At 69.7% G+C, this 111,773-nt stretch carries 109 protein-coding genes, 3 tRNA genes and 1 other RNA gene (1 of these 113 running past the window's edge); 68 read left to right on the forward strand and 45 right to left on the reverse strand.

Features of this window, described 5'->3' with window-relative positions; genetic code table 11:
• Positions 1-1,441 (reverse strand): DEAD/DEAH box helicase (locus RWQ91_RS00005; RefSeq protein ID WP_314501605.1); only part of this gene is annotated, 1,441 nt, incomplete at its 3' end.
• 227 nt (positions 1,442-1,668) lie between these two features.
• On the opposite strand from RWQ91_RS00005, the gene RWQ91_RS00010 reads away from it, so the two are divergent.
• Positions 1,669-2,382 (forward strand): ferritin-like fold-containing protein, encoded by a 714-nt coding sequence (locus RWQ91_RS00010; protein WP_314501608.1) that lies wholly within the window; start codon positions 1,669-1,671, stop codon positions 2,380-2,382.
• A gap of 24 nt (positions 2,383-2,406) precedes the next feature.
• Here the strand turns inward: RWQ91_RS00010 and RWQ91_RS00015 are convergent, their stop codons facing one another.
• The gene (locus RWQ91_RS00015) at positions 2,407-2,697 is read right to left on the reverse strand and encodes a hypothetical protein (protein WP_314501609.1); all 291 of its coding nucleotides are present in this window, start codon (positions 2,695-2,697) and stop codon (positions 2,407-2,409) included.
• Between the two features lie 7 nt (positions 2,698-2,704).
• A complete protein-coding gene (locus RWQ91_RS00020) occupies positions 2,705-2,929 on the reverse strand; it encodes a DUF3107 domain-containing protein (protein WP_314501611.1) in 225 nt (74 codons plus the stop codon).
• A 158-nt stretch (positions 2,930-3,087) separates the two neighbouring features.
• On the opposite strand from RWQ91_RS00020, the gene RWQ91_RS00025 reads away from it, so the two are divergent.
• Both RWQ91_RS00025 and RWQ91_RS00030 read left to right on the forward strand, forming a co-directional pair.
• Positions 3,088-6,216, forward strand: coding sequence for an ATP-dependent DNA helicase (locus tag RWQ91_RS00025; protein ID WP_314501613.1), 3,129 nt, complete (start codon positions 3,088-3,090; stop codon positions 6,214-6,216).
• A complete protein-coding gene (locus RWQ91_RS00030) occupies positions 6,213-9,542 on the forward strand; it encodes an ATP-dependent DNA helicase (RefSeq protein WP_314501615.1) in 3,330 nt (1,109 codons plus the stop codon). Before RWQ91_RS00025 ends, RWQ91_RS00030 begins: the two co-directional genes overlap by 4 nt.
• Before the next feature lie 17 nt (positions 9,543-9,559).
• Here RWQ91_RS00030 and RWQ91_RS00035 read toward each other — a convergent pair whose 3' ends face one another.
• Positions 9,560-10,861, reverse strand: a complete 1,302-nt coding sequence (locus RWQ91_RS00035) for a phosphotransferase (protein WP_314501616.1) — start codon at positions 10,859-10,861, stop codon at positions 9,560-9,562.
• 79 nt (positions 10,862-10,940) lie between these two features.
• On the opposite strand from RWQ91_RS00035, the gene nudC reads away from it, so the two are divergent.
• Positions 10,941-11,891 (forward strand): NAD(+) diphosphatase, encoded by a 951-nt coding sequence (gene nudC / locus RWQ91_RS00040; RefSeq protein ID WP_399545565.1) that lies wholly within the window; start codon positions 10,941-10,943, stop codon positions 11,889-11,891.
• Complete coding sequence (locus tag RWQ91_RS00045) at positions 11,888-13,660, forward strand: ATP-dependent helicase (protein ID WP_314501617.1); 1,773 nt, start codon at positions 11,888-11,890, stop codon at positions 13,658-13,660. The genes nudC and RWQ91_RS00045 overlap by 4 nt, the downstream gene beginning before the upstream one ends.
• Positions 13,661-14,432: 772 nt before the next feature.
• Here RWQ91_RS00045 and RWQ91_RS00050 read toward each other — a convergent pair.
• Positions 14,433-15,812, reverse strand: coding sequence for a zinc-dependent metalloprotease (locus RWQ91_RS00050; protein WP_314502877.1), 1,380 nt, complete (start codon positions 15,810-15,812; stop codon positions 14,433-14,435).
• 180 nt (positions 15,813-15,992) lie between these two features.
• On the opposite strand from RWQ91_RS00050, the gene RWQ91_RS00055 reads away from it, so the two are divergent.
• Together RWQ91_RS00055 and RWQ91_RS00060 are read left to right on the forward strand one after the other, a co-directional pair.
• Positions 15,993-17,144 carry a S16 family serine protease gene (locus tag RWQ91_RS00055; protein ID WP_314501620.1) on the forward strand — a complete coding sequence of 384 codons (1,152 nt, stop codon included), beginning with the start codon at positions 15,993-15,995 and terminating at the stop codon, positions 17,142-17,144.
• Positions 17,145-17,238: 94 nt separating this feature from the next.
• Positions 17,239-20,142, forward strand: coding sequence for a UPF0182 family protein (locus RWQ91_RS00060; RefSeq protein ID WP_314501622.1), 2,904 nt, complete (start codon positions 17,239-17,241; stop codon positions 20,140-20,142).
• A 69-nt stretch (positions 20,143-20,211) separates the two neighbouring features.
• Here RWQ91_RS00060 and RWQ91_RS00065 read toward each other — a convergent pair whose 3' ends face one another.
• From RWQ91_RS00065 to RWQ91_RS00100, 8 genes are all read right to left on the reverse strand, one after another.
• On the reverse strand, positions 20,212-21,105 hold the full coding sequence (locus RWQ91_RS00065; RefSeq protein ID WP_314501624.1) for a prenyltransferase: 894 nt from the start codon (positions 21,103-21,105) through the stop codon (positions 20,212-20,214).
• On the reverse strand, positions 21,102-21,419 hold the full coding sequence (locus RWQ91_RS00070) for a lycopene cyclase domain-containing protein (RefSeq protein ID WP_314501626.1): 318 nt from the start codon (positions 21,417-21,419) through the stop codon (positions 21,102-21,104). The genes RWQ91_RS00065 and RWQ91_RS00070 overlap by 4 nt, the downstream gene beginning before the upstream one ends.
• On the reverse strand, positions 21,416-21,781 hold the full coding sequence (locus RWQ91_RS00075; protein ID WP_314501629.1) for a lycopene cyclase domain-containing protein: 366 nt from the start codon (positions 21,779-21,781) through the stop codon (positions 21,416-21,418). The genes RWQ91_RS00070 and RWQ91_RS00075 overlap by 4 nt, the downstream gene beginning before the upstream one ends.
• A gap of 1 nt (position 21,782) precedes the next feature.
• Positions 21,783-23,351, reverse strand: a complete 1,569-nt coding sequence (gene crtI, locus RWQ91_RS00080; RefSeq protein ID WP_314501631.1) for a phytoene desaturase family protein — start codon at positions 23,349-23,351, stop codon at positions 21,783-21,785.
• 35 nt (positions 23,352-23,386) lie between these two features.
• Positions 23,387-24,271, reverse strand: coding sequence for a squalene/phytoene synthase family protein (locus RWQ91_RS00085; RefSeq protein WP_314501633.1), 885 nt, complete (start codon positions 24,269-24,271; stop codon positions 23,387-23,389).
• Positions 24,268-25,323, reverse strand: a complete 1,056-nt coding sequence (locus RWQ91_RS00090) for a polyprenyl synthetase family protein (RefSeq protein ID WP_314501635.1) — start codon at positions 25,321-25,323, stop codon at positions 24,268-24,270. Before RWQ91_RS00090 ends, RWQ91_RS00085 begins: the two co-directional genes overlap by 4 nt.
• Positions 25,320-25,877 (reverse strand): isopentenyl-diphosphate Delta-isomerase, encoded by a 558-nt coding sequence (gene idi, locus RWQ91_RS00095; protein WP_314501637.1) that lies wholly within the window; start codon positions 25,875-25,877, stop codon positions 25,320-25,322. Before idi ends, RWQ91_RS00090 begins: the two co-directional genes overlap by 4 nt.
• Positions 25,878-26,070: 193 nt before the next feature.
• Positions 26,071-26,144: transfer RNA gene (locus tag RWQ91_RS00100), tRNA-Met, on the reverse strand.
• Positions 26,145-26,238: 94 nt separating this feature from the next.
• On the opposite strand from RWQ91_RS00100, the gene RWQ91_RS00105 reads away from it, so the two are divergent.
• Both RWQ91_RS00105 and RWQ91_RS00110 read left to right on the forward strand, forming a co-directional pair.
• Positions 26,239-26,754, forward strand: coding sequence for a DUF6328 family protein (locus RWQ91_RS00105; protein ID WP_314501639.1), 516 nt, complete (start codon positions 26,239-26,241; stop codon positions 26,752-26,754).
• Positions 26,751-27,557, forward strand: coding sequence for a carbon-nitrogen hydrolase family protein (locus RWQ91_RS00110; RefSeq protein ID WP_314501640.1), 807 nt, complete (start codon positions 26,751-26,753; stop codon positions 27,555-27,557). Before RWQ91_RS00105 ends, RWQ91_RS00110 begins: the two co-directional genes overlap by 4 nt.
• A gap of 9 nt (positions 27,558-27,566) precedes the next feature.
• Here RWQ91_RS00110 and RWQ91_RS00115 read toward each other — a convergent pair whose 3' ends face one another.
• Positions 27,567-28,769 (reverse strand): aminotransferase class I/II-fold pyridoxal phosphate-dependent enzyme, encoded by a 1,203-nt coding sequence (locus RWQ91_RS00115; RefSeq protein ID WP_314501642.1) that lies wholly within the window; start codon positions 28,767-28,769, stop codon positions 27,567-27,569.
• 98 nt (positions 28,770-28,867) lie between these two features.
• Between RWQ91_RS00115 and RWQ91_RS00120 the strand changes: the two genes are divergently transcribed.
• The 3 genes from RWQ91_RS00120 to RWQ91_RS00130 are packed head-to-tail and all read left to right on the forward strand — an operon-like array spanning position 28,868 to position 33,225.
• A complete protein-coding gene (locus tag RWQ91_RS00120) occupies positions 28,868-30,454 on the forward strand; it encodes a trypsin-like peptidase domain-containing protein (protein WP_314501644.1) in 1,587 nt (528 codons plus the stop codon).
• A 42-nt stretch (positions 30,455-30,496) separates the two neighbouring features.
• Complete coding sequence (locus RWQ91_RS00125; protein WP_314501646.1) at positions 30,497-31,777, forward strand: CDP-glycerol glycerophosphotransferase family protein; 1,281 nt, start codon at positions 30,497-30,499, stop codon at positions 31,775-31,777.
• The gene (locus RWQ91_RS00130) at positions 31,774-33,225 is read left to right on the forward strand and encodes a CDP-glycerol glycerophosphotransferase family protein (protein ID WP_314501647.1); all 1,452 of its coding nucleotides are present in this window, start codon (positions 31,774-31,776) and stop codon (positions 33,223-33,225) included. Before RWQ91_RS00125 ends, RWQ91_RS00130 begins: the two co-directional genes overlap by 4 nt.
• On the opposite strand, the gene RWQ91_RS00135 is transcribed toward RWQ91_RS00130, so the two are convergent.
• Complete coding sequence (locus tag RWQ91_RS00135) at positions 33,222-34,244, reverse strand: glycosyltransferase (RefSeq protein ID WP_314502879.1); 1,023 nt, start codon at positions 34,242-34,244, stop codon at positions 33,222-33,224. The two genes, RWQ91_RS00130 and RWQ91_RS00135, sit on opposite strands and share 4 nt — an antisense overlap.
• A 125-nt stretch (positions 34,245-34,369) precedes the next feature.
• Between RWQ91_RS00135 and RWQ91_RS00140 the strand changes: the two genes are divergently transcribed.
• Positions 34,370-35,641, forward strand: a complete 1,272-nt coding sequence (locus RWQ91_RS00140) for a CDP-glycerol glycerophosphotransferase family protein (protein ID WP_314501648.1) — start codon at positions 34,370-34,372, stop codon at positions 35,639-35,641.
• A gap of 3 nt (positions 35,642-35,644) precedes the next feature.
• Here RWQ91_RS00140 and RWQ91_RS00145 read toward each other — a convergent pair whose 3' ends face one another.
• Positions 35,645-37,036 (reverse strand): maltokinase N-terminal cap-like domain-containing protein, encoded by a 1,392-nt coding sequence (locus RWQ91_RS00145; protein WP_314501650.1) that lies wholly within the window; start codon positions 37,034-37,036, stop codon positions 35,645-35,647.
• A 75-nt stretch (positions 37,037-37,111) separates the two neighbouring features.
• On the opposite strand from RWQ91_RS00145, the gene RWQ91_RS00150 reads away from it, so the two are divergent.
• Positions 37,112-37,978: a dienelactone hydrolase family protein gene (locus RWQ91_RS00150; protein ID WP_314501651.1), complete on the forward strand. Its 867-nt coding sequence runs from the start codon at positions 37,112-37,114 to the stop codon at positions 37,976-37,978.
• A gap of 107 nt (positions 37,979-38,085) precedes the next feature.
• Here RWQ91_RS00150 and RWQ91_RS00155 read toward each other — a convergent pair whose 3' ends face one another.
• From RWQ91_RS00155 to RWQ91_RS00165, 3 genes are all read right to left on the reverse strand, one after another.
• Positions 38,086-38,307: a hypothetical protein gene (locus RWQ91_RS00155; RefSeq protein WP_314501653.1), complete on the reverse strand. Its 222-nt coding sequence runs from the start codon at positions 38,305-38,307 to the stop codon at positions 38,086-38,088.
• A gap of 60 nt (positions 38,308-38,367) precedes the next feature.
• Positions 38,368-39,342 carry a hypothetical protein gene (locus RWQ91_RS00160; protein ID WP_314501655.1) on the reverse strand — a complete coding sequence of 325 codons (975 nt, stop codon included), beginning with the start codon at positions 39,340-39,342 and terminating at the stop codon, positions 38,368-38,370.
• Between the two features lie 89 nt (positions 39,343-39,431).
• The gene (locus RWQ91_RS00165) at positions 39,432-40,124 is read right to left on the reverse strand and encodes a phosphocholine cytidylyltransferase family protein (RefSeq protein WP_314501657.1); all 693 of its coding nucleotides are present in this window, start codon (positions 40,122-40,124) and stop codon (positions 39,432-39,434) included.
• A gap of 215 nt (positions 40,125-40,339) precedes the next feature.
• On the opposite strand from RWQ91_RS00165, the gene RWQ91_RS00170 reads away from it, so the two are divergent.
• The 3 genes from RWQ91_RS00170 to RWQ91_RS00180 all read left to right on the forward strand — a co-directional run bounded on the left by RWQ91_RS00170 (position 40,340) and on the right by RWQ91_RS00180 (position 43,396).
• The gene (locus tag RWQ91_RS00170; protein ID WP_314501659.1) at positions 40,340-41,500 is read left to right on the forward strand and encodes an ABC transporter ATP-binding protein; all 1,161 of its coding nucleotides are present in this window, start codon (positions 40,340-40,342) and stop codon (positions 41,498-41,500) included.
• The gene (locus RWQ91_RS00175) at positions 41,476-43,047 is read left to right on the forward strand and encodes a hypothetical protein (RefSeq protein WP_314501661.1); all 1,572 of its coding nucleotides are present in this window, start codon (positions 41,476-41,478) and stop codon (positions 43,045-43,047) included. The genes RWQ91_RS00170 and RWQ91_RS00175 overlap by 25 nt, the downstream gene beginning before the upstream one ends.
• Positions 43,048-43,117: 70 nt before the next feature.
• On the forward strand, positions 43,118-43,396 hold the full coding sequence (locus RWQ91_RS00180) for a DUF3039 domain-containing protein (RefSeq protein WP_314501663.1): 279 nt from the start codon (positions 43,118-43,120) through the stop codon (positions 43,394-43,396).
• A 9-nt stretch (positions 43,397-43,405) separates the two neighbouring features.
• Here RWQ91_RS00180 and RWQ91_RS00185 read toward each other — a convergent pair whose 3' ends face one another.
• Positions 43,406-44,764, reverse strand: coding sequence for a nicotinate phosphoribosyltransferase (locus tag RWQ91_RS00185; protein WP_314501665.1), 1,359 nt, complete (start codon positions 44,762-44,764; stop codon positions 43,406-43,408).
• A 58-nt stretch (positions 44,765-44,822) separates the two neighbouring features.
• Between RWQ91_RS00185 and murI the strand changes: the two genes are divergently transcribed.
• From murI to RWQ91_RS00205, 4 genes are all read left to right on the forward strand, one after another.
• Positions 44,823-45,647: a glutamate racemase gene (gene murI / locus RWQ91_RS00190; protein ID WP_314501667.1), complete on the forward strand. Its 825-nt coding sequence runs from the start codon at positions 44,823-44,825 to the stop codon at positions 45,645-45,647.
• A gap of 100 nt (positions 45,648-45,747) precedes the next feature.
• On the forward strand, positions 45,748-46,497 hold the full coding sequence (rph, locus tag RWQ91_RS00195; RefSeq protein ID WP_314501669.1) for a ribonuclease PH: 750 nt from the start codon (positions 45,748-45,750) through the stop codon (positions 46,495-46,497).
• 10 nt (positions 46,498-46,507) lie between these two features.
• On the forward strand, positions 46,508-47,134 hold the full coding sequence (gene rdgB, locus RWQ91_RS00200) for an RdgB/HAM1 family non-canonical purine NTP pyrophosphatase (protein WP_314501671.1): 627 nt from the start codon (positions 46,508-46,510) through the stop codon (positions 47,132-47,134).
• A gap of 73 nt (positions 47,135-47,207) precedes the next feature.
• Complete coding sequence (locus tag RWQ91_RS00205; protein ID WP_314501673.1) at positions 47,208-48,116, forward strand: cation diffusion facilitator family transporter; 909 nt, start codon at positions 47,208-47,210, stop codon at positions 48,114-48,116.
• 9 nt (positions 48,117-48,125) lie between these two features.
• Here the strand turns inward: RWQ91_RS00205 and RWQ91_RS00210 are convergent, their stop codons facing one another.
• Positions 48,126-50,717 (reverse strand): ATP-dependent DNA ligase, encoded by a 2,592-nt coding sequence (locus RWQ91_RS00210; protein WP_314501675.1) that lies wholly within the window; start codon positions 50,715-50,717, stop codon positions 48,126-48,128.
• An 18-nt stretch (positions 50,718-50,735) separates the two neighbouring features.
• Complete coding sequence (locus RWQ91_RS00215; protein ID WP_314501677.1) at positions 50,736-51,995, reverse strand: APC family permease; 1,260 nt, start codon at positions 51,993-51,995, stop codon at positions 50,736-50,738.
• A 145-nt stretch (positions 51,996-52,140) separates the two neighbouring features.
• Here RWQ91_RS00215 and RWQ91_RS00220 point away from each other — a divergent pair, with 145 nt between their 5' ends.
• The gene (locus tag RWQ91_RS00220) at positions 52,141-53,064 is read left to right on the forward strand and encodes a Ku protein (RefSeq protein ID WP_314501679.1); all 924 of its coding nucleotides are present in this window, start codon (positions 52,141-52,143) and stop codon (positions 53,062-53,064) included.
• On the opposite strand, the gene RWQ91_RS00225 is transcribed toward RWQ91_RS00220, so the two are convergent.
• From RWQ91_RS00225 to RWQ91_RS00235, 3 genes are all read right to left on the reverse strand, one after another.
• Positions 53,065-53,853 carry a VTT domain-containing protein gene (locus RWQ91_RS00225; protein ID WP_314501680.1) on the reverse strand — a complete coding sequence of 263 codons (789 nt, stop codon included), beginning with the start codon at positions 53,851-53,853 and terminating at the stop codon, positions 53,065-53,067. It abuts the gene before it with no gap.
• 66 nt (positions 53,854-53,919) lie between these two features.
• Positions 53,920-54,001: transfer RNA gene (locus tag RWQ91_RS00230), tRNA-Leu, on the reverse strand.
• An 81-nt stretch (positions 54,002-54,082) separates the two neighbouring features.
• Positions 54,083-54,295 (reverse strand): PLDc N-terminal domain-containing protein, encoded by a 213-nt coding sequence (locus tag RWQ91_RS00235; protein ID WP_314501682.1) that lies wholly within the window; start codon positions 54,293-54,295, stop codon positions 54,083-54,085.
• Positions 54,296-54,396: 101 nt separating this feature from the next.
• Between RWQ91_RS00235 and RWQ91_RS00240 the strand changes: the two genes are divergently transcribed.
• Genes RWQ91_RS00240 through RWQ91_RS00270 form a run of 7 tightly spaced genes read left to right on the forward strand, consistent with a single transcriptional unit; the run spans position 54,397 to position 58,848 of the window.
• Entirely contained in the window at positions 54,397-55,551 is a 1,155-nt protein-coding gene (locus tag RWQ91_RS00240) for an ATPase, T2SS/T4P/T4SS family (protein WP_314501684.1), read from the forward strand.
• On the forward strand, positions 55,548-56,405 hold the full coding sequence (locus RWQ91_RS00245; RefSeq protein WP_314501686.1) for a type II secretion system F family protein: 858 nt from the start codon (positions 55,548-55,550) through the stop codon (positions 56,403-56,405). Before RWQ91_RS00240 ends, RWQ91_RS00245 begins: the two co-directional genes overlap by 4 nt.
• An 11-nt stretch (positions 56,406-56,416) precedes the next feature.
• The gene (locus tag RWQ91_RS00250; RefSeq protein ID WP_314501688.1) at positions 56,417-57,334 is read left to right on the forward strand and encodes a type II secretion system F family protein; all 918 of its coding nucleotides are present in this window, start codon (positions 56,417-56,419) and stop codon (positions 57,332-57,334) included.
• A gap of 20 nt (positions 57,335-57,354) precedes the next feature.
• Positions 57,355-57,546, forward strand: a complete 192-nt coding sequence (locus RWQ91_RS00255; protein ID WP_314501690.1) for a hypothetical protein — start codon at positions 57,355-57,357, stop codon at positions 57,544-57,546.
• 3 nt (positions 57,547-57,549) lie between these two features.
• On the forward strand, positions 57,550-57,960 hold the full coding sequence (locus RWQ91_RS00260) for a TadE/TadG family type IV pilus assembly protein (RefSeq protein WP_314501692.1): 411 nt from the start codon (positions 57,550-57,552) through the stop codon (positions 57,958-57,960).
• Positions 57,935-58,414: a TadE family protein gene (locus RWQ91_RS00265; RefSeq protein ID WP_314501694.1), complete on the forward strand. Its 480-nt coding sequence runs from the start codon at positions 57,935-57,937 to the stop codon at positions 58,412-58,414. Before RWQ91_RS00260 ends, RWQ91_RS00265 begins: the two co-directional genes overlap by 26 nt.
• Positions 58,411-58,848, forward strand: a complete 438-nt coding sequence (locus RWQ91_RS00270) for a pilus assembly protein TadG-related protein (protein WP_314501696.1) — start codon at positions 58,411-58,413, stop codon at positions 58,846-58,848. The genes RWQ91_RS00265 and RWQ91_RS00270 overlap by 4 nt, the downstream gene beginning before the upstream one ends.
• 36 nt (positions 58,849-58,884) lie before the next feature.
• Here the strand turns inward: RWQ91_RS00270 and RWQ91_RS00275 are convergent, their stop codons facing one another.
• The gene (locus tag RWQ91_RS00275; protein WP_314501697.1) at positions 58,885-59,211 is read right to left on the reverse strand and encodes a hypothetical protein; all 327 of its coding nucleotides are present in this window, start codon (positions 59,209-59,211) and stop codon (positions 58,885-58,887) included.
• Entirely contained in the window at positions 59,208-60,500 is a 1,293-nt protein-coding gene (locus RWQ91_RS00280) for an MFS transporter (protein ID WP_314501699.1), read from the reverse strand. Before RWQ91_RS00280 ends, RWQ91_RS00275 begins: the two co-directional genes overlap by 4 nt.
• Between RWQ91_RS00280 and prfB the strand changes: the two genes are divergently transcribed.
• The 4 genes from prfB to smpB all read left to right on the forward strand — a co-directional run bounded on the left by prfB (position 60,499) and on the right by smpB (position 64,296).
• Positions 60,499-61,608 carry a peptide chain release factor 2 gene (gene prfB / locus RWQ91_RS00285; RefSeq protein WP_314501701.1) on the forward strand — a complete coding sequence of 370 codons (1,110 nt, stop codon included), beginning with the start codon at positions 60,499-60,501 and terminating at the stop codon, positions 61,606-61,608. The two genes, RWQ91_RS00280 and prfB, sit on opposite strands and share 2 nt — an antisense overlap.
• A 62-nt stretch (positions 61,609-61,670) precedes the next feature.
• Positions 61,671-62,825 carry a cell division ATP-binding protein FtsE gene (gene ftsE, locus RWQ91_RS00290; RefSeq protein ID WP_314501703.1) on the forward strand — a complete coding sequence of 385 codons (1,155 nt, stop codon included), beginning with the start codon at positions 61,671-61,673 and terminating at the stop codon, positions 62,823-62,825.
• Positions 62,822-63,736 (forward strand): permease-like cell division protein FtsX, encoded by a 915-nt coding sequence (gene ftsX / locus RWQ91_RS00295; protein WP_314501705.1) that lies wholly within the window; start codon positions 62,822-62,824, stop codon positions 63,734-63,736. Before ftsE ends, ftsX begins: the two co-directional genes overlap by 4 nt.
• Positions 63,737-63,819: 83 nt before the next feature.
• Entirely contained in the window at positions 63,820-64,296 is a 477-nt protein-coding gene (gene smpB / locus RWQ91_RS00300; RefSeq protein ID WP_314501707.1) for an SsrA-binding protein SmpB, read from the forward strand.
• Between the two features lie 6 nt (positions 64,297-64,302).
• Here smpB and RWQ91_RS00305 read toward each other — a convergent pair whose 3' ends face one another.
• Genes RWQ91_RS00305 through RWQ91_RS00320 form a run of 4 tightly spaced genes read right to left on the reverse strand, consistent with a single transcriptional unit; the run spans position 64,303 to position 68,505 of the window.
• Positions 64,303-65,766, reverse strand: coding sequence for an MFS transporter (locus RWQ91_RS00305; protein WP_314501709.1), 1,464 nt, complete (start codon positions 65,764-65,766; stop codon positions 64,303-64,305).
• Between the two features lie 33 nt (positions 65,767-65,799).
• On the reverse strand, positions 65,800-67,152 hold the full coding sequence (locus RWQ91_RS00310) for a M20/M25/M40 family metallo-hydrolase (protein ID WP_314501711.1): 1,353 nt from the start codon (positions 67,150-67,152) through the stop codon (positions 65,800-65,802).
• A 6-nt stretch (positions 67,153-67,158) separates the two neighbouring features.
• The gene (locus RWQ91_RS00315; RefSeq protein WP_314501712.1) at positions 67,159-67,821 is read right to left on the reverse strand and encodes an SIMPL domain-containing protein; all 663 of its coding nucleotides are present in this window, start codon (positions 67,819-67,821) and stop codon (positions 67,159-67,161) included.
• 36 nt (positions 67,822-67,857) lie between these two features.
• Positions 67,858-68,505 (reverse strand): hypothetical protein, encoded by a 648-nt coding sequence (locus tag RWQ91_RS00320; protein ID WP_314501715.1) that lies wholly within the window; start codon positions 68,503-68,505, stop codon positions 67,858-67,860.
• A gap of 174 nt (positions 68,506-68,679) precedes the next feature.
• Here RWQ91_RS00320 and ssrA point away from each other — a divergent pair.
• The 3 genes from ssrA to RWQ91_RS00335 all read left to right on the forward strand — a co-directional run bounded on the left by ssrA (position 68,680) and on the right by RWQ91_RS00335 (position 70,818).
• Positions 68,680-69,049, forward strand: a transfer-messenger RNA (tmRNA) gene (gene ssrA / locus RWQ91_RS00325).
• Positions 69,050-69,142: 93 nt separating this feature from the next.
• On the forward strand, positions 69,143-69,748 hold the full coding sequence (locus RWQ91_RS00330; RefSeq protein ID WP_314501716.1) for a hypothetical protein: 606 nt from the start codon (positions 69,143-69,145) through the stop codon (positions 69,746-69,748).
• Between the two features lie 44 nt (positions 69,749-69,792).
• Positions 69,793-70,818: an NADPH:quinone reductase gene (locus RWQ91_RS00335; RefSeq protein WP_314501718.1), complete on the forward strand. Its 1,026-nt coding sequence runs from the start codon at positions 69,793-69,795 to the stop codon at positions 70,816-70,818.
• Between the two features lie 12 nt (positions 70,819-70,830).
• On the opposite strand, the gene RWQ91_RS00340 is transcribed toward RWQ91_RS00335, so the two are convergent.
• The 4 genes from RWQ91_RS00340 to RWQ91_RS00355 form a co-directional block, all read right to left on the reverse strand.
• Complete coding sequence (locus RWQ91_RS00340) at positions 70,831-72,210, reverse strand: alpha/beta hydrolase (RefSeq protein ID WP_314501720.1); 1,380 nt, start codon at positions 72,208-72,210, stop codon at positions 70,831-70,833.
• 84 nt (positions 72,211-72,294) lie between these two features.
• Positions 72,295-72,750 carry a MarR family transcriptional regulator gene (locus tag RWQ91_RS00345; RefSeq protein ID WP_314501722.1) on the reverse strand — a complete coding sequence of 152 codons (456 nt, stop codon included), beginning with the start codon at positions 72,748-72,750 and terminating at the stop codon, positions 72,295-72,297.
• 50 nt (positions 72,751-72,800) lie between these two features.
• The gene (locus RWQ91_RS00350) at positions 72,801-74,129 is read right to left on the reverse strand and encodes an NAD(P)/FAD-dependent oxidoreductase (RefSeq protein WP_314501724.1); all 1,329 of its coding nucleotides are present in this window, start codon (positions 74,127-74,129) and stop codon (positions 72,801-72,803) included.
• 65 nt (positions 74,130-74,194) lie between these two features.
• The gene (locus RWQ91_RS00355) at positions 74,195-74,797 is read right to left on the reverse strand and encodes a TetR/AcrR family transcriptional regulator (RefSeq protein WP_314501726.1); all 603 of its coding nucleotides are present in this window, start codon (positions 74,795-74,797) and stop codon (positions 74,195-74,197) included.
• Between the two features lie 105 nt (positions 74,798-74,902).
• Between RWQ91_RS00355 and RWQ91_RS00360 the strand changes: the two genes are divergently transcribed.
• The 3 genes from RWQ91_RS00360 (at position 74,903) to RWQ91_RS00370 (ending at position 77,855) form a co-directional block, all read left to right on the forward strand.
• The gene (locus RWQ91_RS00360) at positions 74,903-75,688 is read left to right on the forward strand and encodes an SDR family oxidoreductase (protein ID WP_314501728.1); all 786 of its coding nucleotides are present in this window, start codon (positions 74,903-74,905) and stop codon (positions 75,686-75,688) included.
• A 40-nt stretch (positions 75,689-75,728) separates the two neighbouring features.
• Positions 75,729-76,559, forward strand: coding sequence for an alpha/beta hydrolase (locus tag RWQ91_RS00365; RefSeq protein ID WP_314501730.1), 831 nt, complete (start codon positions 75,729-75,731; stop codon positions 76,557-76,559).
• A 150-nt stretch (positions 76,560-76,709) separates the two neighbouring features.
• A complete protein-coding gene (locus tag RWQ91_RS00370) occupies positions 76,710-77,855 on the forward strand; it encodes a DUF222 domain-containing protein (protein ID WP_314501732.1) in 1,146 nt (381 codons plus the stop codon).
• 46 nt (positions 77,856-77,901) lie between these two features.
• Here RWQ91_RS00370 and RWQ91_RS00375 read toward each other — a convergent pair whose 3' ends face one another.
• Positions 77,902-78,549, reverse strand: a complete 648-nt coding sequence (locus RWQ91_RS00375) for a hypothetical protein (RefSeq protein ID WP_314501734.1) — start codon at positions 78,547-78,549, stop codon at positions 77,902-77,904.
• A gap of 125 nt (positions 78,550-78,674) precedes the next feature.
• On the opposite strand from RWQ91_RS00375, the gene RWQ91_RS00380 reads away from it, so the two are divergent.
• Positions 78,675-79,667, forward strand: coding sequence for a zinc-binding dehydrogenase (locus tag RWQ91_RS00380; protein ID WP_314501737.1), 993 nt, complete (start codon positions 78,675-78,677; stop codon positions 79,665-79,667).
• Here the strand turns inward: RWQ91_RS00380 and RWQ91_RS00385 are convergent.
• Both RWQ91_RS00385 and RWQ91_RS00390 read right to left on the reverse strand, forming a co-directional pair.
• Positions 79,664-80,893 carry an FAD-dependent oxidoreductase gene (locus tag RWQ91_RS00385; RefSeq protein WP_314501739.1) on the reverse strand — a complete coding sequence of 410 codons (1,230 nt, stop codon included), beginning with the start codon at positions 80,891-80,893 and terminating at the stop codon, positions 79,664-79,666. The two genes, RWQ91_RS00380 and RWQ91_RS00385, sit on opposite strands and share 4 nt — an antisense overlap.
• On the reverse strand, positions 80,880-81,113 hold the full coding sequence (locus tag RWQ91_RS00390; protein ID WP_314501741.1) for a hypothetical protein: 234 nt from the start codon (positions 81,111-81,113) through the stop codon (positions 80,880-80,882). The genes RWQ91_RS00385 and RWQ91_RS00390 overlap by 14 nt, the downstream gene beginning before the upstream one ends.
• Positions 81,114-81,259: 146 nt before the next feature.
• Between RWQ91_RS00390 and RWQ91_RS00395 the strand changes: the two genes are divergently transcribed.
• The 6 genes from RWQ91_RS00395 to RWQ91_RS00420 all read left to right on the forward strand — a co-directional run bounded on the left by RWQ91_RS00395 (position 81,260) and on the right by RWQ91_RS00420 (position 85,460).
• A complete protein-coding gene (locus RWQ91_RS00395) occupies positions 81,260-81,409 on the forward strand; it encodes a hypothetical protein (RefSeq protein WP_314501744.1) in 150 nt (49 codons plus the stop codon).
• Between the two features lie 18 nt (positions 81,410-81,427).
• A complete protein-coding gene (locus RWQ91_RS00400; protein ID WP_314501746.1) occupies positions 81,428-82,525 on the forward strand; it encodes a DNA glycosylase AlkZ-like family protein in 1,098 nt (365 codons plus the stop codon).
• Positions 82,526-82,610: 85 nt separating this feature from the next.
• Entirely contained in the window at positions 82,611-83,447 is an 837-nt protein-coding gene (locus RWQ91_RS00405; protein WP_314501748.1) for a DUF4397 domain-containing protein, read from the forward strand.
• Positions 83,448-83,477: 30 nt separating this feature from the next.
• Positions 83,478-84,107, forward strand: coding sequence for a class F sortase (locus RWQ91_RS00410; protein ID WP_314501750.1), 630 nt, complete (start codon positions 83,478-83,480; stop codon positions 84,105-84,107).
• Between the two features lie 11 nt (positions 84,108-84,118).
• On the forward strand, positions 84,119-84,703 hold the full coding sequence (locus RWQ91_RS00415; RefSeq protein WP_314501753.1) for a sigma-70 family RNA polymerase sigma factor: 585 nt from the start codon (positions 84,119-84,121) through the stop codon (positions 84,701-84,703).
• Positions 84,690-85,460 carry an anti-sigma factor gene (locus RWQ91_RS00420; protein WP_314501754.1) on the forward strand — a complete coding sequence of 257 codons (771 nt, stop codon included), beginning with the start codon at positions 84,690-84,692 and terminating at the stop codon, positions 85,458-85,460. Before RWQ91_RS00415 ends, RWQ91_RS00420 begins: the two co-directional genes overlap by 14 nt.
• A 7-nt stretch (positions 85,461-85,467) precedes the next feature.
• On the opposite strand, the gene RWQ91_RS00425 is transcribed toward RWQ91_RS00420, so the two are convergent.
• Complete coding sequence (locus tag RWQ91_RS00425; RefSeq protein WP_314501756.1) at positions 85,468-86,034, reverse strand: hypothetical protein; 567 nt, start codon at positions 86,032-86,034, stop codon at positions 85,468-85,470.
• On the reverse strand, positions 86,031-86,804 hold the full coding sequence (locus tag RWQ91_RS00430; protein ID WP_314502882.1) for an inositol monophosphatase family protein: 774 nt from the start codon (positions 86,802-86,804) through the stop codon (positions 86,031-86,033). Before RWQ91_RS00430 ends, RWQ91_RS00425 begins: the two co-directional genes overlap by 4 nt.
• A gap of 168 nt (positions 86,805-86,972) precedes the next feature.
• Here RWQ91_RS00430 and RWQ91_RS00435 point away from each other — a divergent pair.
• Both RWQ91_RS00435 and RWQ91_RS00440 read left to right on the forward strand, forming a co-directional pair.
• Positions 86,973-87,048 (forward strand) — tRNA-Lys (locus RWQ91_RS00435).
• Positions 87,048-87,593 carry a ribonuclease H gene (locus tag RWQ91_RS00440; RefSeq protein WP_314501757.1) on the forward strand — a complete coding sequence of 182 codons (546 nt, stop codon included), beginning with the start codon at positions 87,048-87,050 and terminating at the stop codon, positions 87,591-87,593. Before RWQ91_RS00435 ends, RWQ91_RS00440 begins: the two co-directional genes overlap by 1 nt.
• Here the strand turns inward: RWQ91_RS00440 and RWQ91_RS00445 are convergent.
• Both RWQ91_RS00445 and RWQ91_RS00450 read right to left on the reverse strand, forming a co-directional pair.
• The gene (locus tag RWQ91_RS00445; RefSeq protein WP_314501760.1) at positions 87,590-88,819 is read right to left on the reverse strand and encodes an MFS transporter; all 1,230 of its coding nucleotides are present in this window, start codon (positions 88,817-88,819) and stop codon (positions 87,590-87,592) included. The genes RWQ91_RS00440 and RWQ91_RS00445 overlap by 4 nt on opposite strands.
• Positions 88,816-89,247, reverse strand: a complete 432-nt coding sequence (locus RWQ91_RS00450) for a MarR family transcriptional regulator (protein WP_314501761.1) — start codon at positions 89,245-89,247, stop codon at positions 88,816-88,818. Before RWQ91_RS00450 ends, RWQ91_RS00445 begins: the two co-directional genes overlap by 4 nt.
• Before the next feature lie 131 nt (positions 89,248-89,378).
• Between RWQ91_RS00450 and RWQ91_RS00455 the strand changes: the two genes are divergently transcribed.
• Genes RWQ91_RS00455 through RWQ91_RS00495 form a run of 9 tightly spaced genes read left to right on the forward strand, consistent with a single transcriptional unit; the run spans position 89,379 to position 97,991 of the window.
• Positions 89,379-90,587, forward strand: coding sequence for a substrate-binding domain-containing protein (locus tag RWQ91_RS00455; protein WP_314501764.1), 1,209 nt, complete (start codon positions 89,379-89,381; stop codon positions 90,585-90,587).
• Positions 90,588-90,604: 17 nt separating this feature from the next.
• Positions 90,605-91,372: an ABC transporter ATP-binding protein gene (locus tag RWQ91_RS00460; protein ID WP_314501766.1), complete on the forward strand. Its 768-nt coding sequence runs from the start codon at positions 90,605-90,607 to the stop codon at positions 91,370-91,372.
• On the forward strand, positions 91,369-92,118 hold the full coding sequence (locus RWQ91_RS00465; protein WP_314501768.1) for an ABC transporter ATP-binding protein: 750 nt from the start codon (positions 91,369-91,371) through the stop codon (positions 92,116-92,118). The genes RWQ91_RS00460 and RWQ91_RS00465 overlap by 4 nt, the downstream gene beginning before the upstream one ends.
• Positions 92,115-92,990, forward strand: a complete 876-nt coding sequence (locus RWQ91_RS00470) for a branched-chain amino acid ABC transporter permease (RefSeq protein WP_314501770.1) — start codon at positions 92,115-92,117, stop codon at positions 92,988-92,990. The genes RWQ91_RS00465 and RWQ91_RS00470 overlap by 4 nt, the downstream gene beginning before the upstream one ends.
• Entirely contained in the window at positions 92,987-94,111 is a 1,125-nt protein-coding gene (locus RWQ91_RS00475) for a branched-chain amino acid ABC transporter permease (RefSeq protein WP_314501771.1), read from the forward strand. Before RWQ91_RS00470 ends, RWQ91_RS00475 begins: the two co-directional genes overlap by 4 nt.
• Complete coding sequence (locus RWQ91_RS00480; protein WP_314501772.1) at positions 94,108-95,673, forward strand: AMP-binding protein; 1,566 nt, start codon at positions 94,108-94,110, stop codon at positions 95,671-95,673. Before RWQ91_RS00475 ends, RWQ91_RS00480 begins: the two co-directional genes overlap by 4 nt.
• Complete coding sequence (locus RWQ91_RS00485) at positions 95,657-96,340, forward strand: TetR/AcrR family transcriptional regulator (RefSeq protein ID WP_314501774.1); 684 nt, start codon at positions 95,657-95,659, stop codon at positions 96,338-96,340. Before RWQ91_RS00480 ends, RWQ91_RS00485 begins: the two co-directional genes overlap by 17 nt.
• Positions 96,337-97,089: a 3-hydroxybutyrate dehydrogenase gene (locus tag RWQ91_RS00490; protein WP_314501776.1), complete on the forward strand. Its 753-nt coding sequence runs from the start codon at positions 96,337-96,339 to the stop codon at positions 97,087-97,089. Before RWQ91_RS00485 ends, RWQ91_RS00490 begins: the two co-directional genes overlap by 4 nt.
• Positions 97,086-97,991 carry an alpha/beta hydrolase gene (locus tag RWQ91_RS00495; RefSeq protein WP_314501778.1) on the forward strand — a complete coding sequence of 302 codons (906 nt, stop codon included), beginning with the start codon at positions 97,086-97,088 and terminating at the stop codon, positions 97,989-97,991. The genes RWQ91_RS00490 and RWQ91_RS00495 overlap by 4 nt, the downstream gene beginning before the upstream one ends.
• A gap of 2 nt (positions 97,992-97,993) precedes the next feature.
• On the opposite strand, the gene RWQ91_RS00500 is transcribed toward RWQ91_RS00495, so the two are convergent.
• On the reverse strand, positions 97,994-98,785 hold the full coding sequence (locus RWQ91_RS00500; RefSeq protein WP_314501780.1) for an IclR family transcriptional regulator: 792 nt from the start codon (positions 98,783-98,785) through the stop codon (positions 97,994-97,996).
• Between the two features lie 109 nt (positions 98,786-98,894).
• Between RWQ91_RS00500 and RWQ91_RS00505 the strand changes: the two genes are divergently transcribed.
• From RWQ91_RS00505 to RWQ91_RS00520, 4 genes are read left to right on the forward strand one after another with little or no spacing between them, the layout of a single operon-like run.
• Positions 98,895-99,668, forward strand: coding sequence for a CoA transferase subunit A (locus RWQ91_RS00505; RefSeq protein ID WP_314501782.1), 774 nt, complete (start codon positions 98,895-98,897; stop codon positions 99,666-99,668).
• 1 nt (position 99,669) lies between these two features.
• On the forward strand, positions 99,670-100,323 hold the full coding sequence (locus RWQ91_RS00510) for a CoA transferase subunit B (protein ID WP_314501784.1): 654 nt from the start codon (positions 99,670-99,672) through the stop codon (positions 100,321-100,323).
• Positions 100,320-101,507: an acetyl-CoA C-acetyltransferase gene (locus RWQ91_RS00515; protein ID WP_314501787.1), complete on the forward strand. Its 1,188-nt coding sequence runs from the start codon at positions 100,320-100,322 to the stop codon at positions 101,505-101,507. Before RWQ91_RS00510 ends, RWQ91_RS00515 begins: the two co-directional genes overlap by 4 nt.
• A 40-nt stretch (positions 101,508-101,547) precedes the next feature.
• Positions 101,548-102,012: a GNAT family N-acetyltransferase gene (locus tag RWQ91_RS00520; protein ID WP_314501789.1), complete on the forward strand. Its 465-nt coding sequence runs from the start codon at positions 101,548-101,550 to the stop codon at positions 102,010-102,012.
• Between the two features lie 12 nt (positions 102,013-102,024).
• Here the strand turns inward: RWQ91_RS00520 and RWQ91_RS00525 are convergent, their stop codons facing one another.
• Positions 102,025-102,279: a hypothetical protein gene (locus RWQ91_RS00525; protein ID WP_314501791.1), complete on the reverse strand. Its 255-nt coding sequence runs from the start codon at positions 102,277-102,279 to the stop codon at positions 102,025-102,027.
• Between the two features lie 133 nt (positions 102,280-102,412).
• Here RWQ91_RS00525 and RWQ91_RS00530 point away from each other — a divergent pair, with 133 nt between their 5' ends.
• The 7 genes from RWQ91_RS00530 to RWQ91_RS00560 all read left to right on the forward strand — a co-directional run bounded on the left by RWQ91_RS00530 (position 102,413) and on the right by RWQ91_RS00560 (position 111,024).
• A complete protein-coding gene (locus RWQ91_RS00530) occupies positions 102,413-104,650 on the forward strand; it encodes a bifunctional alpha,alpha-trehalose-phosphate synthase (UDP-forming)/trehalose-phosphatase (RefSeq protein ID WP_314501793.1) in 2,238 nt (745 codons plus the stop codon).
• A gap of 9 nt (positions 104,651-104,659) precedes the next feature.
• A complete protein-coding gene (gene ilvD, locus RWQ91_RS00535) occupies positions 104,660-106,366 on the forward strand; it encodes a dihydroxy-acid dehydratase (RefSeq protein ID WP_314501795.1) in 1,707 nt (568 codons plus the stop codon).
• Positions 106,367-106,408: 42 nt separating this feature from the next.
• Positions 106,409-108,226 carry an acetolactate synthase large subunit gene (locus tag RWQ91_RS00540; RefSeq protein WP_314501797.1) on the forward strand — a complete coding sequence of 606 codons (1,818 nt, stop codon included), beginning with the start codon at positions 106,409-106,411 and terminating at the stop codon, positions 108,224-108,226.
• Between the two features lie 2 nt (positions 108,227-108,228).
• Positions 108,229-108,738 (forward strand): acetolactate synthase small subunit, encoded by a 510-nt coding sequence (gene ilvN, locus RWQ91_RS00545; protein ID WP_314501799.1) that lies wholly within the window; start codon positions 108,229-108,231, stop codon positions 108,736-108,738.
• 50 nt (positions 108,739-108,788) lie between these two features.
• Positions 108,789-109,814 carry a ketol-acid reductoisomerase gene (gene ilvC, locus RWQ91_RS00550; RefSeq protein WP_314501801.1) on the forward strand — a complete coding sequence of 342 codons (1,026 nt, stop codon included), beginning with the start codon at positions 108,789-108,791 and terminating at the stop codon, positions 109,812-109,814.
• Between the two features lie 227 nt (positions 109,815-110,041).
• Positions 110,042-110,488 carry a hypothetical protein gene (locus RWQ91_RS00555; protein ID WP_314501803.1) on the forward strand — a complete coding sequence of 149 codons (447 nt, stop codon included), beginning with the start codon at positions 110,042-110,044 and terminating at the stop codon, positions 110,486-110,488.
• Positions 110,489-110,616: 128 nt separating this feature from the next.
• Positions 110,617-111,024, forward strand: a complete 408-nt coding sequence (locus RWQ91_RS00560) for a DUF6855 family protein (RefSeq protein WP_399545596.1) — start codon at positions 110,617-110,619, stop codon at positions 111,022-111,024.
• A 3-nt stretch (positions 111,025-111,027) separates the two neighbouring features.
• Here RWQ91_RS00560 and RWQ91_RS00565 read toward each other — a convergent pair whose 3' ends face one another.
• Positions 111,028-111,773: the 3' portion of an oxygenase MpaB family protein gene (locus RWQ91_RS00565; RefSeq protein WP_314501805.1), read on the reverse strand. It continues 154 nt past the right edge of the window; only the last 746 of its 900 coding nucleotides appear in the window; its start codon lies off the right edge, out of view; it ends in the stop codon at positions 111,028-111,030.

A 111,773-nucleotide genomic window follows, 5' to 3' on the forward strand; every position in this document is an offset into this window, starting at 1 on the left:
GGCGACGGCGGGGCGCGGCGTTGCCGTCGTGGTGCTCGTTGCCGCCGCCGTCGTGCGTGCCGGTGCCCTCGGCGGCGTCGTTCGCACCGTGCTCGGCGGGAACCTCGGGGACCGGGTTGCGGGTCGACGCGCCGGCAGACCCGTTCTGGCCGCCCGTCTCGCCGGTGCGGCGGCGACGACGGGTCGAAGACCCCTCGCGGTCGCCGGACGCGGGGCGTGCGGCATCCTGCGTCCTGACCGTCTGCGTGCGCGGCGCGGTGGTCAGGCGGCCCTTCGTGCCGGTGGGGATGTCCAGATCGGTGAACAGGTGCGGGCTGGACGAGTAGGTCTCGGTCGGCTCGGGCTGACCGAATTCGAGCGCGCGGTTGATCAGCGCCCACTTGTGCAGGTCGTCCCAGTCGACGAACGTCACCGCGATGCCGGTCTTGCCGGCACGGCCGGTGCGGCCGGCGCGGTGCAGGTAGGTCTTCTCGTCATCGGGGATCGTGTGGTTGATCACGTGGGTGACGTCATCCACGTCGATGCCGCGGGCGGCGACGTCGGTCGCGATCAGCACATCCTTCTTGCCGGCCTTGAACGCGGCCATCGAGCGCTCGCGCGCCTCCTGGCTCATGTCGCCGTGCACGGAGGCGGTGTTGAAGCCGCGGTCGCCGAGCTCGTCGGACAATCGCTGCGCCGCGCGTTTGGTCCGGGTGAAGATCACGGTCTTGCCGCGTCCATCGGCCTGCAGGATGCGGGCGATGACCTCGTCCTTGTCCATGTTGTGGGCGCGGTACACCAGGTGGCGGATGTTCGCCTGCGTCAGGCCCTCGTCGGGGTCCGTCGCGCGGATGTGGATGGGGTTGGTCATGAACCGCCGGGCCAGCGCCACGATGGGCCCCGGCATCGTCGCCGAGAACAGCTGAGTGTGGCGGATCGCCGGCACCTTCTGGAAGATCTTCTCGATGTCCGGGAGGAATCCCAGATCGAGCATCTTGTCGGCCTCGTCCAGCACGACCTCCGTCGCGTGGGACAGATCGAGCAGCCGCTGGTTGTTCAGGTCGATGAGGCGACCGGGCGTGCCGACGACGATCTGGGCGCCGGCCTTGAGCTGGTCGATCTGGCCCTCGTAGGCCTTGCCGCCGTAGATCGCCACGACGCTCGTCGAGCGGCCCTGCGTCAGCATGTCGATGTCCTCGTAGACCTGCACGCACAGCTCGCGCGTCGGCACCACGATGAGGGCCTTGACACCGTGAGCGGGGTCGGGTCCGAGGCGCTGGACCACGGGGATGCCGAAGCCGAACGTCTTGCCGGTGCCGGTCTTGGCCTGGCCGATGATGTCCTGGCCGGGCAGCCCGAGGGGGATGGTCTGCTCCTGGATGGGGAAAGCGTCGACGATGCCCTTCTGCGCGAGGGTTTCGACGATGTCCTGGTCGACGCCGAGTTCGGCGAAGGTCGTCACGATGTGAGCCTGTCCGGCAGTGAGATGCTGCCTTGTGGTGCCCTGGCGCTGTGCGATAAGTCGCCGCGCGGGCGGGGTGGGATCCACGCCCTATCTCTGCCACAGGCGCGGGAGCCCCGATCCGACGCCGGGGACTGACCTCCACGATACCGGCTCACCGCGCGACGAGCGGCAGCGCCTGGCGTCGGGCCAAGGGTTCGGGATGCCGCGCACCTATGCTGTAGCTCGTGGTGAAGTGGTTCTGGCAGCAGCGTCCGCAGGGGCGGAAGCTGCAGCTGCGCTCGCGGGACGAGGCGAACGACGCGCATCGCGTCGACTTCGAGGAGCTCGCTCCGGAGATCGACACGTTCCTCGGGCAGGCCGCCTACCTGCAGCTCGGCTACTTCGAGACGCTGTCGGAGCTGATCGCGTCGACGCCGGAGCTCGCCGAGAAGGAATCGCTTTCGCGGGCGGCAGGGGCCGCGCTGAAGAAGCACGAGGAGCTCGTGGCGCTCATCCGCGAGCGCGGCGACGATCCGACCAGCCTCATGCTGCCCTTCCGCGAGCCGCTGGACGCCTTCCGCCGCGCGACGCACGGCGTGCGCCCGCAGGAGACCCTGCTCTCGGTGCACATCACCGCCGGCATGCTCGACGATTTCTATCTCGCACTCTCCTCCAGCTACGGGGACACAGGGCGCAGAGTGGCCCGGATCCTCCGCGCCGACGATGACCGTCAGGCGATCGTCGACATCATCGCACTGACGATCGCGAGCGATCCCGAGTGGAAATCGCTCCTGGCCATGTGGGGTCGCCGCCTCGTGGGCGACACCCTGCTGATCGCCCGAGCGGCGCTGCGGCCGCCGACGCTGAGGATCGCGGACGAGCAGAAGGTCGAGCCGGTCTTCACCGACCTGATGGGCGCGCACTCCAAGCGCATGGATGCGATGGGACTGGCCGCGTAGGCCGCTGTCGACTCGGCCGCGGACTCAGCCGATCTTGAGCTGCGCGCGCTCCCGAGCATCGTGCGCGGTCCGCGCGCGGGCCAGGAGCACCAGCGCCGGGTAGGTCACGACGATCGGCACGACGAACGCCGACAGCCAGAGCCACGGGCTGTCCAGGCCGACGCCGGCCCACGTGAGGATCATCCACACCAGCCCTGCGGACGCGGCGCCCAGGACGGGCCCGAGCGCGACGCCGCGCGTGCCGCGGCCGCCCACCAGGAAGTGGACGGCGGCGCCGATGACGGCTCCGACGAGGAAGGCCAGGAGGATCTGCACGGCTGGGCTAAGCGACGAAGCCGACGCGGCGGGATTCCTCGGTGCCGAGCTCGATGTAGGCCAGGCTGGCGGTCGGGACGATGTAGCTCGTCCCCTTGGCGTCGGTGAAGCTCACGTGCGTCGCGCCGGCGTCCAGGGCGCTGGCGACCGCTTTCTTGACGTCGGCGGCGGGCTCGGCCGTCTCGAAGTTGAGTTCGCGTCCGGTGTTGGCGATGCCGATGCGGATCTCCACGTGAATGACCTCCTGCGGCGGGGCGTGCCCCGGGACCTCGTACGGCCGGATCCCCGGCGCGCATGGCAACTCTACGACACGGGTCGCGGGCGCCCGGCCGTGTGCGAAACGCTCTCGGCGAACGCGCGCTGTCGGTGGTGGACGGTAACTTCGAAGCCATGGACTCCGGTGGCGCACCCGACGTGGAGCGCACGCTGGACCGGCAGCAGGAGGCCGTCGCGGGGCTCGCCGCGACGGCATCCGGAGTCGTGGTCGGCGCCCCCGGGAGCGGCAAGACGACCGCGCTCGTCGCTCGGGCGGCACGGCTGGTGCGCGAGGGTGTCGACCCGGACGCGCTGCTCGTGCTGACGCCGTCGCGGCAGACGGCGACCGCACTGCGCGATCGGCTGGCAATCGCGGTCGACCGCGCGAGCTCCGGGCCGCTGGCCCGGTCGGTGGCGTCGTTCGCGTACCAGCTCGTCCGCGCGACCGAGGTCGCGGCGGGCGAGGAACCACCGCAGCTGCTCACCGGCGGCGACGAGGACCAGCTCATCGAGGACCTGCTCGAGGGCGATGCCGAGGACGAGGCGCACGGGCGCCGGCGCTGGCCCGACTGGCTCGGCGCGTCAGTGCGCTCCACGAAGGGCTTCCGCACGGAGGTGCGCACCTTCTTGGCCGAGTGCACGACGCTCGGTCTGGAGTCTGACCGGCTGCGTGCGCTCGGTGCCGCGCTGGAGGTTCCGGTCTGGGAGACGATGGCGTCGTTCATGGACGAGTACCTGCAGGTGCGCGCGGACATGCGCGGCGCGCATCGGGATGCCGCCGGGCTCGTGCGCGAGGCCGTCGGGGTGCTGCGCACCGCGGCGCGCGGCAGCGAGATCGCCGATCGGTTCTCGGTGATCCTCGTCGATGACGCTCAGGAGCTCACCCTCGGCGGTGTGGAGATGCTCGAGGCCTGTCTCGATCGTGGGATCGCCGTCCTGGCCTTCGGCGACCCCGACGTCGGTTCCGGGGCCTTCCGCGGCGCGACGCCCGACAACTTCGCGCGGCTGGCTTCGAGCCTCGGCGGCGTGACGGTGCTGAGGCAGGCCCACCGCGGCACGGCATGGCAGAACGAGCTGGTCCGGCAGGTCACGCAGCGCATCGGGGCGGTCGGAGTGGTCTCGCATCGCGGTCCGGCCACGGCTGCCGTGCCCGACGGGTCCGTGCGCGCGCTGACACTGCGCTCGGCCGCCGAGGAGTACGACGCGATCGCACGGCTGCTGCGCGAACGCCATGTGCACGACGGGGTGGCGTGGTCGCGGTGCGCGGTGATCGCCCATGACACGCGGCAGGTCACGGCGCTGGAGGCGGAGCTCGCCGCCCGCGAGGTGCCCACGCGCGCCAGCGGGCCCGGGCGCCCGCTCGGCACGCTCGCGCCCGTCCGCGACCTGCTGCGGCTCATCGAGCTGGCGGGCCGTCAGGAGTGGACCTTCGATGAGGTGGCCGGAGCGCTGCTGTCGACGGCAGGCCGCCTCGATCCGGTGGAGCTGCGGCGTCTGCGTTCAGCGCTGCGGCACGTGGCGCTTCGTCAGGCGCAGGAGCCGGGAGCGGAGCCGGCGCGTTCGGGCCGGGAGCTGCTCGTCTCCGCCATGCGGCAGCCCCTCGAGTTCGATCTGATCGACACGCGCGAAGCACGGCGGGCCGCGGCGCTCGCCCGCACGCTCGCGGTGCTGAACGACGAGCTCGATCGCGGAGCGACCGCACACGAGCTGCTCTGGACCGCCTGGGATCGCAGCGGCCTGCAGCGCCCGTGGTCCGAGCTCGCGCGTGGTCATGGTCCGCTGGCCGAGCAGGCGAACCGGGACCTCGACGCCGTCGTCGCGCTGTTCCAGGCAGCAAAGCGGTTCGTCGAGCGGTCGGTGGATGCCGATCCCCGCGTGTTCGTCCGCAGCATCCTCGACAGCGCGGTGGCCGAAGACCGCCTCGATGCGCCCGCCGACGGGGAGAAGGTGCGTATCCTCACGCCGGCCGGCGCCCTGGGCACCGAGTTCGACACTGTCGTGATCGCCGGCGTCCAGGACGGAGTGTGGCCGAACACGCGCCTGCGCGGCTCCCTCCTCGAGACCTGGCGCTTGACGGAGGCAGCCACCCGCACGGACGCGGGCGTGGCCTCGACGCTGGACAGACGGCGAGCGGCGATGCACGACGAGCTGCGTCTCCTCGCGCGCGCCCTCTCGCGCGCGACGAGCCGCGCCTTCGTCACCGCCGTCGACGACGATGACACAGGTCCCAGCGTGTTCTTCGAATTCCTGCCGGATCCCGAGAGCTACCCGCTCGATCATCCGCTCTCCCTGCGCGGGCTCGTGGCGCAGCATCGCCGGGCGCTGACCGAGCCGATCAGTCGCAGCCGAGCCGAGCACGCCGCTCAGCAGCTCGCCCTCCTCGCCGACGCCGGCGTGGCCGGCGCTGCACCCCGGGAATGGTTCGGTGTGGCAGCGCCCACGTCTCAGGGGCCTCTGCGCGACCTGGCCGTCGAGGACGTCCGCGTCTCGCCGTCCCGGCTGCACACCCTCGAGGAGTGCGAGCTCAACTGGGTGATCGGCGACCTGGGCGGCGATCCGGGCGGGACGACGGCGGGCCTGGGCACGATCATCCACGCCGCACTCGAGCACGCGGCCGGGTCGGACGAGGCGAGTCTGTGGGCGGAGGTCGAGTCGCGCTGGGGCGAGCTCACCTTCGAAGCGCCGTGGCGCGACCGCGCCGAGTCCGCCCGCGCGCGCGACCTCATCCGCCGTCTGCATCTCTACCTGCGCCGCTTCGAGGCCGACGGCGGGACGCTGATCGGCGCGGAGCCTCACTTCGAAGTGGCCATCCCGCTCGAGGACGCCGAGGCGTTCGAGCACGGGGCGATCCTCTCCGGGTACATCGACCGCGTCGAGCTGACGCCGGAAGGCGCGGTGGTGATCGTCGACCTCAAGACGGGCAAGCGCGAACCGCAGACAGACGCGAAAGTGCTCGACAATCCGCAGCTCGGCGCCTACCAGCTCGCCTTCGAATCCGGAGCGATCCCCGCTGCGGCCGGGCTGCCTGCCGGGGGAGCGAAGCTGCTGGTGCTCCGGCCGACCGCCACCCGATCCGACTATGCGACGCCATGGCAGCCACCGTTCGACGACGAGCAGCGTGCGGCCTTCTACACGCGCATCCGCAGGGCGGTGGGCGTGATGCGCGGCATCTCGTTCACCGCGCCCTACGAGGACCACTGCCGCGACGAGCACTCCTACGGGCTGTGCCGCATCCACACGATCGGCGCGGTGAGCGCATCATGACAGCAGCTGTGACCACCGGCATCCTGTCGGCCGCCGCGATCGCCGCCGCGCTCGGTCAGTTCCCGCCGACCGCGGAACAGACCGCAGTGATCGAAGCGCCGCTCGAACCCGCCCTCGTGGTCGCCGGCGCCGGCAGCGGGAAAACAGAGACGATGGCCGCGCGCGTGGTCTGGCTCGTCGCCAACCGGCTGGTGCGCCGCGACGAGGTGCTCGGGCTCACCTTCACCCGCAAGGCCGCCGGAGAGCTGGGCGAGCGCATTCAGCGCCGGCTTCAACGGCTCGCCGAGTTCGAGCGGCGCGGTCTTCTCGCCGACCTCGGAGCGCTGCATGACGCGGGGCGGCTCGACGTGTTCGGCGCACTGGAGCGCGCGGGGGGAGAGGGCGCGAAGGCGGCCGCCGCTCGCGCCGAGGCGCTGGACGCCCTTGCCGCCGACCTCGGGTCGCAGGCCGAGGCGTCGGACGACGACACACTGCTTCATCGGCCGACAGTCGCCACCTACAACAGCTTCGCCGACCAGATCGTCCGCGAGCACGCGGTGCGGATCGGCCGCGATGCCGAGGCGGCGATCCTCTCCGAATCCGCCGCGTGGCTGCTCATGCGCCGTGTCGTCTTCACCTCGGACGATCCGCGACTGGAGGAACGCGGAGAGGCCGTGCGCAGCATCGTCGACGCAGCGCTGCGGATCGCCCGCGACGGCGTGGACAATCTGGTCTCCTTCGATGAACTGGCCGCGTTTCCGCAACGCTTCCGCGATGTGCTCGAGCGTCCCTCGACTCGACGGGGCACCGTCGTCTACAGCGACGTCGCCGAGGCCGAGGAGAAGGTCGGCGCGCTTGCGCTGCTCGCAGACCTCGCGACGGAGTATGCCGCCGAGAAGCAGCGCGTCGGCGTGCTCGACTTCTCGGACCAGGTCGCCGGTGCTCTCGAGGTCGTCCGCGCTCATCCCGCCGTCGCCGCAGAGCTGCGAGACCGCTACCGCGTGGTGCTGCTGGATGAATACCAGGACACGTCGGTCGTCCAGACCGACCTGCTGTCGACGCTGTTCGCCCGGACCGCCGTGATGGCCGTAGGTGACCCGCACCAGGCCATCTACGGCTGGCGCGGCGCCAGCGCGGGAAACCTCGGCGGATTCGCCGACGCGTTCAACCCGCGGGCGCGCAGTGCGCAGTTCTCCCTGGCCACCAGCTGGCGCAACAGCGCTCGTGTGCTGTCGGCGGCGAACGCGGTGCTGGCGCCGCTCGCGGCGAGGGCCTCGATCGCAGTCGACGAACTGCGCGCCCGTCCGTCGGCTCCGCGCGGTGAGGTCCAGCTGGCCTTCGACACGGACCTGGACGCCGAGGCGGACCGTGTCGCCGAGTGGTTCGGTGGCGTGCGCGACGAGCGGTCCGCGGCGGGCTCTCGGACGACCGGGGCGATCCTCTTCCGCAGCAAGAAGCACATGGTGCGCTTCGGCGACGCGCTGGGCAGGCGCGGGATCCCGCACCGCATCCTGGGGCTGGGCGGGCTCCTGTCCACACCCGAAGTGGTCGATGTGGTCTGCGCGCTGCGCGTCGTCAGCGACCCGAGCGCCGGATCGGCGCTCATCCGCCTGCTCTCCGGCCCGCGATGGACGATCGGTCTGCCCGACCTGCGGGAACTCGCGGCATTGGCTCGACGCATCGCCCGCCACGACGCCGCCCTCCAGCCGCTCGCGCCCGAGGTCGTCGAGCGGATCCGCGCAAGCGCGGGCGAAGACGACGGCTCGCTGATCGACGCCCTCGATTTCCTCCTGCGCCACCCGGCCGACCACGGCTGGCTCGCCGGGTTCACGCCGGACGCGCGCGCGCGTCTGCGCGAGGCGGCATCGGTCTTCTCCGGCCTGCGGCGGGCGGTGGGGATGCCGATCCCCGATCTCGTGCGCCTGATCGAGCTCGAGCTGCGCCTGGACATCGAGCTGGCCTCGAACGAGTCGCGCGGCCCGGCGCGCATCGCATCGGCGCAGCTGCGCGCCTTCGTCGACGAGCTGCACGCGTTCCTGGCCGCCGACGAGTCGGGGTCGATCTCCAACCTGCTGGCATGGCTCGATCATGCCGAGCAGCTGGACGAGTTCGCGCCGCGCACCGAGCCGCCCGAGGATGACGTCGTGCAGCTGCTGACGATCCACGGCTCGAAGGGCCTCGAGTGGGACGCGGTGGCCGTGGTTCGCCTCGTCAAGGACGAGCTGCCGAGCATGCCGCGCGACACGAAGGGATGGCTGGGATTCGGCATCCTGCCGTACTCATTCCGCGGAGATGCCCGCTGGCTGCCGGTGCTGCCGTGGGAGCGCGATGCCGCCCCGACCCAGCAGGACCTGAAGGCCGCCATCGATGCCTTCGTCGCCGCGAACCGCGCCCGCCAGCTCGACGAGGACCGTCGTCTCGCCTACGTGGCCGTCACCCGGGCGCGTGATCACCTGCTGCTGACCGGAGCGAGCTGGTCGGGCACGAAGCGGCCGCGCGAGCGCAGCGTCTTCCTCACCGAGATCGCCGACGCCCTGGCGGTGGAGCTGCCCGACGACGACCCCGGAGAGGATCCCTACCTCGGGGAGCGGCGGGTCCTGCAATGGCCCATCGATCCGCTCGGCGCTCGCCGCGAGCGCGTCCGATCCGCGGCGGCGGCTGTGGAGGCGGCGCTGGGCGCTCCGCGCGCCGAGCCGGAGCGGGATGCCGCGCTGCTGCTGGCCGAGCGCGAGGAGCGTCATGGCCCCACGACACCGCTGGCGCCCACCCGCATCGCAGCCTCGCGCTACAAGGAGTTCGTCGCCGACTACGCCGGGACCGTCGCCCGCATCACCCGCCCTCTGCCGGAGCGGCCCTTCCGCCAGACGCGGCTCGGCACTCTCTTCCACGCATGGGTCGAGCAGCGCTCGGGAAAAGTCGGCACCGCGCGATCGATCGATGACGCGCTGTGGGAGCTGGACGAAGATGCACCGGAGAGCACCGCCTCTGCGCAGGACGCGGCGACGCTGGCGCGGCTGCAGTCCAACTTCGCAGCGTCCGAATGGGGCGATCTCAGCCCCATCGAGGTCGAGACCGAGATCGATTTCACCGAGACGGGTCTGGACGGGCGGCCGCACGTGATCATCTGCAAGCTCGACGCCGTCTTCCGCCGGGCGGATCGTGGTGGCCGTATCGAGATCGTCGACTGGAAGACGGGCGCACCGCCGCGCACCGAGGCGGAACGCGACGAGCGGATGCTCCAGCTCGAGCTGTATCGACGGGCGTTCCACGCCAAGCACGCAGTGCCGCTCTCGCAGATCGACGTCGCGCTCTACTACGTCGCGGACGATCTCGTGCTGCGCGCCTGACGGCGCGGCTGTCGCCGCTACTCCGAGAGCCAGCGCCGCAGGGCGGCGTCGGATGCGCGATCGGCATCGGCCTGCGCGTCCGCGTCCTCGGCGCCCGAGCCCACGGGGGGATCGGTCAACTCGCCGCGGCGGACGAAGGCCGAGATGTCGATCGGCGCCGTCGACTCGTCATGGAATCCGCCGGGGGTCTCTGCCGCCGGCGGCGCCTCCGCCGCGGGATCCAGCTCCTCATCCGCTTCATCGTTCGACACCCACAGCGCCAGCTCGTCAGGGTCGTACGCATCCGTATGCATCGACGTGTCATGCGGGAACGCGTCAGCGGGCTCCGACGCGCCGTCGGGCACGCGGTCCAGCAGCGCGATCGCCTCATCGACACCCAGGGATGCAGCGGGAACGATGTCATCTCCGCGCACTCCTGCCGCGAGCGAATCCAGCAGTCTGACGGCGTCCTCGACGATGTCCGCGCGCCCCGCCTCATGACCGTGGACCAGCCACTTGGCGAACTCCAGCTCGGCGTACAGACGCGCCCGCGACCGCACGAGCTGATCGGGGGCGCGGTCGCTGTGGCTCACATAGGCGGCGTAGACGTCGTCCGCGGCGGTGGGCGCCGAAGCCAGCCACTGCAGGTCGACCGCAGGGTCGCCCACCGAGAGGCCGTGCCACTCCAGAACTCCGGTCACGCGGGGAACGGCATCCACATCCTCGAAGAAGAACGACGCCGCACCGGCGCCGCCGAGGACCACGGCCGATTCGAAACGCCACAGCTCGTCAGCCTCCACCGCGCGCCGCCAGCGTTCGAGCAGGACGGCGGGAGCGGACCGGGTGGCCTCGACGCGATCGATCAGGCGGGAGACGTCGTCGCGCACCTGCTGCGGGCTGCGGACGGGCAGCCCTTCGGTGCGCACGATCGACAGCGGCAGTGCGTGCAGAGCAGCAAGCGCTTCGCCGATCGAGGTGGCGGCGCCGCGACCGGAGGGAAGGTGGGCGGCGTCCACCCGGTAGCCGGGGAGGAAGTCGACGACGACGGCACGGGCGTCGCCCAGGCCCGTCTCGCCGAGCAGCTCCGGCGCGCGGAACGGCAGCAGTCCGCGCACCCCGGGCGTGAGCGCGCGCAGGGCGCGGGCCTCGGCGGCCAGTTCGCTTCCTGCATCCGCGTCGGCCGGTGCGCGCACGACGACGCGTCGTCCGTCGTCGAGTTCGGCCAGAGCGGCGTCGTAGCGGCCCGTCGCACCCTCGGTCAGAACGCCGACTCCGACGACGCCGACCCGGGGCAGAGCCGAAGTCACGGACGCGGCTAGAGTGAGGGGTGAGCGTGCCATGTGCCCAGGGTAGGTCGGGTGCGCTCGTGCGCCCCCGCGCCACGCCCGGCTTGTCGGCCAGCAGCAAGAGAGGTCTTCGATGACGCCGTCCGACAGCACGCAGGCTGAACCGGCCGAGAGCGTCCCCGCCGGTCGCGCACAGCCCCCGCTCGCGCGGTCGGGTCTGGACCGCGCGGCCGAAGAGCGCGCGATGCCCGATCTGCTCGAGCGGTCGCGTGCGGATGCCGCGACGCGGGTGCTCGTGCTCAACGGCGATCTCGCTCCGCTGGCCGCCGCCGACGCACTTGAGTGGGTCGAGCCGGAGGCGGCACCCGACGGGGCCGAATGGGCGTTCCTCGGGCGCCGCGACGACGGAACCGCCCTGCTGACCGCGGCGTCGCCGCGCGCCGAACGGGAGCCGTTCCTTGCACCGGCGGGATGGGCTGCCCTGCGCGCCGTGGGCGGCGGCCTTGCACCGACCGAGGCCGGGGCGTTCGTCGAGGCGCTGAGCCTCGGACGGTGGCTGATCGAGGCTCCGTTCTGCTCGGCGTGCGGCACCCGCACGGAGGTGCGCAACGCCGGGTGGTCGCGGCATTGCCCTTCCTGCGGAAGGGAGCACTTCCCGCGGACGGATCCCGCGGTGATCGTGGCCATCACCAGCCGTGCGCACCCGGATCGCCTGCTCCTCGGGTCGAACGCGATGTGGGCGGACAACCGCTTCTCGTGCTTCGCGGGCTTCGTCGAAGCTGGCGAATCGCTCGAGGCCGCTGTGGCGCGCGAAGTGCGCGAAGAAGCGGGTGTCGAGGTGATCGACGTGGCCTATCGCGGGTCCCAGGCATGGCCCTATCCGCGATCGCTCATGCTGGGCTTCCTGGCGGCTGCGGCCGACGACACGGCGGCGGAGGCCGACGGTGAGGAGATCCTCGCGGTGCGCTGGTTCGAGCGTTCCGAGATCGGCGCGGGCCTCGCGGGCCGGACCGATCTGCTGCTGCCAGGACCCGCCTCGATCGCGCACAGCCTGATCAGCGACTGGTACGCGAGCACCGGATGAGCGAACGTGCGCTGCAGGGCCTGGACGAACGGCAGCTCGAGGCGGTGACGGCGCTGCGCGGCCCGGTCGTCGTCCTCGCCGGCGCGGGGACGGGCAAGACCCGCGTGATCACGCACCGCATCGCCCACGGTGTCGACACCGGCGCCTATTCTCCCGGCCGCGTGATGGCGGTCACCTTCACGGCGAAGGCCGCGGGAGAGATGCGCGGGCGCCTGCGTGCGCTCGGCGTCGAAGGCGTCGCGGCCCGCACGTTCCACGCGGCCGCGCTCGCGCAGCTCAACTACTTCTGGCCGACGGTGGCGGGGGATTCGGCGCCCGGCATCGTCGATAACAAGGTGCGCCTGCTCGCTCACGCCGCCGACGCGATGGGCATCGAGCCCGACACCGCGACCCTGCGCGATGTCGCGAGCGAGATCGAGTGGCGCAAGGTCACCATGCGCAGCATCGAGCAGTACGCGGCGGCGCGACCCGACGGGGTGGGACGACTGGATGTCTCGCGGGTGGCCGATCTGCAGCGGGCGTACGAGAAGCTGAAGGACCAGCGGCGTCAGCTCGATTTCGAGGACGTGCTGCTGGCGTGCGCCGGCATGCTCGAGGCCGAGCCCCACGTCGCGGCATCCGTCCACGAGCAGTACCGGCATTTCACGGTCGACGAGTTCCAGGACGTCTCGCCGCTGCAGCACCGCCTCCTCGAGCTGTGGCGGGGAGATCGACGCGACATCTGCGTCGTGGGCGATGCGAGCCAGACGATCTACTCCTTCGCCGGTGCCGACGCCCGCTTCCTGCTGGAGTTCGGCCAGGCCCACGAAGACGCGCGGGTTGTGCGTCTGGAGACGAATTACCGATCGGATGCGGCCATCCTCGCGGTCGCGAACGAGCTCATGCGCGGCCGACCGGGTGCACTCGAGCTGACCGCCGCCCCGGCGAAGTCCGCCGCCCCGCCCGCGGACCCGCCCACCGTGACCGCCTACGAGGACGACGTCGCCGAAGCGCGGGGCGTGGCCGCTCAGGTGGCCGATCGCATCTCCTCGGGCGTCGATCCGCGACGGATCGCGATCCTCTATCGCGCGCACTCCCAGTCCGCCGAGCTCGTGCGCGCCCTCGCCGATCGCGGCATCGCGGCGTCAGTGCTGGGGGGACGCCGGTTCTTCGAGGTCCCGGAGGTCCGCCAGGCGGTGATGGCGCTGCGCGGAGCTTCGGTGGCTCCGCTCGAGCGCGGCTTCATCGATGCCGTCCGCGACGTGCTGCGCTCGTTGGGCCTGACCGACGAGCCGCCGCAGGCCGGTGGTGCACTGCGCGACGCCTGGGAAGCTCGCAGCGCGATCCTGCGGCTGGCGGAGGAGTCGCCGGAAGGCACGTCGCTGCGAGCCTTCACGGATGAGCTGCACGCCCGGGCCAAGGCGCAGCACGAGCCGGCTCTGCGCACGGTGACACTCGCCACCCTGCACGCGGCGAAGGGACTCGAATGGGACCACGTGCACCTGCTCGGCGTCGCCGAGGGCCTGCTGCCGATCAGCTACGCGTCCACCTTCGAGCAGGTCGACGAGGAGCGGCGACTGGCGTACGTCGGCGTCACGCGGGCCGGGCGAACTCTGACGCTGTCGTGGTCGCGTGGGACGCGGGAGCGTCAGCCGTCGCGGTTCCTGCGAGAGATCGGCACCGGCACTCTGCGTGCGGACGGTGCGCGCTCAGGGGGCGGTGGAGCGAACCCGCGCGCAGGGACAGCGAATGGCCGAGCAGGCGCGGCCGGCCCCGCTCGGCGGCGATGACCAGCGCCGCGCCGGCGAAGGCAGCCTCCGTCACCATCGCGCGGCTGACCTCGGGGGCACGCCGGGCCAGCAGCTGAGCCGCGAGGTGGGGCCAGGCGGGATCGGCGTCGCGCCGATGAGCCGCGATGCACATCAGGCACGCGGTCTGTCCCGGCACCACGACCGGCCCGACCTCGGCTACAGACCCGGTGAGGACGAGGGGCATGTGCGTGATGTCGGCGGCCATAAGAGCGGAGACCCGCCGCGGCTGCACGAGGTGGTGCGCGAGGACGATCACCGCGTCACCGCCCTCGACGGCTTCCTGGGGTGCACCGAACCACGTCGTCTCTTGCACCTCCAGACCCGCCATCGTCAGCGACTCCGCGACCAGCTCCCGGTGGTCACGCGCGAAGCCGTCCGGAGTCTGCAGAGCCACCCGGATCGGCACCGGCACGGTCAGGAGCGCTCGCGCCAGGAGGCCGACGAAATCCGCGGCGGCATTCTCGGTGGCCCCGAGCGCGATCGCCAACGGGTCCAGCGCCTCCTCGGGAACGCCGCGCTCGAGTTCGCCGATGAGCCGCAGCTGCCACGGCGTGGGCTCCTCGATGACCGCCACCCCCTCCACCCCGAACTGCAGTGTCGACAGCGAGCGCCAGAGCGGCGGAAAGGCCGGGTCGAGTCGCAGCATGCGCTCGATTGTTCCGCGCCCGGTTCGCCGCACACGGTTTTCCACAGGTCCGCACGCCGAGCGGTGCTCCGCTCGGTGCTGGGGAGGAAGGGACGGAGCGCGTCCTCAGACGGGTCGAGGATCCTCCGCCGGGCCGTCCTCGCCATCGGGAGGGGTCGAGCCGCCCGACGGAGTCGAGCCGCCCGACGGGGCCGCGCCCGGATTTTCGCCGGCCAGCAGGCGTGCCAGCGCGTCGTCCATCTCATCGGGGGCCGGCTCCTCGCCGCGCGCGCGTGCCTCCAGCCGCGCGACGAGCGCCGCCGGGTCGTCGATGTCCTCGGCGGTCGGCATGAGGTCCGGGTAGTCCCAGAGCGCATCCCGGCCCGCCACGCCCACGGCATCGGTCACCGCGCGCCACATCGCCGCGGCTTCGCGCATACGGCGGGGCCGCAGTTCCAAGCCGACCAGTGAACTGAGCGCCTGCTCGGCAGGCCCGCCCACGGCGCGTCGGCGACGCACGGCCTCGGCGACCCGGTCGGCCGACGGCAGGCGCGCCGTGGCGCCCTCCGTGACGACGTCCACCCAGCCCTCGATCGTGGCCAGCAGGTTCTCGAGTCGGGTGAGGGCCGCGCTCTGCGCTTCGGAGCGGGTGGGCAGCAGCGCGCCGCTCTCCAGCGCCCGACGCAGCTCGTCGGGCTCCGACGGATCGAAGCGCGAAGCGAGGTCTTCGAGGGCGTCGGTGTCGACATGGATGCCGCGCGCGAAGTCCGTGATCTGCGACAGGACGTGCAACCGCAGCCAGCGGGCGTGGCGGAACAGGCGCGCATGCGCCAGCTCGCGCGTCGCGATGTACAGCGCGAGCTGGTCCGCGGGGATCTCGAGGTCCCGCCCGAAATCCGCGAAGTTCTGCGGCAGGATCACGGCCTCGCCGTCGGGCAGCAGCGGGATGCCGACATCGCCTCCGCTGACGACCTCCTTGGACAGGTTGCCGACGACCTGGCCGAGCTGCGAGGCGAACAGCGATCCGCCCACCGTCCGCATGAGGCGACCGGCTCCCTGCACCAGGCCCTGCATCTCTTCGGGAGCCTGATCGCGCAATGCCGCGGTGAGGGCGTCCGCGATGCTGGTCGCGACCGGCTCGGCGAGCTCCTGCCACACCGGCAGGGTCGCCTCGACCCAGCCTCCGCGGGTCATCGTCCGCGGGGGAGACGGCAGATCCGAGATGGTGGTCGCCTCGCTCAGCCACAGCGACGCGAGTGAGAAGGCCTGATCCAGATCCGTGCGCTGGCCGTCGGTGATGCCCAGACCGTCCTGGTTGGCGATGTGCAGCGCCTGACGTTTCGCCAGGTCCCACGAGATGCCCTCGTCGGAGCCGCTCGCGAACGCACCCTGCAGGTGCTGCATCACCGTCTGCATCATCGCGGGATCGATGCCCATGCCCGAAAGCCGGGCGAGCTGCTCCGGGTCGATCTCGGCACCGGCACCTCCGAACAGCTGCCGGATCATCTCCTGGAACTGCTCTTCGGGACTCTGGTCGTCGTCGCGGTCGAACTCTGCCACTTCAGCCGCCTCTCAGCCGGGTCATGACCTCGCGCTCTACGCTAGTCGCACGGATCATCGCACTTCCCGGCACGGACCTTTCCCCTGTACGCCGGTCGCGAACGACCAGGCAGAGAAAGGTCCCTCGTGGCGCTGTTCGACGAGAACGTCACCATCACGCCCCGCCCGCCGCGCCGGATGTCGCGCGGAATGGTGGCCGGCATCTGGGCGCTGACCGTCGCGCTCGTGGTGCTCCTGATCATCACGTTCCTGCCGACCTCCTACGTGATCCAGCGGCCCGGGCCGGTGTACAACACCCTGGGCACGACCGAGTCCACGCAGGGCACCCAGGTGCCGCTCATCTCCGTCCAAGGGGCGGAGACGTTCCCGACGGAGGGAGCGCTGGATCTGCTGACGGTGCAGGTGGTCGGAAACCGCGAGCGGACCCCGTCGTGGTTCGAGCTGGCGACCGCCTGGTTCGACCCGAGCAAAGCCGTCCTGCCCATCGACGCCGTCTTCCCCGAGGGCGAGACGACCGAGCAGCGCAACGAGCAGAGCGCCGCGATGATGGTCGACTCCCAGAAGGAGGCGACCGCGGCCGCCCTGACCGAGCTGGGCTACGACGTGGATGCCGAGCTGACGGTCTATTCGTTCACCGACGACTCGGCATCCCAAGGAGTGCTCGAAGAGGGCGACGTGATCATCTCCGCGAACGGCGAGGCGGTCACGGATGCCGGCGCCCTCCGCGAGATCGTGAATCAGGGATCCGGTGAGCCGGTCGAGCTCGACATCGTGCGCGACGCCCAGGAGCAGTCGGTGTCGGTCATGCCGAAGGAGACCGAAGTCGACGGCGAGACGCTGTGGCTGCTCGGCATCACACTGACCAACGACTTCGAGTTCCCCATCGACGTCACGATCCAGCTGAACAACGTCGGCGGTCCGAGTGCCGGAATGATGTTCGCGCTGGGGATCATCGACACCCTCACTCCCGAGCAGCTCAACGGCGGCGAGACGGTCGCGGGGACCGGGACGATCGATGCTGAGGGAGTGGTCGGGCCGATCGGCGGCATCCGGCAGAAGATGTGGGGCGCGGTGGGCGCGGGTGCGAAGTGGTTCCTGGCGCCGGCGGACAACTGCGACGAGGTCGTCGGCTACGTCCCGGACGGTCTGCGGGTCTTCTCCGTCGAGACGCTCGACGATTCGCTCGCGGTGCTGGACGCCGTGCGCGACGACGGTGACTTCGCGTCGCTGCCGACCTGCGAGACCTCCGCCGCCGCGGCTGCGCCCGCCGCCGGTTGAGCCGCAGCGACCGCTTCGCGCACAGCGCAACTCACGAGGCAGCTGGGGGCAGCCCCACGGCATTCGCCCAGAACCGCGCGCCTAGGATTGAACGGTGACCACGACCTCTGCGCCGGCCCCGGCCACGCCCTCCCGTTCCCGTCGGATCATCGTGATCTCGCTCGCGATCATCGCGGCGATCGTGGTGGCGTTCTTCATCTTCGCGAACCTCTACGCCGACTGGCGCTGGTACGAGCAGCTCGGGTTCCAGTCGGTGCTGCTGACGCAGTGGACGGCGCGCGTGGTGATGTTCCTGATCGGGTTCGTCGGCATGGCGGTTCCGGTGTGGCTGGCCATCCAGCTGGCCTACCGCCTCCGGCCCGTCTATGCGCGGCTCAGTTCGCAGCTCGACCGCTATCAGGAGGTCGTCGAACCGCTTCGGCGCCTCGCGATGTGGGGCATTCCGATCTTCTTCGGCTTCTTCTCCGGCTTCGCCGCATCCGCCCAGTGGGAGACGACCTGGCTGTGGTTCAACGGCGTCGCGACCGACGTGACCGATCCTCAGTTCCACCTCGACACCGGCTTCTACCTGTTCGCGATGCCGTTCTACAGCGCTCTGCTCGGATTCATCTCGGCCGTGCTGCTGGTGTGCCTTCTGGTCACCGCGCTGGTGTCGTATCTGTACGGGTCGGTGCGGATCGGCCAGCGGGAGCTGCGCATCTCCAAGGCGGCCCGCATCCAGCTCGCCGTGATCGCCGGGCTCTATCTGCTCGCGCAGGGTGCGAGTCTGTGGCTGGATCGCTACAAGACGCTCGTCGAGCCCGGCGCGCGCATCACCGGCCCCGGCTACACGGGAGTCAACGCGATCATCCCGGGCCTGACGATCCTCTCGATCGCCGCGATCATCGTCGCCATCCTCTTCTTCGTCACCGCCATCATCGGCCGCTGGCGCTATCCCCTCATCGCAACCGCCCTGCTGGTCGTCTCGGCGATCGTGGTCGGCGTCGGCTACCCGTGGGTGATCAACCAGTTCCAGGTGCGCCCGAATGAGTTGAGCCTCGAGCGCGAGTACTTCCAGCGCGGCATCGACATGACGAAGGAGGCGTACGGCATCGACGGCCTCGACAAGACCAACTTCCAGGCCGTCACCGACGTCGAGCAGAACCAGCTGCGCGAGGATGCCGCCACGACGGCTCAGATCCGCATCATGGATCCCGCCGTGATCAGCCCGACCGTGCGCCAGCTCGAGCAGTTCCGCGGCTACTACCAGTTCGCCGATCCGCTGGATGTCGACCGCTACGCGGTCGACGGCGTCTCGCAGGACACCGTCGTGTCGGTCCGCGAGCTCAACATGGACCAGCTCGGCGCCGCCGCCTCGTGGCAGAACACCACGCTCGTGTACACGCACGGCTACGGGATGGTCGCCGCGAAGGGCAACGACCGCACGACCGACGGCGATCCGGTCTTCCTCGAGCGCGGCATCCCCGCGGCCGGCTTCCTCTCCGACCAGGAGGACTTCCAGCCCCGGGTCTACTTCGGCGAGTATTCACCGACGTACTCGATCGTCGGCGCCCCCGAGGGGACCGATCCGGTGGAACTGGACTACCCGACCGGTGCGGACGGTGCGAGCGAGACCAAGACGACGTTCGACGGCGACGGCGGCCCGAGCATCGGCAGCGTCTTCGACCGCCTGATCTACGCCCTGAAGTTCCAGTCCGAGCAGATCCTGTTCTCGGACAATGTCAACGAGGACTCGCAGATCCTGTACGACCGCAACCCGAGCGCCCGCGTGCAGAAGGCGGCTCCGTATCTGACGTTGGACGGCGACCCCTACCCGAGCGTCGTGGACGGTCGCATCGTCTGGATCGTCGACGGCTACACGCTCAGCGCCAACTACCCGTACTCGACGACCGTGAGCCTGCAGCAGGCGATCTCGGACTCCAACACCACGGCTCAGCGCTTCGCCCTGGACAACATCAACTACATCCGCAATTCGGTCAAGGCCACGGTCGACGCCTACGACGGCAAGGTGACGCTCTACGCGTGGGACGACAAGGATCCCATCCTGCAGTCGTGGCAGAACGTCTACCCGTCGACCGTCAAGCCGATCAGCGACATGTCGGGCGACCTGATGAGCCACGTGCGCTATCCCACCGACCTGTTCAAGGTGCAGCGCTACGCGCTCGGGGTGTACCACGTCGACGACGCGCAGTCGTTCTACCAGCGCGACAACGCCTGGCAGACGCCGAACGACCCGCAGCAGGAGGCGGTGCTGCAGCCCCCGTACTACCTGACCATGCAGATGCCCGGCCAGGATGCGCCGACGTACTCGATGTTCACGAGCTTCATCCCGGCATCCGAGGGCACAGCCTCGCGCAACGTGCTGATGGGCTATCTGGCGGTGGACTCCAACGCCGGCGATGAGAAGGGCGTCAAGAGCGCGGACTACGGCAAGCTCCGGATGCTCGTCGTCGACGCCGACACGACGATCCCCGGCCCCGGACAGGTGCAGAACACGTTCAACTCCGATCCGCTGATCTCCTCGCAGATCAACCTGCTCAAGCAGGGGCAGTCGCAGGTGATCAACGGCAACCTGCTGACGCTGCCGGTGGGTGGCGGACTGCTGTACGTGCAGCCGGTGTTCGTCCAGGCCTCCAGCGGCACCCAGCTGCCGCAGCTGCAGAAGGTGCTGGTCGCCTTCGGCAACGAGGTGGCGTTCGAGGACACGCTGAATGAGGCCCTCGACGTGCTGTTCGGCGGCAACTCGGGTGTGGACACGGGAGACGCCGATGTGACGCCGACACCCGGTCCCACGCCCGAGCCGACTCCGGGGGAGACGACCGAGCCGCAGCCCACCCAGCCGCCGGCCGACGACTACCAGGCGGCGCTCCAGGAGGCCCGTCAGGCGATCCTGGACCGGCAGGCCGCCCTGGCATCGGGTGACCTCACCGCCTTCGCTGAAGCCGACGAGCGCCTCACCGCAGCGGTCGAGCAGCTCATCGCCCTCGGCGATCAGTAGCGCCCGCTCCACGCAGAAGGCCCGCTCACCCGGCAGGGGAGCGGGCCTTCTGCGTGGAGGGCGGTCCGATCAGTCGGTCAGCAGCCAGTACCAGATCAGCAGCAGCGTCACCAGGAAGCCGGCGATCTGGTTGACCCAGAGGAAGCGCCGCCAGCCGATCGTCGCCCGCTCCGCGGTGTCATCCGTGATCGTGCGGAACGGCCAGACCGTCGCGATGTACAGCAGCGGCACGAGCGCGGCAAGCGGGCCGGGCCACGGCGTGAACAGCATCGCGATCCCCGCCGCCGCGTAGCAGGCGAGCGCGAACCACACCGTCCAGCGAGCCCCTCGCACGGTGGCGATGGATGAGATCCCGGCCTCCCGGTCGGCGACGACGTCCTGCACCGCGCCGAACGCGTGAGAGGCGATGCCCCACAGCGCGAATGCCAGAATGACCGCTCCCAGCTGCCACGTCCACGTCGCGCCGGCGAGAACGAGTCCGTACACGGCGGGGGAGAAGAAGTGGATGCTGGAGGTCAGCGAATCGGCGAACGCCACTTCTTTCAGCCGCAGGGGCGGGGCGCTGTAGAACACGACGAAGAACAGGCTGGCCGCCAGCACCAGCCAGGACGCCGGCGATCCCACCACGACCAGGTAGATCACGAACGGCGCGCACGAGAGACCGGCTGCCCAGAGCGTGATCGGGTGCATCCGACGATCCAGGACCGCACCGTGGGCGCCGCCTTTGCGGGGATTGCGGAGGTCGGATTCGTAGTCGAAGACGTCGTTGATGCCGTACATCGCGAGGTTGTACGGAATGAGGAAGAAGAGGGTGCCGATCACCAGCGTGAGGTCGACCTGACGCATGGTCAGGAGGTAGGCCGCCGCGAAGGGGTAGGCCGTGTTGACCCAGCTGACCGGTCGTGAGGCGATGAAGAGCTGCTTGCCGACGGCCGCGGGGCGCAGCGCCTGTGCCGCCGTCATGCTGCCGCCTCCGACGCCCGCCGACGTTCCAGAAGCGTGAACACCGCCGGGACGAGGAATGCCGCGCAGAGGCTGTAGGAGAAGTCCTCGATCGGGGCGAGGCCGATCGCGATCCCGCTGAGGTGCTGCGGCGGGTAGACCACGAGCCCGGCGGCGATCATGGCGTTGTCGAAGATCGCGGTCAGCACGATCAGAACGACCGCGGCGACGGCGGAGGCGGCCATCCGTCGACCGAACCCGGGCCGGCGAAGCGTGAGCAGCGTCACGATCGCCGTGATGAGGACGAACGGAATGACGATGAGCAGATAGGTCATGCGCGGCGCTCCTCTGACTCTCGTGGTGTCTCGTCGCGCGCCGCCCGGCTTCGCGCGGACAGCACACGCATCGCGCCCGCCCACACGACAAGACTCAGGTAGCACAAGAATGTCAGGAAGAACACTTCCTCGAGCGGAAGATCGGGGGCGATGTCGATTCCGGTGAAGGCCGGGCTGTCGCCCTTCAGGAAGACGCCCGTGGTGATGCCGACGGCATCCCACGCCAGGAAGAAGACGACGCCGGCGGCGACGGCCGCGGCGGTGCGCAGCGGAGCCCGCCACGCGGCAAGGCGGAAGCGGGCGTCGATCACTGCGATGCCGGCGGCCGAGACGAGGATCGCCAGGAGATAGATCCCTGGCACGTCAGACCCGGGCAGGCTCGGGCAGCGGGCCGGGGGAGCGGTCGCCGCGCAGACGCTTGAGCACGAGTTCAGCCGAGATCAGGCACATCGGAAGCCCGATGCCGGGAAGGGCGGAGCCTCCGGCGTAGGAGAGGCCGCGGACCTTGCGCGAGGCGTTGCGGGGGCGGAACATCGCACTCTGGCCCAGCGTGTGGGCGAGCCCCAGCGCGTTGCCGCGCCACGAGTGCAGGTCGGACTCGAAGTCACCGGGAGAGATCGTGCGGCGCACGACGATGCGCTCGGCCAGACCGGGGATGCCGCACCACTCGGAGATCTGCTGGATCACGCGGTCGGCGGCCGTCTCCACCGCCGCGTCGCCGTCCCCGTCGATCCCGCCGTGCCCGATCGCCGGGTCGGCCGGGATCGGCACCAGGACGAAGAGGTTCTCGTGTCCGCTCGGCGCGACGTCGGCATCCGTCGCGCTCGGCTTGCAGATGTACAGCGACGCCGGATCGGGGATGCGGCGCGGTTCCTCGAAGATGTCCTCGAAGTTCGTGCGCCAGTCCTCCGCGAACAGCAGCGTGTGGTGGGTGAGCTCGGGCAGGCTGCCCTCGATTCCGAGCAGAAGCAGCAGGGCGCCGGGGCTCGGCGTGCGCTTGGCCCACCACTTCTCCGGGTAGGTCTGCAGCTGCGGGGGCAGGAGCTGGGTTTCGGTGTGGTGCAGGTCGGCGGTCGAGACGACCAGGTCGGCAGCGAGGCAACGACCGTCACGAAGCCGCACACCCGTGGCCACGGCATCCGTCGTCGTGATCTCCACCACCTCGCTGCCGGTGCGGATCTCGGCGCCATGGGCGACCGCCAGCCGGCGGACCGCCTGGATGATCTCGGTGAAGCCGCCACGGGGGTAGAGCACGCCGTCGTCGAGGTCGAGGTGGCTCATGAGGTGGTACAGGCTCGGCACACCGTACGGCGAGCCTCCCAGGAACACCGCGGGGTACCCCAGGATCTGGCGCAGGCGGGGATCGGTGAACCGGCGGTCGACGTAGCTGGCGAGGGAGCGGGTCAGAAGGGGAGCCAGCTGGCCGGCGCGGCGCAGCAGGGCCGGATCGCGCAAGCCCGCGGTCGTCTCGTAGGTGTCGTAGAGGAATCGGGTCACGGACAGCTCGTACGCATCGGCGGCCGAGTCGAGGTAGTCCTCGAGCTTCGCGCCGGCACCGGGCTCGATCGCCTCGAACAGCGCCGTCGCCTCGGCGCGACCGGATTGCACATCGGTGGGCGGGAGCGCCCGGGCGGGGTTCGGCTGGCTGTACACCCGGTATGCCGGGTCGAGGCGCACCAGATCCAGCTCGCGGTCGGCCGTCGTGCCGAGCAGGCGGAAGAAGTGCTCGAAAACCTCCGGCATCAGGTACCAGCTGGGACCCGTGTCGAAGCGGAAGCCGTCCTGCTCCCAGGATCCGGCCCGGCCGCCGAGCTCGTCGCGCGCCTCCAGAACGGTGACGTTCCAGCCCTCCGCTCCGAGCAGTGCGGCTGTGGCCAGCCCCGCGATGCCGGCACCGATCACGACGGCCGTTCGCTTGTCGTCGACGGCCATGTGTGACTCCTTCGTGATGGGCTCGCTCGGGGTGTTCATGCTCCGGCCCGCTCGATCTTCCGGTGGCGCGGCGCGAAGCCCATCCACGCGCGAGCGGCGAGGGTCGCCTTGACGGAATCCGGCACGCGGACGCGGGCGCCGGGCGACGCATCGCGGCGCAGTCGCATCGACAGCGACGCGAACAGGTCGTGCGCGGCGGTGACGGCACGCCGGCAGTCGGCCGGCAGGTCGGGGATGACCGCGGCTGCGGCGGCGAGGTCGCCGTCGATCCGGTCCAGCACCTCGACGCGGCTGGACGCGCCGGAACCCAGCCCGAGGTAGTCCCGCCCGAGGGCATCCTCGTCGTGCTGCTGATCGCGCAGGAAGTTGACGTCCTGGAACGCCGCCCCGAGTCTGCGGGCGCCGTCGACCAGAGCAGCGGGCGCAGCGACCGGACGCGGCGCTCCGGCGTTCACGAACACCTGGAGGCACATCAGGCCCACCACTTCGGCCGAGCCGTAGACGTAGTCGTCGTGGGAGGCCGCGTCGTGACGCGCGGTCTGCAGATCGGTGCGCATGGATGAGAAGAACGGTCCGATCAGGGAATCGTCCACACCGCACTCCCGCGCCGTGCGTGCGAAGGCGTGGACGACGAGGTTGGAGCTGAAGCCGCGCTCGATCGCCGCCATCGTCTCGTTCTCCAGCTCGTCCAGGACGGCCCGTTCTGCGTCGGCGTCCAGCCCGGCCGCCGCGGCAGGGCCGTCGACGATCTCGTCGGCGATCCGCACGAGGGCGTAGATGTTGCGCACGTGCGGCCGTGGCCGGGGCCCGAGCAGCCGCGTCGCGAGTCCGAAAGACGTCGAGTAGGCCGCGATCACGGCAGCGGCGGCATCCTGAGCAGTCTTGTCGTACAGGGCGAGCCCGGTCGGCTCATGACTCACGGAATGCGCTCCTCGACACGGTCGGCCAGCTCGCAGATGAGCGGGCGCGCAGGGAGCGGGAAAGTCGGGCTCTTCGCCGCGGTGCGCACACTCTCGAGGGTATCGCCGATCAAGGCGCGCAGGCTCCGTCTGGCCCCGCTCTCCTCCAGCGCCAGCTGCGCTTCGCGCACGGCGATCGGCCCGGTGTGGGCCACGGCCAGCGCATCGTTGACGCGGGACCAGGTCGGGGTCTGCCGGGCCAGGGCGATCAGCGGCGTCCGCTTGGACTCCCGGAGGTCGCCGCCTTCGTCGCGACCGGCCTGGGCGGCGGAGCCGAAGGCGCCGATCAGATCGTCGACGAGCTGGAAAGCCAGTCCCAGCCGCCCGCCCTGCGCATCCAGCGCGGCGATCGCATCGTCGGAGGCACCCGCGAGCAGCGCTCCGGCGCACAGCGGTGCGCTGAAGGAGTAGACGGCGGTCTTGTTGAACGTCGCGTCGAGGATCGCCTCCGCCTCGGCGTAGTCGGGCATCACGGCATTCTCGACGTCCGCCAGCTCGCCGGCGGCCGAGACGTAGATCGCGTCATCCAGCAGTCCGAACAGGCCCTCGCGAACGCGCGGCGAAACATCGGCCAGGGCGATCAGGCGGGACGCCTCGTGCAGCAGCAGGTCGCCGGCCAGGATCGCGGCGGCATCTCCCAGCACCGCGGCGCCGGCCGCGTCGGCACCCCGCTCCCGAGCGCGCGCGCGGAACTCGCCGCCCACGTTCGGGATGCCGCGGCGGACGGTGTCGTGATCGATCACGTCGTCGTGCACGACGAACGCCGTGTGCAGCAGCTCGAACGCTGCGGCGACCGACGACAGCGACGGGCAGTCATCCTCCTTCCCGCCGAATGCAGAGAAGGCTGCGACCACCAGGGTCGGCCGCAGGCGCTTGCCGCCCGCCGTGGCGCGGCCGACGGCATCCGCGAGCGCTTCGAAGCCGGTGCCCAGCTCGATGGCCCGATGGCGGATCCGCCGCAGCGATCCATCGATCGCATCGTCGATGGCCATTCGGGCGGCGGGCGGGATCATGACGCTCGTCGTCGCTGCAGCGCGGGTTCGGAGTCGAAAAGGTGCAGCTGCTCGGCCTGCAGGACCAGCCACGGGCTGAACGCCCAGGGAGTGGCCTCCAGCGAGATCCCGAGCGCGATCGGATCGACCCATTCCGCGTCGACGACCTCGAGCGGGTTGAGCACGGGCTCACGGGAGGCCCTCGCGATGTAGACGGGGCAGACCTCGTGCTCGACGATGCCCGAGGCGTCCACAGCCCGGTAGCGGAACAGGGGCAGCGCGAGCTCGATGTCCGTGAGGGTCAGGCCGAGCTCGTACTCGGCTCGGCGGTGCACGGCGGTCAGCACCGGTTCGGCAGGTCGCGGGTGGCCGCAGAAGGAATTGCTCCAGACGCCGGGCCAGGTGGTCTTGCCCAGGGCGCGCCGCGTGACGAGCACCTGTCCTTCGTCGTTCATCACGTGGCAGGAGAACGCGAGATGCAGTGCGGTATCGGTGCCGTGAACGCTGCTCTTGGGAGCGGTGCCGATCTCTCGACCCTCGTCGTCGAGGAGGACGACCTGGTCGGCGTCGCTCATGAGTCCTCCTTCAATTCGCTAGTTTAGCTAGCGATATTATCTCGCACGATGATACAAGTGGCGCGAGGGGGTGTCCACACGGCGCGGCCGCACCGGGATTTCGTGGCCGTTTCGTTGTGCGGCACGGGCACGTTTCCGCGGTGAGAATGAGAAAAGGCGCCCCCTGGCCGGGGACGCCTTTTCTCATTTTTCGTTGCGGGGACAGGATTTGAACCTGCGACCTCTGGGTTATGAGCCCAGCGAGCTACCGAGCTGCTCCACCCCGCGGCACAAGAATCGAGCCTAGCATGCATCTGAGGACACGTCACATCGGTGTCCTCGTCGGTTGCCTCGCCGGTCCGCGACCGGCGAGGATGAGGCCATGTTCTCCGCACGTGACATCGACCCCGACGACGACCTCGCCGACGGTCGTGACGAGTCCGCGTCCGAGCGGGCCGACCGCAACTGGAACGAGGTGCTGCAGGAGCTGCGGGTGATGCAGACGGGGACGCAGATCCTGACCGGATTCCTTCTCGCCCTGGCGTTCCAGCCCGCGTTCGCCGACCTGACCGGCTCGCAGCGGGCCGTGTATCTCTCGCTCGTCGTGCTCTCCGCGCTGTCCTCGATCGTCGCGCTCGCGCCGGTCGCCCTTCACCGCATGCTCTTCCAGCAGCGCGCGAAGCCGCAGGTCGTCGCCTACGGGCATGCCGCCCTCGTGACGGCCCTCGTGACGGTGTCGGTGCTGCTCGTCGGGGTCGTCGGGTTCGTCTTCGACGTCGTGGTCGACGGGACTGCGGCGCTGGTGTCCGTCATCGCACTCACGCTGGTCATCCTGACCCTGTGGGTTGCCGCGCCGCTTTCGATCCGCGCGCGACTGTCGCAGCGGGGGTCGAGGTGAGTGCCCCCCTCGCCGTCGCCGTCGCCCAGTTCGCTCCGACGGCCGACAAGGAGGCGAACCTGACCACCATCCGGCAGCTGACGGCGACGGCATCCGAGCGGGGGGCGCGTGTCGTGGTCTTCCCGGAGTACTCCAGCTACTTCGTGGACCCCTTCGACGATTCCGTCGCCGGCAACGCCGAGCCGCTGAACGGCCCGTTCGTCACGGCGCTGACGCACTTCGCGGCCGAGCGCGGCATGGTCCTCGTGGCGGGCCTGGTCGAGCGGGCATCGGATGACCGGCGCGTGCGCAACACCGTCGTCGCCGTGGACGGCTCCGGAATCCTCGCGCGGTACCGGAAGCTGCACCTGTACGACGCCTTCGGCCAGCGCGAGTCGGACTGGATCGAAGCGGGCGAACTGGGCTCGCCCGAGACCTTCGAGCTGGACGGCATGAGATTCGCTCTCATGACGTGCTACGACCTGCGGTTCCCCGAGGTCGGACGCACCCTGGTCGATGCGGGTGCCGACGTGTTCCTCGTTCCCGCGGAGTGGGTGCGCGGGCCGCTCAAAGAGCACCACTGGCGCACCCTCATTCACGCCCGTGCGATCGAGAACACGGTGTTCGTCGCAGCCGCGGATCATCCACCGCCGCTCGGAGTGGGCAGCTCCATGATCGTGGACCCGCAGGGGGTGGAGATCGCCGCGATCGGCGCCGCGACCGACGTGGTGGTCGCGCATCTCGACCCGGGAGCGGTCGAACGTGTCCGGCGCGTCAATCCCGCGCTGCGGCTGCGCAGGCTGCGGGTGGTTCCCGGGGACTGACCGGGACGCTCAGGCGTGCAGTCCGGCCAGACGGGATGCCGCCTCGGCGAGGACCGAGACGCGTTTGCACGCCGCGAACCGGACGAGGGTCGCGTATTGCGCACGGTGTTCCGGGCTGACGAAGGCCGTGAGCGGTATCGCCACGACACCCGCGCGATCGGGCAGGGCGCGGCAGAACTCCGCCGCGTCAGCGGCTCCCAGCGGTGCGGCGTCGGCGACGGTGAAATACGAGCCCGAAGCGATCGAGACGGTGAAGCCGGCCGCGCGCAGTCCCGCCCCGAGCAGGTCGCGCTTGCTGCGCAGACTCTGGGCGGTCTCCGCGAAGAACGTGTCCGACATGCGCAGTCCGACGGCGATCGCCGGCTGGAACGGCGCCCCGTTCACGTACGTGAGGAACTGCTTGACCGCCATAACCGCATCGATCAGATCGGCGGGGCCGACGATCCATCCGATCTTCCAGCCGGTCGTCGAGAAGGTCTTGCCGCCCGAGGAGATCGTGAGGGTCCGCTCCCGCGCCCCGGGAAGCGTCGCGATCGGCACGTGGGCTGCGTCGAAGACGAGGTGCTCATATACCTCGTCCGTGACGATCACGGCGTCGTGCCGCTCGGCGAGGCGGATCACCTCGTCCTGCACCTCTCGACCGAACACTGCGCCGGTGGGGTTGTGCGGATCATTGACGAGGATGACCCGCGTGCGATCCGTCACAGCCGCACGCAGCTCGTCCGGGTCCGGTTGGAAGTCGGGCCAGCGCAGCGGCACCGTGACCAGGCGCGCACCTGCGAGCGCGACGATCGCGGCATAGGAGTCGTAATAGGGCTCGAAGACGACCACTTCGTCCTCCGGCCCGTCGATGAGAGCCAGGAGGGCCGCGGCCAGAGCCTCGGTCGCGCCCGCTGTCACGAGCACCTCGCGGTCGGGATCGAGCTGCTGCCCGTAGAAGCGCTGCTGGTGGGCCGTGATCGCGTCCCGCAGATCCGGGATGCCGCGCCCGGGCGGGTACTGATTCACGCCGTCCGCGATCGCAGCGCGCGCCGCCTCGAGCACCGCGGCGGGTCCGTCCTCGTCGGGGAAGCCCTGGCCCAGATTGATCGCACCGGTTCGCGCCGCGAGGGCGGACATCTCGGCGAAGATGGTAGGGCGCGCGGACCCGTCCGGTCCGATCAGGCCCGCACCCGTCGCGGTACGGCGCCAGGCTCCGGGTGTTTCTCGCATCGGGTTCACGCTACTCGCATAGTCGCCCCCCATCCCGGCCATAAGAAACGCACAGAATCCCAGACCACAGTTGTCAGTGGTCGGCAGAAGGAGCAACCATGAGCGAGAACGAGGGCGAGCGCCCGTCAGAATCCACCCCCCCGCAGGACGCCGCGTCCGCCGCGGGGGCGCAGCCCGCATCGAATGTGCAGCCCGCTGCTCCGGCGCAGCCCCCGGCGCCGCAGGTCTCAACGCCGCCGCACCCTGGTGCCGCCGCCTGGCAGGCCCCGCAGGGCACGCGCCCGGCTGGCTATCCGGCCTACCCGCCGCAGGCGCCCCCGTACGGCGCTCAGCGCCCGCAGGGCTACGCCGGCCAGCCCGCGCCCGGTCCGCAGTACGCCGGTGCCTACGGCCAGGGCGCCGGACGCCCCGACGGCAACCAGACTCAGCCCACGGTGCCCTTCGATCGCCCCGCCACCGGTACGACGGCGACCGCGACCAAGAAGAAGGGCGGCGGAGCGAAGGTCGCGGGCCTGATCGTCGCTGCGGCCATCGTCGGCGGCGCCGCAGGGCTCGGCGGAGCGTACGCCGGGGTCAACCTGTTCACCCCCGCCGGCACGAGTCCCATCGCAGGACCCTCGACCGTGACCGTCAACAACTCCGACGAGGTCAACCAGACGACGGCGATCGCCGCCAAGGTGCTTCCGAGCGTCGTGACGATTCAGGCGACGGGAACCAACGGAGCCGGCACCGGCTCGGGAGTCGTGCTCACCAGTGACGGCTACGTCGTCACGAACACGCACGTGGTGACGCTGGACGGTCAGACCGCGGACGCGACGATCCGGGTGACGACCTCGGACGGACGCGTCTACGACGCCGAGGTGGTGGGCACGGACCCCACCTACGACCTCGCCGTCATCAAGCTGGTGGACGCCGAGGACCTCACGCCGGCCGAGTTCGCAGACTCGAGCGACCTCAACGTCGGCGACCAGACCATCGCGGTCGGCGCCCCCCTGGGCCTGTCCAACACCGTGACGACCGGCATCGTCAGCGCCCTCAACCGCTCCATCCAGATCGCCTCGTCCGCGGCGCCGGACTCGTCCGACACGCAGGCGCCGGATTCCGGCTCGCCCGACAGCGGTGACAGCCCGTTCCAGTTCGACTTCGGCGACGGCCAGAACCCGTCCGCGACGCCCGGCGAGTCGATCTCGATCGCGGTGATCCAGACGGATGCCGCCATCAACCCCGGCAACTCCGGTGGAGCACTCGTCGACGAAGAGGGCAAGCTGATCGGAATCAACGTGGCGATCGCGAGCGCAGGCGGCTCCAGCGGCCAGTCCGGCTCGATCGGCGTCGGCTTCTCGATCCCCTCGAACATCGTCGAACGGGTCACCGGAGAGATCATCGACAACGGCGCGGCCACGCACGGGCTGCTGGGTGCGAGCGTCCAGGACGCCGCGGCTGTGGAGTCCTCGACGATCACCGGCGCGTACATCGCCGAGGTCGTGGACGGCGGCGCCGCGGTGGCGGCGGGTCTGCAGAAGGGTGACATCGTCACCGAATTCAACGACGTGCCCGTCACCGATGCCACCGACCTGACCGCGCAGGTGCGCGCGGCGGCCGCCGGCAGCGATGCGACGGTGACCTTCGTCCGCGACGGCAAGACCCAGACGGCCGAGGTCACGCTGGGCGAGCTCGCTCCGTAGGAGGCTCAGAAGAAGGACGCCACCCCGCGATAGAGTCGCGGGGTGGCGTCCTTCTCGTTCGGCGCGGGAAACGCGCGGAAGATCGCGAGCATCCCGCTCTACGCCCTGGGTCGTCTCGCGACTGTTCTGATACCCCGTCGCCGGGACAGCTGGGTCTTCGGCTGCGCCGCCGGAATCGCCGATGGCGCGCTCGCCCTCTGGCACGTCGCTGCAGCGGGGGGACACCCGGCCGTCTGGCTCGTCGGCACCCCGCGTGAGGCTCGGGATGCCGCCGCCCGCGGCATTCCGCACGTCGCGAAGAACTCGTGGCGCGGCTTCTGGCTCACCGCCCGGGCGTCGGTGGTGGTCGTGACACACGGGTTCGGGGACGTGAACCGCTACGCGGTCTCGGATGCTTTCGTCGTCCAGCTCTGGCACGGCATCCCGCTCAAGCGCATCGGCCTGGATTCCTCCGAGACCGTACGCAGCGGCATCCTGCCCGGCGCCGCCGCGATGCGCGTCGCGCTGACGGCGATGTACCGCGCGGCCGCCCGGCGCATCAGCGTGCTCCCGGCGGCATCGCATCTGGTCCGCGGACGACTCGAATCGGCTTTCGGGCTGCCGGACGAGCGGGTTCCGGTCACGGGGGAGCCGCGGGTCGATGTCCTGTCGCAGGGCGACGCCGCGACGCGGCGATCCGCTGCGAGGGCGGCGATCGCCGCCGCGGCGGGGCCGGCCGACGACGGGGACAGGCTCGTCCTGTACGCGCCCACCTGGCGGGACGGCGCGGCCGACCCCGCCGTCCCTTCGGCGCAGGAGTGGGGGACTCTCGTGGACGTGCTTCACCGCCGGCGTGCGGTGCTGCTGGTGCGCTCGCATCCGCTCGGTGCGGGGGATTACGCGCCCCCGTTCGCCACCGAACGGGTCATGAGTCTCGGCAGTGACCTCGTACCCGACGTGACTCCGCTGCTGCCGGGCGTGGACGTGCTCGTGACCGATTACTCGTCCTTGGCGTTCGACTCCGCGCTGGTGCCGCTGCCGGTGATCTACCTGGCGCCGGATGTCGCGGCGTACTCGCGCACGCGGGGGCTCTACGGCTCGTACGCCGACGTCGCGGGAGACGATTGGGCTGTCGATTGGACCGGGGCCGCCGCCCAGTTGGACGCACTTCTGGGCGACGACGCCGAGCGCGAGCGGCGCATCGAAGCTGCCCGGCGGCTGAGCGCCCGGGTCCACGCCTTTCGCGACGGGGCGAACACCGCGAGGGTGTACCGTGCGATTCGGGCCGGGCTGGATCGCCGGCATCCCGCCCACCCGGGCGCTGTCAGGAAAGGACTCCGATGATGGACGCCCGCTTCTCCACCGACGCCGGCGCGGCGCTCCTGCTCTCCGGGACCGGCGCGCGGCCTTCCTCGGTCGAGCTGATCGGGTCGCGCGCTCGTGTCCGCGGATCCCTCTCGGGCCGCGGTACGACATGGAAGGCGACCCTTCCGCTGCGCGCGTCGCGATGGGGCGGCGCCGAGCTTCCGCTGCCGAGCGGCGAGTACGAGCTGCGCATCGTCGGCGCCGAAAGCGCGGACGGCGAGCCGACGACGTCCATCCCCCTGTCGCAGCTGGGCACGCTGCGCGCGTCGCTCGATGCGGGCACGCTCACGATCGGACCCCCGATCGATCCCGCCTACGACTCCGGCGAGGGCCAGGCGGCTCTGGACCGCCGGTACGCCACGCGGCCGGCGGCGCTGGAGAACGCCGTGTTCTTCGAGAGCTTCTACGGGCGCAACGCCAGCTGCAATCCGCTGGCGATCGACCGCGAGCTCGTGCGACGAGCACCCGGCGTCACGCGCTACTGGAGCGTCGTGGATCTGTCCGTGCAGGTCCCGGACGGAGCTGTGCCCGTCGTGGACGGCAGCCCGGAGTGGTGGCGTGCGCGGGGCGCCGCGCGCCTGCTCGTTGTCAACGACTGGCTGCGGCGCACGTTCGCGCGGCGTCCGGGTCAGGTGGTCATCCAGACCTGGCACGGCACGCCGCTGAAGCGACTCGCCCTGCACCGTCCCGGTTTCGACCCGCGCCGGATGGCCGCGGTCGTCAAGGAGTCCCGGCGGTGGAACGTGCTGGTGGCGCAGAACCCCTACGCCGCCCGCATCCTGGGCAAGGCGTACGCGTTCCTGCGGCGACCGATCTGGGTCGAGGGCTATCCGCGCAACGACGTCCTGGTCGCGGGCGACGGCGCTGCCACGCGCGAGGCACTCGGGATCGGCCCGGACGAGCGCGTGCTGCTGTACGCGCCCACCTGGCGGGACGACCGCACGCAGATGGTGGATTTCATCGACCCGGCTGCGCTTGCCGCGGCCACCGATTCGGTCGTGCTGGTCCGCGGCCACTCCCGCACGCTTCTTCCGGGCCGGGATGCCGAGGGCCCGCGCGTCGTGGATGTGACAGGCTTCCCCGACACCTCACGGCTGCTGCTGGTCGCTGACGCGCTGATCACGGACTACTCCTCCGTCATGTTCGATTACAGCGTGACCGGCAAGCCGATGTACTTCCTGGTGCCCGACATCGAGCACTACCGAGGAGAGCTGCGCGGCTTCTACTTCGACCTCGTTGCGCACGCCCCGGGCCCGGTGGTGCGCACGCAGACCGAGCTGATCGACGCTCTGCAGACGGGGGATCCGAGCGCGTTCTCGGCCGCCTACGCGCAGTGGCGTCAGAAGTTCAACGCGCGCGATGACGGGCGCGCCGCAGAGCGCGTGGTCAACCGCATCCTCGATCAGCGGCTCGTCGAGACCGACTAGGGCAACGGCGTATTGCGGGTGCCGAGGCGCGAGGTGTCCACCGTGTCGTGGGCCCCGCGAATCACGCCGATCAGAAAGCCGGCCCCCCAGGACAGATGCATCGTCGGAAGCACCGCGAGGGTCCACAGCTTGTCGCGCCACCCGGTGCCCCCGCCCGGGCCGAGGGCGACCGCGATCACGAGCAGGACGTACGCGGCGACCGGCAGATAGACGACGGACGCCGCCAGCGACCACCAGCCGGTGAGGAGGCCTGCAAGCTCGAGGACGCCGATCAGCACTGCCAGCACCAGCGCGATCACCAGGGCGGGCGGAGCGAAGAACCGCACGGAGTTCCCACGGCCGTACCGCCGCACGAGCTCGCCGCGCCAACGACCGGTCGCCGAGAACTGGCGCCCCAGGCGCGTCCAGCTCTCGCGAGGCCAGTAGGTCACAGCCAGCGTGGGATCGAACCACACGCGATAGCCCGCCCGCCGGATGCGCAGATTCAGCTCCCAGTCCTCGCCCCGACGGATGCTCTCGTCGAAGAGGCCCACCTCTTCGAGGACCTCTCGTCGCATGACGCCGAGATAGGCGCTCTCCGCCTCGCCCTCCTGTGTGCCGCCGTGATAGGCGCCGCCGCCCAGGCCGATCGGGGAGTTGTAGGCTCGCGCGACGGCCCGCTGGAAAGGCGTGCGTCCGTCTGCCTTCATGACGCCGCCCACATTGGCCGCGCGCACGCGGTCGAGGGTGGTCAGCGCACGGGTCGTGTAGCCGGGCTCCAGTTCGGAGTGCGCGTCCACCCGGACGATCGTGGGGTAGCGGGCGGCGCGGATGGCGAGGTTCAGACCGATCGGGATATCCGCCTCGGGGTTCTCGATCAGCACGACCCGGGGATCCGCAGCGAGCTCCCGGGCCAGCTCGTTCGTGCCGTCGTTGGACGGCGCGAGGGCCAGCAGCAGTTCGGTGGGCCCGGCGACGTCCTGCGCGAGAACGGTCTGCACCGCCCGGCGCAAGTACGCGCGCTCATTGAGGACGGGCATGACGAAACTCACGCCTGCGCCCACCGGGACGGCCGGCGCATCCTTGCGCCCGGGCTGCTCGTCATGCACCCGTCGATCATGTCACGGGCCGGATGCGCTTCCGTGGGCGTCGCTATCCTGAAAGCGTGGGTATCGTCTCGGACGCGAAGAAGGCCGCAGCCCTGCTGCGCAAGGCCGTCGGCAACCGCTCCGCGGTCCGCGATGTGCGCCGAACGCTCGCCGACGCTCCGCAGAACCCTCCCCATCACTATCGCGTGGCGGTGTACTTCGCCGACGGTGCGGTCAACATGTACCAGATCCGTCAGTGGTACAAGCCGCTGGCGGTGCTCGCGCAGACCTGGCCGGTCGTCGTTCTGAGCCGCAACGCCACCGGCGCGCGAGCGCTCCTGGCCGAAGGCGCGCTGCCGGTCGCGTTCGTGCCCACCGTGCGCGATCTCGAGCGCGTCATCGCGGAGCAGGACATCCGCGTCGTGCTGTACGTGAACCAGAACACGCGCAACTTCCAGATGTTCCGGTACGGCCGACGGTGGCACGTGTTCATCAACCACGGCGAGTCCGACAAGATGTACATGACCACCAATCAGTACAAGGCCTACGACTACGCGTTCATCGCCGGCGACGCCGCCCGAGAGCGTCTGGGCCGGGTGCTCTGGGACTACGACCTCGATCGCCGGACGATCCAGATCGGCCGCCCGCAGGCCGACCACTATGCCGGCGTGCTTCCCTACACTCCCGACGATCGGACAGTCGTGCTGTACGCGCCCACCTGGGAGGGCGATCGCCCTTCCGCGCACTACGGGTCGATCCTCTCGCACGGCGAGAGGCTGGTCGCGGCCCTTCTGGCGACTGGTCGCCATCGCGTCATCTACCGGCCGCACCCGCGCTCGGGGGTGGTGAATCCGGAGTACGGCGCCGCAAATCGCCGGATCATCGCCGCCCTGGCGGCTGCCAACACCGCGGATCCGGCATCCCAGCATGTCTTCGACGACGGACCCGAGCTCGGGTGGCAGCTCTCCGCCGCGCACGTCGCGATCGTCGACATCTCGGCGATGGTCTACGACCGGCTCGCCGCCGACCGGCCTCTGATGATCACGCGCCCGGCCGACCCCGAAGCGCTCATCGACACCCACGGCTACCTGGCGGCGTGCGAATGGCTCGACCCGACGGATGCCGGGGCGATCGTGGCCGAAACCGATCGGGTCCTGGCAGATGAAGAGGCGGTGGCCCGCCTCGAGACCTGGGTAGCGCACTACTTCGGCGACACCACCCCTGGTGCCGCGACCGCGCGCTTCCATGCAGCGATCGACGCGCTCATGCGGTCGTGGGAGCAGTGGCACGGACGGGCCGGCGAGGAAGAAGAAGAGGAAGACGCGGAAGAAGCCGATTTCGACGACTGAGCCTCAGCCCACCGCGGCGGGCCTCTCGACCAGGCGGGCGATCGCCTGCAGCGGGATGGTCACCCACGTCGGCCGGTTGCGCGACTCGTAGATCGCCTCGTACACCGCCTTGTCCAGCTCGAGCGCCGCAAGCAGAGGGCTCTCCACGTCCAGTTCGGCACCGGACGTGCTGGCGTACCCCTCCACGAAGGACCGACGGGCGCTGCGCGCCCACTCCCGCACCGAGTGCGACGAGCCGTCGGGACGGTCGAGGCGGATGGAGCCTGCGACGTAGTCGAAGGATCGCAGCATGCCCGCGACATCCCTCAGGGGCAGGTCCGACTGCACTCGTTCGGACATCGGGCGCAGCGGCTCGCCCTCGAAGTCCAGAAGCACCCATCCGCGGCCGGGCACGTGCAGCACCTGGCCGAGATGGTAGTCGCCGTGGATGCGCTGCAGCGCCGGCCATGAGACGTCGAGGGCACGCGTGTAGACCTCCTCGATCGCGTCCCGCCGCTCGGCGATCGCCGGAACCTCGGCGATCGCGATCGCCAGACGGCGTCGCCACGTCGCCGCCGTCGCGGCGCGGTCACCCGGCTGCGTCTCCCGGGTCGGGAACAGGCCCGCCAACGACAGGTGCACCTCCGCGGTCGCGGCGCCCAGGGCGAAGGCGCGGTCGCGGAAGTCCGCCCCCCGCGCGGCGGCGTGCAGGGCGACGCGCCACGCGTCCTCGACATCGGGCAGGAACTCCTGCGCGAAGGCCAATGAGCCCGTCACCGTCTCACGCGCCGTCGTGAGGTCTGGCCACACTCCCTCGATGGAGCCGACCGCGCGCGGCACGTGCCGCGAACCGGCGTCGGCGAGCGCGGTCTGCAGCTCGATGTCGGGATTGAGCCCGGGGTGCAGCTGCCGGAAGATCTTGCAGATCACCGGCATCGAGCCGTCGGTCGCGCGATAGATCAGAGAGGTGTTGGACTGCTCCCCGGCCAGCACGGTGGCATCGTGAAGCGAATCCGTCGAGACGCTGCGCGTGGGGCGCCCGGTGGCGACCGCGCGCGGACCGGCACCCTGACCTCCGCTCGTCACGAGTCTCATCAGCGCAGCCGTGTAGGCGGGGTCGAACGGTCCGTCGATGAACGTGGTCCCCGGCTCCGGACTGCCGATGATGTGATCGGGCGAGGCGTCGACGCTTGCGGTCGCCCGTGAGACCACGGGAATCTGGTAGAGCACCGCCGGAAGAGCTCCCTCGTCTGCGATGAGGAAGGTCCGCACGCGGAACCCGGTCGACGGCGCGGGCTCGGGGGGTGCCGGCATGTCCCACCACGCGACGAGGCGCAGACTCGGGGGTCGGCCCTTGGCGGCATACCACCGCTGCCGGGGCATCCATGCCGCCAGGCACGCCAGCGTACTGTCCATCCCCCGAGATTATGCCCCGTCGCCGAGAAGTGTCGACCTGCCTCCGAGCCTTCTGCGTCTGTCACCATGGCACGCATGGAAGCACTCGAGAGCTGGACCCGCACCGACGTGTCCTTCGACGGCGAGACCCGTGAGGTGTTCCGCAAGGGCACGGGTCGCGGTGTGATCATCATCCATGAGATCCCCGGCATTGAAGAGAACCTCGTCCGCTTCGCCGACGAGGTGGTCAACGCGGGTTTCACGGTGCTGCTCCCGCGGCTGTTCGGCACGCCCGGCGCCGGCTTCTCTGCTGCCAACCTCGCCGGCGATCTTCGTCAGTTCTGCGTGCGCCGCGAGTTCTCGGTGTTCGCGCGCGGGAGGACGAGCGCGGTCGCAGGCTGGCTGCGCGCGCTCGCCCGGGACCTGCGCGACGAGGTCGGAGGGGAGGGAGTGGGCGTCATCGGCATGTGCTTCACCGGCGGATTCGCCCTCGCCATGATGGCGGGCGCGCCGGTGATCGCCCCCGTCATCGCCGAGCCGTCGCTGCCCGCCGCGGTCGGTCTGCCGCGCAGTGCGGCAGCCCGCGGCGCCGACCTCGGACTGTCGCCGCATGACCTCGACGCCGTGAAGAACAGCGGCTGCGACGTGCTCGGGCTGAAGTACCGCACCGACGCCGCGTCCGGGAGCCGCTTCGACACGCTGCGCCGCCTGTTGGGCGACCGCTTTCTCGCGGTCGAGTTCGAAGGGTCGGGCCACTCGGTGCTCACGATCCACCGGCGCGAGTTCGGCGTCGACCACGTGCTGGATTTCCTCGACCGCACGCTGAACGAGGAGCCCCAGCGCACCCGTCCGCTGCGAGACGCTGCGCGCGAGCAGGAACTCGAGGGCCGCTGGGTCCGGGCTTCGAGGCCCGGGTCACTCATCAGCCGGAACGCGTCGTGCTGCTCGTCGAGCGGGGGTTGACGAAGAAGGGTCTGGAGCGCGCCGAGGCCATCACCCGCGCAGTGACCGGTGAGCGACCCGACATCGCCCGGGTGAGCCCGCCGGGACCGTGAGGCCGGCAGGCTGCGTCAGGAGCCCGGGTCGGCCCCTGTCGCAGCCTTCTCCTCGACGGGAGCGACGGGAGCGACGGGGATGACGACCGACGCGATGCTCGTGTCGAGGAATCCGAGCGATCCCGCCGATGCGACCGGATCCGGCAGGCTCTCCGCCTCGGTCCGTGTGCGCTCCGGCTCGGAGGGAAGCCCCGCCCATTCCGTCGGCTCCTCGGGACGCGTGCTGAACTGGCCCATGTCACCATTGTGCGCCTTCGGCGGGAGGCGGGAGGCGCACCATGACGATGGCGCGTGGGGTCAGTCGTCGGCGAGGTCGCTGTCGAGATGCTCATCGGCGGACGCCGGGCCGTCGGCCTGCTCGATCGCCCTGCGCCCGCGCGGCGTCACGGCGCCACCGACGCGACGACCGGCGGATCCGACGGCGGATACTCCGCGGGTGAGCCCGCCGGCGATCGCCCCGCCGGCGCGCCGGATGCCGCGCGTGGCGGCATGCTCGAGGCGCAGCGTGTCGGGTCGCGGCTCGAGATCGGCGGGCAGGTCGAGGGGCGGCAGGCCGAAGGCGCGGCGTGATCCCACGAGAACGCGACGTCCGAGAATGTGGTTCCCCGCGCCGCCCACGGCCGCCCCGATCCCGAACGGCAGCGCCTTCCCGAGGAAGGAGGCACCGCCGCGGGCTGCGAAGGAGCGCACGAACGTGGTCTTCAGGCGATCCACCAGCGGTCCCATCGCGGCGCGCGGGATCGTCTTGGTCACCAGTTCGCCCCAGTAGCGATCGCGCGCCGGCCCCTTGCCGGCGGCCTGGCCGGCCAGCTGCGAGACCAGATCGACGCCCTCCTTGCCGAGCATCATCGTCAGCACCAGGGCGCGTGCGCGGTCCGGGTCGGCAACCGGGATGCCGTGCACCTCCGCGACGGACTGAGCGAACAGCGTCGTCGCTTCGAGGAACCCCACCGTCTCGACGCCGCTCAGCGCCAGTGTCACTCCCGTGCCGATCCCCGGGACGACGGCGGTGGCGCCGACCGCAGCGCCGCCGGTCGTCACCGCGGCGAGATAGCGACGCTCGAGGATGCGCACGATCTCCGCTGTGGAAGCGTGCGGGTGCCGCAGGCGGATGCTTCTCAGATGCGCCACCACGACGGGGCGCTGGATGGCCAGTACCCGGTCGAGCATGCGCACGATCATCGGGTGCTCGTCCGAGCCGGCAGGCGGAAGACCTCCCGTCCACGCAGAGTCGTCGGGGAGGGAGTGGATGCGGTGAACCTTGTCGGCCATAACGGCCCGATCCTATGCGTGCGCTCTGGACGGATCCCGGGGTTGACAGGCGTGTCCCGCGCACTCGGCGGATGTTGCAGGGGCGCTGCTCAGACGAAGAGGTTCGCGCGCTCGAGGTCTTCGGCGAAGTCGACCTCGACCGCGTACAGGTCGGAGATGTCCAGGGGCTGCAGGCGAACGCCGTCCTCTTCGATCGCCATCTCGAGGCCGCGTTCGAAGTAGTCCTGGTCATCGACCCGCGACAGCTGGCGGATGAACGCCTTCTTGTCGCCGCTGGAGATGTAATTGATGCCCACGGCCTCGCCGATGCCGCCGGCGACGGTCTTGGAAAGCTGGCTGATGAAGCCCTCCGCCGTGACCGTGTATTTGACCTCTTCGTCGCTCACCTTGGAGGTGTTGACCGTCACGAAGGACTGGTCGCGCTCGATGAGCTCGATCGCCCGACCGAGGACCCGCGGGTCGAACACGACGTCGCCGTTCATCCACAGGACCCCGCCCTTGCCGCTCTTGCTCAGGGCGCGCAGCAGGCTCTTGGACGTGTTGGTCTGGTCGTACCGGTCGTTGTAGACGTAATCGACTTCGGGAAAGGCCTCGACGATGATCTCGGCCTTGTAGCCCACGACCGTCGTGATGCGCGCATCGGTGCCGAACGCGGCACGGATGTTGTCGTGCTGCTGCCGCATGATGCTGCGTCCATCGCTCAGCTCGGTCAGCGGCTTCGGCAGGCTGCGGCCCAGCCGCGAGCCCATTCCGGCTGCGAGAATGACGGTCTGAAGGGTCAAAATATGCTCCTGGGATGAGTGTCTTCACTGTCGGTTCACCGACGCGACACTCCCTCGTGCCTGGTTCATGGTAGCGAAAGCACCTGGGAAGGCGCATAATGCGGGCCTCCCGTTGCCGATTCGTGACATGAAGCGTGCGTCCAGACGCGCGCTCCGAGCATTGCCGGCGTTCGCCGCCCGCTTGGTAGGTTGTATCGGTGACAGCCTCGCTGCCCATGCCAGAGGACGCTCATCCGGACCGATCGGATGGCGATGACGAGGGTGCTCGGCGGTCCACGTCCGTGGTGCGGCCGCTGCCGCCGAAGCCGGAGAGGCTCCCCGAGGACGCGGCGACCGCGATCCCACCGCGCAAGCCCCGCAAGAAGCCGAAGATCGATCCGGGGCCGCCGCCGCCCCTGCCACCCGATCTGGTGATCCCGCCGAAGCCGCCGCTGCCGACGATCGCAGAGAACACCCGGGCGGCCGCACCGGAGGTCGTGGAGCCGGAGGTCGTGGAGCCGGAGCTCGTGGAGCCGGAGCTCGTGGAGCCGGAGGTGCTCGAGGCGGACGCGCTCGCAACTGCCGAGCCTGAGCCGGTGTCTTCCGAGGCGCCGGTGGCGGCATCCCTCGACGGCAGCCCGACAGCGCTCCTGGTGAAGGGCGTCACGAAGGCGTTCGGCGACACGCGCGCGGTCGACGGCATCGATCTCACCGTGCCCGCGGGCATCTTCTACGGGCTGGTCGGGCCGAACGGCGCGGGCAAGACCACCACCCTCTCCATGATCGCCGGACTTCTGCGCCCCGACCGCGGCTCCATCCGCGTGAACGGGGTGGATGCGGCATCCGATCCGCTCGGCGCGAAGCGGCAGATGGGCGTGCTTCCCGATCGCCTGAGGACCTTCGACCGGCTGACCGGACGGCAGCTGCTGCACTACTACGGCGTGCTGCGGGGCCTGCCGGCCGCGGTCGTCGAGAGCCGCACCACGGATCTGGCCCGGGCCTTCGATCTGTCGGAGTCCCTCGGCCGGGTCGTGTCGGACTACTCGGCCGGCATGGTCAAGAAGGTCATGCTCGCCGGCGCGCTCATCCATTCGCCCCGTCTTCTCGTGCTCGATGAGCCCTTCGAATCCGTCGATCCCGTCTCGAGCGCGATCATCCTCGACATCCTCAAGACCTACGTCGCCCACGGCGGAACGGTGATCCTCTCCAGCCACGGCATGGATCTGGTCGAGCGGGTGTGCTCCCGCGTCGCCGTCATCGTCGCGGGTCAGGTCCTTGCCGAGGGCACCGTGCAGGAAGTGCGCGGAGAGCTGACGCTCGAGCAGCGCTTCATCGAACTCGCCGGAGGTCTGAGTGACGTGGAGGGCCTCGAGTGGCTGCACACGTTCTCCGACTGAGGATCGCGCTGCTGGTCGGGGCCCTGCGGGGGGACTCCGCGCACGTGCGCCGCACAGTGCTGGCGTTGCTGCTGCTGATCGCGGCGACGGCGGTGGCGTGCTGGGCCGTGCTGACACTGCGGGATGCCGCGACCACGGTCGTGCTGGCGGTCATCGTGCTCGGCGGATCGGCGGTGAGCCTGGGCTTCGCGCTCGCCCCGCTCATGGCGGGCGCGACGGATCCGCTCGACCCGCGTCGGTTCGCGCTGATCGGCCTTCCGAGCGGCCGCCTCGCGGCGGTGCTCGCGGCCGTCGGCTTCGTGAGCGTCCCGACGTTCGCCCTGCTCGCCGTGTCGGTGTGCACCGCGATCGTGTGGGCAGAGCACGGCGTCCCGTGGATCGGCGCGGTGACCGGGCTGATCCTCGGCGTGGCGACCTGCGTCCTGCTCGCGCGAGTGTGCATGGCGCTGACGGCGCTGTTCCTGCGCGAGCGGCGCTCCCGCGAGCTGTCGGGTCTGTTCGCCCTCGTGCTGCTGGTGGTCGTGGTCCCCGCCGGTGTCTTCTTCGCGTCGCTGGAGTGGGGCGGGCGCGTTCCCCCGCAGTTGAGCGAGGCGGTCTCGCTGCTCGCGCTCACGCCGCTCGGGGCGGCCTGGGCGTTCCCAGGCCGCTTCGCGCAGGGCGGGATCGGGCTCGCCGCCCCCGCACTGCTGGTGGCGCTCGCAACGCTGGCCGTGCTCGGTCTGGTCTGGATGCTCCTGGTGCGGCGGATGCTCTCGAGCACCGAACGGCCCGTCTCCGTGCGAGAGCGCGGAGGACTCGGGTGGTTCGCGGTCGCACCGGGCACTCCCGGCGGCGCCGTGGCCGCTCGCAGCCTCATGTACTGGCTGCGCGATCGGCGCTACGTGGTCAACCTCCTGGTGATCCCGATCGCCGCGGCACTCACGACGGTGCCGCTGCTGGTCGCCGGAGTGCGCCCGGAGATCGTCGCACTGGTGCCCGTCCCGATCGTGGCACTGTTCCTGGGCTGGCTGCCGCACAACGATCTGGCCTACGACTCCACCGCCGTGTGGATGCACATCGCCAGCGGCGTCCGCGGCGTCTCCGATCGCGTCGGGAGGCTGGTGCCGGTGCTCTTGATCGGCATCCCGTTCCTCGCCGTCCTCATTCCGGTCGCCGTGTCGCTGCACGGCCGATGGGCGCTGCTTCCGGCGATGGTCGGGGTGTGCGCCGCGCTGTTCCTGTGCGGTCTGGGGCTGTCGAGCATCTCCTCGGTGGTCGCGCCGTACGCGGCGTCGCGGCCGGGGGAGAGCCCCTTCCGGCACCCGCCGCGCACCGGCGCCGGCAGTGCGATCGCCCAGGGCGCCGTCATGCTGGGGGCGATCGCCCTCAGCGCGCCCGCGCTGTGGTGGGCATGGATCGCGCTGACGCGCGACATCGAGGCGAGCACGCTCGCGCTGTGGGGTGGGCTCGGGATCGGCCTGTTCGTCCTGCTCGTGGGCGTCGGGATCGGGTCTGCGGTTTTCGAGCGCCGCGGCGGTCGGCTGATGGAGTTCGCGGAGTCGACCTGAGCCGGTATCCGGTGCACCGGCATCCACAGCTCTGCCCTCCCTGCGTGAGCGCGCGATACACTGACTGACCATGAGCACCCCCCTCGACAGCCCTGATCAAGGCGGCCCCGACGGCGGCACGATGACACTCGATCGTGAACTCGAAGAGCTCATCCGCGACGAGAGCCTCGAACCCGGCGATCACGAGCGCTTCTCCCACTATGTGAAGAAGGAGAAGATCCTCGAGTCGGCGATCACCGGAAAGCCGGTCCGCGCACTGTGCGGCAAGAAGTGGACACCGGGGCGCGATCCGGAGAAGTTCCCGGTGTGCCCGACGTGCAAGGAGATCTACGAGTCCCTCGTCGGCTGAGGCTCGAGCTCACTCCACGGCGTCGACGTAGACGGTCGGGATCGCCGGGTCGGATTTGCTGAGCGCGAGCGCGCGGACCGGCAGTTCGGCGCGCACCTGTGCGTGATGCCGGCGCGCAGCCTGGACGCCGTCGCGTCCCAGATGCGCGGTGTCGGCCTCGCCGTGGGACACCAGGGTCACTTGCAGCGGGCGTGCTCCCGCGTGTTCGTCAGGCGTGTCCACCTGCTCGTAGCCGTCCGAGACCGCGATGAGTTCGCGGGTCGCCGTTCCGTCCTCCCGCGTGCGGAAGGCGGCCTTGCGGCCTCCGGTCGAACCCTTGTCGGCTGAGGCCTTCGCCACGGCGACCCAGGACCCGTCGTCTGCCTGACGCGCGACGAGCTTGTAGACCATTCCGGCCGTCGGGGTGCCCGAGCCGGTCACGACCGACGTGCCCACGCCGTACGCGTCGACGGGGGATGCCGCCAGTGCGGCGATCGCGTACTCGTCCAGGTCGCTGGTCACGGTGATCTTCGTCGCGGTCGCACCGAGCGCGTCCAGCTGCGCCCGCACTTCCGCGGCGACGATGGGAAGGTCGCCGGAGTCGATGCGGACGCCGCCGAGGCCCGTGCCGGCGACCTGGATCGCCAGTTCCACGCCACGACGCGTGTCGTAGGTGTCCACCAGCAGCGTCGTGTCCGTGCCGAGTGCGTCGATCTGCGAGCGGAACGCGTCCTCTTCGCTGTCGTGCAACAGGGTCCAGGCGTGCGCGGCGGTTCCCATCGTCGGAATGCCCCACCGCCGGCCCGCCTCGAGATTGCTCGTTGCGCTGAAACCGGTGATGTAGGCGGCTCGCGCGGCGCCGACGGCCGATTCCTCGGCGGCACGACGAGAGCCCATCTCGGCGAGGGGGCGGTCGCCCGCCGCGATGCTCATCCGTGCCGCGGCGGTCGCGACGGCCGAGTCGTGGTTCAGCACGCTCAGTGCGAGCGTCTCGAGCACGACGGCTTCGGCGAAGGTCCCCTCGACCGTGAGGATTGGGGAGCCGGGAAAGTACAGCTCGCCCTCGCGGTATCCGGTGATGGAGCCGCGGAAGCGGTACGCGGAGAGGAATTCCAGGGTGGCGGCATCCACGACCCGCTCATCGCGGAGGAATCGCAGCTCATCGTCGCCGAAGCGGAAGTCCTCGATGAGCGAGAGGAGGCGACCCGTGCCGGCGACGACGCCGAACCGACGGCCGCCGGGCAGCCGGCGCCCGAAGAGCTCGAAGACGCAGCGGCGGTGCGCGGTGCCGTCACGCAGGGCGGCGTCGAGCATCGTCAGCTCGTAGCGGTCGGTGTGCAAAGCGGTGCTGCGCAGTACGTTGCGGCCTGGTGCGGTGCTGCCGGTCATGGCGCCAGCCTAGTGAGGCGGCCGCTGCTCGCAGGCGTCCCGGGTAGGCTGGCCTATCGTGAAAGACGCGCCGATCGGCATCTTCGACTCCGGAGTGGGCGGGCTCACCGTCGCCCGCGCGATCTCGGCCCAGCTGCCTCGGGAGTCGCTCCTGTACATCGGCGACACCGCACGCTCGCCGTACGGGCCCAAGCCGATCGCGGATGTACGCCGGTACTCGCTCGAGATCCTCGACACCCTGGTGGATCAGGGTGTGAAGATGCTCGTGATCGCGTGCAACACCGCCTCCGCCGCCATGCTGCGCGACGCCCGCGAACGCTACGACGTGCCGGTCGTCGAGGTGATCGGACCGGCCGTGCGCACCGCGATGTCGACCACGCGCAACGGTCGCATCGGGGTGATCGGCACCGCCGGCACGATCGGTTCCGGCGCCTACCAGGACATGCTCGAGGTCAATGCGAAGCTCACCGTCTTCGCGGAGGCGTGCCCGCGGTTCGTCGAGTTCGTCGAGGCCGGCGTCACGGATTCGCCCGAAGTGCTCGCGGTCGCGGAGCAATACCTCGCGCCGCTGCGCCACGCGGGAATCGACACGCTGGTGCTCGGCTGCACACACTACCCGTTCCTGGAGGGCGCGATCAGCTACGTCATGGGATCGGACGTGTCGCTGGTCTCCAGTGACACCGAAACCGCCAAAGACGTCTACCGGCAGCTGGTCAGCCGCGACCTCCTGGCGGGACGGGATGCCGCACCCCGCCACGTCTACGAGGCGACGGGTGCCTCGGCGGACGAGTTCCTGCGCCTGGCGCACCGACTCATGGGCCGCGAGGTCAGCGAGGTGCAGCTGGTTCAGACCGGCGTCATCCAGCTGCCGACGGCCCGATGAGAGCCGGCATCTCCGGCACGCTACGCGCAGCCGCCGGCACGACCATCTGCGGGACGCGCGCCCGCGTTCTGCCGCACCCACTCCGAAGCGAGGGATCCGAATGACCGACACCACCACCGCCACCGTTCGCAAGGACGGCCGAGCCGTCGACGAGCTGCGACCCATCACGATCGAGCGCGGCTGGAGCAGTCAGGCGGAAGGGTCGGCGCTCATCTCCTTCGGCGGGACCAAGGTGCTGTGCACGGCGTCCTTCACGAACGGCGTCCCCCGCTGGCTGACCGGCAAGGGCAAGGGCTGGGTCACCGCCGAGTACGCGATGCTGCCCCGGGCGACGAACAGTCGCAACGACCGGGAGAGCATCAAGGGGAAGGTGGGCGGCCGCACCCATGAGATCTCCCGCCTCATCGGCCGAGCGCTGCGCGCGGTGGTCGACACCAAGGCCCTGGGCGAGAACACCATCGTGATCGACTGCGACGTGCTGCAGGCCGACGGGGGTACCCGCACCGCGGCGATCACCGGCGCTTATGTCGCCCTCGCCGATGCGATCGAGTGGGGCCGGGCGAAGAAGTTCATCGCGCAGCGGTCCACGCCGCTCATCGACTCGGTCGCCGCTGTCTCGGTGGGCATCATCGACGGCGAGCCCATGCTCGATCTGGCGTACGTCGAGGACGTGCGCGCGGAGACCGACATGAACGTCGTCGTCACCGGTCGCGGCCTGTTCGTCGAGGTGCAGGGGACGGCAGAAGGCGCTCCGTTCGACAAGCGCGAGCTCGACGCCCTGCTCGAGCTCGGCGTCGCCGGCTGCGCCGACCTGCGGGAGCTGCAACTCTCCGCCCTGGCCGGGCAGTAGCCGACCGGACATGCACAACTCCACGGATCCGGTCGCTCCGACGCGCAGAATCGTCCTGGCGACGCACAACGCGCACAAAGTCGTGGAGTTCCGCGCCATCGTGGCTGCGACCCGTCCCGATATCGAGGTCATCGGCTACGACGGTCCCGAGCCGGTCGAGGACGGCGTGACCTTCGCCGCCAACGCGTTGATCAAGGCGCGCGCCGCCGCCGCCCACACGGGCCTGCCGGCGCTCGCGGACGACTCCGGCATCAGCGTGGACGTCCTCGGCGGCGCACCGGGCGTGTTCTCGGCCTACTGGGCCGGTCACGCCAAAGATGCCGCGGCGAACGTGACACTGCTGCTCGACCAGCTCTCGGACGTCCGCGATCCCCACCGCACCGCATCCTTCGTCTCGACCATCGCACTGGTCGTGCCCCACGCGGAAGAGCACGTCGTCGAGGGTCGCTGGCACGGACGCCTGGCAGCGGCGGCATCGGGGAGCGGCGGATTCGGCTACGACCCGATCTTCATCCCGGACGCTCAGTCCGGTGGTGCGGAACGGACGGTCGGCGAATGGTCGCCGGAGGAGAAGAACGCCGCCTCGCACCGTGCACGGGCCTTCGACGCGCTGGCCCCGCTGCTGGCCGAGCTCTGAGGATGAGAACGGTATTCATCCCCGACAAGCGGCGCACCGCCGTCTGACCGGCCCGCGGTCGTAGCCTGGCACCATGCACGATCACGCGCCGGGCATCCGCGGCACCGCCAATCGGCGGCTGCTGGCGATCTCGCTCGGGATCACCGCGGTCGTGATGATCGTGCAGATCGTCGGCGCAGCGCTGTCGGGATCACTCGCGCTGCTGGCCGACGCCGTTCACATGTTCACGGATGCGGCGGCCCTGGTCATCGCCCTGGTCGCGAGCATCGTCGCGGCGCGGCCGGCCAACGACCGACGAACCTTCGGATTCCAGCGCGCCGAGGTGTTCGGCGCAGGAATCAACGGCGTGATCCTCATCGCGCTGTCCATCTGGGTGGCGATCGAAGGCGTGCAGCGCCTGCTGAATCCCGCTGCCGTCGAGGTGTCGGGCGGACTGATGCTCGTGGTCGCGATCATCGGGCTGGTGGCGAACGCCGCCGCGATGTGGGTGCTGAGCGCTGCTCAGCGCACGAGCATCAATGTGCGGGGGGCGTACCTCGAGGTGATGGGCGACCTCATCGGCTCGGCCGCCGTCATCGTCGCGGCGATCATCATCGTGACGACCGGCTGGGTGCAGGCGGATGCGGTCGCCTCGCTGTTCATCGCGGCGATGATCATCCCGCGTGCGATCGTGCTGCTGCGCGAAGTGGTGTCCGTGCTCAGCGAATCGACTCCCCAGGGCATGCACGTCACCGAGATCCGCGACCACATCCTTGCCACCCCCGGCGTCGTGGACTGCCACGACGTCCACGTCTGGCAGCTCACCCGCGGCGCTCCGGTGTTCACCGCGCACGTCGTCGTCGACGACGCGGCGCTGGCCGACGGCGCATCGAGCGCGATCCTGCAGCGACTGCAGACGTGTCTGAGCGAGCACTTCGACGTCGAGCATTCGACATTCCAGCTCGAACCGGCCGGCCACGTCGAGCACGACGCGCACGCCTGAGCCCGTCGCTCAGGAGGACTCCCGGACGACCTCGGCCGGGGATTTGTCGGGCCGCAGCCCCCGCCACCGCGAGTGCCGCAGGATGCCGCCGGGGGTGAACTCGCCGAACTCGACCTCGCCGACCAGCTCCGGACGCAGCCACTGAACGCCGCGCGCGTCGAGCGCCGGCACCGACACCAGCGGATTCCGGTCGGCGTGCAGCGGCTCGAGGGTCTGCATCAGCGAGCGCAGGGTCGAGTCGCTGAATCCGCTCCCGACCCGCCCGGCGTATTCGAGACCCTCCGGACCCGGGATGCCGAGCAGCAGCGAACCGAACGTCTGGGCCCGCCCGCCCTGGCCTGGACGTATGCCGGCGAGCACGACCTCCTGGGTGCGGGTGAGCTTCACCTTGAGCCATGAATCGCTGCGCTGCCCGCGGCGGTATGTCGAGCCGGGGTCCTTCACGACGACCCCTTCGAGGTCGAACTGCCGGCTCGTGGCCAGCGCACCGTCCACGTCGTCGAACACGGGGGGCAGCACGAGCGGCGCGGTCATCCCGGCCGTGATCTCTTCGAGGATCTCCCGACGCCGGCTCAGCGGCAGGGACGTGACGTCCCGCCCACGAGCGGCGAGGACGTCGAAGAGGTAGTAGTGCACGGGTGTGCGCTTGGCCTCCCGGGTGATCTCCGCCGGGCGCTGCAGGTTCATGCGGGTCTGCAGCAGCGGGAAGCTCGGCCGGCCGCGGTCATCGATCGCGACGATCTCCCCGTCGACGATCGCGGGCTCGGCGCCGAGGCCGACATCCGCCTCGTTCACTTCGGGGTATTTGAAGGTCACGTCGTTGCCGCTGCGGGCGACCAGGCGCAGCCGGGACCCGTCCCACACCCCGATCGCGCGGATGCCGTCCCATTTCGCCTCCGCCCAGACCGGGTCTCCCCACTGCCGGGCGGCCAGCTTCGCGCGCTCGGGGGTGGCGCCGGTGGAGAGCATCGGGCGCAGCGCCTCGGCGCTCGGCGGCCACGCGAGCGGCTGGTCGGCTTCGGTCCGCGTCGATGCGGGGGATCTCGGCGGTGACGAGGCACCTCGACCTCGGTTCCGGCCCGAATGCGCTGCCTCGACGCGCGCCGCGACCGCGGGCGGGTCGGCCTGCACCGACGCCTGAACCGGGATGCCGTCCGGCTGCACCCTCCCGTCGAGGTCCGTCTTCATGCGATGCAGCAGCCACGTGGACTTCTCGCCCGAGCCGTCGGTGCGGATCAGGGCGAGCCGCACGCGTCCGAGGGGACCGCCCGGGCGGCCCTCCACGGTCACGATGACCTCGTCGTCGCGCCACTTCTCCAGCTCGTACCGCCCGTCGTCCCAGATCGTGACACTTCCTCCGCCGTACTCACCGGCCGGGATGCTGCCCTCGAAGCTCGCGTAATCCATCGGGTGGTCCTCGGTCATGATCGCGAGGTTGTTGCGTTTATACGAATGCGGGACTCCGCGCGGCACGGCCCAGCTGACCAGCACGCCGTCGTGCTCCAGGCGGAAGTCCCAGTGCAGCGCGGTGGCGTGGTGCTCCTGGATCACGAAGATCGGCAGCTCGCCGGGGACTGCGGCGGCCGCAGCCGGGTCCGAGGGCACCGGCTCGGGTGTGCGTCCCGCGGTGCGTTTGGCGATGTAGGTCGCGAGGGGTCCGTCGTCGGCGCCGCGACCGCCGGCGTGGATCCCGAGCTCGGCCATCGGGTCGCCGATGCTCTCGACGCGCGCGAGAACCTCCTCGAACGAGAGCTGGGCGAGGGCCGGATCGTCCAGCTCGTCCCACGTGCGCGGCGCGGCGACGTTCGGATGCGCCCGCCCGCGCAGCGAATACGGGGCGATCGTGGTCTTCGCCCCGTTGTTCTGGCTCCAGTCGATCAGCACCCGCCCGTCGCGGATGGATTTCTTCATGCTGCTGACGACCAGGTCGGGGTGATCCGCCTCGATGGCCTTGGCAAGCTCGTGCGCGAGCGCGGAGGCGGATTCGCTGCTCTGTCCGGGTGGCAGCGCCGAGTACAGCTGGATGCCCTTGCTGCCGCTGGTGACCGGGAGCGGGTCCAGCCCCATGTGCCCGAGGATCTCTCGCGCCCATCGGGCCACCTGCGCGCACTCGGCGAGCCCGACGCCCGGGCCGGGGTCGAGATCGAGGACGAGGCGGTCGGCATCCCCCCGCTCGCCCTCGGCGGTGAAGCGCCATTGCGGGACGTGCAGCTCGAGACTCGCGACCTGGGCGAGGTAGACCAGGGTCGGGACATCGCCGATGAGCGGATAGTCCTTCGGTCCGCCCGAATGGGGGATGGGCAGCCGGTGCACCCACTCGGGTGCGCCGCGCTCGAGGTCTTTGGCGAAGAATGACTGCTCCGGGTGCTCGGACGTGCCGACTCCGTCGGGCCAGCGCTTGCGGGTGACGGGCCGGCCGGTGACGTGCGGAATCATCGTCGGACCGATGCGGGTGTAGTAATCGATCACCTCGCCCTTGGTGGTTCCCGTCTCGGGATACAGCACCTTGTCGAGGTTCGTGATGCGCAGCCGGCGGCCGCCGACGCTGACGAGCTGCTCCTTCGCAGCTCCCGAGTTCGCGCGCCCCGCGGCATCCGCCATGCTCTCATCCTGCCGTGATCACCGCCGCGACCGCACGAATCTCAGGCGCGCGAACCGGTAGGCCACCCCGGCGAGCACCACGACGATGCCGACCGCGATCGCCAGGAGCGGCAGGGTGACCACGAGCGCGGTACAGCCGATGAGGCCGAGAACCTGCAGCGCGCGCGGGTAGCGCCGCGCTTCAGCCTGCTGACGGGACGCGGCGGCGTTGGCGATGAAGTAGTAGATGAGCACGCCGAAGGACGAGAACCCGATGGCTCCCCGGAGGTCGACGAAAGCGACCGCGATGATCACGATCGCCCCGATCGTCAGCTCGGCGCGGTGCGGCACGTGCCAGCGCGGATGCACCGCGGCCAGGTACCGGGGCAGGTCGTCCTCGCGCGCCATGGCCAGGCTCGTGCGGCCGATCCCGGCGATCAGCGCGAGCAGGGCGCCGAGGGATGCCGTAGCCGCACCGATGCGCACGACCGGCCCGGTCCACCCCCAGCCCGACGCGGCTGCCGCGTCGGCGAGCGGCGCGGACGAGGCAGCGGTCGCCCCCGGTCCGAGCACGCCGAGCACGGTGACACCGATGATCGCGTACACCGCGATCGCGAAAAGCAGGGCGAGGACGATCGCCCGGGGGATCGTGCGGCGAGGATCCTTGACCTCCTCGCCCATGGTGGCGATGCGCGCGTACCCGGCGAAGGCGAAGAACAGCAGGCCACCCGATTGCAGGATGCCGTACACGCCGCCCTCGGTGAAGTTCGACGCGCTCCACACATTCGGAGCAGGCTCCGCCGCGGTCCCCGCGGCGACCACGACGGTGAGCGAGACGAGCACCAGAACGACGATCACCCGCGTGAGCTGCGCGGTGCGCGTGACGCCGAAGCAGTTGACGGTCACGAGCGCGGCCACCGCGAGGATGGCGACCGGCCGCTCCCAGCCGGGGGGAGCCGCGTACGCGGCGAACGTGAGCGCCATGGCGGCGCAGCTGGCGAGTTTGCCGATCACGAAGCACCACCCGGCGATGAACCCCCACCAGGGCCCGAGCTCGGCGCGGCCGTACGCGTACGTGCCGCCGGAGGTCGGGTGGGCTGCCGCCAGCTGGGCCGATGCCGTCGCATTGCAGAACGCGACGACGGCGGCGATTGCGAGCCCGATCAGCAGACCCGTGCCGGCGACGGCGGCCGCCGGGGCGAACGCGGAGAAGACGCCGGCCCCGATCATCGAGCCCAGACCGATGAACACCGCGTCGGCGAGTCCGAGCCTGCGGACCATTCCGGGCGGAGTCGACACACGCCGACTCTACGACGACCGCTTCCCGCGAGACTGCAACTGCACGTCGAGACTGCGGGTGAACCCCGCGGTCTCGGCCTGCAGTTGCGGTCTCACCGGCAAGTGGGGCTGGCACGGGTAGGTGTGACAGGTGTGTACTGGTGTGATGAGAGCGATCTGGAAGGGTGCGCTGACGTTCGGACTGGTGAACGTCCCCGTCAAGGTGTACTCGGCGACCGAGGACCACGACGTGCCGCTGCATCAAGTGCACAACAAGGACGGCGGGCGCATCCGCTACCAGCGCATCTGCGAGATCGACGGCGAAGTCGTGCCCTTCGCCGACATCGACAAGGCGTACGACGACGGGGAGCGCACCGTCGTGCTCACCAAGGAGGACATCGACTCCCTGCCTGCCGAGAAGAGCCGCGAGATCGATGTCGTGGAGTTCGTTCCCAGCGAGCAGGTCGACCTGTTGACGCTCGACCGCGCGTACTACCTGGAGCCGGACTCCGCCTCGCCGAAGGCGTACGTCCTGCTGCGCAAGACCCTCGAGCAGACCGACCGCACCGCGATCGTGCGCTTCTCGCTGCGCCAGAAGACGCGTCTCGCAGCCCTGCGCGTGCGTGGAGACGTGCTCGTGCTGCAGACCCTGCTGTGGGCGGACGAGGTGCGCGAGGCGGCTTTCCCCGCACTGGACGAGCCGGTGCGCATCTCCGCGAAGGAGCTCGAGCTCTCCGCATCCCTCGTCGAGAGCTTCGCGGCGGATTTCGATCCGTCGGAGTTCAGCGACGAGTACCAGGACGAGCTGCGCACGCTCATCGAGGCCAAGCTCGAGAAGGGGGATGCGCTCGACACCTCCGAGACCTTCGGGGAGCAGGAGGAGGAGACCAAGGGCGGGGAGGTCATCGACCTCATGGCAGCGCTGCGTGCGAGCGTCGAGCGCAGCCGCGCGGCCCGCTCGGGCGGTGACGCGGGTTCGACGACGGATGCCGCACCCAAGGCGGCGGCGAAGAAAGATGCCTCGAAGACTGCGGCCAAGAAGGCACCCGCCAAGAAGGCGCCCGCGAAGAAGGCCGCCAAGGCCTCCTGATCACAGGCGCGGGGGAGCGGTCCCCTCGTCCGTGCGCGCGGGGCGATCGGCGTGCTCCGGGCCGCGTTCGAAGACCTCCGGGTCGAGCACGAGATGCTTGGCCTCTTCGTCGTCGACCACGACGTCCTCGCCGGCGGCCGCGGCCTTCTTGGCCTTGCGACGCTCGCTCAGGTAGTGCCACAGCGTCACGAGGGCGGTGCCGCCGACGGCGACGAGCAGGATGATGTCGATGTACTCGGTGACCAGGTCCGCCACCCAGGGGATGAATCCGATGAGGTAGCCGAGCATGACCAGCCCGAAGCCCCAGAGCATCGCGCCGATGAAGTTGTAGAGCGTGTACCTGCGCCACGGCATGTGGCCGACGCCGGCCGCAACGGGGGCGAAGGTGCGCACGATGGGCACGAAGCGGGCGAGGATGATCGTCAGTCCGCCGAAGCGCTCGAAGAACGCGTTGGTGCGCTCGACGTTCTTCACACTGAAGACGCCGGACTCCTTGCGTTCGAAGACCGCCGGGCCGCCCTTGTGGCCGATGAAGTAGCCGACCTCTCCGCCGATGAACGCGGAGAGGGCGATCAGCAGCGCGACCAGCCAGATGTTGACGCCGAAGATGTCGTTGGTGTTGGTCAGCAGCCCGGAGATGACCAGCAGCGTGTCGCCCGGCAGGAGGAAGCCGACGAGGAGGCCGGTCTCGGCGAAGACGATGAAGCACACCACCAGCAGCGCCCAGGGGCCGGCCGCGGCGATGATCGTCTCGGGATCCAGCCAGGGGATCAGGGCGATGTTGTGCAAGGGTCTTCCCGTCGGTCGTCACGGTCGGCGGTCATGTTCAGGATGCGGTGCTTCGGCGGACTCGCGTGCGGAAGGTGGGACTTGAACCCACACGCCCGGAGGCACAGGAACCTAAATCCTGCGTGTCTGCCAGTTTCACCACTCCCGCGGGTGGTCACAGTCTACCGAGGCGGCTGTGAGCACGCTGTCGGGCTGACCCCCGGATCGACTGCGGGGTATCCGTCGCCGGTCAGCGGTGACGGTGCACGTAGAAGTACGCGATCGGACCGATCCAGTTGATGAGGATCACCGGCACCCACATCGGCTTGGGCCCGCGCACCTGTGCGGCGGACCGATGGGACAAATCCCAGAGGGCCAGGCCCGCCAGAGCGAACTGCACCAGCCCCAGGATGCCGACGCCGACCCGGCCGCCCGTTGACACGTCTTTGCTCGTGGCTCTCATCACAGTTCCTCTCGCCGGCTTCCATCCTGCCTCCCGGCTGCGTTCCGCGCACCTGTGGATAACTTCCGCGCGTCTCGCATCGCGCTTGCGAGGATGCTCGGATGAGTCTCGCGTACGCCCCGACGGCGACCGCCGCCGCCGTCGCGGAGCGCGTGCGGGAGCGATTGCGTGCCGAGCACGCCGATCCCCGGCGCGATCCCGACCTTGCGAGCCGGATCGCCCGGGCGGAGGTGCGTCGCCACAACGACTTCGCGCTCGCGCGCGGACTGGCTCCCGTCGATGACGAAGCTTCTTGCGTGCGCGAAGTGCTGGCGGCGGTCGCCGGCTACGGTCCCCTCCAGCCGTACCTGGATGACCCGACGGTCGAAGAGCTGTGGATCAACGCTCCGGACCGCATTTTCATCGCGCGTGCGGGAGTGGCGGAGCGTCTGCCCCTGGCCCTGTCGGACTCGGCGGTGCGCGATCTCGTCGAACGGATGCTGCACGCCACGGGTCGGCGAGTGGACCTGAGTCAGCCGTTCGTCGACGCCTCGATGCCGGACGGCAGCCGTCTTCACGTGGTCATCCCCGACATCACGCGCCGGCACTGGTCCGTCAACATCCGCAAGTTCCTGCCGGCATATCGCGACCTCGACCGGCTCGTGGCGACCGGATCGGTCGCTCCTGCGGCCGCGCACCTGCTGGCGGGCGCGATGCGCTCCGGGCGCAGCATCCTGGTCTCGGGCGCGACCCACGCGGGCAAGACGACGCTCCTGGGCGCGCTCATCGCGGCGTGTCCCCCCGGACACCGCATCGTCACCGTGGAGGAGACGTTCGAGCTCGGCGTCGATGCGCCCGACCTCGTGGCCCTGCAGGGCCGGCAGCCGAGCCTCGAGGGGACTGGCGAGGTGACGCTGCGCAGGCTCGTCAAAGAGGCGCTGCGGATGCGACCGGACCGCCTCATCGTCGGCGAGGTGCGGGACGCCGAAGCCCTGGATCTCCTCCTGGCGCTCAACACCGGCGTCCCCGGAGCGGCCACGATCCACGCCAACTCGGCGCGGGAAGCGCTCGGCAAACTCGCCGCGCTTCCCCTGCTCGCCGGCCGCAACATCGACGCGGGGTTCGTGCTGCCGGCTGTCGCGGCGTCGGTGCACCTGGTCGCGCACTGCGAACGCGATGCGACAGGTCGCCGTCGTGTCGTCGAGGTCGTTGAGCCGGTCGGCGTCCTGGGCACGACAGTCGAGGCGCGCACCGTCTTCCGGGCGGAGGCCGCATGACCTTCGTATGGGGTGCGCTTCTGGCGGCCGGTCTGCTGCTGGTGGTCTCGCCCTGGGTATGGCCTGCGCGGGAGAAGCGTGCCTCGTCGGCAGCCCCCGGGCACGCCGCTCGGCTGCTCGAGTCGGCAGGAATGCAACGGGTGCCGCCGGCGGGCCTGGTGGCGGCATCCGTCTGCGCTGCGACCTTCCTTAGCGCGACCGCGTGGCTGCTCACCCAGGTTCCTGCTCTCGCCCTCGTCGCCGCGATCGTGGGGGCGGCTGCACCGTTCGCCTGGCTGCGCGCGCGGCGTTCGCGCCTCGTCCGCTCGCGCCGGGCGCTGTGGCCCGATGTCTGCGATCTGCTGATCGCCTCGGTGCGCGCCGGCATGTCGCTGCCCGACGCCGTCGCCAGTCTCGCCGAGTCGGCCCCGGCGCCGCTGCGGCCGCCCTTCGCCGCCTTCGCACGCGACGTCGCGGCATCCGGCCATTTCGACTCGAGCGCGCAGCGGCTGAAGCTTGCGCTCTCCGACCCGGTCGGAGATCGGATCGTCGAGACGCTGCGGATGGCACGGCAGGTGGGCGGGACCGAACTGACCCCGGTGCTGCGGGCCCTGGCGGCGTCGGTGCGCGCGGACGCGGCGCTGCGAGCCGAGGTGGAGTCCCGCCAATCCTGGATCCGCGGGGCAGCGGTGCTCGGGGTGGCCGCACCCTGGGTGATCCTCGCCCTTCTCGCGATGCGGCCGGAAGGTTCGCGTGCGTACACCAGCCCGGAAGGCGTCGCGCTCATCGTCGCGGGCGCCGCGGTCTCCTTCGTCGCCTACCGGGTGATGCTGCGCATCGGCCGCCTCCCCGAGCCGCGCCGGTGGTTCGGATGAGTCCGCTCGGCATGACCGAGATCGCGCTCTCGGTCGTCCTGGGCACCGCATTCGGCTTCGGCGTGTGCCTGCTGGTCTCGATGACCCCGCGCTGGGGGGCGCCGTCTCTCGCCCGTCGCATCGCGCCGTACATCCGCGACGTGACCGACCCACGGGGTGTCTCCCTGGACGTCGATGGTCACGGCGCGCAGCTGACCGCTCTGTGGACCACCGCGCAGGAACGATTGACGAGTCTCTCGGGCGGTTCGGCGTCGGTCGAGCGGCGCCTGCATCAGGCGGGATGGGCGATGGATGCGGCGGCATTCCGCGGCAGGCAGCTGGCCTGGGCGATCGGAGGCCTCGCGATCGGAGGAGCGGCGGTCGTCGTCCTCGTGCTCACGGGCCGAGCGTCCGCGGCTGCGGCGCTGCTGCCGCCGATCGCCGCGGTCATCGCCGCCGTCGCCTACGACGCCCGCTTGAGCGGCGCGGCGCGCGCGCGGATCGGACGCATCCAGGAGGAGCTGCCGACCGTGCTGGAGTTCCTGGCGCTGTGCCTGTCCGCCGGGGAGGGGATCCTCGACTCGCTCCGACGGGTCAGTGCCGTGGGTGCGGGTGAACTTACGACCGAGCTGCGCGGCGTGGTCGTCGCCGTTGGGACAGGCTCGTCGCTGCCGGAGGCGCTGTCCCGCCTCTCCAGCCGCCTGGAGATCGCGGCACTCTCGCGCAGCATCGACCAGCTCGTCGCCGCGATCGACAGAGGCGCCCCGCTCGCCCACGTGCTGCACTCCCAGGCCCTCGACGCGCGAGAAGAGGCCAAGCGCGGCCTCATCGAACGAGCCGGGCGCAAGGAGATCTACATGCTCGTGCCGCTTGTCTTCCTCATCCTGCCCCTGAGCGTGCTGTTCGCCGTCTTTCCGGGGATCTTCATGCTTCGACTCGGAATCGGCTGACCGCCGGAAGGAGAATCACCATGATCCGCACTGCTTTCGGGCGCGTACGCGCCGTCCTGAGGGACGCCTACGAGGACGAGCGCGGCGACGTTCCCGGCTGGGTGCTCATCACCCTGATGACCGCCGGTCTGGTCGTGGTCATCTGGGCTCTCGCCGGTCCGGCGCTCGCCGACCTCTTCCAGCAGGCGATCGAGCGCGTTTCCGGCCTGTAGCCCATGACCGGCATCCGGTCCCGCCTCGCGGAGGTCGTCGCCGACGAGCGGGGGTCGAGCCCCGTCGAGTTCGTGCTCGTCGGCACTCTGCTGACGCTGCTCACCCTCGGCGTGCTGCAATTCGGGCTGACCGTGTACGTCCGCAACGTGGTGCACGACGCGGCGGTCGAGGGCGCGCACCATGCGGCCCTCGCCGACACGAGCCTGGCGGAGGGGGCGGAGCGCACTCGCCAGATCGTGGCACGCACGGTCGGCGCGGAGTACGCGGCCGACGTCGTCGTGCACGAGACCACGGCTCTCATTCGCCCAGCGGTCGAAGTGACCGTGCGGGCGCCGCTGCCCCTCGTCGGTCTGCTCGGAGTTCCCCGCCTGCTGGAGGTGACTGCCCATGCTCCGGTGGAATCGCTCGAGTGATGCTGCGGTCGTCGAGGGCGAGCCCGACGACCGTGGATCGGCGGCGCTCGAGTTCATCCTCGTCGGCGTGCTGATGCTCGTCCCCCTCGTCTACCTGATCGTCGCGCTCGGGCTGATCCAGGGGCAGTCCCTGGGCGCTGAAGCCGGGGCGCGGCACATCGCGCGGGCGGTGTCGACCGCGGAGAATCCGGATGCCGCACGCCGGAGCGCCGATCTCATCCTGCGGTCCGTCGTGGACGAGTACGCCCTCGATGCCGGATCCGTCGACCTTGCTCTCGACTGCCGTCCCGCAGGCTCGGCGTGCCCCGAGGCGGGCGCGACGCTCGTGGTGACGATCCGGACGCGTGTGGCCCTCCCGCTCGTGCCGCCCCTGTTCGGCCTGGATCGGCTCGCCAGCATTCCGGTCGAAGCATCGGCTGCACAGAAGATCTCGCGGTTTTGGGAGTCGGAGTGAGCGTGCGGGCGCGCGTGCGCGCTGCACTGGCGGGAGACGAGGAGGGCACCATCCTGATCCTCACACTGGGGTACGCGGTGCTGGCGATCGCCGTGATTCTGGTGTGCCTCGACGCGACGAGCCTGTACCTGACACAGAAGCGGCTCGACGCCCTCGCGGATGCGGCGGCGCTGGCGGGCGCGGACGGCTTCACCCTCGTGGTCGAAGGGGGAGAGCCGCGCGCGCAGCTCAGCGACGACGGAGTGCGCGACCAGGCCGATGCGCTGGTGGGCGATGTCGGCGGGGGTGCGAGTGTCGTGGAGGCAGGCACTCCGGACGGCGTCTCGGCGCGGGTCACGGTGGCCACGACATGGCGACCGCCGGTGATCGCGCTGTTCGTCCCGGAGGGACTTGCGCTGCGGGCGACGGCGACCAGCCGGACGGCTCTGCGCTGACGCTCGCTGAGCGCGAAACGGAGGAGATGACCCGGGTCACTCACCCCAGCCGTGCGCGTTGAACCACTCCGCGCGCTGGGACTGCTCCAATTCGGATGCCGCGCTCCATGTCTCGTGCTCGACCAGGTGCCCGTCGTCGAGGGCGATGAAGCCGAGGCACTCTGCGCAGAGCGCACGTCCGCCGGGGAATCCGCTCGCCAGCGCGGGCGCCGGGCTGCCCGTCGAACGGGAGCCCGGGCAGCGCGGGGCGTCGGCCCCGGCATCCGTCCACAGGGTCGTGCGATGGCGGTGCAGGCCGCGGTGCCCGAGCTCACGGGTGCACCGGCGCCCGTCGTTGCGGCTGCGGCAGAACTGCATCGTCATGAGCCGGCTCCGCTCAGGCGCGGCACGAACATCGGCACCCAACGCACGAATGCCAGCGCGCCCAGCAGGGCGACGACGCCGACGAATCCGGTCGCGATGGAAAGAGACGACACCGCGGTGATCGCCGAGACCAGCAGTGGCGAGATCGCGCCGCCGGCGTCGGTGAGCGTCCGCCACGATCCGAGGAATGGTGCGGGATCACCGCGCGGCGCGACGTCGGCACCGAGGGTGAGGAGGATGCCGCTCGAGAGGCCGTTGCCCACACCGAGGACGGCCGCGAACATCGCGAACCACATCGCGGCGCTGTCCAGGTCGTGCGTGAAGGCCAGCGCGATGAAGCCGCCGCCCATGAGCACCATCGCCGGCAGGGCCGCCCACAGCCGGCCGAACCGATCCATCACCTGCCCGCTCGCGTAGAACAGGGCGAAGTCGATCGCACCCGAGATGCCGACGACGAGCGCGATCGTCTGCGCATCGAGCCCGATCGAGAAGCCCCACAGCGGCAGCACCACCTGCCGCGCCGAGCGCACTGCGGACAGGGATGCCGCGGCCAGTCCCAGCCGCGAGAGCACCCGTCGGAACCGCCACATCGTGCGGAAGACTCCGACGCGCTCGGCGGTCGGGATCGCGCCGGTGACCGCTTCTCCGGTGTCCTCGGCGCCCACCCGCTCGTCGGTGTCGGAGAGCTGCTTCTCAGGGTCGGGGCCGAGGAGCACCAGCAGCACCGTCGCGATCAGGCAGACGCCGAAGAACCAGATCGCGGCGTGCTCGTCGCCGAAGATCGCCAGCAGCCCGGCCGCGACGAACGGCCCGACGAACATGCCCAGACGAAAGGTGCCGCCGAGCAGCGAGAGCGCCCGCGCGCGGAAGGCGATGGGCACGCGTGTGGTCATGAAGGAATGACGCGCCAGCCCGAAGCCCGCGGCGCAGAAGCCGATGAGGAAGACGGATGCCGCGAACACGCCGAGAACGGGAGCGAAGACCATTCCGATGACGCCGACGAGCGAGAGCGAGCCGACGATGGCCATGGTGAGCCGCTCGCCGATGCGTGCCACCGCCCATCCGGCGGGGATGTTGCCGCAGAGCTGGCCGACCACCAGCGCGGACGCGACGAGGGCGGCCGTGGCGACGTCCGCTCCGAGCTGAGCCGCGATGATCGGGATCAGCGGGATGACCGCTCCCTCGCCCAGTGCGAACAGCACCGTGGGTCCGTAGATCATCGGACCGAACCGCCACAGCACGGTCGAAGCGCGGTCGGTCACCGCATCCACGTTAGTCTGGACTGTCATGCTTGATTTCGATCTCTCCGCCGATATTCAGGCGCTGCGCTCCACCTTCGCCGACATCAAAACGGTCGTCGACGTCGACGCGCTCACCGCCGAGATCGCGCGCCTGAGCGCCGATGCCGGCGTGCCCGATCTCTGGGACGATCCCGAGAAGGCGCAGAAGGTGACCAGCGCCCTGAGCCACCGTCAGACCGAGCTCGCCCGCATCAGCGGCATCGAGCGGCGCCTGGACGACCTCGAGGTCATGGTCGAGCTCGCGAACGAGATGGACGACGAGGACGCCGCCGAAGAGGCGCGCCACGAGCTCGCCGAGCTCGAGGACATCGTGGGCCAGCTCGAGGTGCAGACCCTGCTGGACGGCGAGTACGACGAGCGCCCGGCGGTCGTGACCATCCGCGCGGGCGCCGGGGGCGTGGACGCGTCCGACTTCGCCGAGATGCTGCTGCGCATGTACCTGCGGTGGGCCGAGCAGCACAAGTACCCCGTGACGATCATGGACTCCTCCTACGCCGAGGAGGCCGGCATCAAATCCGCGACGTTCGAGGTGGACGCCCCCTACGCTTTCGGCACCCTCAGCGTCGAGGCCGGCACGCACCGCCTCGTGCGGATGAGTCCGTTCAACTCGGCCGGCAAGCGACAGACCTCGTTCGCGGCGGTCGAGGTCATCCCGCTGCTCGATGAGGCGGTCGAGGTCGAGATCCCCGAGAACGACCTGCGCGTCGACGTCTTCCGCTCGTCCGGCCCCGGCGGCCAGTCGGTGAACACGACAGACTCCGCTGTGCGACTGACACACCTGCCCACCGGCACCGTCGTGTCGATGCAGAACGAGAAGTCGCAGATCCAGAACCGGGCGGCCGCCATGCGCGTGCTGCAGTCGCGTCTGCTGATCCTGCAGAAGGAACAGGAAGCGGCGATCAAGAAGGACCTCGCCGGAGTCATCACGGCCAGCTGGGGCGACCAGATGCGCTCGTACGTGCTCGCTCCGTACCAGATGGTGAAGGACCTTCGGACGGACTACGAGGTCAACAACCCCTCTGCCGTGTTCGACGGCGACCTCGACGGCTTCATCGCCGCCGGCATCAAGTGGCGCAAGCGCCCCACCGAGGACTGATCGTCCCGGCCAGGGTGTCGTGCGGCGCACGCGGCGATGCGGCCGCTTAGGCTCATCAGGCCATGATCCGGTTCGAGAACGTCACGAAGCGCTTCCGCGGCACGGCGAAGCCCGCCCTCAGCAATGTGGACTTCGAGGTGCTCCGCGGCGAGTTCGTGTTCCTCGTCGGAGCCTCCGGCTCGGGCAAGTCCTCGTGTCTGCGGCTGATCCTGCGTGAGGAGACGCCCAGCGACGGCCGCGTCGTCGTGCTCGGCCGCGACCTGCGCTCGCTCTCCAATCGCAAGGTCCCCTATTTCCGTCGTCATGTCGGCGCCGTCTTCCAGGACTTCCGGCTGCTGCCGAACAAGACGGTGTTCCAGAACGTCGCCTTCACGCTGCAGGTCATCGGCTCGAGCCGCGGATTCGTCCAGCAGGCCGTACCCGAGGTGCTCGCGCTCGTGGGCCTGGCCGGCAAGGACAAGCGCTTCCCGCACGAACTGTCCGGCGGTGAGCAGCAGCGCGTCGCGATCGCGCGCGCGCTCGTGAATCGCCCGCAGGTGCTGCTGGCCGACGAGCCCACCGGCAACCTCGACCCCGCCACCTCCGTCGACATCATGCAGCTGCTGGCACGCATCAACGCCGGCGGCACGACGGTGGTCATGGCCACGCACGAGGCCGGTTTCGTGGACCAGATGCAGCGCCGGGTCATCGAGCTCGTGGACGGCGAGATGGTGCGAGACGAACGTCACGGCGGGTACGGCGACACCTCCGGCCTGCCGAGCCTCGCCCCCGAGCCCGAGCGCGGAGCGGCCGCCGTCGCGGCGCTGACGGCCGTGCTCGAAGTGCAGCGCGAGACCGCGCTCAGCCCTTCGGCTGCCGTCTCCTCCGCCTACGGACACGGTGGCACTGCCGATATCGCCGCACGCGCGGCCGCGACCGCCGCCGCTGCCGCCGTCGCCGCGGTCACCCAGACGGCGACGCCCGACGCAGAGACGACGGATGCCGCAGCCCCGGGCGCCGACGACGCTCAGCCCGCTGCCGCGGTGGGAACCGCCGATGTCGTCGCCGACGCCGCGCCGAACGAGGAGCCTGCCCGCGCTGCCCCGCAGGCCCCGCCCCGCACCCAGCCCGTGCCGCTGGTCGACATCGCCGAGGTCGACGTCGCCGAACTCGGGCTCGCGGACCGCCTGGGGCTCGGCGATGCCGACTCCGCGGACGAAGTGGGGCCGACCTCGTGAGGGTCGGGCTCGTCCTCTCCGAAGCGCTTTCGGGGTTGCGGCGCAACGCGTCGATGGTCATCTCGGTCGTGCTGGTCACTTTCGTCTCGCTCACCTTCGTCGGCGCCGCGATCCTCATGCAGATGCAGATCGGTCAGATGAAGGACTACTGGGCGGACCGCGCCCAGGTCGCGATCTACATGTGCACGGCCATCTCGCAGGCGCCCACGTGCACCGACGGCGTCGCGACGGACGAGCAGCTCGCCGAGGTCCAGGCGAAGCTCGACGGACCGGCGATCGCGCCGCTGATCCGGGACCTGCGCTTCGAGGACCGCGATCAGGCGTACGCGAATGTCCTGGAGCTTCTGGGCGAGGATTACGCGAGCGTCATCACCGCCGACCAGCTGAACGAGACCTACTGGATCAATCTGGTCGACCAGAGCCAGTCCAACGTGATCGTCGAGGCGTTCACCGGGCAGCAGGGTGTCGAAGAGGTCAAGGACCAGCTGCAGTACCTCGAGCCGCTCTTCTCGGCGCTGACCGTCGCGACCTACATCGCTGTCGGCATCGCCGCCCTCATGCTCGTCGCGGCGGTGCTGCTGATCGCGACCACGATCCGCCTCTCGGCGTACGCCCGTCGCCGCGAGCTCGGCATCATGCGACTGGTGGGTGCCTCCAACCGCTTCATCCAGACGCCCTTCATCCTCGAGGGCGTGTTCGCGGCGCTGCTCGGCTCCCTCCTCGCCGGGGCGGCCGTGCTCGCCGGCGTGCACTTCGGCGTCGACCAGTATCTGAGACAGCGCGTCGACTTCGTCACGACGTGGGTGAGCGTGGCCGACGCATGGGTCGTCGTGCCGATCCTGGTGCTGATCGGAGCCGTCCTCGCCGCCCTCTCCGCGAGTTTCGCGATCCGCCGCTGGCTGCGCGCCTGATCCGGCTCACGGGTCGGATAGACTGACAGGCTGCCGCGCGCAGGGTGCGGCATCCACAGTTCGTCAACGAGCACGAGGTCGGCATGCCCAAGGAACGCGGTGAGAAGGTCGTCGCGACCAATCGTCGCGCGCGCCACGAGTACACCATCGAGAAGACGTACGAAGCGGGACTGGTGCTGACCGGCACCGAGGTCAAGTCGCTCCGGCAGGGTCGAGCGAACCTGTCCGACGGCTACGCCTACATCGACGGCGGCGAGGCGTGGCTGGATGCCGTGCACATCCCCGAGTACTCACAGGGCCACTGGACCAACCACGCCACCAAGCGTGTGCGAAAGCTCCTGCTGCACAAGGACGAGATCATCAAGCTCAGCCATGCGGTCTCGGCCGGAGGCTACACGCTGGTGCCGCTCAAGCTGTACTTCTCGGATGGGCGCGCGAAGGTCGAGATCGCGATCGCCAAGGGCAAGCACGAGTGGGACAAGCGCCAGACGCTGCGCGAGCGGCAGGACAAGCGCGAGGCGGAGCGGGCGATGCGCTCGAAGAACCGCCTCGGCGACTGATCTCCTCTAGCGGACGACCGGTTCGCTCTGCGCGTCCGCGACGGCGGCGTCGGTGAACGCCGCCTTCGGCACGAACGCCAGTGCGACCGCTGCGACGAGCGCGGTCGCTCCGCACACGACCCAGACGGTGACGTAGCCGCTGAGAGAGCCCGCCGTGCCCGCGCCCTCGGCGGCGGCGCCGGTCGCGCCGTGCAGCAGGGCGATGCCGAAGACGCACGAGGCGATCGCGCCACCGACCGTCTTGACCGAGTTGGTCAACCCGGTGGCCACCCCGGTCTGGGTCGGAGGGGCCGCGGATGCCGCCGCCGCCGGCAGCGCGGCCACCAGGGCGCCAGAGCCCAGGCCCACGATCACCATGTTGACGATGACCTGGACGTAGCTCTCGTGAAACGGCAGGAACAGGAGGAACCCGACGCCCACGAGAGTCGAGGCGCCCATGAGCGTGAGGCGCGGCGCCGTCAGCCGGGCGATGAGCGGGAACAGCAGGGCGCCGGTGATCATCGCGATCAGGTAGATGCCGATGATGAGCGACGTGGCGAATCCGGTGGTCCCCAGACCGTAGCCGTAGACGTCGGGATCGGTGCGCGCGAACGTCGACAGCGGGGCCTGGGCGCCGAGCACGCTCACCCCGAACAGTCCCGCGGTCAGGAAGACCGGGCCGAGCGCCGGTGAGCGGAACATGCGCACGTCGATGAGCGGGTCGTCGTGGCGCAGTTCCCACAGGGCGAACGGGATGACCAGCAGCATGCCGAGCGCCACGACCGTCCAGGACCACGGATTGACCAGCCCGCCTTCCAGGCGCAGCAGGCTGAGCCCGCCGGTGAAGCAGATCAGTGCCAGTGAGATCAGGATGAGACCGACGGTGTCGAAGGCGCCGCCCGTTGGTTCCGGCGACTCCTTGACCCCCAGCAGGATCACGAAGAAGCACACCACGATCAGCACGGCGGGCACCAGCAGCACGACCGTCAGCGGCAGCGCGTCGATCAATGCGCCGCCGACGAGGGCGCCTGCGATCGCGCCGAGTTCCAGCGCCGCGACGAGCAAGCCGGCCGCGCGCGCCGTGATGATCGACCGGCCTTCCATGCGACGGGACCGCGACCAGATGAGCGCGATCTCCAGCGGCAGCCAGACGACGTAGAACCCCATGAGCGCCCAGGCGATCAAGAACACCGTGAACGAGTCGGTGAAGGGCAGCACGAGCGCGGCGGCCGCGGTGAGCGCCGTCGAGATCAGAAGCATGCGCTTGTGGCCGACCATGTCGCCGAGCTTCGCGAACGCCGGCACGACCAGGGCCGACAGCATGAGCTGAGCGCCCTCCAGCCAGTTGACGTCGGCGTCGTTGATGCCGAGATGGCGCGCGATATCGGTAAGCATGGGCGTGTAGTAGCCCTGCAGCACGCCGCTGGTGAACTCCACGAACGCGAGGAAGCCGACAACGGTGGCCAGGGTGCCCAACGCGGCGCGCTTCATCGCGGCTCCTTCAGGACGAGGGTTCGGGTGCGATCACTGTAGCCGCTGCAGCAGCGCGCGATGGAACAGCTCTCCGCGCTCGAGCGATGCGATCTCCACCCGCTCGTCCACGCCGTGGATCGAGGCCCGCTGCGCGCCCGTCATCCGCAGCGGAGCGAACCGGTACACCGCGGGCGAGAACCGGTGGAAGTGCCGGCTGTCGGTGGCCGCCATCATCACGTACGGCACGGTCGCGGCATCCGGATACGAGGCCTTCACCGCTTCGACGATGAGGGCGAACTGCTCGTTGTCGGTGGGTGACTCCGGCGAGGGTTCGCTCGCTTCCAGCACCGTCACCTCGACGAGGGGATCGTGGATGCGGCGCTTCACGCGCCGGACGGTACTGGCGACGCTCTCGCCGAGGGCGATGCGCAGGTTGAGGGTGGCAGACGCCTGCGACGGAAGAACGTTCGCCGCCGTTCCGCCCTCCTGCATGGTCGCGGCGACCGTCGTGCGCACGAGCGCTGCCGGCTCACCGCCCATGCCCGCGAAGACGCGAGCGGTCAGGGCCGGGAAGGTCGCCAGGGTGCGCAGCACCGTCTGATCGCGTCCGCGTGCCTTGTCGGCGAACAGGCTCAGCATGCGTGTGATGCCCGCGGGGGTTCGCGCGGGGAACGTCGAGGCGTCGAGCCGGTCGATGGCTCGGGCGATGCGGCCGACGGCCGTGATCGCCGGTGGGGCAGACGCGTGTCCGCCGTCACCGCGGGCCGAAAGTCGTAGTGTCGCGACTCCCTTCTCGCCGACGCCGACCATCGCGGCGTCCCCGAGGGCGAAGGGCAGCGGCGCGTCCACGACCGCGCCGCCCTCGTCCAGCACGAGCCACGGCATGATGCCGCGCTCCCTCAGGCTGGTCGCGATCTCCAGAGCGGCCCGTCCGTAGGTCTCCTCGTTGCCTCCGAGGGCGAGGTACACGTCGCGGGCGGGGGTGAATCCGGCTGCGAGCAGGTTCTCGACGGCCTCGAGCAGCACCACGAGCGGGCCCTTGTCATCGAGCGCACCGCGCCCGTAGACCCAGCCGTCCTCGATCCTGCCCTCGAAGGGCGGGTGGGTCCAGGCGTCCGACTCGTCGACCGGAACCACGTCGTAGTGGGCCATGAGCACCACCGGCTCGGTGGGGTGCGCCACCCCGGACCAGTGGAAGAGCAGACCGAACTCGGTGATCCGATCCCGCTGCTGCAGACGCTGGTGGACGAGGGGGTACAGCTCCGCCAGCAGTGCGACGAAATCCTCGAAGGGCTTCGCTCCACGGGTGTCGAGCTCGGCGCTCACCGTCGGAAGCCGGATCATGCGGGACAGCCGCTCGGCCGCTCCCGGCCGCGCGGCGACGGTCCGCGATTCGAGGGACATCGTGCGTCAGCGGGCGAGGAAGCGCGCTTCGACGGCCGCCGTCACGACGATGTCCTCGGGCTGCATCCCGACGGCCGGGCCGCCGGAGGAATCCATCGCCATCGCCCGCATCATCTTCGGTGCCGCTGACGGCCCTGCCGACGCGTCGGTGAGCAGCCCCAGGTCTGCGATCTCGAGCGGTACCACGGTGCCCAGGCCGATGGCAGAGGCATAGGCGGTGGCGCGGTCGACAGCGACCTTCACCGCCTGAGCGGCGACCTCGGCTTCCGTCGAGGACGCCGAGGCGGACGTGAGGCGCCAGTTCACGCTGTCGATCTGCACCCCGTCACGTTCGGCGACATCGCTGAGCCACCAGGAGAGCACGGCGAAGTCGGTGAAGGTGGCGGTGATCTCGACGGCGGCGTAGTGGACGAGGGCGAGCTGTTTGCCCTCGTTGTTCCAGGGGCGGTTGGCCCAGATCGACACGCGCTGGCTCGACCACTCGCTCAGGCCCCCGGCATCCTTCCGGCTCGCGAGGTCCTCGCGGAGAGGGGCGGCGACAGCGGCGATGCGCTCGACGACGGCGCCGCGTTCAGGTCCCTCTGCGCGCACGGAGATGTGCGCCACAGCCTCTTCGGGGGCGACGCGGGTCTCGTGCTCGCCGCGGACGGTGATGGTGACTTCGCTCATGGCTCAGACTCTACGCGCGGCGCTCCGAGCATGCCGTCAGCCTGCCTCGCCGGGCGCCTTCACATGGTCGCGCACATCAGCGCGGGTTTGCGCCCACCGCACGTCGCTGACTGTGAAGCAATAGCTGTCACCCCAGCCCTCAGCGTCGACGTAGGGGCCCGGGCCCGTCCGCGAGTAGTAGATGCACTCGGCGGCGTCGGTGCGCACATAATCCCCGCCGTCGAGCATCTGCATCGCGGCGATCGCGCTCTCGGGATCGATCGGCGCCCAGGCCAGATCGATCACGTTGTCGGTGCCGAGATCCGGGTCGACGCCCCAGCGGCAGCTGACCGCGCCGGCGGGACGCCCGTTCGGGAAGCTCTCGAAAACCGACCCCTGCGGCTCCCACGACACCCATCCGGCCGTCGCCATCCTCGAGCGGAAGGCGTCGGTTGACGTGTTCTCGCAGGTGGCCGCGAGCGTCGCCGGCGGCGTGAAGGTCGGCGCGGGTGTCGCTGTGGCCGTCGCGGTCGGCGTCGGCGAGGGCGTTGCACTGGATGACGGCAGTTGCGCAGCTGATGCCGTCGGTGTCGGTGCCGGCTCGGCTATCGAGTCCTGAGGCACCATCGCAAGTGCGATCAACACGAGGACGGCTGCGGCGGCGACCGCTGTTCCGGCGATGAGCCAAAGACTTTTCGTCGACATCAGAAGAGCCTAAGGTCGCACTTTCCGCGCGGCCTGCATCGACGCGGAATGGCCAGGACGCGGCATCCGTTATAGACTGGGATGCTCGGCGCCCGATGGGTCCGAGTGGAAGAAAAACTACACAGCGCGTGACAGCGGCCCTCTGTTCTTCGAATGCGAAGCGGGGGAGTGCATGGGGATGATCGGTTTCGACATCGCCTGAGCTCCTGCGAGAAGCGGGCCGAGGATGCAGGGTTATCTCGTAAACGATCTCTGCGAAAACATAGTTGCCGATTCCAATCGCAACGACTTCGCCCTCGCTGCATAAGCGACGCCGATAGTCCGTCAGACCGTGGTCGACCCCGACACGGATCCTGGCGTCATCTAGGGGTCTTGCTGGGAAACGGCGTCTGGACGTTTCTCGGGACTCTTCCCAGACTGGGCCTGTCGACCTGGATGCCTGTGGCAAAGGTCGGGGCCGAGCAGAACGTCAGCACAGGCTACGCCCGTAGAAGGCGCAGAGACACAGCGATGGACGGGGGTTCGATTCCCCCCATCTCCACCAATCCGCTGTCACACGTGAGAGGCCCGGCCCGCGTTCTGCGCGGGCCGGGCTTTCTTCTGCGACGCCGGCCACGGTCTGTGCAATCGTGGGCGCGTGAAACTGTATTCCGACTACGCTCCGCGCAGAACACGGCAGATCTTCGTCGATCTCGTCTCGATCGCCTTCATCGTGGGGTGGGTGTGGCTGGGTGCGACGATCTACACGATTGTGAGTCAGCTTTCCCAGTTCGGGGCGGACATGGAGAAGGCAGGAGCGGGCTTTCGCGAAACAATGACTGAGGTGGGAACGGACCTGGGCGGCGTCCCCCTGATCGGATCCGGTATCCGCGCTCCGTTCGACGGTGCGAGCGCGGCGGGTGGCGCCCTCGAGTCGGCAGGCCAGGGTCAGCAGGAGCTCGTTCAGCAGCTCGCCGTCACTCTCGGCCTCGGCGTCGCGGTGCTGCCGATCCTGATGATCCTGTTCCTCTGGCTCCTGACGCGCGGCCGCTTCGCTCGCCGCGCGGGACGAGCGAAGGCGCTGGTACGCGCCGGCGTGGGAATCGACCTGCTCGCACTCCGCGCACTCACGAGCCAGAGCGTCGCGGCCATCACCGACGTCGACGCCGACGCGGCGGGCGCATGGCGGCGTGGTGACGAAAGTGTTATACGACAGCTCGCCGGTCTGGAACTCCGATCCGCCGGCATCCGCATGCCCGCCTGACCCGCCGGTGGAATGGATGCCGCCGCCGCCGCCTTTCACTCACCATGCGAGCCATCATCTATGCACAGCGCGGAGCCTCTTCCGTCCTCGAACTCGTCGAACGCGACATCGCGGAACCCGGCCCCCAGGAGGTCCGCGTTCGTGTCGCCGCGTCCGGTGTCAACCCGACCGACTGGAAGGCCCGCGCGGGGGCTGCACCCGTCGAGTTCGCCGAGACCGTGCCGAACCAGGACGGTGCCGGCATCGTGGATGCCGTCGGGTCCGAAGTGTCCGACCTGAACGTCGGCGACCGCGTGTGGCTCTTCCTCGCCGCGCACCAGCGCCCCACGGGTACGGCGCAGGATTTCACGGTCGTCCCGGCGAGCCGCGCGGTGCGGCTGCCGGCGGGTGTCGGCTTCGACGTCGCCGCCAGTCTCGGTGTGCCGGCGATGACCGCCCACCGCGCACTGACCGTTCACGAGTCCGGACCGGCACGTCTTTCTCCGGGCGCCCTGACGGGACGCGTCGTGCTCGTGCAGGGAGGCGCCGGTGCTGTCGGCCACGCGGCCATCCAGCTTGCGGTGTGGGCCGGTGCCACGGTGGTGGCGACGGTCAGCAGCGACGAGAAGGCGGAGCTTGCTCGCGCCGCGGGTGCGCACCATGTCGTGCAGTATCCGGGCGCCGACCTCTCAGCAGAGATCCGAGCGCTCGCTCCGAACGGGGTCGACCACATCGTCGAGGTGGCGCCCACCCAGAATGCTGCGCTGGACGTGGAGGTGATCGCCAACCACGGCAGCATCGCCTACTACGCCAACAACGGGGGCGAAGAGTTCACTGCTCCCATCGTCACGAGCTTCGCGAAGAACGTCCGCTGGCAGGGTCTGCTGCTGTACACCGTGGGATCGCAGGCGCTGGCCGCTGCAGCCGAAGACATCACCGCCGCTCTGGAGTCAGGCGCCCTGCCGGTCGGCCGAGAGGCGGGCCTGCCCGTGACGTGGTTCACGCTCGGCGAGACGGCGGCCGCACATGACGCGGTTCAGAGCGGCACGACGGGGAAGGTGCTCATCCGCGTCGCGGACGACCTCGTCTGAGGCGCGCGCGGATCACTTCCCGTCGCGGTCGCCGAGGAACTCCCTCGGAGGCACGGTGACGAACGCCGAACCGCTGTCATCGATGGAGGCGGCGAGGGCGTTGAGCCGCGGGACCGAGTTCGACTCGGCGCCCCAGTGCCCCGAGGTGACGCGTTCCTCGAGGACGTCGATTCCGGCCGCGATCTCGGCCGGGGTGAAGGAGCAGTGCCCCTCCCGCTCGACGAACGTCTGACGAAGCAGCGCGCTCTCGCCCTGCGATCGCACATCCTCCGCGTACTCCTGCTCGACCTGAACCGGCGCCAGGATGTCGATCGTCGTGTGCATCGTCAGCACGGGCATCTGCAGTTCGCCCGTGAGCCCCGAGGTCGCGCTGAGAGTCTCGACCGAGCCGGCATCCGCCGCGGTATCGGCGGTCCGGGTGAGCAGGGCGAGATCCGACTTCAGATCCAGTCCCGCCGCACGGTACAGCTCCGCCACGCGCCGGCGATCCTCGGACTGCTGGAAGAGCTTGCCGTAGTCGACGCCGACGTTCCACGTCGCGCTGCCACCGGTCGCCGTCTCGATGTCGAAGCGGCCGGGCGTGACGAATCCGAGAGTCTGCTTCAGCAGGGTGTACATGGAGTCCTGCCAGGCGGCGGTGTCGCCCGTGTCGGTCCCGGGAAGGTGGAACAGTGCCGCCGCGAGCGCCACCCGCGCTCTGCCCTCGGGGGTGGTCTGGCCGACGTCCACCGCAGCGGTCAGCGCGGCAGCCGTGCCGAACGCGGCACCGAGGTCGGCATAGCCTTCGATCTGGATGTCCTGATCGGGCGCCAGGAGTTCGTTGATGGCGTGCGAGCCGTCGAGCTGGTAGTTGTTCAGGTCCACCCCGCCCTCCATCAGTCCGCACGTCGGCATGGCGCCCGCGATCACATCTCCCGCTGACTCGGCGAGGATGCCGGTCACCAGTCCGCCCATGGATGTTCCGTAGGCCAGGACGTGATCCGGGTGCTCGCCGATCTGGGCGATCGCAGCATCGAGCGATTCCAGCTGATCGCCGGGCGCGGTGGGCACTGCCCAGCCGGTCGCCTCGTACGTGGATCCGACCAATGCGTAGCCCCGTTCCAGCAGCAGCTGCTCGGTGGCGGGGCTGGGGGCGACAGTTGCGGGCGCTCGAGGGCCGGCGAACGAGGGCTGGTAGCCGTGGCTGTAGAGCAGAAGGGTTCCGTTCCAGTCGTCCGGCACGACCGCGCGCCACGCTGTGCCGTCTCCCAACGTGCCGGTGAACTCGCCGCTGATCGCCGCCGTCGCCGGCGGCGCGGTCACGGCTGCGGCCAGAAGGGCGCACGTTGCGGCGGTCATGCCGACGACAGCGCGCCGGGAGCGGAGGTGAATCGATCTGGTGGATGCAGGCATGCGAACTCCTTCGTTCGAACAGGGTCACTCACATGCAAGTATCAACTTCCTTGGTAAATAGTCAAGGAAGTTGATCATCACCGCTCAGGGTGTCCGGGTCTCCGCCGCGAGTGCTCGCCGGCCTTCGCTGAGCCACTCGCCGAGACTCGAGCGCTCATCGGCCGTCAGAGCAGAGAATGCCACCGCCTCGATGTGATCGATGTCCTGACGGCAGTCCTCCAGGAGCGCCCGGCCTTGTTCGGTCAGCGAGATCACCAGGCGCCGCCGATTCTCGGGATCGCGGTGGCGCACGATGAGCTGCGCATCCTCCAGCGCTCCGACCACGCCGTCCATCGCCTGGGCGGTGACGAAGGTGTGTCGCGCCAACTGCGCGGCGCTCATGTCGTCGTGCTGTTCCAGCACCGTGAGTGCCGTGTACTGCGGCACCGTGATGCGGCGCGACCGGAGGACGAGATCCATGCGGGCGCGGATCGCCGATTCCAGCTGCTTGACTAGGTAGAGCAGTCTCGGCGCGGGAGTCTCATGAGCACGAGCCGGCATGAGGACACACTATTGCGCGGGACGAACCTCCATCATCCCGTGCGGTCCGCTCAGGAGTCCGACCATGCCGTTTCGATGGGGATCTCGCGTCCGAGGATGTTCTGCGCCGCGCGATGCCCCGAGTACATCGCCGCCGTGACGGTCGCTGGATCGTCGGTCCAGGTCGCCTCGCCCGCCAGGTGCAGGACGCCGCCCACCGGCGTCGCGAGCAGGTCGTGGTCGCCGGTGGTCGAGCCCACCGTCATGTACGCGTACGATCCGTGGGCGAAGGGGTCGTCCTGCCAGTCGGTGACGTGCACGTGCGAGGGCTTGCCGACCAGGTCGCCGTACAGGCGGCGCAACTGCGAGAGGACGGACTCCACGATCGCCTCCTCGCTCCAATCGCGCGTCTCCTGAGCCGCGGGACCGGCGGCGAAGGTCAGCAGCGTCGGGGTGCCGTGCAGCGCGGTGAGGTCGTACCACGAGTGCCACCAGACGGCGTCGGGACCCTGCTGGCGGATGACGTAGACATCGTCGTCCCAGAACTTCACCGGGAACCGCAGAAAGACCTTCTCGAAGGCGTTCATCCGCAGTCGGCTCAGTGCGTCGGCTACGGGTTCCGGCAGCGGCGGATCGATCACGAAATCTGCGGAGTGCAATACGCCGACCGGCACCGTGACGACCACGTCATCGGCGGTGACGGTGCCGAAGTCGGTGGTCACCGTGACGCCGTCGCTCGACCACCGCACCTCCTCGACGACGTGGGTCAGGCGGACGTTCAACCCCTCCGCGAGGTGCGAGGCCAAGCGGTCGTATCCCTCGGGGAAGACCACCTCGTCACCGTCGATGGAGTCGTCGTCCAGCCCGTGTGCCGCCAGGTCGGCGATCCACGCACCGTACTGCTCCTCCGAGCGGTGCTCCAGATATTCGCGGACCCGCTGCGCGCGGTCGCCCTCCCAGCCCTGCATCCTGATCGCCTCGTCCGTGACATCGCGGTACGACGCGTCGGGCGCCGAGTGGGCGATCACTTCGCGCAGAGTCCCGTCGACGGCGCGGATGTCTGCGACGTAGCTTCGGACTGCGGCATCCGAGAGTCGTTGCCCGTCCGGTCCGTAATAGGCGATCGGGCGGCCCTCCGGCTGGTAGCCGCCGACGGTGAACTCGACCATCGGCATTCCGAATGCCGTTGCCGCAGCGGCGACGGGGGAGTCGGTGATGCCGTGGATCCACGATGCGCCGAGGTCGGTGGCGAGGCCGTAGCGGCGGTCGGTGACGACGCGGCCGCCCACGCGGTCGCGCGCCTCCAGCACGATGACGTCTCGGCCCGCAGCGGCCAGCAGGCGGGCTGCGGTCAGACCCGAGATTCCGGCGCCGACCACGATCGTCTCGAAGTGCTCCATCGATGGCCTTTCGCCGGCGTTGCGTGCGTGTCCGACGACGCTACCAACCCGACCGGTCCACGTCCTCAGCGCTGATCGACCAGTGCCCACCAGGCGCGCTCGAAGGCGCCGTCGGCATCGCGGAAGCCCTCGAGCGACGAAGCGACGATCGCGCCGGTGCGCATGGTGAACAGCACCTCCGCCGTGGCGAAGGGCGTCGGGTGACCGAGCTCGGCGAGCGCGTCGGCCATGCTGTCGCGCACCCACGCGCGGTGCCGGTCGACCACGGCCCGAACGATGTGCTGCGGGTCGCAGTACTCGGCAGCGGTGTTGATGTATTCGCAGCCTCGGAAGTCCGGCGAGTCCACGCCCATCTTCGCGCCCGCGGCGATCTCGGCCAGCAGTGCGCGCGCGCCGTCCGGACCGCTCCGGATGGCGCTGAGTTCGCTGCGCGCCTCCGCCGCACGTGCTTCGAGGAACGCGACGACCAAGTCGTCCTTGCTCGGAAAGTGACGGAAGAAGGTGGCTCGGGCGACGGTCGATTCCGCGATCAGGCGGTCGACGCCCACCGCGCGGATGCCGGTCGAGATGAACAGCTCCGTGGCAGTGGTGAGGATGCGCTCGCGCGCTGCCGAGGACCCGCGGGGGACCGTTGTCCGTGCCTCCTCAGCGTCAACAGCGGAGTTCATGATTTCGCTTGCCCTTTCATCGCTCCCACGCCATACTCACACACAAATGAGATAGACCGATCCGTCTACCTTCTTCCTCGCGCTCGCTCGATGACAGGACATCGCATGGACCTTCAGCTTTCGGGCAAGACCGCGATCGTCACGGGCGCGAGCAAAGGCATCGGACTGGCGGTGGTCGCCGGCCTGATTCTCGAGGGAGCGCACGTCATCGCCGGCGCCCGCTCGATGAGTGCCGAACTGGAGCAGCTCGTCGCCCGCGGTGCCGCGGAGTTCGTCGCCGTGGATCTTGCGACACCCGGCGGTCCGGAGGAGTTGGTGCGGCACGCCACCGCCGCGAGCGGGATCGACATCCTCGTCAACAACGTGGGCGCGGTCGCTCCGCGGCCCGAGGGGGTGGCGAGTGTGACGGACGGGGAGTGGGAGCGCACCGTCAACCTGACCCTGATGGCAGCCGTGCGCACCATCCGGGCTGCCGTTCCCGCGATGAGCGCTCGGGGCGGCGGCAGCGTCGTCACGATCGCCTCGGTGAATGCGTGGCTTCCGGATCCGCTCGTGGTGGACTATTCGGCTGCGAAGGCGGCCCTGCTCAACTTCAGCAAGTCGCTGTCCAAGGAGCTCGGGCGGTCCGGCATCCGGGTCAACACGATCAGTCCGGGCCCCGTCGCCACGTCGCTGTGGCTCGGCGAGCACGGGGTGGCGCAAGCCGTGTCGCACGCGAGCGGAGGCACGCCGGAGGAGGTCGCGGCGGCGGCGGCTTCGGCATCCGTCACGGGACGTTTCACTCGCCCCGAGGAGGTCGCGGACCTCGTCCTCGTGCTGTCCAGCGACAGGTTCTCCAACATCACCGGCGCCGACTTCCGCATCGACGGCGGGCTCATCGACACCATCTGACGACTCATACGCCGCATCCCATCCATAAGAGGAGTTCGACATGCCCGACCAGAAGCGCCCGTATCCGATCCTGTTCATCCATGGTCTCTGGATCCACGCCAGTGCCTGGCGCGACTGGCAGGACCATTTCCAGGAGCTCGGGTACGAGACCTCCGCCCCGGGGTGGCCGGGTGACGGCGACAGCGTCGAGTCGACGCGCGAGAATCCGGAGACGCTCAACGATGTCGGGATCAGCCTGATCTGCCGCCACTACGCGGACATCATCGATGGGATGCCGGTCAAGCCGATCGTGGTCGGGCACTCGTTCGGCGGACTCATCGCGCAGGAACTGCTGGCCAACGGGTATGCGACGGCAGCGGTGGCGATCGATCCGGCGCCGGTGAAGGGCGTGAAGATCCTGCCCTTCTCTCAGTTGCGCTCGGGATTGCCCGTGCTCGGGAATCCGGCGAACAAGAAGCGGACCGTCGCCCTCACCCGGGATCAGTTCCGCTACAGCTTCGGCAACATGCTGACGCCCGAGGAATCGGATGCGCTGTTCGAGAAGTGGACCATCCCCGGTCCCGGCCGCCCGCTGTTCGAAGACGCGACTGCCGCTTTCGTTCGCAACTCGCCCGCCGCGGTGGACACACATGACGCAGTGCGCGGTCCGCTCCTGCTGGTATCCGGCACCGATGACCACGTCGTCCCACTGAAGGTCACCGAGGCGGTCGTCAAGCTCTACGCCGACAATTCGTCGCGCACGGACTTCACCACGGTCGACGGTCGCGGTCATTCCCTGACGATGGATGCCGGCTGGACGGATGTCGCTGCGCTCGCCGTGGACTGGATCCGGCAGCGCGAGCAGGAGATGACCGCCTCGGCAGTGTCGTAGGTACGTTCTACACTCGAGGCATGATCGGGGAAGCAGAGCCGCTGGAGTCGTTCCGGTCCAGCACGCTGGACGTGGTTCTCGATCTCGGTGCGACGATGGCGATGTGGGCTGCCGATCGACTCCAGCAGATCGATCTGATGCGCCGAGTACTTGGCGGACGCCGAGGTGGCGGGCGCGCGGTTCACCGACGTGGTGCTCCGCGGTCTGCGACTCGAACTCGCCGCCGCGATGCGGATCTCCGAGCACTCAGCCGAAACGCTGATCGTCCTGGCCGAGGCGTTGGTGCACCGCTACCCCCAGGCATTGAGCGCGCTGCAGGAGGCGGCGATCACCGAGCAGCACGCGGAGATCCTGGCCGGTGGTCTCGATGAGCTGGAGCCCGACCTGCGCGGCACCGTATTCGAGCGTGCCCTCGAACTCGCCGCTCAGCAGCCGGTCGGGCAGTTCCGCAGATCCCTGCGAAGCCTCATCGCCGAAGCTCGCGTCGTCACCCTTGCGCAGCGGCATGAGGCGGCGCTTCAGCACCGAAGGATCCATGTCGAGCCGGCCGCGGACGGTATGGGGTGGACCCACGTCTACGGACCCTTGGTCGAAGCACATGCAGCCTTCGGCCGCGTGACCGCGATCGCGAAGGTCATCGCCGGTCAAGACGGGGAGACCCGGACGCTCGACCAGATCCGGGCCGATGTGGCGGCCGACCTGCTGATCGAAGGCACGACGGCTGCTCATCCGAGCGAGGCTCGCGGCATCCGGGCGAACGTCGTGGTGACGGTGCCTGCGATCGCCCTCCTCGAGCAGGACGACGAGTCGCTGGTGAGTCAGGGTCCGGCTGCGGTGGAGGGGCTGGGGCCGATCCCCGTCGGCCGCGCGCGCGAGCTGTGCGGAGGAGACGCGACGTGGATGCGAGTGCTCACACACCCCGAGACCGGTATCGTCCTCTCCGTCGGACGGACGCAGTACACACCTCCGGCTGCACTGCGCCGCCTGGTGAAGTGGCGGGCGGATCGATGCATCGCCCCGGGGTGCGGGGTGCCGGCGTCCCGTTGCGAAGTGGACCACACGGTCGCCTGGGAGCACGGTGGGGAAACCGGGCTCGAGAACCTCGCGCCGATCTGCCGAGGTCACCATAAGGTCAAACACCATGGCGGCTGGCGGCTCAGACAGCTGCCCGGCACCGGTGGCGCCGTGGAGTGGACGTCGCCGGCCGGTAGAACGTACGTGGTGGAGCCCGAGCGGCGGGTACCGGTGTTCACGGTGTCAGGTCCCCGGGGTCCGGATGATTCGGCGCCGTTCTGACGATGAGGCCGTTCTGACCGTCACACCGGTGTGATCGAGATGACCTTCAGGTCCGCGTCGAGCTCCAGGTCGAGCAGGCGACCGTTCGACTGCACGACTGACACGTCGAAGGGCGAGGCGGCGTCCCCATCGATCTCGATGTCGACGATGCGACCATCGACCTCGGCCATCGCCGCGGAGACGAGCGCGTCGAGGGTGTCGGCATCCAGGACGTGCTGCGGCGCCGTGTCGTCCGGATCGGCGGCATCGTCGAGACGACCTCGGCGGACCCGTCCGAGCCGACCCGCACCTCGGTCTCATCGGCGGCATTCGTTTCGAACTCCACATTCCAGCTGCCGTCGGTGTTCGCCTCGACAGCGACCGCCTGCCCGTCGGCTACCACCCCGGCGGCCGCCACGATCTCCGAGAGTTCCGCGGCGGAGTCGGTGCCGCGGTCCGGCGAGACCGACGACGTGGTCTCGGCCGCGTCGTCGTCATCTCCCTCGTCAGCGATCGCGGCGCCGACCGCGATGCCTCCGCCGGCGAGGACGGCGGCGGCCAGCACGAATCCTCCGGCGATCAGAAGGGTGCGCGTGAGCGGACCGCGGCGAGCGACGGTTCGTTCCTCCGCCGGAGTGGATTCGGCGCTCGGGCGGGAATCGGCGGCGGGCGTGGTTGCGGGGGTCATCTCTGCGGGAGTGCTGTTCTCAGTCATGCACCGATCGTGTCAACGCACCGCTGAAGCCAGCCTGAAGCTGCCTGGCTGATCGCACAGACCCGGGGTCTAGCCTTCAGAAGGCTCGTCTCACGAGGCGGCGTACTTCTCGAGGAGGATCACTCATGCGCGCAATCATCCAGTCGACCTTCGGCGAACCGACTGATGTGCTGGAGGTGGCAGAGCGACCGTTGCCCGAACCCGCACCGGGCGAGGCGCGCGTGCGCACGATCCTCTCGCCCATCCACAACCACGACATCGCCACGATCCGCGGTGTGTACGGCTTCAAGCCCGAGCTCCCCGCGGCCACCGGCACCGAGGCCGTGGGCGTGATCGACGCTCTCGGCACGGGTGTCGACGGCCTCCGGGTGGGGCAGCGGGTCGCCACCGGCGGCACCTTCGGAGTCTGGGCGGAGTATTTCGTCACCCAGGCGGGTGGCCTCATCCCGGTGCCCGAAGGCGTGAGCGACGAGACGGCCGCTCAGTTGATCTCGATGCCGTTCAGCGCCCTCAGCCTGCTGGATTCGCTCGACCTGTCACCCGGGGACTGGATCGTGCAGAACACGGCGAACGGCGCCGTGGGCCGGCTGCTCGCGCAGTTCGCGGCGGCCCGCGGCATCCGCGTGCTCGGACTCGTGCGGCGTGACGCCGGCGTGGACGAGCTCGCGGCCGTCGGCATCCGCGATGTCGTCTCGACGACGGCCGCCGATTGGCGGGAGAGGGCCGCGGAGATCCTCCAGGGTGCCGCACCGCGCGCCGGCGTGGATTCCGTCGGCGGATCGTCCGCCGGCAAGGTGCTCTCGCTGCTGGGAGAAGGCGGCACTCTCGTCGTCTTCGGCGCCATGGACTCCGGCCTGCTGCAGCTGTCGTCGGGTGATCTCATCTTCAAGCAGGCGACCGTGAAGGGATTCTGGGGCAGCACCGTCAGCAGGACCATGGACGCCGCCAAGCGCCGAGCCCTGTTCGGCGAGCTCGTGCAGCGCGTGGCGAGCGGGGAAGTGCGGCTGCCCGTCGAGGCGGTCTTCCCGTACGACGAAGCCCGCACGGCCGCGGGTACCAGTTCGAAGCCGGGCAGGGAGGGGAAGGTGCTGCTGCGCTTCTCGGGTTCGAGCAGCTAAGCCCGGCCTTTCAGGATCATGTGCCAGTACACCCAGGGCAGGATGTGGCGGTCGAAGATCCAGGTCAGACGCCGCTCTCTCGCCAATCCTTTCCAGAACGGGATCGTCGGTTTCAGGCGGTACTGATCGTCGAACTCCGCGAACACGACTGTGCCGCGCGAAACCGTGAACGGACACACCGAATACCCGTCGTAGAGCTCTGTGGGCGCCTTTCCCTCGAGCACGGCCTGCAGGTTGCGCGCCAGTGCGAGCGTCTGCTTGCGCAGCGCGCCGCCCGACTTCGAGTTCGCCGTGGCCGCCGCATCACCCAGCGCCCACACGTTCGGGTGACGCCTGTGCCGCAGGGTCTGCGGATCGACGTCGACGAACCCGCCGTCCTCGCCCGGCGCTGCGAGGTTCGAGAGCCAGTCGGGAGCCGACTGCGGCGGCTCGACGTTCAGGACGTCGTAGCTCAGCTCCTCGGGCAGTTGCGGCTGGCCCTGGCGGACGGTCACCGTGCGCGCCTCGGCATCCACAGCGGTGATCTCCGCGCGGGTCCGCAGGTCGATGCCGTACGCCGCGATCTTGCGGTTCAGCTCCCGGTCTATCTCGGGGATGCCGAAGATCGTGGCGTCCGGCACGAGCATGATCACGTGGATGTCGCTCAGCACCCCGGTCTTCTGCCAGAAATCGCAGGCGAGGTACATGGGCTTCTGCGCGGCTCCCGCACAGGATGCCGGTCCGGGCGGCTGCGAGAAGATGACAGTTCCCGAGCGCAGGTCGCGCAGGAGCGCCGAGGTCTTCACGGCCAGGTCGATCTCGTAGTGCGAGCCGCCGGACGGCGCCCGGACCGCGTCGGCCAGTCCCGGCACGGCGTCCCAGTCGTGCTGGATGCCGGCCGCGACGATCACGTGCTCGTACGTGAGCCGGCCGCCGCCGTCGAGCATGAGCGTGCGCGACTCCGGTTCGATCGAGGTGACGGCATCCCGTACCCACTTCACGCCCTTGGGCATGACCGAGCCCTGGGGGCGCACCGTCATGCTGCCGGGGGCGGTCCCGCCCGCGACGTGCGAGAACAGCGGCTTGTACAGGTGGGTGGTGCGCGGCTCGACCACCGCGATGTCCTTCACGCCCTGACGTCGAAGGCGCCCGGCAACGGACAGACCGCCGTTGCCGCCGCCGACGACGACGATCCGGTAATACTGGTGCTGCCCTTCGGTCAGCACCACGCCCTCAGCGCTTGTCACCGTCACCGCGCTCCATTCCGCCCTCCGCGTTGCGCGTTCCGACCCCGGGGATGTCGTTCATCGTCGAGATGTTCTGAATGGGTGCGTCATCGCCGGGCTCGATGGCGACCGAGTCCACAGCGCCGGAGTCCGATCCCGCACCCCCGGCAGGCACCGAACCCTGCGCGTGCTCAGTTTCTCTCGCCACTCTTTCGGCCGCCTGCTTCTTCGGGTCCTGCATGGTCGTCTCCGCTCTGTGCCATCGGTTCGCATCGGGTCGTCCCACTCTGCGGCCGATCCCTCGATCGCCGCACCGGGTTGACCGCATCGGGACGGCATGCATGGCGCAGCGGACCGGGGGTGCGCAGGTGCGCGTAGCGTGGAGACATGAGCGATCAGCGACGTGACGAGCAGCCCGCCGAGTTCGGCGACTCCCCGATCGGGGGCGATCAGACGACCGAGGACCAGCTGGACGCGGAAAACGAGGTCGAAGAGGACATGCTCAAATCCCTCGACCCCGAGGCACCGCCCGCCTGAGTGGGTACCCTCGGGGGCGTGACACACCACCTCACGAGGGATCAGGCGCGCCGGATCGCGGTGCGGGCGCAGCTGCTGGACGCCGACCGCCCGGGAGACGTCGTCGAGGTCGCCGAGCAGCTCGGCTACATCAAGATCGATCCGACCGCGACGATCGCGCCGTGCGAGCACACGGTGCTGTGGTCGCGCATCGGGTGGTCGTACGAACCCGGGCAGCTGAGGAAGGCCGTGGAATCCGACCGGCTGCTCTTCGAATTCGACGGCGCCTTCCGTCCGGTCAGTCTGCTGCCTTTGATGCTTCCGGCGATGCGTCGATGGCCGCGACGCGAGAGCACTCGCCAGTGGCTCGACGCGAACGCGAAGTTCCAGGCTGACGTGCTCGCGCGCCTTCGGGCCGAGGGACCGCTTCTGGCGTCGGAGATTCCCGACACCGCGCAGGTGAGCCGGCCACCCGATGGCTGGAGCGGCTCCAATCAGGTGCCGACGATGCTGGATTGCCTTCTGCGGCAAGGCCGGGTCGCGATCGTCGGGCGCGAGGGACGGCACAAGCGGTGGGATCTGGCCGAGCGCGTGTACCCCGCCGATCTGGCCGTCTTCGACGACGAGGAGGCCGCGCGCCTGCTGGACGAACGCCGCCTGCAGGCCGCGGGTCTCGCCAAGCAGCGATCGCCGTGGACGCCGACCGGTCAGGCCGGCGAGCCGGCGGTCGTCGAGGGCAGCTCGTGGAAGTATCGCGTCGACCCCGACGCGCTGGATGCCCTCGAGGAGGGCGGAGACGCCGGCGGGCGCGTCGCGTTCCTCAACCCCTATGACGGAATGCTGTTCGACCGGCCGCGCCTGGAGCAGCTGTTCGAGTTCAGCTACGTCCTGGAGCAGTTCAAGCCCAAGCCGCAACGCGTGTACGGCTTCTTCGCCCATCCGATCCTGATGGGGGACCGCTTCGTCGGGATGCTGGATGCCGAAGTGGATCGGGAGCGGGAAGTCCTCCAGGTCAGGGCCGTGCACGAGTTCCTGCCGTTCGAGCCTGAGGAGCAGGAGATGGTGCAGGCCGAGATCGCAGAACTCGGCGAATGGCTGGGCGTGCGTGTGGCCGGGGAGCGGTGGGCAGGGAAGTAAATCCCATTCGGCTGCATCCAAAACGGGGTGCGCCCGGGAAGTACTCCCTGCAGGGCGGAAAAGGCCGCCCCTCAAGGAGGACATCGTGCGCAAGACAATCGCAGCCGGCATCGTTGCCGGATTCGCCCTCGCGGCGGGCTTCGTGGCCCCTGCCTCGGCGATCTCGGCCACCACGGCCGATCTTTACGTGTTCCACGGCATTCCGGCGACGCCGGTGGATGTCTACGTCGACGGAGCGCTGACTCTGGATGACTTCCAGCCCGGCACCTTCGCCGGTCCGCTCGACCTGCCCGCCGGAGACTACGAGGTGGCACTGACGGCCGCGGACGCGACCGACGACAGCGCTCCGGTGCTCGGGCCGATCACCCTGACGCTCGAAGCGGGCAAGAGCTATACCGCCGCCGCGTTCCTGGACGCGGACGGCAATCCCACCGCCAAGCTGTTCACGAACGACGTCGCGACCACCAACGCCGGCGAAGGCCGCGTGACGGTGCGCCACACCGCGGCCGCACCCGCTGTGGACATCCTCGCCAATGGCGCCGTCGCCTTCTCGAACGTCGTCAACGGCGCTGAGGGCACGACCGCGCTTCCGGTCGGCACGATCTCGGCATCCGTCACCGCGGCGGGAACCACCGAGCCTGTCGTGCTCGGCCCTGCAGACGTCGCCGTCAAGGACGGCGTCCTGTCGATCGCGTACGCGTGGGGCAGCCTCGAGGACGGCACGCTGGCGCTGGCCGCTCAGGAGATCACTGTCGGTCACACCAACCCGGGCGGCGTGCCGTCGGGTACCGCCGGCTACGCCGCCGAGCGCGACGCGATGATGCAGGCCACGTGGATCGTCGGAATCGCGGCTCTGCTCGCTGCGGCATCCGTCGGCGTCGTCGTGGCCCGTCGTGGCCGCGGGGCGAAGATCGAGTCCTGACCCGACCCCCTGAAGCCGAGAGAGCCACACGTGTACCGACGACTCATCGCGCCGTTGGTGCTCGTGCTGGCTCTCTCGGCCTGCGCGCCCGTCCCGTCCCCCAGCGGGGCGGGCGCTCCCACCACCTCTTCGACTCCGACACCGACTGCGCCGGCTGCGCCGACCCCCGACGTCCCCATCGTCGACGGGGCGCTCCAGCCCAGTCGCGCGGCCGTTCCCCCCGTGCGGGTGCAACTGGCGGCGATCGGAGTCGACATGGAGGTGGTCCCGGTCGGGGTCGAATCGAGCGGTTTCATGGAGTTGCCGCCCGATCCCGCTATCGCGGGATGGTATCGATTCGGCCCCGACCCGTGGAGCCCCGACGGCAACACGGTCATCGCCGCGCACATCGACGCGCCCGACTACCCGATCGGCCCCTTCGCGTCGTTGCGCGATGCGCCCGCCGGAGCGGAGGTGTCCGTGACCGGAGCCGACGGAGCGACCGCCACCTACTCGGTCATGTCGGTGACGTACTATCCGAAGCAGGAACTGCCGACCGACGCCCTCTTCGCCCGCGCGGGCACCAGGGCACTCGTCCTGATCACCTGCGGGGGGAACTTCGACGAGACGACCGGCCACTACGACGACAATGTCGTCCTCGTAGCCGCCCCGACCACCTAGGAGACCAGAACGTGAGCACAGGGGAGGAGGACGCGGATGCAACGCAGCAGCGCGATGCCGAATCCGCGTGGGACGCGCGTTTCATCGCGGGCGACGAGCGAGCACTCGAGCACGTCTACCGGCGCTGGTCGCCGGTCGTCTTCACGCTCGCACTGAGGTCGCTGGGCGACCGCACCGACGCCGAGGACGTGACGCAGAAGACCTTCGTGTCGGCCTGGACATCGCGCGCGTCCTTCGATCCGTCGCGGGCGCGCCTGTCGACGTGGCTCGTCGCCATCGCCAAGCGCCGCATCGCGGACACGCATGAGGCTCGCACCCGCATCCGGGCGCTGCACGAGCAGCTGCAGCGCGTGACCCGGCCCGAAGACCTGATGACCGAAGACGTCGATCTGGGCGAGACGCTGTTGGTCGCGCAGGAGATCGAACGCCTCGAGCCCGATGCCCGGAAGGTCATGAGGATGGCCTTCTTCGACGACCTCACGCATCAGGAGATCTCACGAAGGCTCGACATGCCGCTGGGCACCGTCAAGAGCCATATCCGCAGGAGCCTGGAACGAATGCGCACCCGATTGGAGGTGACCCATGCCGCACATTGATCCGGAGCGGCTCGCCCTGTTCGCGATGGGGGAGCCCGTCGCGACACCCGAGGAATCCGAGCACCTGGCCGACTGCGCCGTGTGCGTCGATGACCTCGCAGCGCTCCGTCACGTCGCCATCGCCGGCCGCGCCAGCATCGACGTCGGAGAACTCGAAGCGCCGCCGGATTCGGTATGGTCGCGCATCGCCGAGGAGCTCTCGCTCGGAACGAAGACACGGGAACCCGAGGCCGCGCCGCTCATCGTCGGCGAGGCGGACACTCTGACTGAGCGGCGCGAGGCCGAGCCGGTCTCGGTGGTGGATGCCGCCGCCCCGCGCCGCCGCGTCATGCGAGGAATCTGGGCGCTTGCGGCATCCCTGGTCCTGGTCGCGGGCGTCGGGCTCGGCGTCTGGGCCGTCACTCAGCGCGCGGCACTGACCGAAGTCGCCGAGGCGACCCTCGCGCCGTTCCCGGACCATCCCAGCGCCGCGGGCACCGCGGTCGTCGAAGAGCGGCCGGACGGCACGAAGGCGGTGCGCGTGCAGCTGAACGCCGATGCCGCTCCCGATACCTTCCGGGAGGTGTGGCTCATCACGGCCGACGCGTCGGCGCTCGTGAGCCTGGGCGTGCTGGACGGCAAGGATCAGACCTTCGCCATCCCGGCCGATGTGGACCTGCGCGACTATGTGCTGGTGGATGTCTCGCAGGAGCCCGTCGACGGTGACCCCACCCACTCGGGAGACTCGATCGTCCGAGGAGAGCTGAGCTTCAGCTGACGCGGGCTCAGCTCCAGGTGACCAGCAGCAGTCCCTGCTTGGTATCGGCGTACTTGACCCAGCCGTCGCCGAAGAGATAAGTCAGGCCGTAGCCCTCGTCGTCGGTCGCGACCGTGGTGTCCGCGCTCTCGGTGACGATGAGCCCCTCGGGCGTCTCTTCGCGGCGCCATCCCTGGGCCACGAGGGCGTTCTGCGCGTCCACGGCGTCCTCCGCCGTGATGGGCGCCCATCCGTAGATCTGCACGTGATCGGTGGCCGTCGTGAAGTCGCCCCACACGCATTGGACGCCTTCGGGGATCTCCAGCTCGCCGATGCGGAACGTCTCCGCCCGCGCGGTCCAGCCGACGCTCTCGAAGTCGGCGACCGTCGTGGCGGGGATGATCGTCTCGCACGTGGGGTCGCCGGCGGGCGCGGTGGACTGCGTCGGCGACGCGGTCGGGGTCGGGGAAGTGGCCAGCGGAGTCGGCGTCTGAGCCGCGTCCGATCCGGAGGGTGCTCCGGCGCACGCGGTGCTCGCCAGCAGAGTGCCGGTCAGAACGAGGACGGCGGCGAACAGGGACGGCGTCCGGGTCATCGTGCGGACTCCGATGCTCCGGGGGCGTGCAGGAGCGCGAGGAAGGCCGCGTGCAGCCGCCCGTTCGTGGCGACCGAGGAGCGTTCGGAGAGCGAATCGTTCCCCTCGAACGAGGTGAACTGCCCGCCGGCTTCGGTGATGATCGGCACGAGCGCCGCGATGTCGTACTCCTTGACGCCGAACTCGGCGACGAATTCCAGCCGGCCCTCGGCGAGCAGCATGTAGGGCCAGGTGTCGCCGTACCCGCGGTCGCGCCACACCGCACGCGAGAGTCGCAGCAGGGCGTCCATCTGTCCCACCTCGTCCCACTGGCGGATGCTCTGGAAGCTCGCGCTCGCTTCCTCGATCGCGTCGACGCTCGACACGGCCAACCGGGCGGGTGAACCGTCAAGGGTGTTGGTCCAGGCGCCGAGGCCGCTCGCAGCCCACCAGCGCCGGCCGAGCGCCGGCTGGCTGGCAACGCCCACCCGCGGGACGCCGTCGATCGACAGGGCGATCAGGGTCGTCCACATCGGGATGCCCTTCAGGTAGTTCGCCGTGCCGTCGATCGGGTCGATGATCCACTGGCGGTGCGTCGACCCGGTGACGCCGAACTCCTCGCCGAACACGCCGTCATCGGGACGCTCGGCCTCGAGGATCGCGCGGATCGCCCGCTCGGTCGCCAGATCGGCCTCGGTCACGTGAGTGGCGTCCGGCTTCAGCTGGACCTCCAGGTCCGCTGCGTCGAAGCGATCCATGGATGCTGCGTCCGCGGCATCCGCGAGGCGCATCGCCAGCGCCAGATCGGCGTGCAGATCGCCCTCGAAGGGCGCTCGGAAGGATACCGGCAGCGGGGGGGAGTTCACGTTCTCCAGCCTAACCGCGAGGTCCTGGCTCGATTTCCGGGTCACGCGATCGTGATGGTAACGTTTACCCTCGGTTCGCCATGCGGCGGGCACGCACCTCTAGCTCAATCGGCAGAGCAACTGACTCTTAATCAGTGGGTTCTGGGTTCAAGTCCCAGGGGGTGCACCATGAGCACCTATACCGTCGCGACCGACGGCGCGTGCATGCGCAATCCCGGCCCTGCCGGCTGGGCCTGGGTCGGCGAGGACGGCCGCTGGGCCGCCGGTTCGCTCGAAGCCGGGACCAACAACATCGGCGAACTGCTCGCGGTCTTGTATGCGATCCGCGACAACGCCGACGTGGAGAACCTGCACATCCAGGCCGACTCCATGTACGCGATCAACACGTACCAGAACTGGATGGACGCGCACCGGCGCCGCGGGTGGAAGACGAGCGCGAAGGAGCCGACGAAGAACGTCGACATCCTGCAGGCGCTCATCGATGCGCGCGACGCCCGCAGGGCCGCGGGACTGCCGGATGTGACCTTCGAGCACGTGCGCGGACACGCCGGGCACCGCCTCAACGGCTGGGCCGACGAACGCGCGGTGCGTGCGTCGCAGCACGGCGATCGCGGTCTCGCGGCGATCTGGTCGACCGAGCGCGGTCAAGATCCGATCGACGTCACGGTCGACGCGCCCAAGGCCGGTGAGGACCGGCCTTCGCGCAAGCGCTAGGCGGCATCCCCGACCAGCACGGCGACGGCTTCGTCGGAAGCATCCGCGTCGCGTCGGTCCACGCTTGCGAGCAGCCCGCGCCCGAACGCGATCACGACGACCGCGACGAGGACGGATGCCGCGGCGAACAGGTAGGGCACGGTCGGGCCGGCCAGGTGCCACAGCAGCGCGGCGGTCGGGGGAGCGGCAGCACCGCCGAGGAAGCGGACCGCCGAGTAAGCCGAAGAGGCGACGGAGCGGGGCAGATCGGTCGCCTCCATGACCGACTCGGTGAGCACGGTGTTCACGATGCCGAGGAGGAACCCGCCGGCCACGATGCTCGCCACAAGTGCCGGCGGCGACTGAACGAGCAGGCCTGCGGCGACCAGATCGAGCACGAGCAGCGGCAGGACCAGGAGCAGTGCGCTCGTGCGCGGCATCCGACGCGTCAGCAGGGGAGCGACCCACACGCTCGAGACGGCGAGGGCGACCCCCCACCCGAAGAACGTCAGGCCGATGCCGAGGGCCGAGAACCCGAGGGGGAACGGCGAGAAGGCCAGCAGCACGAAGAAGCCGATGTTGTAGAAAAGGGCGGCGACGGCCAGCAGCGCGAGCGCAGGGTGGCCGAGCGCGCGGATCGGGTCCGAAAGGCGGGTGGGCCTGCGCTCCCCGTCTTCTCCGCCGCGCAGCAGCACCGACACCCCGATGAAGGCGATGGCCATGAGGACGGCGACTCCGAAGAACGGGCCGCGCCAGCTGACCGAGCCCAGGAGCCCGCCCAGCAGCGGACCGATCGCGATGCCCAGCCCCAGTGCCGCTTCGTACAGCACGATCGCCGCGCCGCTGCCGCCGGACGCGGCTCCCACGATCGTGGCGAGCGCGGTCGAGATGAACAGCGCGTTGCCGAGCCCCCAGCCTGCGCGGAAGCCGATGATGGCGTCGACGCTTCCGCTGAGCGCGCAGAGCAGAGCGAACACGAGAATGAGCCCCAGACCGATCAGCAGCGTGGCCTTCGCCCCGATGCGGCTCGAGATGAAGCTGGTCACGAGCATCGCCAGACCGGTGACCAGCAGGTAGCTGGTGAACAGCATCTCGGTCTCGACCGGGCTGGCCTGCAACTGCTCGGCGATCGCCGGGAGGATCGGGTCCACCAGGCCGATGCCCATGAAGGCGACCACGCATGCGAAAGCGACCGCCCACACGCGCATCGGCTGCCGCCACACGCTGTCCGTCGGCGCGGCGGTCATCGGGTGAGCTCCATGGAGCCGGTCTTTCGGGCCAGGATGCCGGCCGTCCGGCCGAGAGCGGCCCAGTCGTCGTCGTCCAGATCGGTGAAATGCGGGACGAGGGCGGCAGTCAGCTGAGTCAGCCACGCCTCGAGTGCGTGCACCCCGGCGGCGGTCGCCCTGACGACGGTGGCACGCGAGTCAGCGGCATCGGCCACACGTTCGACGAGCCCGGACTCGGCCATCACACCGACGAGCCGGGTCATGCCCGGCTGGCTGACGCGGCTGCGCGTGGCAAGCTCACCGAGACGCAGCGGGCCGTTCTCGCGAAGCAGGGTCAGCGTGCGCCACTGCGCCGCAGGCGCTTCGTTCCGCGTTTCCAGCGCCGCGATGCGGGTGAGTGCGTGAGCGGCGATCACAAGCCGCTGAAGGTCTTCGGATCTCTCCATACCTCAAGTATATAACTTAGGTATGTGCATGGGCATCGCAGTCGACTTGACACCGGCGCGCCGCATTCCTACGGTTGCAAGTACCTGAATCAGGTTTCAGGTAATCCTTCCAAGGGTGAAAGGCAACGCACATGCGGGTTACGAAGAAGTTGCTCCTGGGCTCCGTGGTCGCCACGGCAGCGCTCGTCCTGGCGGCCTGCGCGCCGCAGGGCACCACGGCCGGCGGCGATGCCTCCGAAACGCCGAGCGGACCGGCCGAGGTCACGGTCGGCATCGTCACGAGCGAAACGGGACCTCTGGCGAGCTACGGAAAGCAGTACCTCGACGGGTTCAAGGCCGGTCTCGATTACGCGACGGACGGCAGCGGCGAGATCGACGGCACCACGATCACGGTGGAGTACAAAGATGACGCGGGCGACCCCGACAAGGCCGTCACCGCGGTCAAGGAGCTCATCGGCGCGGGGGTGAACATCATCGGAGGCAGCGCCTCCTCGGGTGTTGCCCTGGCTGTCGCCGAGCAGGCTGCCCAGAACAAAGTCCTGTTCGTCTCCGGACCGGCAGCGGCCGATGCGATCACCGGGGCGAACGAGTACACCTTCCGCTCGGGTCGGCAGTCCGCGCAGGACGTCGCGACCGCCGGCACGTTCCTCGACGACCTCGAGGGCAAGACGATCACCGTCTTCGCCCAGAACAACGCGTTCGGCCAGGGCAACGAAGCGGCCGTGAAGGCGATACTCGGGGCCAAGGGCGCGACGGTCAACTCGGTCCTGGTCGCGGAGGACGTCACCGAATTCACACCGTTCGCGCAGCAGGTCCTCGCCGGCAACCCCGATCTCGTCTTCGTGGCGTGGGCCGGAGCGACCTCGGGTGCGATGTGGCAGGCGATGAGTCAGCAGGGCGTGCTCGATGAGATCCCGGTAGTCACCGGGCTCGGGGACTCGGCCACGTTCGCGGCGTACGGCGAGGCATCCGAGAAGATCAGCTTCCTCAACCACTACTTCCCGGGCGCAAACGACAACGACGTGAACACGGCGATGATCGCCGCCATCGAAGACGCCGGGGGTACACCCGACCTGTTCAGCCCCGACGGGTTCAACGCGGCGATCATGATGGTCCACGCCATCCAGGAGGGCAAGGGCGATGTCGACGCCATGATCGCGGCTCTCGAGGGCTTCGAATTCGACGGTCCCAAGGGCGCGATGACCGTGCGAGCAGACGACCACGCCCTGATCCAGGAGATGTACCAGGCGAAGCTCGTCGCCGACGGCGGCACCTTCGTCCCCGAGCTGGTCGACACGGCAGCCGCCGACGATGTCGCCCCGCCCGAGGCGTCCAAGTAGTCCGGGGAACGGTACGAATGAGCACCCTTCTCCCGTCCGCGCTGAGAATCGAGGGCCTCGGGCTGCAGATCGGCGGGGCGACGATCCTCAAGGATGTCGGTCTCGATGTCGCCGCCGGCTCGCTCGTCGGCGTCATCGGGCCCAACGGAGCCGGCAAAACCACGCTGTTCAACGTGATCTCCGGCCTTCTGAAGCCCACTTCAGGACGCGTCTTGATGAACGGCGACGACATCACGAGGGCGTCGGTGCCCGCGCGAGCGCGGGCGGGACTGGGGCGCACCTTCCAGACTTCGAGCCTGTTCCCCCGGCTGAGCGTGCTCGAGAACGTACGGCTCCCCGCCCAGGTCTCGCTGGGCGGTGACTACTCGCTGTTGCGCTTCCCGCGGCGAACGGATGCCGCCACCGAGCTTGCCCTGAGCAAGCTCGAAGCGGTGGGACTCGGCCACAAGCTCGACACCTCGGCGGGCGACATCTCGCACGGCGACAAGCGCAAGCTCGAGATCGCCGTGCTGCTGGTCACGAACGCGAGCATCGTGCTGCTCGACGAGCCGATGGCCGGCGTCGGCTCCGGAGACGTCGCCGGGCTGGTCGAGAACATCCGGGGGATGCAGCGTGACAACGGCTGCACGGTCCTGATGGTCGAACACCACATCGACGTGCTCATGGGGCTCGTCGACAAGGTGGCCGTCATGTACTTCGGCAGCATCATCGCCTACGACACACCACAGAAGATCATGGACGACCCGCTGGTGCAGAGCGCGTACCTCGGGACGGCAGCGGCATGAGCCAGAACCTCGCGCAGAACATCCTCGAGGTCTCCCACCTGCGCTGCTCGATCGCCGGCCAGCAGGTGGTGGAAGACGTCTCGTTCTCCGTGCCCGCGACCGGCGTCACCGCGATCCTCGGCCGCAACGGCGTCGGCAAGACCTCCACCCTGCGCGGCATCCTGGGCCTGATCCATCGCCGCGGTGTCGTCACGCTCGCCGGTGACCGCATCGATTCCCTGCCGACGCCCCGGATCGTCCAGCGTGGGGTCGGCTACGTCCCGGAAGACCGCGAGGTGTTCGCCAGGCTCACCGTCGCCGAGAACCTCGCCCTCGCCGAGCGCCGGGGCAACCCGCGGCGGGAATTCGTGGACGCCCTGTTCCCGGATCTCGTGCAGCGGCGCAATCAGATGGCCGGCACGCTCTCGGGCGGCCAGCAGCAGATGGTGTCGGTGGCGCGGGCGCTTCTGAACGACAACAGGCTCCTCCTCGTCGACGAGCCCACGAAGGGACTCGCGCCGAAGATCGTGACCGAGGTGACCGATGCCCTCCTCGAGGCGGCGAAGATCGTGCCGATCCTGCTCGTGGAGCAGAACCTCGAGGTGGTGCGACGCCTGGCCCAGGGAGCGATCGTGATCGGCGGTGGCAGAGTCGTCCACTCCGGCGTCGCCCGGGAGATCCTGGATGACGACGAACTCACCCGACGGCTGCTCGGCGTGCATGCGGAGGTCGCTGCGCCTGCCACGAACGGGAGGGACGACTCGTGAGCACGCTCGTTCTGACCCTCATCACCGGCGTCGGGCTCGGCGCCCTCTACTTCCTCGTCGCGTCCGGGCTGAGCCTGATCTACGGGCTGATGCATGTGCTGAACTTCGCCCACGGAGCGTTCCTGACCCTCAGCGCGTTCGTCGGCTGGGCCGTCGCGCAGGCGCTGGGAACGGCATCCTGGGGTTCCTTCCTGCTTTCCGTCCTCGTCGGCGCGCTGGTCGGGGCGGCATTCGCGACCCTGACCGAGCTCGTGCTCATCCGCCCGCTGTACGAGCGGCACATCGAACAGGTCCTGGTCACGGTCGGTCTGTCGTTCGCTGCCGTCGCCCTGTTCGAGGGCATCTGGGGCACCGACCCGATCAGCATCGCCGGCCCTCCGTGGCTCAAGCAGACCACCGAGGTCCTGGGCGCGCGCATCCCGAACACGTACTGGGTGCTCATGATCGCCGCCGCGCTCGTGCTCGCGGGCCTCGTGCTGTTCCTGCAGAAGACCCGCTACGGAATGGTGATCCGAGCGGGCGTCGAGAACCGATCGATGGTCACCGCGCTGGGTATCGATGTGCGCAGGTCCTTCACGCTCGTCTTCGCGATCGGCGGTGCCGCCGCCGGCATCGGGGGAGTCCTCGCGATGCACTACACGACCTTCGTGTCGGCGCATCTGGGCTCGACGCTCCTGATCTTCGCGTTCATCGTCACCGTGATCGGCGGCCTCGGCTCGCTCACCGGCGCCGCGATCGCCTCGGTGCTCGTCGCGGTGCTGCAGCAGTTCGCCAACTCGTACCTGAACGGCACGGGCGATTTCATCGTCGTCATCCTGCTTGCGGTCGTGCTGCTGGTGCGGCCCTCGGGAATCCTCGGGAGGAAGGCATGACCCTTCGACGAGCTCAGGGACCGGGAAAGTGGATCCCGGTGATCATCGGGGCCGCCCTCATCGTGCTCATGGCGGTGCTGCCGCTGCTGAACATCTCGATCCCGGGCGTGCTGCCCACCCCGACGTACATGCCGGGCACCTTGGCTCTGCTGTCGCTGTGCATGGTCTTCGCTGCTCTCGCGCTCTCGTACAACCTGCTGCTCGGATCAGCCGGGATGCTGTCCTTCGGCCACGCGCTCTACTTCGGCGCCGGCGCGTACGGACTCGGCATCGCCCTCGAGCGCTTCGGCGTGCCCCTTTGGCCGGGCATCTTCATCGCCCTCATCGGCGGGATGGTGATCGCGTTCGCCACGGGCGCGGTGGCGATGCGCGTCTCCGGCATCCCCTTCGCGATGGTCACCCTGGCTTTCGCGCAGGCGGGCTCGGTGCTCGTTCGTCGCAACTCCGAGATCACCGGCGGTGAGGAGGGACTGAGCCTGAACACCGATCAGGTGCCGGAGTTCCTGGTCGGCGTGATCAACACGCGCAACCTCTACTGGTTCGCCCTCGCGGTGCTCGTGATCGTCTACCTGGTCGTGCTGTGGGTCGACACCTCCCGGCTCGGTCACCTCGCTCGCGCGACGCGCGAGAACGAGCAGCGGGTGCGGGTGCTGGGGCTGCGCCCCTACCGCGCCAAGCTCACGGTCTTCGTGATCGCGGCGGTGCTGGCGAGCCTTGCCGGAGTGGCTTACATGCTGCTGCAGTCGGGCACGGTGCCGCGCGCCGTCTCGGCGGATCTGACCATCACGATCCTGGTCATGGTGGTGCTCGGTGGCGTCGGGTTCCGCTGGGGTGCCATCGTGGGGGGCGTGCTGTACACCCTGCTCGACCAGCGTCTCTCCGTCGTGGCAGGCTCCGAGATCGTCGCGGGCCTGCCCGATGTGCTGCGGGTCCCGCTGTCCGAGCCGCTGTTCCTTCTCGGCGTGCTGTTCATCCTCGTGGTGATGTTCCTGCCGGGCGGCATCGCGGGCACGATCGACGCGTGGTGGCGGCGACGCAAGGGGGAGAAGGTGCGCCTCTCGCTGCGCAGCATGGATGACGCGGATGCCGAGGCCGAGGCACCGGTCGAGGTTCGCGCGTGACCTGGGAAGCGGCCGCCGACGACGGCCCGCACACCGTGGGCCGCTGGCTGACCGATCGCGCCGCAAGGTCGCCGCGCAGGATCGCGATCGACGACCGCGGGGTCACGACCGACTATGCCCTTCTCGCGCTCCGCGCCGTCGAGTTGGCCGACGGTCTGCGTGCGGCGGGCTACGGCCCCGGCCATCGGATCGCGACGGTCTCGGGCAACTCGACCGATCATGTGGTGGCGTTCTTCGCCTGCGCGCTGACCGGCGTCGCGTTCGTGCCGCTGTCGTGGCGCAGCACGCCGCGCGAGCTCACCGACGTTCTGCGCCGTTCCGCCCCGGCGCTCGTGCTGATCGACGACGAATACGCCACCCTCGCGGAAGAAGCAGTGCGCGACATCAGCGCCGCGGCACCGACCGCGCCGCTCGGCTCAGCCGGGGTCGAGGCCCGCGTCCCGCCCGCCCGAGATCGGCGGGAGGCCCGCCGCGTCCGCGACGACGATCCACTGCTGGTGATCTTCACCTCAGGCAGCGAGGCGACGCCGAAGGGCGTCGTGCTCACGCATGCCAACTGCTTCTGGAACAATCTGGCACTCGCGCAGGCGCTGCCGCTCACGTCGGATGACATCGTGCTGGCCATGCTCCCGCAGTTCCACGTGGCGGCCTGGAACTGCCAGCCGCTGCTGGCGTGGTGGGTGGGCGCGACTGTCGTGCTGGAGCGCTCGTTCCAGGCGGCCCGCGCTCTGCAGCTCATCGGCGAGCGTCGGGTGACCGCGATGATGGGCGTTCCGACGCAGTACGCCATGCTCGCGGCCGAGCGCGGATGGCCTCACGCAGACGTGACCTCGCTGCGCCTGGCGCTCGTGGGCGGAGCGACGATGCCGACGGCAGTGCATCGCACGTGGTCCGCCCGAGGAGTCGCCCTGATCCAGGGCTACGGACTGACAGAAGCCGCGCCCAACGTCCTGCACGTCCGGCCGGAGGAAGCGGCGGCGCACGTGGGGGCCGTCGGACGGCCCTACCCGCACGTGAGCGTGCGGGTCGCCGACACGGAGACGCTGCTGCCGCTCGAGGGTGAGGCGACGGGGGAGCTGTGGGTGCGCGGACCGAGCGTCTTCGCGGGGTACCTCGGCGACCGCGCCTCCACCGAGCGCGCGATGGCGGGCGACTGGCTGAGGACCGGCGACCTCGTCCATCGCGATGCGAACGGCGTGTTCCGCGTCGTCGATCGTCTGAAGGACATCTACATCTCCGGCGGCGAGAACGTCGCGCCGGCCGAAGTCGAGTACGCGCTGGCGCTGCATCCGCTCATCGAAGCGGCTGCGGTGGTCGGCGTGCCGGATCCGGTGTGGGGTGAGCGCGGTGTCGCCTTCGTCGTTCCGGTTGCGGGCGCAATGCTGTCGCCGGACGAGGTGCTGGCGCATGCGCGCCGGAACCTCGCCGCATTCAAGGTTCCCGTCCGCGTGGAGTTCGTCGCAGCGCTGCCGCGATCGACGATCGAGAAGATCGCTCGGTCTCGCCTCAGGGATCGAGCGCGCCGGATGGTGGAAGGTGTGCAGCATGACCATTCCCGATGAGCTGCAGGGCGACGAGGACGTGTTCGTCTCGCCCGCGACCGGCCGCCCCCTCACCAAGCGCGGCGAAGCCACCCGCCGGCGCCTGCTGGAGGGAGCGGAGACCGTTTTCGCCGAGCAGGGCTACCACGAGGCGTCCATCGTGAAGATCACCGAGCGGGCCGGTATCGGCCTCGGCACCTTCTACCTCTACTACGACAGCAAGCAGTCGATCTTCGAGGCGCTCGTGGTCGACCTGAACCGCCGGGTGCGGCACTCGATGTCCGAGGCCATGGCCGGCGCGGATTCGAGGCTCGAGGCCGAGCGCGCCGGCTTCGCCGGTTTCTTCCGCTTCACGGCCGATCACCCCGCGCTCTACCGGGTGGTCAGAGAGGCCGAGTTCGTCTCGCCCGAGACGCTGCGCCTGCACTACAGCAGGATCGTCGAGGGATACGAGGCGGGTCTGCGGACGGCGCAGCAGGGGGGCGAGGTGGACCGGGCGCTGGACCCCGAGGTCACCGCCTGGGCCCTCATGGGCATCGGGGAGCTGATCGGGATGCGATTCCTGCTGTGGGAGCGGGACGGTGCAGGCAAGCCGCCGGAGGTGCTGGAGCCGAAGGTGTTCGACGACATGATGCGCTTCATCGACAACGCGCTGGCGCCGCGTACTGCAGGGGAGAAAGACACGTGAACGAGAAGGATCTCGCGGGCAAGCGCGCCCTGATCACCGGCGGGGCGAGCGGCATCGGCCTCGCGTGCGTGCGCGAGTTCGCCGCCCGCGGGGCGCACGTCATCGTGGCCGATCACCACGTCTACCTCACCGAGGCCATCGCGGAAGAGGTCGGCGGCGACCCCTGGCTGATCGATCTCGCCGATACCGGCAAGCTGGAGGACGTGTCGCTCGACGTCGACATCCTCGTGAACAACGCCGGGATCCAGCGAGTGAGTCCGATCGTGGACTTCGTCCCCGAGGATTTCCGCCTGATGCAGCGCCTGATGGTCGAGTCGCCGTTCCTGCTCATTCGCGCCGTGCTGCCCGGCATGTACCGCCGGGGATGGGGGCGGATCGTCAACATCTCCAGCGCCCACGGACTGCGGGCGAGCCCGTTCAAGTCCGCATATGTGACGGCCAAGCACGGGCTCGAGGGACTCTCGAAGGTCACCGCGCTCGAGGGCGGCCCGCACGGCGTCACGAGCAACTGCATCAACCCGGCATACGTGCGGACTCCGCTGGTCGAGAAGCAGATCACCGATCAGGCCAAGGTGCACGGCATTCCCGAAGAAGACGTCGTCGAGAAGATCATGCTGACCGAGACGGCGATCAAACGGCTGATCGAGCCGGACGAGGTCGCGTCGCTCGCCGGCTGGCTCGTCTCGGACAACGCCGGCATGGTCACGGGTGCGTCCTACACGATGGACGGCGGATGGACCGCGCGATGAGCCCTGACGCTGAGCGGTACCGCACGATCGACGTCGCGGTGCCCGGGGGAGACCTCCGTGTCGGCATCTGGGATGCTCCCTCGGATGCCGCGCCCACGGTGCTGCTGATCCACGGGGTGACCGCATCCCACTTGTCCTGGCCCTTCGTCGCCGAGAGGCTGCCGGGCGCACGCGTGGTCGCGCCCGACCTGCGCGGCCGCGGACGCAGCAACGAGCTCTCCGGCCCGGCGGGGCTCGCCGCGCACGCCCGGGACATGGTTGCGGTGCTCGATGCGCTCGGCATCGAGCGGGTCGCGGTCGTGGGCCACTCCATGGGAGCGTTCGTCGCGCTCGTGCTCGGCGACCTGTACCCCGAGCGCGTCTCGCACGTCGTCCTGGTCGACGGAGGTCTTCCGCTGGATCTGCCCTCCGGCCTTTCGAGCGGGGAGATCATCACACTCGTGCTCGGGCCCACCGCCGACAGGCTGGCGATGCGATTCGAGAGCGTCGAGGCGTACCTGGACTTCTGGCGTGCGCACCCCGCATTCCAGCGGGACTGGACGCCCGAGCTCGAGGCCTACCTCGCGTACGACCTGGTCGGCACCGAGCCCGAGCTTCGCCCGTCGACGAGCTACGCGACCCTGGAAGAGGATTCGATCGATCAGAACGCCGGCACCTCGATCGCGGATGCGCTCGCCGATCTCCGGCACCCGACGGTGCTGCTGACCGCCGAGAGGGGCCTTCTCGATCAGACGCCGGCGCTCTATTCGGCCGAGCGGATCCCGGGACTCCTCGAGACCTATCCGGGCCTGCGCCACGTCCCGGTCCCCGCCGTGAACCACTACACGATCGCCCTCTCCGAGCGAGGTGCCGCCGCCGTCGCCGCGGTCGTCCTCGACCAGGTCCCGACTCTCGACGCCTGAGGCTACCTCCGCGCCGCGGCCACCCGGGTCGTCAGCTGGTGGGCGTGTGCGAGGAGCGTGCGGCCGAGCTCGGGAAGCCGGTCCGGCCCGAACCGGAACTCGACGCCCGTGAGGCTCAGGGCCCACTGCGGGTGGCCCTCTCGGGTGAAGACGGCCGCGCCCAGACCGAAGCTGCCCTCGACGATCAGACCCGGGTTCAGCGCGTAGCCGCGCTCCTGTGTCTCGCGCAGTCGGCGGCGCAGCCGCTGCTCGGCGTGGGCGGTGCCGAACTCGTGAGCCAGTTCTGGGTGCCGCTCGAAATAGGCGTCCACATCGTGAGGAGGCAGGAATGCGAGGATCGCGAGCCCCGCCGACGCCACGCCGAGGGGGAAGCGCACTCCCTCGGAGAGCACGAACGAACGGATGGGGAAGCTGCCCTCCTCGCGGAGGAGGCACACCGTCTCGTCTCCCCGGCGCACGGACAGGAAGGCGCTCTCTTCGGTGCGCACCGCGAGTGAACGCACGATGTCGCGGGCGATTCCGGTGATGTCGTACCGCGATGCCGCCACGGTTCCCATCAGGTACAGCTCAGGACCCGGCATCCACCGCCCGCTGCGCTCGTCCTGGTCGACGAGCCCCTCGTGTCGCAGCGCCGCGAGCAGGCGGTGCGTCGTCGGGCGGGTGAGATCGGCGCGCTGCGCGAGCTCCGCCACCGTGAGGCCGCTGTCGCCCGCCGCGCTGACCAGCCGCAGAAGGCGGGCCGCGCGGGCGATCGACTGCGCACCGGGAATCGACCGTTCGCGAGCAGTGTCCACAATATGGACGCTAGGCGCTTCGGCATCCACATCGCAACCGCATCCGTGACTCGGCGCAGGGGAGGGTGCACGCTGGTGTCATCCCATCACCCGGACACAGGAGTCGCCCGTGATCGACAAGACGTACGCGTCGGCAGCCGAAGCTGTCGCCGACATTCCGGACGGCGCCACTCTGGCCGTCGGCGGATTCGGGCTGTCGGGCAACCCGATCGCCCTGATCGAGGCCCTGCTCGCGCAGGGAACCACCGACCTGAGCATCGTCAGCAACAACTGCGGTGTGGATGACTGGGGTCTGGGCGTTCTGCTGAATGCGAAGCGCATCCGCAAGATGACCTCGTCGTATGTCGGCGAGAACAAGGAGTTCGAGCGCCAGTTCCTCTCCGGGGAGCTCGAACTGGAACTGACCCCGCAGGGCACGCTCGCCGAGAAGCTGCGGGCCGGCGGATCGGGCATCGCGGCGTTCTACACGCAGACGGGCGTCGGAACACAGGTCGCCGAGGGCGGGCTGCCTCGCCGCTACGACGGTGCGGGCGGCGTCGCCGTCGCGTCACCCGTGAAGGACGTCCGCACGTTCGATGTGTCCGGGGAGTCGCACGAGTACGTCCTGGAAGAGGCGATCGTCACCGACTACGCGCTCGTGCACGCGGCCAAGGGCGACCGTTTCGGCAATCTCGTCTTCAACAAGGCCGCCCGCAACTTCAACCCGCTGGCGGCGATGGCCGGTCGCGTGTGCGTCGCACAGGTCGAGCAGCTCGTGGAGCCGGGGGAGCTCGACCCCGACAGCATCCACCTGCCGGGCATCTTCGTCCACCGCATCATCGAGGTCGGACCCGATATCGAAAAGCGCATCGAGCGGCGCACGATCAGCATGGAGGGCAACTGAGATGGCTCTGACGCGCAACGAGATGGCCGCCCGCGCGGCCGCCGAGCTCTCGGACGGCTCGTACGTCAACCTCGGCATCGGGCTGCCGACCCTCGTGCCAAACTACGTGCCCGAGGGCATGACGGTCGTGCTCCAGTCCGAGAACGGCATTCTGGGTGTCGGCCCCTATCCGACGGAGGCGAACGTCGATCCGGACCTCATCAACGCCGGCAAGGAGACCGTCACGACTCTGCCGGGCTCCGCGTTCTTCGACTCGGCCACCAGCTTCGGGATGATCCGCGGGGGCAAGATCGACGCGGCGATCCTGGGGGCGATGCAGGTGTCGGCTGCCGGTGACATCGCCAACTGGATGATCCCCGGAAAGATGGTGAAGGGGCCCGGTGGCGCGATGGATCTCGTGCACGGCGCGGGCAAGGTCATCGTCCTGATGGAGCACGTGGCCAGAGACGGTTCAGCCAAGATCGTGGACGAGTGCTCACTGCCGCTGACCGGCAGAGGCGTCGTGGACCGCATCATCACGGACCTGGCGGTGATCGATGTGACCGATGCCGGCCTCGTGCTCGTCGAGACGGCTCCGGGAGTGAGTGTCGACCAGGTCATCGCCGCGACCGAGCCCCCCCTGACGGTCTCGGACACGCTTAAGGTGAACGCATGAACAACACCGACGACATCGTGATCGTGGCCGCCGCCCGCACGCCGCAGGGACGGCTGAAGGGCCAGCTGGCCTCTTTCACGGCGCCCCAGCTCGGGTCCTTCGCGATCGCGGGCGCGCTGGCCCAGGGCTCCATCCCGGCCGACGCGGTCGACGCCGTCCTGGTGGGCCAGGTGCTCGCCGCCGGTTCGGGTCAGAACGCCGCGCGCCAGGCGGCCATCGGTGCCGGCATCCCCTGGAACGTCCACGCGGCCTCGATCAACAAGGTCTGCCTGTCGGGACTGACGGCGATCATCGACGGCGCCCGGATGATCCGCACGGGCGATGCGACAGTCGTGGTCGCGGCGGGCATGGAGTCCATGACCCGCGCGCCGCATCTGCTCATGGGTTCCCGCGACGGCTGGCAGTACGGCAGCGTCGAGGTGCTCGACCACATGGCGTTCGACGGACTCACCGACGCGTACGACAAGGTGTCCATGGGGCTCTCGACCGAGCAGCTGAACGACGCATACGAGCTGACCCGCCAGGATCAGGACGCGGTCGCCGCCCGCTCGCATCAGCGCGCCGCGGCAGCCTACGAGGCGGGCATCTTCGACGCGGAGATCGTCCCGGTGGTCGTCGCTCCGCGCAAGGGCGATCCCATCAGCGTGACCCGCGACGAAGGCATCCGGCCGGACACGACGGTCGAGACCCTCGCGGGCCTCCGCGCGGCGTTCGCCCCGGGCGGCTCCATCACGGCCGGCAACTCGTCGCCGATCTCGGACGGCGCCTCGGCGGTCGTGCTGACGACCCGCTCGCACGCCGACGAGAGCGGCTGGCCCGTGCTGGCCGTGATCGGCGCCTCGGGACAGGTTGCCGGGCCCGACAACTCGCTGCACGCGCAGCCTGCCCGGGCCATCGAGAAGGCGCTCGCCAAACAGGGGATCACGGCCGACGACCTCGACCTCGTCGAGATCAACGAGGCGTTCGGGGCGGTCGTCGCGCGGTCGCAGTCCGAGCTCGGGCTCGCCGACGACGTGGTGAACATCCACGGCGGCGGAATCGCGATCGGCCACCCGATCGGGGCCTCCGGCAATCGCCTGGTCGTCCACGCCGTGCACGAGCTCGTGCGTCGTGGATCGGGGACGGCGGCCGTGGCGCTCTGCGGCGGCGGCGGGCAGGGCGACGCGCTCATCCTGACCCGCTGAAGCGCCGGCCGGAGCGAGGCCGGGGACTAGTGTCTGCCTCATGATCACCATCGCTGCGCTGACCGCCGCGGACCACGACGACTGGCTCGCGCTGTGGTGGGCGTACCTGGAGTTCTACGAGACGCAGTTGAGCACCGCGCAGACAGAGCTCACCTTCGCACGCCTGGTCGACGCGTCCGACGCCGTGCACGGTGCCATCGCGCGCGACGAGCGCGGCAGCGGAGTCGGGCTGGTGCACTGGCTCGCCCATCCGTCGACCTGGTCGATCGGACCCTACTGCTATCTCGAGGACCTCTTCGTCCACCCCGACGGGCGGGGCGCCGGCACCGGTGAGGCGCTCATCGAGCACGTGCGCGCCTGGGCTGCCGAGTCAGGCTGCGACAAGGTGTACTGGCTGACTCAGCGCGGCAACGATCGAGCACGCCGGCTGTACGACCGCGTCGCGACGGACACCGGGTTCGTGCACTATGAGATCGACCTCGCGCCCGACGGCGCGGCCGACTGAGCAGCCGTGTGGCTAGGAGCGGAGGCGCTTTTCGAGCAGTTTGCGGTTCTTGCCGTATACCGGGGAGTCGGTGGCGATCAGCTCGCCCCGCGCCACACGCCGGGTGTCGACGACCGAACCGATGGCGAGGGAGAGCGTGATACCCCAGGACAGCCACGCGAGCGCGGTGCGCCACGTGAAGGTCTCTTCGCTGCGCAGCCCGCGCAGCAGTGCGACACCGCCGATGACAGCCGAGATGAGCCCTGTTCCGAAGAGGTACTTGCGCATGCGGACTAGGTTATCCGGACCCCGGCGCGGGCGCCGACTCTTGACAATGGGGGCCGCGGATGCACGCCCTCGTCCACCTGGCGCGCCCATGCCGCGCTGTTAGCCTGGGATTCCCCCCGCGTCAGGAGCATCAGTGGACAAGGCCGAGTTCGTCGTCGTCGCCAACCGGCTCCCGGTGGATCACACGACCGACGCGGACGGCGTGGAGGGCTGGCGGCGGTCTCCGGGCGGACTGGTCACCGCCTTGGAACCGGTCATGCAGAAGGCCGACGGAGCCTGGGTCGGCTGGGCGGGACAGCCTGACGTGCAGCTCGAGCCGTTCGAGTTCGAGGGAACTCACCTGGTTCCGGTGACGCTGACGGCCGAAGACGTCGAGCTCTACTACGAGGGCTTCTCCAACGACACGATCTGGCCGCTCTATCACGACGTGATCGCCGAGCCCCGCTATCGGCGCGTGTGGTGGGACGCCTACGTGCGCGTCAACCGACGCTTCGCCGAGGCGGCGGCCGAGGCCGCTGCCGATGGTGCCACCGTGTGGGTGCAGGATTACCAGCTGCAGCTCGTGCCGCGCATGCTGCGCGACCTGCGGCCCGACCTGGTGATCGGTTACTTCCACCACATTCCCTTCCCGGCATACGGTCTCTACTCGCAGCTGCCCTGGCGGCGCCAGGTGCTCGAAGGCCTGCTCGGTGCGGACGTCGTGGGCTTCCAGCGGGTGGCCGACGCCGGCAACTTCGCTCGGGCGGTGCGACGCCAGCTGCGCTACGACACGAAGGCGTCGGGGATCACCGTGCCCGAGGCCGATGGGACCACCCGCCGCTCCCTGGCCAAGGCCTTTCCGATCTCGATCGACGCGTCCTCGTACATCGAGCTCGCCCGCCGCCCCGACGTGCAGGAGCGTGCCCGGCAGATCCGCGAGAGCCTGGGCAACCCCAAGCGGATCTTCCTCGGCGTCGACCGCCTGGATTACACCAAGGGCATCCGCCACCGGCTGAAGGCATACGGCGAGCTGTTGCAGGACGAGCGGTTGAGCGTCGATGACGTGACCCTCGTTCAGGTGGCGAGCCCCAGCCGCGAGCGCGTGGCCGCGTACATCCAGTTGCGCGATGAGATCGAGCTGACCGTGGGCCGGATCAACGGCGATCACGACACGATGGGGCACACCGCGATCCGCTACCTGCATCAGGCCTATCCGCGGGAGGAGATGGTCGCGCTGTTCCTCGCGGCCGATGTCATGCTCGTCACCGCCCTGCGCGACGGCATGAACCTCGTGGCGAAGGAGTACGTGGCCTCGCGTGTCGACAACAGGGGAGTGCTGATCCTCAGCGAGTTCGCCGGGGCGGCCGATGAGCTGGGCACGGCGCTGCGCATCAACCCCCACGACATCGAGGGTCTCAAGGAGACCATGATGCGCGCCGTCGAGATGAGCCCCGCCGAGCAGGGCCGCCGCATGCGCGCCGCACGACGCCGTGTGCTCGAGCACAGTGTCGAGGACTGGTCCCGGGAGTTCCTCGAGGCCCTTGCCGCATTCCACCCGAGGAGCACCATGTCCCAGGCGCCCGCGTCCCGCATCGACGACGCGAACACGGCAGACGCCGCGCTGCACGACGCGCTCGCCCGGGTCGCGGCATCCGATCGCCTGCTGATCGCCCTCGACTTCGACGGCACGCTCGCGCCTCTCGAGGACGAGCCGATGAAGGCTCGCGCTCTGCCGGTCGCCAGTGCCGCCGTCGCCGCCCTGGCCGCGCTGCCGGACACACCCGTCGCCTTCGTGTCAGGACGGAGCCTGCACGACCTGCGCGAGATCGCCGAGCACGCCGACGACGCCCAGATCTTCCTGGCCGGTTCCCACGGCGCCGAGTTCTGGGTACCGGGCGAGGGAACGCTCGACACCGAGGAGGACGCCGGTTCTCCCGCGCTGCGCGATGAGCTGCGCAACGAGATGACCGCTCAGGTGGGCGACCTCGAGGGCGTGTGGGTCGAGCCGAAAACCTTCGGCTTCGGCATCCACACCCGCGTCGCCTCGGCGGAGGATGCCCAGACCGCGCGGGACGCCGCGGATCGGCTCGTCGCCGAGCGCGCCCCTCACTGGCGACGTCGCAGCGGCCACAACATCGTGGAGTACTCGTTCCGGCACGAGGGCAAGGACTCGGCGATCGCCGCCCTGCGGGAACGGGTCGGTGCCACCGCCGTGCTGTTCGCCGGCGACGACGTGACCGACGAGGACGCGCTGGGAAGCCTCGGGCCGCAGGACCTCGGCATCCGCGTCGGCGCGGGGGAGACCGCCGCCGGCGTGCGTGTGGGAAGCATCCAAGAATTGGCGCGGGCCTTGGGCCTGCTGGCGCGGATGCGGGGCGGGCAGCGGCCATAGGATCGAAGAATGTCTTCGCCGGATGATTCCATCGACATCAAGCCCCGCAGCCGCGTCGTCACCGACGGCATCGAAGCGACGACGTCGCGGGGAATGCTGCGCGCGGTCGGCATGGGCGATGCCGACTGGGACAAGCCCCAGATCGGCATCGCCTCCAGCTGGAACGAGATCACCCCCTGCAACCTGAGCCTGGACCGGCTCGCCCAGGGCGCCAAGGAGGGCGTGCACTCGGGAGGCGGATACCCGCTGCAGTTCGGCACCATCTCCGTCTCCGACGGCATCTCGATGGGTCACGAGGGCATGCACTTCTCCCTCGTGAGCCGCGAGGTCATCGCCGACTCGGTCGAGACCGTCGTGATGGCCGAGCGCCTCGACGGCACCGTGCTGCTCGCGGGCTGCGACAAGTCGATCCCCGGGATGCTGATGGCCAGCGCGCGACTGGACCTGTCCAGCGTCTTCCTCTACGCCGGCTCGATCGCCCCGGGCTGGGTCAAGCTCAGCGACGGTACCGAGAAGGACATCACGATCATCGACTCCTTCGAGGGCGTCGGCGCGTGCATGGCCGGCCGCATGAGCGAGGCCGACCTCAAGCGCATCGAGTGCGCCTTCGCTCCGGGCGAGGGGGCGTGCGGCGGCATGTACACCGCGAACACGATGGCGTCCGTGGCAGAGGCTCTCGGGCTGAGCCTTCCCGGCTCCGCCGCGCCCGCGGCTGCGGACCGCCGCCGCGACTACTACGCCCACCGCTCGGGTGAGGCCGTCGTCAACCTGCTCCGGCTGGGCATCACGACGGGTGACATCCTCACCAAGGAGGCGTTCGAGAACGCGATCGCCCTCGCGATGGCGCTCGGCGGTTCGACGAACGTCGTGCTGCACCTGCTGGCGATCGCCCGCGAGGCGCAGGTCGAGCTCACGCTGCACGACTTCAACCGCATCGGCGACAAGACACCCCACATCGCCGACATGAAGCCGTTCGGCAAGTACGTCATGAACGACGTCGACCGCCACGGCGGCATCCCGGTCGTGATGAAGGCCATGCTCGACGAAGGCCTCCTGCACGGCGACGCGCTGACGGTCACCGGCAAGACGCTGGCCGAGAACCTGCGCGACCTCGACCCCGACCCGGTGGACGGCGACGTCATCCACCGGCTCGACGACCCCATCCACGTCACCGGCGGCATCACGATCCTGCACGGCTCGATCGCGCCCGAGGGCGCGGTGGTCAAGTCGGCAGGTTTCGACGCGAACGTGTTCGAGGGTCCCGCCCGCGTCTTCGAGCGCGAGCGGGCCGCAATGGACGCGCTGGAGGCCGGGCAGATCGGCAAGGGCGATGTCGTGGTCATCCGCTACGAGGGCCCGAAGGGCGGCCCGGGCATGCGCGAGATGCTCGCCATCACGGCGGCCATCAAGGGCGCGGGGCTCGGAAAAGATGTACTACTCTTGACGGACGGCAGATTCTCAGGCGGCACAACCGGCCTGTGCATCGGCCACATAGCACCCGAAGCGGTGGACGCTGGTCCCATCGCCTTCGTGCGCGATGGTGATCTGATACGGGTCGATATCGCGGCTCGCACTCTCGACCTACTCGTCGACGAGGCTGAGCTGGGCTCCCGCCGCTCTGGCTGGGAGCCGCTTCCTCCGCGCTATACCCGTGGCGTCCTGGCCAAGTACTCCAAGCTCGTGCGCTCCGCTGCGGAGGGCGCGGTCACGGGTTAGGCCTGCCCCCGACATCCCATCTCTCGACAGAGGATCACTCCCATGCCCGCCGAAACCGCCACTGCCGCAGCAAGTACGGCCATCCCTCGGCCCCCCGCTCGCACCGCCTCGGCGCCCCTGCTCACGGGTGCGCAGGCGGTCGTCCGATCGCTGGAGCTGCTCGGCGTCACCGATGTCTTCGGACTGCCCGGGGGCGCGATCCTGCCCGTCTACGACCCGCTGATGGACAGCTCCGAGCTGCGCCACATCCTGGTGCGCCACGAGCAGGGCGCCGGCCACGCCGCCGAAGGCTACGCCGCGGCATCCAACAGAGTCGGCGTCGCGATCGCGACCTCCGGTCCGGGTGCGACCAACCTCGTGACGGCGATCGCCGACGCCTACATGGACTCCGTGCCCATCGTCTGCATCACCGGTCAGGTCTTCTCCAACCTGATGGGCACCGACGCGTTCCAGGAGGCCGACATCGTCGGGATCACGATGCCGATCACGAAGCACTCGTTCCTGGTCAAGCGCGCCGAGGACATTCCGGGCGCGATCGCCTCCGCCTTCGAGATCGCCGGCACGGGTCGCCCCGGGCCCGTGCTCGTGGACATCACGAAGGACGCCCAGCAGGCGGAGGCGCCCTTCGTCTGGCCGCCCAAGATCGACCTTCCCGGCTACCGTCCGGTCACCAAGGCCCACGGCAAGCAGATCCAGGCCGCCGCGCAGCTGCTGGCCACCGCGAAGAAGCCGGTGCTGTACGTCGGCGGCGGCGTGATCCGCTCCCAGGCCTCGGCCGAACTGCTCGCACTCGCCGAGACGACGGGCGCCCCGGTCGTGACGACGCTGATGGCGCGCGGGGCGTTCCCGGACTCCCACCCGCAGCAGCTGGGGATGCCGGGCATGCACGGCACGGTCCCCGCCGTGCTGGCCCTGCAGGAGTCAGACCTGCTCGTCTCGCTCGGCGCGCGCTTCGATGACCGGGTGACCGGCAAGGCGGCGCTGTTCGCCCCGCACGCGAAGGTCGTCCACGTCGACATCGATCCCGCCGAGATCGGCAAGATCCGCGCGGCGGATGTTCCCATCGTGGGAGACCTCAAGGACGTGCTGGTCGACCTCGAGGCGGCATTCCGCGGCCAGATCGCGGGAGGCAGCCCCGACACCGAGGAGTGGTGGTCCTATCTCGACGGCCTGCGCACGGAGTTCCCGCTCGGCTACACGCAGCCGACCGACGGCCTCATGTCGCCGCAGTACGTGATCTCGCGCATCGGCGAACTGACCGGGCCCGAGGGCATCTACGCCGCCGGAGTCGGTCAGCACCAGATGTGGTCGGCGCAGTTCATCAAGTACGAGCGGCCGAACGCGTGGCTCAATTCCGGCGGCGCCGGGACGATGGGCTATTCCGTGCCGGCCGCGATGGGGGCCAAGGTCGCCCAGCCCGACCGGCACGTCTGGGCGATCGACGGCGACGGCTGCTTCCAGATGACCAACCAGGAGCTCGCCACCTGCGCGATCAACAACATCCCGATCAAGGTCGCGATCATCAACAATTCGTCACTGGGCATGGTGCGGCAGTGGCAGACGCTGTTCTACGACGGCCGCTACTCGCACACGAACCTCAACACCGGTCATGGCACCGTTCGGATCCCCGACTTCGTCAAGCTCGCCGAGGCGTACGGCTGTCTCGCGATCCGCGTCGAGAAGGAAGAGGATGTGGATGCCGCGATCAAGGTGGCGCTTGAGACGAACGATCGCCCCGTCGTGATCGACTTCGTCGTCAGCGCCGACGCCATGGTGTGGCCCATGGTGCCGCAGGGCGTCAGCAACAGCTACGTCCAGTACGCGCGCGACCACTCGCCGTCCTTCGACGAGGAGGCCTGAGCATGTCGACTCATGTGCTGAGCCTCCTGGTGGAGGACAAGCCGGGTCTTCTGACCCGCGTGGCGGGGCTCTTCGCCCGCCGCGGTTTCAACATCGAATCGCTCGCCGTAGGCGTGACCGAGGTGCCGGGGCTCTCGCGCATCACGGTCGTCGTCGATGTGGATCAGCTGCCGCTCGAGCAGGTGACCAAGCAGCTGAACAAGCTCATCAATGTGATCAAGATCGTCGAGCTGGACATGAGCTCGTCGGTGCAGCGCGAGCACATGCTCGTCAAGGTGCGCGCCGACAATGCGTCGCGCTCGAACGTCCTCGAAGTCGTGAACCTGTTCCGAGCCTCGATCGTCGACTACGCGCCCGATGCGCTCGTGGTCGAGGTGACGGGCGACAAGGGGAAGGTCGAGGCATTCCTCAAGGCGCTCGAGCCCTTCGGCATCAAGGAGCTCGCCCAGTCGGGCCTGCTCGCGATCGGCCGCGGCGGCAAGAGCATCACCGAACGAGTCCTGCGCGGCTGAACGCCGGGCCCGACGACACAGACCAGAGAACACAAGGAGAAACACACCCCATGGCCGAGATCTTCTACGACGCCGACGCCGATCTGTCACTCATCCAGAGCAAGAAGGTCGCGATCGTCGGCTACGGCTCGCAGGGCCACGCCCACGCTCAGAACCTCCGCGACTCGGGCGTCGAGGTCGCGATCGCCCTCAAGGACGGCTCCAAGTCCGCCGCCAAGGCGCAGGAGGACGGCTTCGAGGTGCTCTCCGTCGCCGACGCCACCGAGTGGGCCGACCTGATCATGATCCTCGCGCCCGACCAGCACCAGCGCGGCATCTACAACGACTCGATCAAGGACAAGCTCACCGAGGGCAAGACGCTCGCCTTCGCGCACGGCTTCAACATCCGCTTCGGCTACATCGACGCACCCGAGGGCGTGGATGTCATCCTCGTCGCGCCCAAGGCCCCGGGCCACACCGTGCGCCGCGAATTCGTCGCAGGTCGCGGCATCCCTGACATCATCGCCGTCGAGCGCGACGCGTCGGGTCAGGCGTGGGACCTCGCCCTCTCCTACGCGAAGGCCATCGGCGGGACCCGTGCCGGTGTCATCAAGACGACTTTCACCGAAGAGACGGAGACCGACCTCTTCGGCGAGCAGGCGGTGCTGTGCGGCGGCACGTCGCAGCTCGTGCAGTACGGCTTCGAGACGCTGGTCGAGGCGGGCTACCAGCCCGAGATCGCCTACTTCGAGGTGCTGCACGAGCTCAAGCTCATCGTCGACCTCATGTGGGAGGGCGGCATCGCCAAGCAGCGGTGGTCGATCTCCGACACGGCCGAGTACGGGGACTACGTCTCAGGACCGCGTGTCCTCGATGCCAGCGTGAAGGAGCACATGCAGGAAGTTCTGGGCGACATCCAGTCGGGAGCGTTCGCGAAGCGCTTCATCGCCGATCAGGATGCCGGTGCACCCGAGTTCCTCGCGCTGCGCGAGAAGGGTGCGAACCACCCGATCGAGGCGACCGGCAAGGAACTGCGCGCGCTGTTCGCGTGGAAGCAGACCGACTCGGACTACACGGAGGGAAGCGCCGCGCGCTGATCTCACCTCGACGTCGGAGAATCGGCCGGATTCGGATCGAACCTGGCTGATTCCTCCGGGTTCCGCGCGCATCTGTGATGTCGCGGTGCGCCAGGGCCGCCCCCAGAAGGGGCGGCCCTTTGTATCTTTCCGGCGCCTTCCTGCTCCTCCCAACTAGCCCGTACCAACGCTGATCCGGGCACGAAAAGCCCTGGTCAAGGATGATCCGGGCGTACCCAGGAGGAATCATGAACACCAACACCAAGGGCCGGTCGGAGACCGCGTCCCGCGTCACTCGCGGTATGGGGGCCGCAGTGCTGAGCGCAGTTCTGGTGGCCGGACTCGCCGGCTGCATGACGGGCAAGATCGCCGCCAACGAGCCGGTCGCCCAGCGCAACGCGGTCGCGCCGGCGGGCGTCGATCGGGCGGCGCCGGCGGATCGGATCGAGCAGCAGATGGCTCGTCAGGCCGCCGCGAACCGCGCGAACAGCGCTCGCTTTGCGGGCCGCACCGCCGATCGCGTCGCGGAGGAGCTCGGCGGCGGCTCAGCTGCCGCACCCGTCGCGGCGCAGCACTTCCCGACATGGACGGACCGCATCACCGCCCAGATCGCGCACGACGCGGCCGCTCCGGCCAACCCCGGCCCGGGGATGACCGCCGACCACCTCGATCGCCTCCTCGACCACGCAGAGTGAGCGCCGCTCGAGCCACCACGAAACTGCCCGACCCGCCGGCAACGATGCCGCGGACCGGGCACTTTCGCTGTGGTCCCCACGGACGGCTGACTCGGAGTAGCGTTCTCGTCGAGCACCCAGGGGGCGACGTGGCAGAAGGCAGCGGCACGAAGGACGATCCGTGGCGCCTCACCACGGCGCCGGGCACATCGGCGTACACGATGTATCGCGACGATGACGCCGATCCGCCCGCTCTGGTGTGCCAGGTCGGCTCGACGACCCTGAAGTACCACCTCAGCGCGATCGACGATTTGGCCGGATGGCTTCGCGAACAGGCTGATTGGGTCGCGCTCGGCGCCGCCGACGAGCAGAAGGCCGCACAAGACGGGACGGTCGAGGCGTGGGGTCGCAGCGCTGACAATCCGGTTGGCGGGTGGTACGGCCTGCGCAAGGGCTACCGCGGCCGCTTCGGCATGTACCTGCCGCCGCTGCTGGAGGCGCTCGGCCTCGTCGAGCTCACCCACGACGCGCGCAACAACCGCGTGCGCTCGATCTGAGCCTCAGGCTGCTTCCCGCTGCAGCCGGGCGATGCGGTGCAGCGCCGCCTCCTCCGAGGTCGACCGCTCGCCGAGGAGGGATTTCGCCGAACGCAGCACCACCCCGGTGGCGGGCACGGCGAGCGGAGAGGGCCGCGCGAGCCCCAGCATCCGTCGATGGACCGGATCGAGCGACCCGACCGCTCCGGCGAACATGATCCGGTACGCCGGGATCATCCCCCGCGCCAGCGGCGGGTTGCGGATGAACCGCACGACATCCAGGACCCGCGCATCCGCCGTGAGGATGCCCCTCTCGGCCACCGCGGCGAGGCGGCCGCGCAGGTCGGCGGCCGTGACCGGCGGGTCGGACAGCCCGACCAGGGCGCCCGCGGTCGCCCACTCGCGCACATACGCGTCCGGACCGCCGGGAATCTCGGGCTCCCAGATCTCGTGACAGGTCAGGAACGAATCCGTGAATGCCAGATGCACCCATTCGATGAGTTCCGGATCGCTTGCCGCGTAGCTGCGCGTGACGCCGAATGCGTCGACGTACTCGCCCGTCACCCGCTGATGCAGTGCGCGCACCATCGCCGAGGATCTCTCCGCGGTCGCCTGATCGCCGAAGGTCACGGTGATGAGCCACCGGATCGTTCCGGTCAGTCGCCCCAGCGGATCGTCACGGTAGCGAGACCAGTCGTGGACCCCCGCCATCGCACCGGGGTGCAGCGCCTGCACGAGCAGGGCGCGGATGCCGGCGACCATCGTCGCCA

The sequence above is a fragment of the uncultured Microbacterium sp. genome (assembly GCF_963524805.1).
Classification (GTDB): domain Bacteria; phylum Actinomycetota; class Actinomycetes; order Actinomycetales; family Microbacteriaceae; genus Microbacterium.

What these genes read in the sequence shown, in the direction of transcription:
- RWQ91_RS00070 (WP_314501626.1), bottom strand. Translation starts at nt 21,419, where the DNA reads ATGACCTATCTGCTCATCGTCATTCCGTTCGTCCTCATCACGGCGATC.
- rdgB (WP_314501671.1), top strand. Translation starts at nt 46,508, where the DNA reads ATGCACAACTCCACGGATCCGGTCGCTCCGACGCGCAGAATCGTCCTG.
- RWQ91_RS00170 (WP_314501659.1), top strand. Translation starts at nt 40,340, where the DNA reads ATGCCAGAGGACGCTCATCCGGACCGATCGGATGGCGATGACGAGGGT.
- RWQ91_RS00220 (WP_314501679.1), top strand. Translation starts at nt 52,141, where the DNA reads ATGAGAGCGATCTGGAAGGGTGCGCTGACGTTCGGACTGGTGAACGTC.
- RWQ91_RS00465 (WP_314501768.1), top strand. Translation starts at nt 91,369, where the DNA reads ATGAGCCAGAACCTCGCGCAGAACATCCTCGAGGTCTCCCACCTGCGC.
- RWQ91_RS00380 (WP_314501737.1), top strand. Translation starts at nt 78,675, where the DNA reads ATGCGCGCAATCATCCAGTCGACCTTCGGCGAACCGACTGATGTGCTG.
- RWQ91_RS00025 (WP_314501613.1), top strand. Translation starts at nt 3,088, where the DNA reads ATGGACTCCGGTGGCGCACCCGACGTGGAGCGCACGCTGGACCGGCAG.
- RWQ91_RS00235 (WP_314501682.1), bottom strand. Translation starts at nt 54,295, where the DNA reads ATGAGAGCCACGAGCAAAGACGTGTCAACGGGCGGCCGGGTCGGCGTC.
- RWQ91_RS00450 (WP_314501761.1), bottom strand. Translation starts at nt 89,247, where the DNA reads ATGGAGAGATCCGAAGACCTTCAGCGGCTTGTGATCGCCGCTCACGCA.
- RWQ91_RS00315 (WP_314501712.1), bottom strand. Translation starts at nt 67,821, where the DNA reads ATGAGCGAAGTCACCATCACCGTCCGCGGCGAGCACGAGACCCGCGTC.
- RWQ91_RS00250 (WP_314501688.1), top strand. Translation starts at nt 56,417, where the DNA reads ATGACCGAGATCGCGCTCTCGGTCGTCCTGGGCACCGCATTCGGCTTC.
- RWQ91_RS00375 (WP_314501734.1), bottom strand. Translation starts at nt 78,549, where the DNA reads ATGACTGAGAACAGCACTCCCGCAGAGATGACCCCCGCAACCACGCCC.
- RWQ91_RS00185 (WP_314501665.1), bottom strand. Translation starts at nt 44,764, where the DNA reads ATGACCGGCAGCACCGCACCAGGCCGCAACGTACTGCGCAGCACCGCT.
- RWQ91_RS00485 (WP_314501774.1), top strand. Translation starts at nt 95,657, where the DNA reads ATGACCATTCCCGATGAGCTGCAGGGCGACGAGGACGTGTTCGTCTCG.
- RWQ91_RS00460 (WP_314501766.1), top strand. Translation starts at nt 90,605, where the DNA reads ATGAGCACCCTTCTCCCGTCCGCGCTGAGAATCGAGGGCCTCGGGCTG.
- crtI (WP_314501631.1), bottom strand. Translation starts at nt 23,351, where the DNA reads ATGGCCGTCGACGACAAGCGAACGGCCGTCGTGATCGGTGCCGGCATC.
- nudC (WP_399545565.1), top strand. Translation starts at nt 10,941, where the DNA reads ATGACGCCGTCCGACAGCACGCAGGCTGAACCGGCCGAGAGCGTCCCC.
- RWQ91_RS00280 (WP_314501699.1), bottom strand. Translation starts at nt 60,500, where the DNA reads ATGACAGTCCAGACTAACGTGGATGCGGTGACCGACCGCGCTTCGACC.
- RWQ91_RS00420 (WP_314501754.1), top strand. Translation starts at nt 84,690, where the DNA reads ATGCCGCACATTGATCCGGAGCGGCTCGCCCTGTTCGCGATGGGGGAG.
- RWQ91_RS00510 (WP_314501784.1), top strand. Translation starts at nt 99,670, where the DNA reads ATGGCTCTGACGCGCAACGAGATGGCCGCCCGCGCGGCCGCCGAGCTC.
- RWQ91_RS00205 (WP_314501673.1), top strand. Translation starts at nt 47,208, where the DNA reads ATGCACGATCACGCGCCGGGCATCCGCGGCACCGCCAATCGGCGGCTG.
- RWQ91_RS00090 (WP_314501635.1), bottom strand. Translation starts at nt 25,323, where the DNA reads ATGATCCCGCCCGCCGCCCGAATGGCCATCGACGATGCGATCGATGGA.
- RWQ91_RS00030 (WP_314501615.1), top strand. Translation starts at nt 6,213, where the DNA reads ATGACAGCAGCTGTGACCACCGGCATCCTGTCGGCCGCCGCGATCGCC.
- RWQ91_RS00430 (WP_314502882.1), bottom strand. Translation starts at nt 86,804, where the DNA reads ATGCGCCTCGCGGATGCCGCGGACGCAGCATCCATGGATCGCTTCGAC.
- RWQ91_RS00145 (WP_314501650.1), bottom strand. Translation starts at nt 37,036, where the DNA reads ATGGACAGTACGCTGGCGTGCCTGGCGGCATGGATGCCCCGGCAGCGG.
- RWQ91_RS00050 (WP_314502877.1), bottom strand. Translation starts at nt 15,812, where the DNA reads ATGATCCGGCAGCTGTTCGGAGGTGCCGGTGCCGAGATCGACCCGGAG.
- RWQ91_RS00425 (WP_314501756.1), bottom strand. Translation starts at nt 86,034, where the DNA reads ATGACCCGGACGCCGTCCCTGTTCGCCGCCGTCCTCGTTCTGACCGGC.
- RWQ91_RS00180 (WP_314501663.1), top strand. Translation starts at nt 43,118, where the DNA reads ATGAGCACCCCCCTCGACAGCCCTGATCAAGGCGGCCCCGACGGCGGC.
- RWQ91_RS00390 (WP_314501741.1), bottom strand. Translation starts at nt 81,113, where the DNA reads ATGCAGGACCCGAAGAAGCAGGCGGCCGAAAGAGTGGCGAGAGAAACT.
- RWQ91_RS00065 (WP_314501624.1), bottom strand. Translation starts at nt 21,105, where the DNA reads ATGACGGCGGCACAGGCGCTGCGCCCCGCGGCCGTCGGCAAGCAGCTC.
- RWQ91_RS00120 (WP_314501644.1), top strand. Translation starts at nt 28,868, where the DNA reads ATGAGCGAGAACGAGGGCGAGCGCCCGTCAGAATCCACCCCCCCGCAG.
- RWQ91_RS00440 (WP_314501757.1), top strand. Translation starts at nt 87,048, where the DNA reads ATGAGCACCTATACCGTCGCGACCGACGGCGCGTGCATGCGCAATCCC.
- RWQ91_RS00245 (WP_314501686.1), top strand. Translation starts at nt 55,548, where the DNA reads ATGACCTTCGTATGGGGTGCGCTTCTGGCGGCCGGTCTGCTGCTGGTG.
- RWQ91_RS00115 (WP_314501642.1), bottom strand. Translation starts at nt 28,769, where the DNA reads ATGCGAGAAACACCCGGAGCCTGGCGCCGTACCGCGACGGGTGCGGGC.
- RWQ91_RS00520 (WP_314501789.1), top strand. Translation starts at nt 101,548, where the DNA reads ATGATCACCATCGCTGCGCTGACCGCCGCGGACCACGACGACTGGCTC.
- RWQ91_RS00130 (WP_314501647.1), top strand. Translation starts at nt 31,774, where the DNA reads ATGATGGACGCCCGCTTCTCCACCGACGCCGGCGCGGCGCTCCTGCTC.
- RWQ91_RS00160 (WP_314501655.1), bottom strand. Translation starts at nt 39,342, where the DNA reads ATGGCCGACAAGGTTCACCGCATCCACTCCCTCCCCGACGACTCTGCG.
- RWQ91_RS00340 (WP_314501720.1), bottom strand. Translation starts at nt 72,210, where the DNA reads ATGCCTGCATCCACCAGATCGATTCACCTCCGCTCCCGGCGCGCTGTC.
- RWQ91_RS00240 (WP_314501684.1), top strand. Translation starts at nt 54,397, where the DNA reads ATGAGTCTCGCGTACGCCCCGACGGCGACCGCCGCCGCCGTCGCGGAG.
- RWQ91_RS00045 (WP_314501617.1), top strand. Translation starts at nt 11,888, where the DNA reads ATGAGCGAACGTGCGCTGCAGGGCCTGGACGAACGGCAGCTCGAGGCG.
- RWQ91_RS00360 (WP_314501728.1), top strand. Translation starts at nt 74,903, where the DNA reads ATGGACCTTCAGCTTTCGGGCAAGACCGCGATCGTCACGGGCGCGAGC.
- RWQ91_RS00395 (WP_314501744.1), top strand. Translation starts at nt 81,260, where the DNA reads ATGAGCGATCAGCGACGTGACGAGCAGCCCGCCGAGTTCGGCGACTCC.
- rph (WP_314501669.1), top strand. Translation starts at nt 45,748, where the DNA reads ATGACCGACACCACCACCGCCACCGTTCGCAAGGACGGCCGAGCCGTC.
- RWQ91_RS00355 (WP_314501726.1), bottom strand. Translation starts at nt 74,797, where the DNA reads ATGAACTCCGCTGTTGACGCTGAGGAGGCACGGACAACGGTCCCCCGC.
- RWQ91_RS00310 (WP_314501711.1), bottom strand. Translation starts at nt 67,152, where the DNA reads ATGTCCCTCGAATCGCGGACCGTCGCCGCGCGGCCGGGAGCGGCCGAG.
- RWQ91_RS00555 (WP_314501803.1), top strand. Translation starts at nt 110,042, where the DNA reads ATGAACACCAACACCAAGGGCCGGTCGGAGACCGCGTCCCGCGTCACT.
- RWQ91_RS00255 (WP_314501690.1), top strand. Translation starts at nt 57,355, where the DNA reads ATGATCCGCACTGCTTTCGGGCGCGTACGCGCCGTCCTGAGGGACGCC.
- RWQ91_RS00515 (WP_314501787.1), top strand. Translation starts at nt 100,320, where the DNA reads ATGAACAACACCGACGACATCGTGATCGTGGCCGCCGCCCGCACGCCG.
- RWQ91_RS00365 (WP_314501730.1), top strand. Translation starts at nt 75,729, where the DNA reads ATGCCCGACCAGAAGCGCCCGTATCCGATCCTGTTCATCCATGGTCTC.
- RWQ91_RS00320 (WP_314501715.1), bottom strand. Translation starts at nt 68,505, where the DNA reads ATGTCGACGAAAAGTCTTTGGCTCATCGCCGGAACAGCGGTCGCCGCC.
- RWQ91_RS00135 (WP_314502879.1), bottom strand. Translation starts at nt 34,244, where the DNA reads ATGCCCGTCCTCAATGAGCGCGCGTACTTGCGCCGGGCGGTGCAGACC.
- RWQ91_RS00150 (WP_314501651.1), top strand. Translation starts at nt 37,112, where the DNA reads ATGGAAGCACTCGAGAGCTGGACCCGCACCGACGTGTCCTTCGACGGC.
- ilvC (WP_314501801.1), top strand. Translation starts at nt 108,789, where the DNA reads ATGGCCGAGATCTTCTACGACGCCGACGCCGATCTGTCACTCATCCAG.
- RWQ91_RS00540 (WP_314501797.1), top strand. Translation starts at nt 106,409, where the DNA reads ATGCCCGCCGAAACCGCCACTGCCGCAGCAAGTACGGCCATCCCTCGG.
- RWQ91_RS00350 (WP_314501724.1), bottom strand. Translation starts at nt 74,129, where the DNA reads ATGGAGCACTTCGAGACGATCGTGGTCGGCGCCGGAATCTCGGGTCTG.
- idi (WP_314501637.1), bottom strand. Translation starts at nt 25,877, where the DNA reads ATGAGCGACGCCGACCAGGTCGTCCTCCTCGACGACGAGGGTCGAGAG.
- RWQ91_RS00475 (WP_314501771.1), top strand. Translation starts at nt 92,987, where the DNA reads ATGACCCTTCGACGAGCTCAGGGACCGGGAAAGTGGATCCCGGTGATC.
- RWQ91_RS00035 (WP_314501616.1), bottom strand. Translation starts at nt 10,861, where the DNA reads ATGGCACGCTCACCCCTCACTCTAGCCGCGTCCGTGACTTCGGCTCTG.
- RWQ91_RS00260 (WP_314501692.1), top strand. Translation starts at nt 57,550, where the DNA reads ATGACCGGCATCCGGTCCCGCCTCGCGGAGGTCGTCGCCGACGAGCGG.
- RWQ91_RS00345 (WP_314501722.1), bottom strand. Translation starts at nt 72,750, where the DNA reads ATGCCGGCTCGTGCTCATGAGACTCCCGCGCCGAGACTGCTCTACCTA.
- RWQ91_RS00455 (WP_314501764.1), top strand. Translation starts at nt 89,379, where the DNA reads ATGCGGGTTACGAAGAAGTTGCTCCTGGGCTCCGTGGTCGCCACGGCA.
- prfB (WP_314501701.1), top strand. Translation starts at nt 60,499, where the DNA reads ATGCTTGATTTCGATCTCTCCGCCGATATTCAGGCGCTGCGCTCCACC.
- RWQ91_RS00210 (WP_314501675.1), bottom strand. Translation starts at nt 50,717, where the DNA reads ATGGCGGATGCCGCGGGGCGCGCGAACTCGGGAGCTGCGAAGGAGCAG.
- smpB (WP_314501707.1), top strand. Translation starts at nt 63,820, where the DNA reads ATGCCCAAGGAACGCGGTGAGAAGGTCGTCGCGACCAATCGTCGCGCG.
- RWQ91_RS00305 (WP_314501709.1), bottom strand. Translation starts at nt 65,766, where the DNA reads ATGAAGCGCGCCGCGTTGGGCACCCTGGCCACCGTTGTCGGCTTCCTC.
- ilvD (WP_314501795.1), top strand. Translation starts at nt 104,660, where the DNA reads ATGTCTTCGCCGGATGATTCCATCGACATCAAGCCCCGCAGCCGCGTC.
- ftsE (WP_314501703.1), top strand. Translation starts at nt 61,671, where the DNA reads ATGATCCGGTTCGAGAACGTCACGAAGCGCTTCCGCGGCACGGCGAAG.
- RWQ91_RS00105 (WP_314501639.1), top strand. Translation starts at nt 26,239, where the DNA reads ATGTTCTCCGCACGTGACATCGACCCCGACGACGACCTCGCCGACGGT.
- RWQ91_RS00155 (WP_314501653.1), bottom strand. Translation starts at nt 38,307, where the DNA reads ATGGGCCAGTTCAGCACGCGTCCCGAGGAGCCGACGGAATGGGCGGGG.
- RWQ91_RS00525 (WP_314501791.1), bottom strand. Translation starts at nt 102,279, where the DNA reads ATGCGCAAGTACCTCTTCGGAACAGGGCTCATCTCGGCTGTCATCGGC.
- RWQ91_RS00265 (WP_314501694.1), top strand. Translation starts at nt 57,935, where the DNA reads ATGCTCCGGTGGAATCGCTCGAGTGATGCTGCGGTCGTCGAGGGCGAG.
- ilvN (WP_314501799.1), top strand. Translation starts at nt 108,229, where the DNA reads ATGTCGACTCATGTGCTGAGCCTCCTGGTGGAGGACAAGCCGGGTCTT.
- RWQ91_RS00445 (WP_314501760.1), bottom strand. Translation starts at nt 88,819, where the DNA reads ATGACCGCCGCGCCGACGGACAGCGTGTGGCGGCAGCCGATGCGCGTG.
- RWQ91_RS00335 (WP_314501718.1), top strand. Translation starts at nt 69,793, where the DNA reads ATGCGAGCCATCATCTATGCACAGCGCGGAGCCTCTTCCGTCCTCGAA.
- RWQ91_RS00275 (WP_314501697.1), bottom strand. Translation starts at nt 59,211, where the DNA reads ATGACGATGCAGTTCTGCCGCAGCCGCAACGACGGGCGCCGGTGCACC.
- RWQ91_RS00495 (WP_314501778.1), top strand. Translation starts at nt 97,086, where the DNA reads ATGAGCCCTGACGCTGAGCGGTACCGCACGATCGACGTCGCGGTGCCC.